Origin of the sequence: Halorubrum tropicale (assembly GCF_001280455.1) — an archaeon.
Lineage (GTDB): Archaea > Halobacteriota > Halobacteria > Halobacteriales > Haloferacaceae > Halorubrum > Halorubrum tropicale.
Map to the genome: position 1 here is coordinate 220,725 of NZ_LIST01000002.1, position 110,590 is coordinate 331,314.

108 protein-coding genes (2 of these 108 only partly in view) are annotated in these 110,590 nt (G+C 71.6%); 55 read left to right on the forward strand and 53 right to left on the reverse strand.

Annotated elements, in window-relative coordinates:
* On the reverse strand, positions 1 to 206 hold the start of the coding sequence (locus AMR74_RS06235) for a metal-dependent hydrolase (RefSeq protein ID WP_053771197.1). It extends 517 nt beyond the left edge of the window; 206 of the gene's 723 nt are visible here — the first part of the coding sequence; the start codon lies at positions 204 to 206; the stop codon falls past the left edge of the window.
* Positions 207 to 311: 105 nt separating this feature from the next.
* Here AMR74_RS06235 and AMR74_RS06240 point away from each other — a divergent pair, with 105 nt between their 5' ends.
* From AMR74_RS06240 to AMR74_RS06265, 6 genes are all read left to right on the forward strand, one after another.
* Positions 312 to 1,454 (forward strand): zinc ribbon domain-containing protein, encoded by a 1,143-nt coding sequence (locus AMR74_RS06240; RefSeq protein WP_053771198.1) that lies wholly within the window; start codon positions 312 to 314, stop codon positions 1,452 to 1,454.
* A gap of 78 nt (positions 1,455 to 1,532) precedes the next feature.
* Complete coding sequence (locus AMR74_RS06245; protein ID WP_053771199.1) at positions 1,533 to 2,276, forward strand: fumarylacetoacetate hydrolase family protein; 744 nt, start codon at positions 1,533 to 1,535, stop codon at positions 2,274 to 2,276.
* Between the two features lie 249 nt (positions 2,277 to 2,525).
* The gene (locus AMR74_RS06250; protein WP_053771200.1) at positions 2,526 to 3,962 is read left to right on the forward strand and encodes an HflX-like GTP-binding protein; all 1,437 of its coding nucleotides are present in this window, start codon (positions 2,526 to 2,528) and stop codon (positions 3,960 to 3,962) included.
* A gap of 75 nt (positions 3,963 to 4,037) precedes the next feature.
* A complete protein-coding gene (gene hisC / locus AMR74_RS06255) occupies positions 4,038 to 5,132 on the forward strand; it encodes a histidinol-phosphate transaminase (RefSeq protein WP_053771201.1) in 1,095 nt (364 codons plus the stop codon).
* Positions 5,129 to 5,701, forward strand: coding sequence for an adenylate kinase family protein (locus tag AMR74_RS06260; protein WP_053771202.1), 573 nt, complete (start codon positions 5,129 to 5,131; stop codon positions 5,699 to 5,701). The genes hisC and AMR74_RS06260 overlap by 4 nt, the downstream gene beginning before the upstream one ends.
* A 26-nt stretch (positions 5,702 to 5,727) precedes the next feature.
* The gene (locus AMR74_RS06265) at positions 5,728 to 6,330 is read left to right on the forward strand and encodes a CDP-alcohol phosphatidyltransferase family protein (protein ID WP_053771203.1); all 603 of its coding nucleotides are present in this window, start codon (positions 5,728 to 5,730) and stop codon (positions 6,328 to 6,330) included.
* Positions 6,331 to 6,481: 151 nt separating this feature from the next.
* On the opposite strand, the gene AMR74_RS19040 is transcribed toward AMR74_RS06265, so the two are convergent.
* The gene (locus tag AMR74_RS19040; protein ID WP_158293558.1) at positions 6,482 to 6,634 is read right to left on the reverse strand and encodes a hypothetical protein; all 153 of its coding nucleotides are present in this window, start codon (positions 6,632 to 6,634) and stop codon (positions 6,482 to 6,484) included.
* Positions 6,635 to 6,678: 44 nt separating this feature from the next.
* Between AMR74_RS19040 and AMR74_RS06270 the strand changes: the two genes are divergently transcribed.
* Positions 6,679 to 6,915 (forward strand): hypothetical protein, encoded by a 237-nt coding sequence (locus tag AMR74_RS06270; protein ID WP_053771204.1) that lies wholly within the window; start codon positions 6,679 to 6,681, stop codon positions 6,913 to 6,915.
* A gap of 37 nt (positions 6,916 to 6,952) precedes the next feature.
* On the opposite strand, the gene AMR74_RS06275 is transcribed toward AMR74_RS06270, so the two are convergent.
* Both AMR74_RS06275 and AMR74_RS06280 read right to left on the reverse strand, forming a co-directional pair.
* Complete coding sequence (locus AMR74_RS06275; RefSeq protein WP_053771205.1) at positions 6,953 to 8,137, reverse strand: MFS transporter; 1,185 nt, start codon at positions 8,135 to 8,137, stop codon at positions 6,953 to 6,955.
* Between the two features lie 110 nt (positions 8,138 to 8,247).
* Positions 8,248 to 9,423 (reverse strand): M24 family metallopeptidase, encoded by a 1,176-nt coding sequence (locus tag AMR74_RS06280; protein WP_053771206.1) that lies wholly within the window; start codon positions 9,421 to 9,423, stop codon positions 8,248 to 8,250.
* A 112-nt stretch (positions 9,424 to 9,535) separates the two neighbouring features.
* On the opposite strand from AMR74_RS06280, the gene AMR74_RS06285 reads away from it, so the two are divergent.
* Both AMR74_RS06285 and AMR74_RS06290 read left to right on the forward strand, forming a co-directional pair.
* Positions 9,536 to 10,192, forward strand: coding sequence for a hypothetical protein (locus tag AMR74_RS06285; RefSeq protein ID WP_053771207.1), 657 nt, complete (start codon positions 9,536 to 9,538; stop codon positions 10,190 to 10,192).
* A 271-nt stretch (positions 10,193 to 10,463) separates the two neighbouring features.
* Positions 10,464 to 11,441: a transcription initiation factor IIB gene (locus AMR74_RS06290; RefSeq protein ID WP_053771208.1), complete on the forward strand. Its 978-nt coding sequence runs from the start codon at positions 10,464 to 10,466 to the stop codon at positions 11,439 to 11,441.
* Positions 11,442 to 11,492: 51 nt separating this feature from the next.
* On the opposite strand, the gene AMR74_RS06295 is transcribed toward AMR74_RS06290, so the two are convergent.
* The gene (locus tag AMR74_RS06295) at positions 11,493 to 11,981 is read right to left on the reverse strand and encodes a cupin domain-containing protein (RefSeq protein ID WP_053771209.1); all 489 of its coding nucleotides are present in this window, start codon (positions 11,979 to 11,981) and stop codon (positions 11,493 to 11,495) included.
* Between the two features lie 106 nt (positions 11,982 to 12,087).
* On the opposite strand from AMR74_RS06295, the gene AMR74_RS06300 reads away from it, so the two are divergent.
* Positions 12,088 to 12,561, forward strand: coding sequence for an NUDIX hydrolase (locus AMR74_RS06300; protein WP_053771210.1), 474 nt, complete (start codon positions 12,088 to 12,090; stop codon positions 12,559 to 12,561).
* A 128-nt stretch (positions 12,562 to 12,689) separates the two neighbouring features.
* Positions 12,690 to 14,885, forward strand: a complete 2,196-nt coding sequence (locus tag AMR74_RS06305) for a DUF7527 domain-containing protein (RefSeq protein WP_053771211.1) — start codon at positions 12,690 to 12,692, stop codon at positions 14,883 to 14,885.
* A 79-nt stretch (positions 14,886 to 14,964) separates the two neighbouring features.
* Here AMR74_RS06305 and AMR74_RS06310 read toward each other — a convergent pair whose 3' ends face one another.
* Complete coding sequence (locus AMR74_RS06310; protein WP_004045854.1) at positions 14,965 to 15,270, reverse strand: hypothetical protein; 306 nt, start codon at positions 15,268 to 15,270, stop codon at positions 14,965 to 14,967.
* A gap of 295 nt (positions 15,271 to 15,565) precedes the next feature.
* Between AMR74_RS06310 and AMR74_RS06315 the strand changes: the two genes are divergently transcribed.
* Together AMR74_RS06315 and AMR74_RS06320 are read left to right on the forward strand one after the other, a co-directional pair.
* Positions 15,566 to 16,918 carry an adenylosuccinate synthase gene (locus AMR74_RS06315; RefSeq protein WP_053771212.1) on the forward strand — a complete coding sequence of 451 codons (1,353 nt, stop codon included), beginning with the start codon at positions 15,566 to 15,568 and terminating at the stop codon, positions 16,916 to 16,918.
* 72 nt (positions 16,919 to 16,990) lie between these two features.
* Entirely contained in the window at positions 16,991 to 17,800 is an 810-nt protein-coding gene (locus AMR74_RS06320) for a hypothetical protein (protein WP_053771213.1), read from the forward strand.
* 23 nt (positions 17,801 to 17,823) lie between these two features.
* On the opposite strand, the gene AMR74_RS06325 is transcribed toward AMR74_RS06320, so the two are convergent.
* Complete coding sequence (locus AMR74_RS06325) at positions 17,824 to 18,687, reverse strand: aldo/keto reductase (protein WP_053771214.1); 864 nt, start codon at positions 18,685 to 18,687, stop codon at positions 17,824 to 17,826.
* A 140-nt stretch (positions 18,688 to 18,827) separates the two neighbouring features.
* Here AMR74_RS06325 and AMR74_RS06330 point away from each other — a divergent pair, with 140 nt between their 5' ends.
* The 4 genes from AMR74_RS06330 (at position 18,828) to AMR74_RS06345 (ending at position 22,558) form a co-directional block, all read left to right on the forward strand.
* Positions 18,828 to 19,316, forward strand: a complete 489-nt coding sequence (locus AMR74_RS06330) for an Lrp/AsnC family transcriptional regulator (protein ID WP_053771215.1) — start codon at positions 18,828 to 18,830, stop codon at positions 19,314 to 19,316.
* Positions 19,313 to 20,452 (forward strand): pyridoxal phosphate-dependent aminotransferase, encoded by a 1,140-nt coding sequence (locus tag AMR74_RS06335; RefSeq protein WP_053771216.1) that lies wholly within the window; start codon positions 19,313 to 19,315, stop codon positions 20,450 to 20,452. Before AMR74_RS06330 ends, AMR74_RS06335 begins: the two co-directional genes overlap by 4 nt.
* A 133-nt stretch (positions 20,453 to 20,585) precedes the next feature.
* Positions 20,586 to 21,740 (forward strand): acyl-CoA dehydrogenase family protein, encoded by a 1,155-nt coding sequence (locus AMR74_RS06340; RefSeq protein ID WP_053771217.1) that lies wholly within the window; start codon positions 20,586 to 20,588, stop codon positions 21,738 to 21,740.
* A gap of 65 nt (positions 21,741 to 21,805) precedes the next feature.
* Entirely contained in the window at positions 21,806 to 22,558 is a 753-nt protein-coding gene (locus AMR74_RS06345; protein WP_053771218.1) for a sensor histidine kinase, read from the forward strand.
* A 45-nt stretch (positions 22,559 to 22,603) separates the two neighbouring features.
* Here AMR74_RS06345 and msrB read toward each other — a convergent pair whose 3' ends face one another.
* Positions 22,604 to 23,014: a peptide-methionine (R)-S-oxide reductase MsrB gene (msrB, locus tag AMR74_RS06350; protein WP_053771219.1), complete on the reverse strand. Its 411-nt coding sequence runs from the start codon at positions 23,012 to 23,014 to the stop codon at positions 22,604 to 22,606.
* Positions 23,015 to 23,121: 107 nt separating this feature from the next.
* Between msrB and AMR74_RS06355 the strand changes: the two genes are divergently transcribed.
* Positions 23,122 to 23,358, forward strand: coding sequence for a CDGSH iron-sulfur domain-containing protein (locus AMR74_RS06355; RefSeq protein WP_053771220.1), 237 nt, complete (start codon positions 23,122 to 23,124; stop codon positions 23,356 to 23,358).
* A 31-nt stretch (positions 23,359 to 23,389) separates the two neighbouring features.
* On the opposite strand, the gene AMR74_RS06360 is transcribed toward AMR74_RS06355, so the two are convergent.
* Together AMR74_RS06360 and AMR74_RS06365 are read right to left on the reverse strand one after the other, a co-directional pair.
* The gene (locus AMR74_RS06360) at positions 23,390 to 24,475 is read right to left on the reverse strand and encodes a DNA topoisomerase IV subunit A (protein ID WP_053771221.1); all 1,086 of its coding nucleotides are present in this window, start codon (positions 24,473 to 24,475) and stop codon (positions 23,390 to 23,392) included.
* Positions 24,476 to 26,917, reverse strand: coding sequence for a DNA topoisomerase VI subunit B (locus AMR74_RS06365; RefSeq protein ID WP_053771222.1), 2,442 nt, complete (start codon positions 26,915 to 26,917; stop codon positions 24,476 to 24,478).
* A 195-nt stretch (positions 26,918 to 27,112) separates the two neighbouring features.
* Here AMR74_RS06365 and AMR74_RS06370 point away from each other — a divergent pair, with 195 nt between their 5' ends.
* Positions 27,113 to 28,072, forward strand: coding sequence for an oxidoreductase (locus AMR74_RS06370; RefSeq protein WP_077152263.1), 960 nt, complete (start codon positions 27,113 to 27,115; stop codon positions 28,070 to 28,072).
* A 55-nt stretch (positions 28,073 to 28,127) separates the two neighbouring features.
* On the opposite strand, the gene AMR74_RS06375 is transcribed toward AMR74_RS06370, so the two are convergent.
* The 3 genes from AMR74_RS06375 to AMR74_RS06385 all read right to left on the reverse strand — a co-directional run bounded on the left by AMR74_RS06375 (position 28,128) and on the right by AMR74_RS06385 (position 29,886).
* Positions 28,128 to 28,667: a hypothetical protein gene (locus tag AMR74_RS06375; protein ID WP_053771223.1), complete on the reverse strand. Its 540-nt coding sequence runs from the start codon at positions 28,665 to 28,667 to the stop codon at positions 28,128 to 28,130.
* 117 nt (positions 28,668 to 28,784) lie between these two features.
* Entirely contained in the window at positions 28,785 to 28,979 is a 195-nt protein-coding gene (locus AMR74_RS06380) for a cold-shock protein (protein WP_004045866.1), read from the reverse strand.
* 136 nt (positions 28,980 to 29,115) lie between these two features.
* Entirely contained in the window at positions 29,116 to 29,886 is a 771-nt protein-coding gene (locus AMR74_RS06385; RefSeq protein WP_053771224.1) for an MOSC domain-containing protein, read from the reverse strand.
* A gap of 222 nt (positions 29,887 to 30,108) precedes the next feature.
* Here AMR74_RS06385 and AMR74_RS06390 point away from each other — a divergent pair, with 222 nt between their 5' ends.
* Positions 30,109 to 32,766: a heavy metal translocating P-type ATPase gene (locus AMR74_RS06390; protein ID WP_053771225.1), complete on the forward strand. Its 2,658-nt coding sequence runs from the start codon at positions 30,109 to 30,111 to the stop codon at positions 32,764 to 32,766.
* Positions 32,767 to 32,841: 75 nt separating this feature from the next.
* Positions 32,842 to 33,498, forward strand: a complete 657-nt coding sequence (locus AMR74_RS06395) for an NAD-dependent epimerase/dehydratase family protein (protein ID WP_053771226.1) — start codon at positions 32,842 to 32,844, stop codon at positions 33,496 to 33,498.
* A gap of 40 nt (positions 33,499 to 33,538) precedes the next feature.
* Here AMR74_RS06395 and AMR74_RS06400 read toward each other — a convergent pair whose 3' ends face one another.
* The 11 genes from AMR74_RS06400 to AMR74_RS06450 form a co-directional block, all read right to left on the reverse strand.
* Positions 33,539 to 33,811 carry a hypothetical protein gene (locus AMR74_RS06400; RefSeq protein ID WP_053771227.1) on the reverse strand — a complete coding sequence of 91 codons (273 nt, stop codon included), beginning with the start codon at positions 33,809 to 33,811 and terminating at the stop codon, positions 33,539 to 33,541.
* Between the two features lie 107 nt (positions 33,812 to 33,918).
* Entirely contained in the window at positions 33,919 to 34,380 is a 462-nt protein-coding gene (locus AMR74_RS06405) for a universal stress protein (protein WP_053771228.1), read from the reverse strand.
* On the reverse strand, positions 34,380 to 36,191 hold the full coding sequence (locus AMR74_RS06410) for a VC_2705 family sodium/solute symporter (RefSeq protein ID WP_053771229.1): 1,812 nt from the start codon (positions 36,189 to 36,191) through the stop codon (positions 34,380 to 34,382). The genes AMR74_RS06405 and AMR74_RS06410 overlap by 1 nt, the downstream gene beginning before the upstream one ends.
* Positions 36,188 to 36,667 (reverse strand): DUF4212 domain-containing protein, encoded by a 480-nt coding sequence (locus AMR74_RS06415; protein WP_053771230.1) that lies wholly within the window; start codon positions 36,665 to 36,667, stop codon positions 36,188 to 36,190. The genes AMR74_RS06410 and AMR74_RS06415 overlap by 4 nt, the downstream gene beginning before the upstream one ends.
* Before the next feature lie 106 nt (positions 36,668 to 36,773).
* Positions 36,774 to 38,768, reverse strand: a complete 1,995-nt coding sequence (gene acs / locus AMR74_RS06420) for an acetate--CoA ligase (RefSeq protein WP_053771231.1) — start codon at positions 38,766 to 38,768, stop codon at positions 36,774 to 36,776.
* 129 nt (positions 38,769 to 38,897) lie between these two features.
* A complete protein-coding gene (locus AMR74_RS06425) occupies positions 38,898 to 40,685 on the reverse strand; it encodes a bacterio-opsin activator domain-containing protein (protein ID WP_053771232.1) in 1,788 nt (595 codons plus the stop codon).
* Between the two features lie 160 nt (positions 40,686 to 40,845).
* Complete coding sequence (locus tag AMR74_RS06430) at positions 40,846 to 41,085, reverse strand: DUF2061 domain-containing protein (RefSeq protein WP_053771233.1); 240 nt, start codon at positions 41,083 to 41,085, stop codon at positions 40,846 to 40,848.
* A gap of 68 nt (positions 41,086 to 41,153) precedes the next feature.
* Positions 41,154 to 43,109, reverse strand: coding sequence for an acetate--CoA ligase (gene acs / locus AMR74_RS06435; RefSeq protein WP_053771234.1), 1,956 nt, complete (start codon positions 43,107 to 43,109; stop codon positions 41,154 to 41,156).
* Between the two features lie 99 nt (positions 43,110 to 43,208).
* A complete protein-coding gene (hflX, locus tag AMR74_RS06440) occupies positions 43,209 to 44,567 on the reverse strand; it encodes a GTPase HflX (RefSeq protein WP_053771235.1) in 1,359 nt (452 codons plus the stop codon).
* Positions 44,564 to 44,920, reverse strand: a complete 357-nt coding sequence (locus AMR74_RS06445) for a DUF2209 family protein (protein WP_077152264.1) — start codon at positions 44,918 to 44,920, stop codon at positions 44,564 to 44,566. Before AMR74_RS06445 ends, hflX begins: the two co-directional genes overlap by 4 nt.
* A gap of 167 nt (positions 44,921 to 45,087) precedes the next feature.
* Positions 45,088 to 46,134, reverse strand: a complete 1,047-nt coding sequence (locus tag AMR74_RS06450; protein ID WP_053771236.1) for a threonine aldolase family protein — start codon at positions 46,132 to 46,134, stop codon at positions 45,088 to 45,090.
* A gap of 146 nt (positions 46,135 to 46,280) precedes the next feature.
* On the opposite strand from AMR74_RS06450, the gene AMR74_RS06455 reads away from it, so the two are divergent.
* Entirely contained in the window at positions 46,281 to 47,807 is a 1,527-nt protein-coding gene (locus AMR74_RS06455; RefSeq protein WP_053771237.1) for a carboxypeptidase M32, read from the forward strand.
* A gap of 29 nt (positions 47,808 to 47,836) precedes the next feature.
* Here the strand turns inward: AMR74_RS06455 and AMR74_RS06460 are convergent, their stop codons facing one another.
* The 7 genes from AMR74_RS06460 to trpC all read right to left on the reverse strand — a co-directional run bounded on the left by AMR74_RS06460 (position 47,837) and on the right by trpC (position 54,532).
* Positions 47,837 to 48,640 (reverse strand): CPBP family intramembrane glutamic endopeptidase, encoded by an 804-nt coding sequence (locus AMR74_RS06460; RefSeq protein WP_053771238.1) that lies wholly within the window; start codon positions 48,638 to 48,640, stop codon positions 47,837 to 47,839.
* 88 nt (positions 48,641 to 48,728) lie between these two features.
* Positions 48,729 to 49,343: a hypothetical protein gene (locus AMR74_RS06465; protein ID WP_053771239.1), complete on the reverse strand. Its 615-nt coding sequence runs from the start codon at positions 49,341 to 49,343 to the stop codon at positions 48,729 to 48,731.
* Between the two features lie 68 nt (positions 49,344 to 49,411).
* Positions 49,412 to 50,584 (reverse strand): 3-dehydroquinate synthase II, encoded by a 1,173-nt coding sequence (locus AMR74_RS06470; protein ID WP_053771240.1) that lies wholly within the window; start codon positions 50,582 to 50,584, stop codon positions 49,412 to 49,414.
* Between the two features lie 90 nt (positions 50,585 to 50,674).
* Complete coding sequence (locus tag AMR74_RS06475) at positions 50,675 to 51,466, reverse strand: 2-amino-3,7-dideoxy-D-threo-hept-6-ulosonate synthase (RefSeq protein ID WP_053771241.1); 792 nt, start codon at positions 51,464 to 51,466, stop codon at positions 50,675 to 50,677.
* Positions 51,467 to 51,545: 79 nt separating this feature from the next.
* On the reverse strand, positions 51,546 to 52,400 hold the full coding sequence (gene trpA / locus AMR74_RS06480; protein WP_053771242.1) for a tryptophan synthase subunit alpha: 855 nt from the start codon (positions 52,398 to 52,400) through the stop codon (positions 51,546 to 51,548).
* Positions 52,401 to 53,705, reverse strand: a complete 1,305-nt coding sequence (trpB, locus tag AMR74_RS06485) for a tryptophan synthase subunit beta (RefSeq protein ID WP_053771243.1) — start codon at positions 53,703 to 53,705, stop codon at positions 52,401 to 52,403. It lies immediately after the preceding gene.
* A complete protein-coding gene (gene trpC, locus AMR74_RS06490; RefSeq protein ID WP_053771244.1) occupies positions 53,702 to 54,532 on the reverse strand; it encodes an indole-3-glycerol phosphate synthase in 831 nt (276 codons plus the stop codon). Before trpC ends, trpB begins: the two co-directional genes overlap by 4 nt.
* Positions 54,533 to 54,664: 132 nt before the next feature.
* Here trpC and AMR74_RS06495 point away from each other — a divergent pair, with 132 nt between their 5' ends.
* Positions 54,665 to 55,129 (forward strand): MGMT family protein, encoded by a 465-nt coding sequence (locus AMR74_RS06495; RefSeq protein WP_053771245.1) that lies wholly within the window; start codon positions 54,665 to 54,667, stop codon positions 55,127 to 55,129.
* A gap of 28 nt (positions 55,130 to 55,157) precedes the next feature.
* On the opposite strand, the gene cmk is transcribed toward AMR74_RS06495, so the two are convergent.
* Positions 55,158 to 55,772, reverse strand: a complete 615-nt coding sequence (gene cmk / locus AMR74_RS06500; protein WP_053771246.1) for a (d)CMP kinase — start codon at positions 55,770 to 55,772, stop codon at positions 55,158 to 55,160.
* 131 nt (positions 55,773 to 55,903) lie between these two features.
* Between cmk and AMR74_RS06505 the strand changes: the two genes are divergently transcribed.
* Together AMR74_RS06505 and AMR74_RS06510 are read left to right on the forward strand one after the other, a co-directional pair.
* Positions 55,904 to 58,837 carry an ATP-dependent helicase gene (locus tag AMR74_RS06505; protein WP_053771247.1) on the forward strand — a complete coding sequence of 978 codons (2,934 nt, stop codon included), beginning with the start codon at positions 55,904 to 55,906 and terminating at the stop codon, positions 58,835 to 58,837.
* 1 nt (position 58,838) lies between these two features.
* A complete protein-coding gene (locus AMR74_RS06510; protein WP_053771248.1) occupies positions 58,839 to 59,627 on the forward strand; it encodes a CDP-alcohol phosphatidyltransferase family protein in 789 nt (262 codons plus the stop codon).
* 83 nt (positions 59,628 to 59,710) lie between these two features.
* On the opposite strand, the gene AMR74_RS06515 is transcribed toward AMR74_RS06510, so the two are convergent.
* Positions 59,711 to 60,091, reverse strand: a complete 381-nt coding sequence (locus AMR74_RS06515) for a hypothetical protein (RefSeq protein ID WP_053771249.1) — start codon at positions 60,089 to 60,091, stop codon at positions 59,711 to 59,713.
* Between the two features lie 175 nt (positions 60,092 to 60,266).
* Between AMR74_RS06515 and AMR74_RS06520 the strand changes: the two genes are divergently transcribed.
* The 4 genes from AMR74_RS06520 to AMR74_RS06535 are packed head-to-tail and all read left to right on the forward strand — an operon-like array spanning position 60,267 to position 63,610.
* Positions 60,267 to 61,325 carry a zinc-dependent alcohol dehydrogenase gene (locus AMR74_RS06520; protein ID WP_053771250.1) on the forward strand — a complete coding sequence of 353 codons (1,059 nt, stop codon included), beginning with the start codon at positions 60,267 to 60,269 and terminating at the stop codon, positions 61,323 to 61,325.
* Positions 61,313 to 61,684, forward strand: a complete 372-nt coding sequence (locus AMR74_RS06525; RefSeq protein WP_053771251.1) for a 6-pyruvoyl trahydropterin synthase family protein — start codon at positions 61,313 to 61,315, stop codon at positions 61,682 to 61,684. Before AMR74_RS06520 ends, AMR74_RS06525 begins: the two co-directional genes overlap by 13 nt.
* 7 nt (positions 61,685 to 61,691) lie before the next feature.
* Complete coding sequence (locus tag AMR74_RS06530; RefSeq protein WP_053771252.1) at positions 61,692 to 62,840, forward strand: glycosyltransferase family 4 protein; 1,149 nt, start codon at positions 61,692 to 61,694, stop codon at positions 62,838 to 62,840.
* The gene (locus tag AMR74_RS06535) at positions 62,837 to 63,610 is read left to right on the forward strand and encodes a class I SAM-dependent methyltransferase (RefSeq protein ID WP_053771253.1); all 774 of its coding nucleotides are present in this window, start codon (positions 62,837 to 62,839) and stop codon (positions 63,608 to 63,610) included. Before AMR74_RS06530 ends, AMR74_RS06535 begins: the two co-directional genes overlap by 4 nt.
* A 19-nt stretch (positions 63,611 to 63,629) precedes the next feature.
* On the opposite strand, the gene AMR74_RS06540 is transcribed toward AMR74_RS06535, so the two are convergent.
* Together AMR74_RS06540 and AMR74_RS06545 are read right to left on the reverse strand one after the other, a co-directional pair.
* Positions 63,630 to 63,818, reverse strand: coding sequence for a hypothetical protein (locus AMR74_RS06540; protein ID WP_053771254.1), 189 nt, complete (start codon positions 63,816 to 63,818; stop codon positions 63,630 to 63,632).
* An 83-nt stretch (positions 63,819 to 63,901) separates the two neighbouring features.
* Positions 63,902 to 64,879 carry a formyltetrahydrofolate deformylase gene (locus AMR74_RS06545; protein WP_053771255.1) on the reverse strand — a complete coding sequence of 326 codons (978 nt, stop codon included), beginning with the start codon at positions 64,877 to 64,879 and terminating at the stop codon, positions 63,902 to 63,904.
* A gap of 180 nt (positions 64,880 to 65,059) precedes the next feature.
* On the opposite strand from AMR74_RS06545, the gene purS reads away from it, so the two are divergent.
* The 4 genes from purS (at position 65,060) to ilvD (ending at position 68,341) form a co-directional block, all read left to right on the forward strand.
* The gene (gene purS, locus AMR74_RS06550; RefSeq protein ID WP_053771256.1) at positions 65,060 to 65,311 is read left to right on the forward strand and encodes a phosphoribosylformylglycinamidine synthase subunit PurS; all 252 of its coding nucleotides are present in this window, start codon (positions 65,060 to 65,062) and stop codon (positions 65,309 to 65,311) included.
* Positions 65,312 to 65,336: 25 nt separating this feature from the next.
* Positions 65,337 to 66,014 carry a phosphoribosylformylglycinamidine synthase I gene (gene purQ, locus AMR74_RS06555; RefSeq protein ID WP_053771257.1) on the forward strand — a complete coding sequence of 226 codons (678 nt, stop codon included), beginning with the start codon at positions 65,337 to 65,339 and terminating at the stop codon, positions 66,012 to 66,014.
* A gap of 38 nt (positions 66,015 to 66,052) precedes the next feature.
* Positions 66,053 to 66,445: a VOC family protein gene (locus tag AMR74_RS06560; protein WP_053771258.1), complete on the forward strand. Its 393-nt coding sequence runs from the start codon at positions 66,053 to 66,055 to the stop codon at positions 66,443 to 66,445.
* A gap of 108 nt (positions 66,446 to 66,553) precedes the next feature.
* Positions 66,554 to 68,341: a dihydroxy-acid dehydratase gene (ilvD, locus tag AMR74_RS06565; RefSeq protein WP_053771259.1), complete on the forward strand. Its 1,788-nt coding sequence runs from the start codon at positions 66,554 to 66,556 to the stop codon at positions 68,339 to 68,341.
* A gap of 36 nt (positions 68,342 to 68,377) precedes the next feature.
* On the opposite strand, the gene AMR74_RS06570 is transcribed toward ilvD, so the two are convergent.
* The 3 genes from AMR74_RS06570 to AMR74_RS06580 form a co-directional block, all read right to left on the reverse strand.
* Positions 68,378 to 68,806, reverse strand: coding sequence for a universal stress protein (locus AMR74_RS06570; RefSeq protein WP_053771260.1), 429 nt, complete (start codon positions 68,804 to 68,806; stop codon positions 68,378 to 68,380).
* A gap of 51 nt (positions 68,807 to 68,857) precedes the next feature.
* Positions 68,858 to 70,036, reverse strand: a complete 1,179-nt coding sequence (locus tag AMR74_RS06575; RefSeq protein ID WP_053771261.1) for an inorganic phosphate transporter — start codon at positions 70,034 to 70,036, stop codon at positions 68,858 to 68,860.
* A 174-nt stretch (positions 70,037 to 70,210) separates the two neighbouring features.
* A complete protein-coding gene (locus tag AMR74_RS06580; RefSeq protein ID WP_053771262.1) occupies positions 70,211 to 70,462 on the reverse strand; it encodes a hypothetical protein in 252 nt (83 codons plus the stop codon).
* Positions 70,463 to 70,729: 267 nt separating this feature from the next.
* On the opposite strand from AMR74_RS06580, the gene AMR74_RS06585 reads away from it, so the two are divergent.
* Complete coding sequence (locus tag AMR74_RS06585) at positions 70,730 to 71,281, forward strand: NYN domain-containing protein (RefSeq protein ID WP_053771263.1); 552 nt, start codon at positions 70,730 to 70,732, stop codon at positions 71,279 to 71,281.
* Between the two features lie 83 nt (positions 71,282 to 71,364).
* Here AMR74_RS06585 and AMR74_RS06590 read toward each other — a convergent pair whose 3' ends face one another.
* The gene (locus tag AMR74_RS06590) at positions 71,365 to 72,027 is read right to left on the reverse strand and encodes a S26 family signal peptidase (RefSeq protein ID WP_053771264.1); all 663 of its coding nucleotides are present in this window, start codon (positions 72,025 to 72,027) and stop codon (positions 71,365 to 71,367) included.
* Between the two features lie 133 nt (positions 72,028 to 72,160).
* On the opposite strand from AMR74_RS06590, the gene AMR74_RS06595 reads away from it, so the two are divergent.
* Positions 72,161 to 73,345: a glycine cleavage system aminomethyltransferase GcvT gene (locus tag AMR74_RS06595; RefSeq protein ID WP_053771265.1), complete on the forward strand. Its 1,185-nt coding sequence runs from the start codon at positions 72,161 to 72,163 to the stop codon at positions 73,343 to 73,345.
* Between the two features lie 55 nt (positions 73,346 to 73,400).
* Positions 73,401 to 75,143, forward strand: a complete 1,743-nt coding sequence (locus AMR74_RS06600) for a formate--tetrahydrofolate ligase (protein ID WP_053771266.1) — start codon at positions 73,401 to 73,403, stop codon at positions 75,141 to 75,143.
* Positions 75,144 to 75,212: 69 nt separating this feature from the next.
* On the opposite strand, the gene moaC is transcribed toward AMR74_RS06600, so the two are convergent.
* Both moaC and AMR74_RS06610 read right to left on the reverse strand, forming a co-directional pair.
* Positions 75,213 to 75,755: a cyclic pyranopterin monophosphate synthase MoaC gene (gene moaC, locus AMR74_RS06605; RefSeq protein ID WP_053771267.1), complete on the reverse strand. Its 543-nt coding sequence runs from the start codon at positions 75,753 to 75,755 to the stop codon at positions 75,213 to 75,215.
* Positions 75,748 to 77,205 (reverse strand): bifunctional ADP-dependent NAD(P)H-hydrate dehydratase/NAD(P)H-hydrate epimerase, encoded by a 1,458-nt coding sequence (locus AMR74_RS06610; protein WP_053771268.1) that lies wholly within the window; start codon positions 77,203 to 77,205, stop codon positions 75,748 to 75,750. The genes moaC and AMR74_RS06610 overlap by 8 nt, the downstream gene beginning before the upstream one ends.
* Before the next feature lie 271 nt (positions 77,206 to 77,476).
* Here AMR74_RS06610 and AMR74_RS06615 point away from each other — a divergent pair, with 271 nt between their 5' ends.
* The 3 genes from AMR74_RS06615 to AMR74_RS06625 all read left to right on the forward strand — a co-directional run bounded on the left by AMR74_RS06615 (position 77,477) and on the right by AMR74_RS06625 (position 80,816).
* Complete coding sequence (locus AMR74_RS06615; protein WP_053771269.1) at positions 77,477 to 78,541, forward strand: glycosyltransferase; 1,065 nt, start codon at positions 77,477 to 77,479, stop codon at positions 78,539 to 78,541.
* Positions 78,542 to 80,287, forward strand: a complete 1,746-nt coding sequence (locus AMR74_RS06620) for a DUF2070 family protein (protein WP_053771270.1) — start codon at positions 78,542 to 78,544, stop codon at positions 80,285 to 80,287.
* A gap of 64 nt (positions 80,288 to 80,351) precedes the next feature.
* Positions 80,352 to 80,816 carry a hypothetical protein gene (locus tag AMR74_RS06625; RefSeq protein WP_053771271.1) on the forward strand — a complete coding sequence of 155 codons (465 nt, stop codon included), beginning with the start codon at positions 80,352 to 80,354 and terminating at the stop codon, positions 80,814 to 80,816.
* A gap of 9 nt (positions 80,817 to 80,825) precedes the next feature.
* Here the strand turns inward: AMR74_RS06625 and AMR74_RS06630 are convergent, their stop codons facing one another.
* A complete protein-coding gene (locus tag AMR74_RS06630; protein ID WP_053771272.1) occupies positions 80,826 to 81,839 on the reverse strand; it encodes a lysylphosphatidylglycerol synthase transmembrane domain-containing protein in 1,014 nt (337 codons plus the stop codon).
* A 148-nt stretch (positions 81,840 to 81,987) separates the two neighbouring features.
* Between AMR74_RS06630 and AMR74_RS06635 the strand changes: the two genes are divergently transcribed.
* The 5 genes from AMR74_RS06635 (at position 81,988) to AMR74_RS06655 (ending at position 87,023) form a co-directional block, all read left to right on the forward strand.
* Entirely contained in the window at positions 81,988 to 82,854 is an 867-nt protein-coding gene (locus AMR74_RS06635) for a hypothetical protein (protein ID WP_053771273.1), read from the forward strand.
* A gap of 58 nt (positions 82,855 to 82,912) precedes the next feature.
* Complete coding sequence (locus tag AMR74_RS06640; protein ID WP_053771274.1) at positions 82,913 to 83,941, forward strand: glycosyltransferase family 4 protein; 1,029 nt, start codon at positions 82,913 to 82,915, stop codon at positions 83,939 to 83,941.
* An 89-nt stretch (positions 83,942 to 84,030) separates the two neighbouring features.
* On the forward strand, positions 84,031 to 84,807 hold the full coding sequence (gene proC / locus AMR74_RS06645) for a pyrroline-5-carboxylate reductase (protein ID WP_077152265.1): 777 nt from the start codon (positions 84,031 to 84,033) through the stop codon (positions 84,805 to 84,807).
* Positions 84,800 to 85,675: a glutamate 5-kinase gene (proB, locus tag AMR74_RS06650; protein ID WP_053771276.1), complete on the forward strand. Its 876-nt coding sequence runs from the start codon at positions 84,800 to 84,802 to the stop codon at positions 85,673 to 85,675. Before proC ends, proB begins: the two co-directional genes overlap by 8 nt.
* Positions 85,668 to 87,023, forward strand: a complete 1,356-nt coding sequence (locus AMR74_RS06655; protein WP_053771277.1) for a glutamate-5-semialdehyde dehydrogenase — start codon at positions 85,668 to 85,670, stop codon at positions 87,021 to 87,023. The genes proB and AMR74_RS06655 overlap by 8 nt, the downstream gene beginning before the upstream one ends.
* A 141-nt stretch (positions 87,024 to 87,164) precedes the next feature.
* Here AMR74_RS06655 and AMR74_RS06660 read toward each other — a convergent pair whose 3' ends face one another.
* Both AMR74_RS06660 and AMR74_RS06665 read right to left on the reverse strand, forming a co-directional pair.
* Positions 87,165 to 87,491 carry a NifU family protein gene (locus tag AMR74_RS06660; RefSeq protein ID WP_053771278.1) on the reverse strand — a complete coding sequence of 109 codons (327 nt, stop codon included), beginning with the start codon at positions 87,489 to 87,491 and terminating at the stop codon, positions 87,165 to 87,167.
* Positions 87,492 to 87,823: 332 nt separating this feature from the next.
* Entirely contained in the window at positions 87,824 to 88,831 is a 1,008-nt protein-coding gene (locus tag AMR74_RS06665) for a lysylphosphatidylglycerol synthase domain-containing protein (protein ID WP_053771279.1), read from the reverse strand.
* Between the two features lie 250 nt (positions 88,832 to 89,081).
* On the opposite strand from AMR74_RS06665, the gene AMR74_RS06670 reads away from it, so the two are divergent.
* From AMR74_RS06670 to AMR74_RS06685, 4 genes are read left to right on the forward strand one after another with little or no spacing between them, the layout of a single operon-like run.
* Positions 89,082 to 90,176 (forward strand): extracellular solute-binding protein, encoded by a 1,095-nt coding sequence (locus AMR74_RS06670; protein WP_053771280.1) that lies wholly within the window; start codon positions 89,082 to 89,084, stop codon positions 90,174 to 90,176.
* Position 90,177: 1 nt separating this feature from the next.
* The gene (locus AMR74_RS06675; protein WP_053771281.1) at positions 90,178 to 91,293 is read left to right on the forward strand and encodes an ABC transporter ATP-binding protein; all 1,116 of its coding nucleotides are present in this window, start codon (positions 90,178 to 90,180) and stop codon (positions 91,291 to 91,293) included.
* Positions 91,290 to 92,180 carry an ABC transporter permease gene (locus AMR74_RS06680; protein ID WP_121599439.1) on the forward strand — a complete coding sequence of 297 codons (891 nt, stop codon included), beginning with the start codon at positions 91,290 to 91,292 and terminating at the stop codon, positions 92,178 to 92,180. The genes AMR74_RS06675 and AMR74_RS06680 overlap by 4 nt, the downstream gene beginning before the upstream one ends.
* The gene (locus tag AMR74_RS06685; protein ID WP_053771498.1) at positions 92,173 to 92,976 is read left to right on the forward strand and encodes an ABC transporter permease; all 804 of its coding nucleotides are present in this window, start codon (positions 92,173 to 92,175) and stop codon (positions 92,974 to 92,976) included. The genes AMR74_RS06680 and AMR74_RS06685 overlap by 8 nt, the downstream gene beginning before the upstream one ends.
* A gap of 26 nt (positions 92,977 to 93,002) precedes the next feature.
* On the opposite strand, the gene AMR74_RS06690 is transcribed toward AMR74_RS06685, so the two are convergent.
* From AMR74_RS06690 to AMR74_RS06700, 3 genes are all read right to left on the reverse strand, one after another.
* Positions 93,003 to 93,785 carry an endonuclease/exonuclease/phosphatase family protein gene (locus tag AMR74_RS06690; protein ID WP_053771283.1) on the reverse strand — a complete coding sequence of 261 codons (783 nt, stop codon included), beginning with the start codon at positions 93,783 to 93,785 and terminating at the stop codon, positions 93,003 to 93,005.
* The gene (locus AMR74_RS06695) at positions 93,782 to 95,182 is read right to left on the reverse strand and encodes an MFS transporter (RefSeq protein WP_077152266.1); all 1,401 of its coding nucleotides are present in this window, start codon (positions 95,180 to 95,182) and stop codon (positions 93,782 to 93,784) included. The genes AMR74_RS06690 and AMR74_RS06695 overlap by 4 nt, the downstream gene beginning before the upstream one ends.
* Before the next feature lie 269 nt (positions 95,183 to 95,451).
* Positions 95,452 to 95,790, reverse strand: coding sequence for a hypothetical protein (locus tag AMR74_RS06700; RefSeq protein ID WP_053771284.1), 339 nt, complete (start codon positions 95,788 to 95,790; stop codon positions 95,452 to 95,454).
* Positions 95,791 to 95,988: 198 nt separating this feature from the next.
* Here AMR74_RS06700 and AMR74_RS06705 point away from each other — a divergent pair, with 198 nt between their 5' ends.
* Positions 95,989 to 97,212, forward strand: coding sequence for a hypothetical protein (locus AMR74_RS06705; RefSeq protein WP_053771285.1), 1,224 nt, complete (start codon positions 95,989 to 95,991; stop codon positions 97,210 to 97,212).
* Between the two features lie 80 nt (positions 97,213 to 97,292).
* Here the strand turns inward: AMR74_RS06705 and AMR74_RS06710 are convergent, their stop codons facing one another.
* The 3 genes from AMR74_RS06710 to AMR74_RS19050 form a co-directional block, all read right to left on the reverse strand.
* Positions 97,293 to 98,036: an SDR family NAD(P)-dependent oxidoreductase gene (locus AMR74_RS06710; RefSeq protein ID WP_053771286.1), complete on the reverse strand. Its 744-nt coding sequence runs from the start codon at positions 98,034 to 98,036 to the stop codon at positions 97,293 to 97,295.
* A gap of 132 nt (positions 98,037 to 98,168) precedes the next feature.
* Entirely contained in the window at positions 98,169 to 98,309 is a 141-nt protein-coding gene (locus tag AMR74_RS19045; protein ID WP_167551896.1) for a hypothetical protein, read from the reverse strand.
* A 166-nt stretch (positions 98,310 to 98,475) separates the two neighbouring features.
* Complete coding sequence (locus tag AMR74_RS19050; RefSeq protein ID WP_158293559.1) at positions 98,476 to 98,613, reverse strand: hypothetical protein; 138 nt, start codon at positions 98,611 to 98,613, stop codon at positions 98,476 to 98,478.
* Positions 98,614 to 98,762: 149 nt separating this feature from the next.
* Between AMR74_RS19050 and AMR74_RS06715 the strand changes: the two genes are divergently transcribed.
* Positions 98,763 to 102,665 carry a PAS domain-containing protein gene (locus tag AMR74_RS06715; RefSeq protein WP_053771287.1) on the forward strand — a complete coding sequence of 1,301 codons (3,903 nt, stop codon included), beginning with the start codon at positions 98,763 to 98,765 and terminating at the stop codon, positions 102,663 to 102,665.
* A 92-nt stretch (positions 102,666 to 102,757) separates the two neighbouring features.
* Here AMR74_RS06715 and AMR74_RS06720 read toward each other — a convergent pair whose 3' ends face one another.
* The 3 genes from AMR74_RS06720 to AMR74_RS06730 all read right to left on the reverse strand — a co-directional run bounded on the left by AMR74_RS06720 (position 102,758) and on the right by AMR74_RS06730 (position 104,451).
* A complete protein-coding gene (locus AMR74_RS06720; RefSeq protein ID WP_053771288.1) occupies positions 102,758 to 103,159 on the reverse strand; it encodes a DUF4864 domain-containing protein in 402 nt (133 codons plus the stop codon).
* A gap of 58 nt (positions 103,160 to 103,217) precedes the next feature.
* Entirely contained in the window at positions 103,218 to 104,090 is an 873-nt protein-coding gene (locus AMR74_RS06725) for a hypothetical protein (RefSeq protein ID WP_053771289.1), read from the reverse strand.
* A gap of 148 nt (positions 104,091 to 104,238) precedes the next feature.
* A complete protein-coding gene (locus tag AMR74_RS06730) occupies positions 104,239 to 104,451 on the reverse strand; it encodes a DUF7511 domain-containing protein (protein ID WP_077152272.1) in 213 nt (70 codons plus the stop codon).
* Positions 104,452 to 104,755: 304 nt separating this feature from the next.
* Between AMR74_RS06730 and AMR74_RS06735 the strand changes: the two genes are divergently transcribed.
* The 5 genes from AMR74_RS06735 to AMR74_RS06755 all read left to right on the forward strand — a co-directional run.
* Positions 104,756 to 106,066, forward strand: coding sequence for a sulfatase (locus AMR74_RS06735; RefSeq protein WP_053771291.1), 1,311 nt, complete (start codon positions 104,756 to 104,758; stop codon positions 106,064 to 106,066).
* 322 nt (positions 106,067 to 106,388) lie between these two features.
* Entirely contained in the window at positions 106,389 to 107,222 is an 834-nt protein-coding gene (locus AMR74_RS06740) for an MBL fold metallo-hydrolase (RefSeq protein ID WP_053771292.1), read from the forward strand.
* Between the two features lie 93 nt (positions 107,223 to 107,315).
* A complete protein-coding gene (locus AMR74_RS06745; protein ID WP_053771293.1) occupies positions 107,316 to 109,058 on the forward strand; it encodes an alanine-zipper protein in 1,743 nt (580 codons plus the stop codon).
* 108 nt (positions 109,059 to 109,166) lie between these two features.
* A complete protein-coding gene (locus AMR74_RS06750; RefSeq protein WP_053771294.1) occupies positions 109,167 to 110,072 on the forward strand; it encodes a hypothetical protein in 906 nt (301 codons plus the stop codon).
* Between the two features lie 418 nt (positions 110,073 to 110,490).
* Positions 110,491 to 110,590, forward strand: partial view of a DUF5805 domain-containing protein gene (locus tag AMR74_RS06755; protein WP_053771499.1) — the 5' portion only. 281 nt of this gene lie beyond the right edge of the window; only the first 100 of its 381 coding nucleotides appear in the window; the start codon lies at positions 110,491 to 110,493; its stop codon lies off the right edge, out of view.

A 110,590-nucleotide genomic window follows, 5' to 3' on the forward strand; every position in this document is an offset into this window, starting at 1 on the left:
TCCGGGGTTGCGACCACCGTCGCGTCCGGGAACTCGGCGGCGTCGCCGATGTGGTCCGCGTGTCCGTGGGTCAGGAGGAGGTAGTCGGGGTCGAGGTCCGCGGGGTCGACGTCGGTCTTCGGGTTGTCGAAGAACGGGTCGATGAGCAGCTCCGTGTCCTCGACGACGACGTGCCACGTGGAGTGGCCGTGCCAGGTGAGTTCCATGGTCCGTTCCGTACGTCTCGGCGCGTCGTAATAAAACTCGACGCCGCGGAGGCCGTCGCCCGTCGGCGAAAGCGATTAACCGGAACGGACGCGAACGTCCGGTAGATGCCCTCCCAGACCAGCGAGCCCGGCGGCCCGCCGGCCGCCTGCCCCGCCTGCGGCGAGGCGGTGCCGGACGGGGCGAGCTTCTGCCCCGACTGCGGCGCCGACCTCGACGGCGCCGCGGGCCCCGCGTACTGCGCCGACTGCGGCGCGGCGTTCGACGACGACGACCGGTTCTGTTCGAACTGCGGCGCGTCGCGGTCCGGCGGCGAATCCGCGGCGTCCGAGCGGTCGAGCGGCCGGTCGGAGCGGTCGGACGACCGGTCCACGTCGCGCTCGACCTCGTCGCCGGACGAGAGCGAGCGCGCTTTCCGCCGCCGCGTCCAGGACCACCTCGACGCCGGGTGGGACATCGAACAGGACGCCGGCGACCGGGTGATCCTCGTCGACAGGGGAATCGGCTCCGTCGGCGTCCACATCCTCCTGTTCCTCTTCACCAGCGGGATCGGGAACCTGCTGTACGGCTGGTGGCACTACTCCAAGCTGGCCGAGCGACGGCGGCTCGTGCGCGGCGACGAGACGCGCGCTCGCCTTCCGTCGAGCGTGGAGAGCGGGGGGACGGTCGAAACCGTCTCCGCGTACCTCCTGAGCGGGTTACTGCTGCTGATCGGCGGTTGGATCGCGTTCCTCTCGTTCGAGTCCGGCACCCCGCCGGTGGCGCTGGTCGGGCTCGCGTTCGCCCTGCTCGGGGCGGGGGCCGCGCCGGCCGTGAGGCGCCGCCTCGGTCGACGGCACGGACTCACCGATTTCGGCCGGCAGCGGACGGTCGATCACCGGGTCGTCCGACCCCCGGAGTCCGTCGACGAGTCCTGCGTCGTCTGCGGCGAGGCGTTCGAGCGCGGCCTCGTCAGGCGTCGCCGCGACGAGACGGTCGTCGCCGGCGTGCCGGTCCGCACCCACGCGATCCGCCACAACCACTACTGTGCCGACTGCGCGCGCTCCGAGCTGTTCGGGGACCGCGTCGGGGCGCCGTCGCTCGACGAAGTAACGGGCGAGGCGGGGGAAGCCACCGACTCGCGCTTCGCCGACGAGGGCTCGGAGACGGACGCCGCGGACGAGGATTCCACCGTCGACGCCGCGGACGGCGACGCGACGGACGCGGCGGCGACCGACTCGGTCCGCGAGGCGACCGACTCGACCGAGTGAGCCCGCGAGCACGCCCTGTCACGGTCGTCGCTTGCCTCTCCGGGAACGCTTTTCGGGGGGCCGCCCGTTCGGCCGCGTATGTACCGCGCACGGTTCCGCGACCCGGCCGGATCGATCCGCGAGGGCGAGTACGACCCGGCGACCGACACGGTCGCCTTCGGCGGCGAGGAGTACGCGCTCTCCGACCCCGACATCGACGTGCTCGCGCCGACCGACCCGTCGAAGATCGTTTGTATCGGGCGCAACTACGCTGACCACGCCGAGGAGCTCGGCAACGACGTGCCCGACCGCCCGCTGCTCTTCCTCAAGCCGCCGAACGCGGTGGCGAGCCACGGCGACACCGTGACCGTCCCCGCCGGCAAGGACCGGATCGACTGGGAGGCGGAGCTCGCGGTCGTGATCGGCGAGCAGTGTAAGGCGGTCGACGCCGCCGACGCGATGGACGTCGTCGCCGGGTTCACCTGTATGAACGACGTGTCGAACCGCGACGACCAGAACCGCGAGCAGAACTGGGTGCGCGGGAAGGCGTTCGACGGCGCGGCGCCGCTGGGCCCGGTCCTCGCGACGCCCGACGAGGTGCCCACTGACGCGGGCGTCGAGCTCCGCGTCAACGGCGAGACGAAGCAGTCGAGCGACCGCGAGCACATGATCTTCGACGTGCCGACGCTGATCGAGGAGATCACGACGTACCTCACGCTCGAACCCGGCGACGCGATCGCGACGGGCACCCCCGAGGGGGTCGGCGCGCTCGCCGACGGCGACACCGTCGAGGTCGAGGTCGAGGGCGTCGGTACGCTGGAACACGACGTTCGCATCCCCTGACCGGCGCGCCGTTCTGACACCCACGTTTCCGCGTCTCGGTACCACACCGCGTTTCCGGTGAACGCTTATGTGCGAGCCCGCGGAGTCGGAGGTATGGAGACCAGTTCGTTCGTCGACGGCTGCTGACGGTACCGCCGCGGCGCGACGCGGCCGCCCCGTCCGCGAAGCGGGGTCGGTCGCCCGCGCCGCAGCACCGCGACCGGAGCGCGAGACGCTCCCCTCTCCGGGCCGACGCGAGCGCCCGACCGAATGTCACGAGACGACGCCACGACGAACGAGACCGCCGAATCGATCGACACCTCCCCTCTCGACCCCGCCGATCCCGACGCGACCCCCGCCGTCGTCGCGGCCCGGTCCGAGGGCGAGCCGCCTGACACGGCGGAGATCCGGGACCTCGCCGCCGCGGCCGGCTACGCGGTCGTCGGCGAGGTCACACAGCGGCGCCGCGAGGACCCGACCTACGACCTCGGCCGCGGGAAGGCAGAGGAGCTGATGCGGCTCGCGGCCGACGCGGGCGCCGAGGCGGTGATCTACGACGGGGGGCTGTCACCGGGACAGACGTTCTCGCTCGGCGACCTGCTGCCGTCCGGGACCGCGGTGATCGACCGCCCGCGCCTCGCGTTGGAGCTGTTCGCCGACGCCGCCGACTCGCGCGCGGCCGACCGTCAGCTGGAGCTGGCGCGGCTGCGCTACGAGCTCCCCCGGCTCCGGGAGGCGGTCGCCCGCGACGCGAGCGAGGACGTGCGCCTCCAGCCGGAGGGCGACAGCCGCGTGCTCGACGTCGAGAAGCGGATCGAGTCGGCCGAGCGCGCGCTCGACGAGATAGCCGACGACCGGGCGGCCCGACGGGCGGAGCGCCGCGACGCCGGACTCGACCTCGTCGCGCTCGCGGGGTACACGAACGCCGGGAAGTCGACGCTGGCCCGCCGGCTCGCCGACGAGGTCGACGACCCCGAGTTCGGCGACGGGGGCGGGCCTCGTGACGCCGACCGCGACGACAACGGCGAGGGGGAACCGGCGGACCGCGACGGCCCGCTCGCGGTCGCCGACCGCCCGTTCGAGACGCTCTCGACGACGACGCGCCGGGCGACGGTCGGCGGGCGGCGCGCGCTGCTCACCGACACCGTCGGCTTCCTCGACGGGCTCCCTCACGAGTCGGTGCGCTCGTTCCGGACGACCATCGACGCGATCCGGGCGGCCGACTGCGCGGTGCTCGTCGTCGACGCGAGCGACGACCGTGCCGACCTCCGCCGGAAGCTCACGGCGTCGCTGTCGGCGATCGAGGCGACCGACGGGCCGGTGATCCCCGTGCTGTCGAAGGCCGACGAGGTCGGAGCGGACGGGCTCGCGGCCGCGGTCGAGGCCTACGAGGACGCGGTCGCCGACCTGGACCCCCGGGACGCCCCCGTCGTCGACGCGCTCCGCCCGCCGGTCCCGGTCAGCGTCCGCGACGGGACCGGGCTCGCCGACCTCGCGGACGCGGTGGCCGACGCGCTGCCGACGGCGACCGCGACGGTCGAGGCGCCCAACGGCGGCGCCGCCCAGGCCGCGCTCTCGTGGGCGTACGACCGCGGCGTGGTCGCGGGCGTCGACTACGGGAGCGAGACCGTCGCCGTGGAGCTCGCGGGGCGCCCCGACGTGGTCGCCGAGGCGGAGCGGCGGTTCGCCGACGCCCCGTCGTCGTGAGCCGCGGGGCGCCCCCGTCGCGAGCCCTCGACCGCCAAGACCACGCTTAAGCCCGCCGGTCCCCGACCCGGTGACATGGAACCACGGGATCTCTCCGATCACTCGCCGTACGTGCCCGGGCGGGGCGTCGAGGAGGTCGCCCGCGATCGCGGGCTCGACCCCGACGACCTCATCAAGCTCTCCTCGAACGAGAACCCGCACGGGCCGAGCCCGGCGGCCGTCGAGGCGATCCGCGAGCACGCCGACCGCGTGAACCAGTACCCGAAGTCCTCGCACACGGACCTCACCGCACGGATCGCCGAGAAGTGGGGCGTCGACGACGGGCAGGTGTGGGTGTCGCCCGGCGCCGACGGCTCGATCGACTACCTCTCGCGGGCCGTCTTAGAGCCCGGCGACGAGGTGCTGGTGCCGAGCCCCGGCTTCGCCTACTACGCGATGTCCTCGCGGTACCACCACGGCGAGGTGACGGAGTACGAGCTCTCCCCGGCCGACAGGTTCGCGCAGGACGCCGAGACGGTGCTGTCCGCCTACGGCGGCGAGCGGATCGTCTACCTCACCTCGCCGCACAACCCCTCCGGCTCGACGATCCCGCTGGACGAGGTCGAGGCGGTCGCCGACGCGACCGCCGAGGAGACGCTCGTCGTCGTCGACGAGGCGTACGGGGAGTTCGCCGACGTGGACAGCGCGATCCCGCTCGCCGACGAGCGCGACGACGTGGCGGTCCTCCGCACCTTCTCGAAGGCGTACGGCCTCGCCGGGCTCCGGATCGGCTACGGCGTCGTCCCGGAGGCGTGGGGCGAGGCGTACGCCCGCGTCAACACGCCGTTCGCGGCCAACGAGCCGGCCTGCCGCGCCGCGCTCGCCGCGCTCGACGACGAGGGGCACGTCGAGAAGTCCGTCGAGTCCGCGCGCTGGGCCCGCGAGTACATCGCGGACGAGCTCGACGCGCCCACCGTCGACTCCGCGGGGAACTTCGTCCTCGCCGCGGTCGGCGACGGCGAGCGCGTCGCCGAGGCCGCTCAGGAGCGCGGCGTCATCGTCCGCGACTGCACCTCGTTCGGCCTCCCGGAGCACGTCCGCGTCTCCACGGGGACGCGCGCGGAGACCCGCGAGGCGGTCGCCCTCCTCAACGAGACGCTGGCGGACCTCGAACTCGGTGTCAGCGCGTGAGCGGCGACGCTGAGGCCGCGGCGCGGGCCGACGCGGAGGAGAGAACCGACCGCGGCCGGGCCGACCGCGTCGCCGTCACGGGCACCCCCGGAACCGGCAAGTCGACCGCGACGGCGCTCTTAGAGGACGAGTACGACGTGATCCACCTCAACGAGCGGATCAAGTCGGACGACGACCTCTGGACCGAGCGCGACGCCGACCGCGACACGCTCGTCGCCGACCTCGACGCGGTCCGCGATCACCTCGGCGACTGGACCGGCGTCCTCGACTCCCACCTCGCGCACCGGTTCGACGTCGACCGCGTCGTCGTGTTGCGCTGTCGCCCGGAGGCGATCGAGTCCCGCCTCGCCGAGCGCGGCGAGTCGTCGGAGACGGCCGCCGAAAACGCGGAGAGCGAGGCTCTCGACGTGATCCTCTCCGAGGCCGTGGCGGAACACGGCGCGGAGAACGTCTACGAGGTCGACGCGACCGACCGCGAGCCCGCGGCGGTCGCCGACGCGATCCGCGCGGCGGTCGAGGGCGAGCGCGAGCCGAGCGCCGGCACCGTGGACTTCATCGATTATATATGAGCCGGCCGCGAGCGTCGAGACGGTAGATGACCCTCGACCAGTACCGCTCAGTGGCGGACCGCCTGCTCGGCCCGTGGGTGTCGGCGGCCGACAGGCTCGGCCTCTCGCCCGACCAAGTGAGCGTGATCGCCTTCCTCGTCGCGGTGGGGGCCGCCGCCGCCTTCGCCCTCGGGTCGGCGCCCCTGTACGCGACCGGCGCGCTGCTCGTCCTCCTCAACGGCTGGCTCGACGTCGTCGACGGCGCGCTCGCGCGGCACCAGGGCGTCGCCTCCGACGGCGGCGACTTCCTCGACCACGTCCTCGACCGCTACGCCGACGTGGCGATCATCGCCGGGCTCACGGCGGGCGTCGAGGCGTACGCGCTCGGCTTCGCCGCGGTCACGGGCGTCCTCCTCACCTCGTACCTCGGCACGCAGATCCAGGCGGTCGGCATCGGCCGCGAGTACGGCGGGCTCCTCGGCCGGGCCGACCGCCTCGCGCTCGCCGGGATCGTCGGCGTGGTCGCCGCGGTCTACTCCGCGCCGATCGTCGCCGGACTGAACGTCGTCGGCCTGCTGCTCGCGCTGTTCGCCGCGGTCGGCCACCTCACCGCGGTCCAGCGGTTCCTCGGCGCCTGGCGGGACCTGTAACCGGCCCCGCGACGAACTCGTCGTAGCCGTCGAACAGGTCCTCGTCGTCGGCGCCGAAGGGCGACGGGAAGCCCGGCATACTCGAGTCCTGTCACCCCGTCGGGGGACCCTTGACCCCGCAGATGTTCGGGCCGTCGCGGCCGGTCGGCCCTCAGCCGCTCTCGTCCGCTTCCGAGCGCAGGTCCCGCGCCTCTGCCTGAGCGCTGTCGACGGCGTCGCGGACGATACGACGGCCGCCGTCGGCCGCCTCGATCACCGTCTCGCCGCCGTCGGTCGCTGTGATCCCCCTCCGTAGACGCGTCACGCAACGAGGGAACGATTTAAAAGCGTCCGGTCGGAACGAGGGGTATGCCCACTTTCGAGCTGAACCTCTCGGACGACGTGTACGCGGAGTTTCAGCAGCTGGCGGACGAGGAGTTCGTCTCCGAGGAGCAGGCCGCGGAGGACCTGATCGCGTCCGGTATCGAGGCGTACAACGTGAGCGTGGTCGACGAGGAGCCCCGCGACGAGATGCTCGACGGCGCCGAGAACAACATGTTCGACACCGCGGAGGACCCGGGCAGCATCGAGGACGACCGCCTCTGAGGCGGCACGGGGCTCTCGCGACTCGCCTTTCTCCGGCTCAGTACTTCGTCCCGAGCAGCCGGTTCGCCGACAGCGTCGCCAGCCCCAGCGCCATCACGCCCGCGAGCAGCCCGAACGCGACGGGCCACCCGGCGGCGTCCGAGACGGCGCCGACGACGACGCTGCCGGTGGCGCCCGTCACCATGTAGGCGGTCCGGACGAGCCCGAAGCCGGCGCCCCGCTCGGCGTCGGACAGCAGGTCCATGAACCGCGACTGGATCGGCGCGCCCCACGACATCGCGAGGCCGACGAGGCCAACGGCCGGGACCGACACGAGGAGGCCCAGGTCGAGCGTCGCGGCCGCGGCGAGGGCCCCGTAGCCGACGACGCCGGCGCCCATCGTCACCATCGCCGTGGCGTCGCGTCCGATCCGGTCGGACACCGAGCCGGTCACCGGCTGGGTGCCGCCGTGGACGAGGAAGTACGCGGAGAACAGCAGCGCCGACAGCGCGCTCGACAGGCCGGTCCCGACCTCGAGGAACGTCGGGAGGAACGAGGCGGTCGCCTGCCACGTGAACGCCCCCATCGTCGCGAGCGCGGTCGTGTAGAGGATCCGCGGCCGCGAGAGCAGTTCGACGAGCGGGCCGACGGCGAACCGCTCGCCGATCGGCTGGTCCGGCCGGAGGGGTTCGGTCGGTCGGACCCGCCACGCGAACAGGACGAAGACGGGGACCGCCACCGCGGCGCCGAGGAGCACGCCGGCGCGCCAGCCGTACCGCGACCCGACGAGCGCGGCGGCGGGCGGCGCGGCGAGCCCCGCGAGCGGGCCGCCGGCGACGTGGACGCCGATGGCGCGGCCCGTGTCGTCGAACTGCCGGGTGAGGAACGTCGTCGCGACCGAGTAGTGGAGGCCCGCGCCGACGCCGAGCGCGGCTGCGAACAGCCCGAAGGCGAGCATCGAGGGCGACGCGGCGAGGAGGACGGAGGCGACCGCGGTGGCGCCGACGGCGGCGAGGATGACGCGGCGCTCGCCGTAGCGGTCGCCGAGGACGCCGGAGGGGAACTGCGCCAGCGCGTAGGTGAGCCACATCCCGCTCAAGGCGAGCCCGACCGTGCCGTTCGTCACGCCGAACCGGGCAGTGATCTCCGGGACGAGCGGGCTCACGACGAGCCGCGCCACCATCGTCCCGGTGAACGCGAGCGTACAGAGCGCGAGCGCCGTGTGTTCGTACCGCCAGTTCACGGTCGCCGTACCGGGTACGGGTCAAAGCGGCTTCCGATCGCGGTCAGACGGGCCGGATGTCGCGCGACGCCGACGGCGGTCCGGGACGCCCCCCGGCGCCCAGCAACGGTTCACTCCGCGACGAACTCGATCGGGTAGTCGGTGAGGTTCTCGTACCCGTCCTCGGTGACGACGACGAGGTCCTCGATCCGGACGCCGCCGACAGCGGGGTCGTAGAGGCCGGGCTCGACGGTGATCACGTGGCCCGGCTCCAGCTCCTCGCCACCGCTCGCGAGCCGCGGCGACTCGTGGACGTCGAGGCCGATCCCGTGCCCGGTCGAGTGGATGAACCCGGTCTCGGTCTCGGGGTCCGTGCGGAACGTCGGCTCGCCGGCCTCCTCGTACACCTCGCAGGCGGCGGCGTGGACCTCTTCGCCCGTGGCGCCCGGCTCGACCGCGTCCAGCGCGGCGCCCAGCGCGCGCTCGGTGAGGTCGTACCACTCGCGGAGGGTCTCGCTCGGCTCGCCGACGCAGAACGTCCGCGTCATGTCGGCGTTGTACTTCGACGCCTTCGAGCGCGGGAAGATGTCGACGATGATCGCCTCGTCCGCGCGGAGCGGGCCGGAGCCGCGGTCGTGCGGGTCGGCGGCCTGCGCGCCGCCGGCGACGATCGTCTCGTCGAGCGCGCAGCCGTGGCGCAGCAGCGTCACCTCTATGTCCTCGGTCACGCGCTCGCTGGTGAGCGGCTCGCCGTCGCGGAGGAGGACGCCCGCCTCCGCGTCGTCGCCCTCGCCCGCCACGTCGGCGCCGGCGATCAGCTCCTCGGCGGCCCGCATCGCGGCCTCGTTCGCCTTCTGCGCGTCGCGGATCGCGTCGACCTCGTCGTCGGTTTTCACGGCGCGGACGGCCTGGAGCCGGTCGTCGGCGTCGACCGCGACCTCGATCCCGCGGTCGCGGAGGGCGTCCGCGGTACCGACCGGGCCGCGCGGCGGCATCGAGACGGACTCGACGCCCTTGTCGCGGACGAACGCCGCGTACATGTCGTTGCGCTCCTCGCGCCCGCCGTACTCGTAGTCGTAGTCGGCGTGGCGTTCGACGGTGTCGGCCGCCGCCTCCGTCGTCGCGCGGCCGTACTCCAGCCCGCTGACGAGGACGTGGACCTCGCCGTCGGCGTAGAGGGTGAGGAACGGGTCGGGGCCGGTGAACCCGGAGAGGTACAGCTGGTTGGCGTCCTCCTGCGAGGCGTCGAGGAGGTAGCCGTCGGTGTCGAGGTCCGCGAGGCGGTCGTCGAGCCGCGTTCGGTTCATAGGCGTGCTGCTCGCGCGACGCCCAAAGCGGTTGTCCTCGCGGAACCGATCGCCGCTCCGCCCGCGGCCCGTGAGAAGACATATCCCGCTCGCTCGGGAACGCCGGAGCGAGATGGCGACCGACGGCAGAACGACGGTCGGCTCGCTGGTGTCGCTCCCGGCGGGGTGGTTCCCCGTCGCCGCCGCCTGCGGGGCCGGCGCGGCGCTGCTCGGACTCGGGCTCACGCGGGTCGGACTCGCGGTCGCCGGCGTGTCGCCGGGGGACTCGGCGGTCGCCCGGTGGATGGTCGGGGGACCGGTCTCGGCGGTCGAGGGGTCGATCTGGTTCCTCTTCGACGCGCACTGGGTCCGGACGCGGACGGGTCCCGGGCTGTCGGACCTCGTCGTCTTCGGGCGCCCGCTGATACAGGCCGACGCCGCGCTGTGGCCGCTCCGGGCCGTCCCGCTCGTCGTCGCCCTCGGCGGCGCGGCCACCGTCCGATACCTCGGCGTCGGCGACACGCTCGCCGGCGCCGTGACCGGCGCGGGCACGGCGCTCGGGTACCTCCCGGCGATGCTCGCGCTGCGGGCGCTCTCCCGCGTGCCGCTCACGCGCCACGCGTCCGACGGGCGGGTACCGATCTCCGACGCCGACGGGATCCCGGCCTCGGAGGCGGCCGGCGTCGCCGCCGGCCCCGACCTCGCCTCGAGCGTCGCGCTGGTGACCGGGCTGGCCGTGATCCTCGGCTCCCTCGCCGGCGCCGTCGCGGCCGCCGCGACCGGGGAGTGACCGGCGGGCCGGCGGCCTCGAACGCCGCCCCGTCCGGCGCGAAACGCCTATATACCAACTCCCGCGTTCGCGCCGTCGATCGCGCTTCCAGCGCGGGTCAGTCGGTCCCGTCGAGAATTCCGAATTGTACAGGGTTCTACACGCCGTTTTCGGCCGTGTCCTCGCGACGCCAGATACGCGAACATTTAAGTGCGTCGGTCACTTACCCGAAGGTGAGGAAACCACCGAGACCCGTCTCTCGGTTTCGTTGTTCCCTCCACGCACCAAACCAATGAGCGAGAACCTTCGAACGTACACGACCGAGAACGTCGACGACGAGAGCGAGACCGAGTCGACGACCGAAGACGAGGAGCTGCGGTGCCCCGAGTGCGGCGGGCAGTTAGCGACCGACACGGAGCACGGCGAGACCGTCTGCGTCGACTGCGGGCTCGTCGTCGAGGAGGACGAGATCGACCGCGGGCCGGAGTGGCGCGCGTTCGACTCCAAGGAGAAGGACAACAAGTCGCGCGTCGGCGCCCCGACGACGAACATGATGCACGACAAGGGGCTCTCGACGAACATCGGCTGGCAGGACAAAGACGCCTACGGCAAGTCGCTGTCCAGCCGCCAGCGCGAGAAGATGCAGCGGCTGCGGACCTGGAACGAGCGCTTCCGCACCCGCGACTCCAAGGAGCGCAACCTCAAGCAGGCGCTCGGCGAGATCGACCGGATGGCGAGCGCGCTCGGGCTCCCGGACAACGTCCGCGAGACCGCGTCGGTCATCTACCGCCGCGCGCTCGACGAGGACCTCCTCCCCGGCCGCTCCATCGAGGGCGTCTCCACCGCCTCGCTGTACGCCGCCGCCCGGCAGGCGGGGACGCCGCGAAGCCTCGACGAGATCGCGGGGGTCTCCCGGGTCGAGAAGGACGAGATCGCCCGGACGTACCGCTACGTCGTTCGCGAGCTCAAGCTGGAGATCCAGCCCGCCGACCCCGAGAGCTACGTGCCCCGGTTCGCCTCCGACCTCGGGCTCTCCGACGAGGCCGAGCGCCGGGCCCGCAGCCTGCTCGACACGGCGAAGGAACAGGGGATCCACTCCGGCAAGTCGCCGGTCGGGCTCGCCGCGGCCGCCGTCTACGCCGCCTCGCTGCTCGTCAACGAGAAGGTGACCCAGAGCGAGGTCAGCGAGGTCGCGAACATCAGCGAGGTCACCATCCGGAACCGTTACCACGAGCTCCTCGAGGCCGAGGACTCGGTCGCGCTGAACTGACGCCGCAGCTCCGCGGCCGCCCGTCGCCGCGTTCGAAGGACGCTCGCCGGTTCACCCGCTTTCCTCGCCGTCCCAGTACCCCACGTCGTCGCCGATCCGGTAGTACCCCGACAGCGACCGTTCGGCGTCGCCCCCGGGCGGCGCGCCGACGTACACGCCGAACTTCTCCGAGTCCGGGTACACGGTCACGTCGGGCTCGCGCATCGTCGAGACGACGAGGTAGCGGAGGACCTCGTCCCCGTCGTTCACCACTCGGTGCGCGCCCGACTCGTCGGCGGTGAACGCGGCGTACTCGCCCGGTCGGAGCGGGTACGCCTCGCCGTCGAGCCGCAGCGTCCCCTCGCCCGCGAGGACGTACAGCGCCTCCTCGTTGGCCGCGTGGTAGTGGTACGGCCACGAGCGCTCGCCGGGCGGCAGCTCGTAGAGGCTACAGCCGAGGTCCGCGCCGCCCGCCGCGGCGCCGAGCCGCTTCCGTCGCCACGCGGCGTCGTCCGCGTCGGCCGTCGCCCACGACAGCTCGTCCGCGTTGATCGGTGGCATATCACGCGGTCACGCCGGACCCCCAAAGGCGTTCGCGTCGCCCGAGCGGAGTCCCCATCCCGCCGGGAGCCGAAACCGCGAAGGCGACGCGCCGCCACCCGGGACCATGGAGACGACTCGCCACTTCACGGCGACGACCTACATCGTCAACGACGGGGCGACCGCCCTTCACGAGCACGAGCGGCTGGGGATCACGCTGCCGCCCGGGGGCCACGTCGACCGCGACGAGCTGCCGCACGAGGCCGCGCGGCGCGAGGTCCGCGAGGAGACGGGGCTGACCCCCGAGCTGGTCGCGACGGAGTCGGCGATCACGGGCCCGAACACTCGGGGGCTCCCGGAGCCGGCCCACCTCATGCTCCACGACATCAACGTCCACGAGGACGGGTCGGTGGGCCATCAGCACGTCGACCACCTCTACTACGCCCGCGTCGACTCGCGGGAGATCGCCCCCGACGGCGACGACGAGGTGGACCCGGCGCGCTGGCGCTGGTACACCGCCGCGGAGCTGGCGGCGAGCGACCTCCCGGACGACGTCGTCGACCTCGGCCGCGAGGCTATCGCCGCCGTCGGCACGGACTGACCGGGCCGGGCGTCGCGCCGAGACGTCCGGCCCGCCGTCGAGCGGTTCGGTCCGCCGCGCGCGGCGTCAGACGGCCGTCTCACGCTCCGGAAGGTATTTGAGTCGGTGTTGGCGACGTAAACGCAAGGATGGACGCACAGCGACGGGAAGCGATCGCCGAGTGGGACGACCGCTCGTTCTCCGACGGGTTCGCGGGCCTCCGGCGGGTCGTCGACGACGGGTTCTCGGGGGCGGCGACCGACGGGACCGGATGGCTGTTCCTCGTCGACGGGCGCGTCGTCGGCGTCGTCGACGCGGCGCTCGACGCCTTCGCCGAGGCCTCCGGGACCGTCTATCGGGCCCCGGACGACGCGCTCCCCGTGCTCTTCGCCATGCAGGAGCTCGGCGGCGAGCCGCGGGCGAAGTACTACACCAAGGACACGCCGCTGGACGAGGCCGACCGCAAGCTCTCGCAGGGGGGATTCACCGGGTACATCGAGCTCTCGGAGAACGTCCTCTCCGGCGACTACTACGTCGCCTACACCGGCGGCGAGTCGATGGCGGCGGCGTACGTCGGCAACGCCCGGCGGCTGGAGACGGGCGACGACGCGTTCGACCTCGCCGCCGACGAGGTCGGGATCTACACGGTGTACGAGGTCGACCTCGACGTCCGGCCGCTCCCGGACGGCGACGGCGCGGGCGAGTCCGGCGCGGCCGCCGGATCCGACGCGGCGAGCGACGAGGCCGACGAATTGACCGACGAGCCGGCGAGCCCCGGGGCCGCCCCCGAGGCCGACGAAACCGACGATCAATCCGAGGCCCCCGGCGAGCCCGGCGACGACGGCGGGCGGGAAGACGGGCCGTCTCCGACGAACCGCTCGGACGAACCGAACGGCGTCAACGTGCGCACCGCGGAGAGCGACCGCGACGGCGCGGACCCGAGCGACGGCGCCGACGAGACGGACGGGCCGGCGTCCGACGCCGTCCGGATCGGTGACGCCGACTCGGACGGCCGCGACGGCGCGGCGGGCGCCGACCGGACGGGACGGGCGCCGGCCGATTCCGACGGCGCGGCCGCGTCGGACGCGGGCGCAGCGGACGGCGACGCCCCGAACTCCGACGACGTGTTCTCCGAGGAGGCCGAGTGGCGTGAACAGAAGTCGATCCCGGCGCTCGACCCCTCCGAGGCCGGCGGCGAGCCGCGTTCCGGCGGGGGGCGGCGCGGGGCGTCGTCGCAGCGCTCCCGTTCGGCGAACGACCGCGCCCGGACCGGGCGGAGCGGATCGGACGCGAACGGCGGCTCGCCCTCGCCGCGCGCCACCGAGACGCCGTCGTCGACCCCGTCGGCGGTGTCGAAGCGCGAGGCGGCGGCCGACGCCGACCCCGAGCGGGTGCGGAAGCTCGAGGCGGCCTTGGAGGAGACGGAGACGGAGCGACAGTCGCTCGCCGACGAGCGCGACCGCCTGGCGGCCGAGCGCGACGAGATCGAGTCGGAGCGCGACGAGCTGGCCGAGGCGGTCGACCGGCTCGAGTCCGAGGTCGAGGACCTCCGCGAGGAGCGCGACCGGCTCCGGGACGAGCTCTCGAACGCCAGGGAGCGGCTCCCGGACGCGGAGCGGACGCTCACGCCGGGCGAGGCGCGCGAGGGGACCAACCTGTTCATCAGGTACGACTCGAAGGAGGGCGCGACGCTCGCCGACGCCCACGAGGGCGCCGCCGACCGGGAGGCGCTCCGCGAGAACCTCCGGGTCGAACACCACACGAGCTTCGAGACCGACGGCCTCGCGGTCGACGGCCGACCGTTCGAGGAGTTCCTCCAAGACACCATCGAGTACGGGTTCACCCGCTGGCTCGTCGAAGACCTCCCGTTCGAGGTCCGCGGCACCGGCAACGAGGGGACGCTCCGCGACCTCTACGACGCGCTCCCCGAGGTCGACCGCGCCGAGATCGGCGGGACGGTGTCGATCGCGATCCGGGAGGGGGGCGAGGAGACCCGCGAGCAGCGGGCGTTCGACCTCGTGTTGCGCGACCGGATGGGCCACCCGCTGTTCGTCGCGGACCTGAACGACAGCCGGGACCCGACCGCGGAGGGGACGCTGGAGTCGCTCGTCGAGAACGGGCGCGACATCGCGGCGTCGAACGAGACGTTCGCGGGGGCGTTCGCGGTGACGGAGAGCTTCTTCGAGCCGGGGGCCCTAGAGACAGCGAGCGACGCGGTCGGCGGGGGCCTGTTCAGCCGGTCGAAGCGCGCGAGCTTCGTGAAGCTCTCGCGCAAGCAGGGGTATCACCTGTGTCTCGTGGAGGCGCGCGACGGCGGGTTCCACATGACGGTCCCCGACCTGTAACCGCGGGGAAAGCGTCGGGAGTAGCTCGCGGAGAACGGAAGCGCGGCAGGTGCGTCGGCGGGCGAAATCGAAGTTCCGATCAGTTCTCGAGCTCGGCGGCGTCGTCGATCCGCATGGACCCGAGCTTATCGACGGTCTCGTCGAGCTTCTCGTCGAGCTCGTCGACGAACTCGTGGGTGCGCTCCGTGGTGATGGCGCCCTGACTGGACGGCTCGATGAGGTTCTCCTCCTCGAGGACGCGCAGCGAGTACCGGACTTTGTGGTGCGGGTAGCCGGTCTCGTTCGACATCTTCACGATGCCGATCGGCTCGTTTTCGATGACCATCCGCAGGACCTGGAGGTGACGTTCCAGCATGTCTACCTCCTTCTCTAGTCGATCTATCATGGCACATGTTAACTCGTCATGCCCCCGTTTAAAAGTTGCTGTCGACGGCCGCGGAGGCCCGCTCAGATCGCACGCTTTCACGTGGGAGTAATTAACGTGTTCGATCGCGGCGCGGCAGCGGAGAACACGCACGGTCCGAACGCGAACGATAACACCGATCGCGAACGGTGCGGGGAGTAAATACACGAACAAGCGTATTATCTCTGATATACGGGCTTTTCGATCCACGTTTGTGGTAGTCTCACGGTCACAGACCGTAATCTGTTTTACCCCCCGCGGGGAATCGGCAGGTCGTATGACACTCACCATCGTCGGCTCCCAGCTCGGCGACGAGGGCAAGGGCGCCCTCGTCGACCGGTGGGGAGGGGACGCGGACGTCGTAGTCCGTTATCAGGGCGGCGACAACGCCGGCCACACCGTCGTCGAAGGCGGCGCGGAGTACAAGCTCTCCCTGGTTCCCAGCGGCGCGGTCCGGGGAACGGTCGGAGTCTTGGGCAACGGCTGCGTCGTCAACCCGCGCACGCTGTTCACCGAGATCGACGACCTGCGCGAGCGGGGGCTCGACCCCGACGTGCGCGTCGCCCGCCGGGCGCACGTCATCATGCCGTACCACCGCGTGCTCGACGGCATCGAGGAGGAGGTGAAGGCCGACGACGACGCCGGCGACGAGGTCGGCACGACCGGGCGCGGCATCGGCCCGACCTACGAGGACAAGGCCGGCCGCCGCGGGATCCGGGTCGCGGACCTGCTCGATCCCGACGCGCTCCGCGAGAAGCTCGACTACGTCGTCCCGCAGAAGCGCGCGCTCGTCGAGGACGTGTACGGGATCGACCTCGCCGACGACGACCGCGCCGACGCGTTCGACGTCGACGCGCTTCACGAGGAGTTCGCCGCGATCGGCGAGCGCCTCGCCGACGAGGGGATGACCGTCAACTGCTCCGACTACCTCCACCGCCGCCGCGAGGCGGGCGACGCGATCGTCTTCGAGGGCGCGCAGGGGACCCACATCGACGTCGACCACGGGAACTACCCGTTCGTCACCTCCTCGAACCCGACGGCCGGCGCCGCCGCGGTCGGCTCCGGCGTCGGCGTCACGACCGTCGGCGACGGCGAGGTCGTCGGGATCGTGAAGGCGTACCTCTCGCGCGTCGGCGAGGGCCCGCTCCCGACCGAACTCGACGGCGACGCCGACGAGGAGGCGCTCGCCGACGAGATCAGGGAGAAGGGCGGCGAGTTCGGCACCGTCACCGGGCGCCCGCGCCGGATCGGCTGGCTCGACCTCCCGATGCTCCGGCACTCCGCGCGCGTCTCCGGATTCACCGGCGTCGCCGTCAATCACGTCGACGTGCTCGCCGGTCTCGACGAGCTGAAGGTCTGTACGGGCTACGAGCTCGACGGAACGGAGCTTGACACCGTGCCGACCACCACCGACCGGTGGAAGCGGTGCGAGCCGATCTACGAGACGCTCGACACGTGGGAGCCGTTCGACTCGGCCGCGGTCGCCGAGGCGGGCTACGACGCCCTCCCCGAGGCCGCCCGCGAGTACTTGGAACTGCTCGCCGACGAGATCGACACCCCGGTGTACGCCGTCGGCGTCGGTCCCGACCGCGAGGAGACGGTCGAGCTGACGAACCCGTTCGACGAGTAGCTCGGTCGCCGGCACCGCCTCCGTCGCCTCGCGCCGAAGCCGTTTTCAGTTCCGCGACGCCCAGTCGTCGGTATGTCGCAGCCCTCCAGCGGTCCCGCCGCCCCCGACCCGCCGGACACGCTCGTCGAACGTGTCGCCTCGCAGCTCCCCCGGGTGCTCCCGCTCGCGCTGGTTCCGCTCGCGACGGCGCTGCTGCGCGCTCGGGACCTCGTCGCGACGGGGCGAACGAACGGGTTCTCCCTGCGCGCGTCGTTCCCGGTGTACCGGTACGACCTCTGGAGCTTCGTCGACGCGCCCCGCGGCGGCGGGGTGACGGTGTCGCTCCCGTACGGGTCGCTCGACCCCCTGCCGCTCCTCGTCCCCGTGATCGGCGCGTACGTCGTCGTCTCCGGCGCGCTCAGCGCGGGGTACTTCGGGAGCGTCGCGGCCGCGATCACGACCGGCCGGTACGACTTCGTCGCGGCCGTCCGCCGGTTCGGCGTCCGGTTCGTCCTCCTCGAAGCGCTCGTCGTCGTCGCGCTCGGGGGTCTCTTCATCCCGCTGCTCCTCTTCCCGCCGCTGTTCGTGGTCGCGGTGTTGGCGGCGCTCGTCGTCTCCTACCTGTACTTCCCGACCGCCTACGTCCTCACGCTGGAGGACAGAGACATCGCGTCGGCGGCGCGGCGGGCCCGGGCGCTCGTCGACGACCACCGACCGCTCGGGTTCTTCCTCGCCGTCGCGGTCGTCACGGCGGTCTGTTCGGTCCCCGTGAGCCTGCTCGCGCACGCCGGTCCGGGCGGCGCGGTCGCGGCCGCGGTCGCCGCCGCGCCGCTCGGACTCGCGTTCAACGTCGCGACCGCGCTGAAGGTCGCCGAGATGGCCGGGACGGAGACCGTCGAGTGAGCGACGAGGGCGGGTCTCGGCGCTTACTGCGGGTCGACGTCGTTCAGCGCCGTCAGGTCCTCGTCGGTCAGCGACAGCTCCGCAGCGGCGAGGTTGGATTCGAGGTGCTCGACGCTCGACGTGCCCGGGATCGGAAGCGTCACGTCGGAGTGGTCGAGCAGCCACGCGAGCGACACCTGCTGGGGCGTGGCGTCCCGCCGCTCGGCGACCTCGTCGAGCACCGGCCCGGCCTCGTCGTCGTCGACGGCGTACATCGGACCCCACGGGATGAATCCGACGCCGTGGTCCTCGCAGGCGGCCAGCACGTCCTCGTCGTCGCGGTGGCCGACGTTGTAGCGGTTCTGGACGGTGGCGACGTCGACGATCTCCAGCGCCGTCTCCAGCTGCTCGACGGTGACGTTCGAGAGGCCGACGTGCGCGACCTGCCCGGCGTCTTTCATCTCCGCGAACGCGTGGACCGAGTCCTCGAAGTCGGTGTCGGGGTCCGGACGGTGGTACTGATAGAGGTCGATCGTGTCCGTCCCGAGCCGGTCGAGGCTACACAGCACCTGATTCTTCAGGAAGTCCGGGTCGCCGTGGGGGAGCCACTCGCCCTCGCGGTTGCGGAGCAGCCCGGCCTTCGAGGCGACGACCACGTCGTCGGGGTCGCCGAGCGCCTCGCCGATCAGCCGCTCGGAGACGCCCGGCCCGTAGGAGTCGGCGGTGTCGACGAAGTCGACGCCGCGGTCGACCGCCCGCCGGAGCACCGCCTTCGCCGCCTCCTCGTCGTCGGGGCGCCCGATGATGTCCTCGCCGGTGACCCGCATCGCGCCGAAGCCGAGCCGGTTGACCGGGAGCTCGCCGCCGATGTCGAACGTCTCGCTCCTGCCGGTGGTGTCTGAAGCCATGGGCGGCGGTTCGCGTGCCATTCGGAAAGCGGTGAGGGTGCCGGAAACGGACGCGCCGTGACGGCGTCGGGCACCGCCCCGGGACTCGCCCGTGTTGCGTCCGTCGCTACTCATAAACCGCCCCCGCGCGATCGTCGGGTATGGACGCCGAGCGCGAGGTACTCGACGTGTTGGCGCGGAACGCCCGCGAGGACATCGACGACATCGCGGCCCAGACGGGCCTCGACGCGGCGGCGGTAGCGGACGCGATCGACGCGCTGGAGGCGGACAACGTCGTCCACGGCTACCAAGCCGTGGTCGACTGGGACCGCGTCGAGGAGGGGAAGATCCGCGCCGTCGTCGAGATCAACGTCGAGCTCGACCGCGAGACGGGGTACGAGCAGGTGGCCGACCGGATCGCGAAGTTCCCCGCGGTCGACGCCTTACACCTCGTCTCCGGCGACTACGACTTCGCCGTCGAGGTGCTCGGCGAGACGATGCAGGACGTCTCCGAGTTCATCTCCGAGCAGGTCGCGCCGATGCCCGAGGTCACCCAGACGGTGACCCACTACATCATGGAGACGTACAAGGACGGCGGGATCCGGTTCGAGGACGGCGACGACGACGACCGCCTCTCCGTGTCGCCATGAGGCTCTCGAACCGCGCGCGCACCCTCCCGGAGTCGGGGATCCGGAAGTTCTTCGAGCTCGCGGAGGCGCGCGACGACGTCATCTCGCTGGGGGTCGGCGAGCCCGACTTCTCGGCGCCGTGGGCCGCCCGCACCGCCGCGATCGACTCGCTGGAGCGGGGCAAGACCTCCTACACCGCGAACCGCGGCATGGCCGCGCTCCGCGAGCGGATCGCCGCGCACCACGAGCGCTACGACCAGTCGTACCAGCCCGAGTCGGAGGTGCTCGTCACGACCGGCGCGAGCGAGGCGGTCGACCTCGCCTTCCGGGCGCTGGTCGACCCCGGCGACACCGTCGCGGTCCACGAGCCGACGTACATCTCCTACGGCCCGGGGATCGAGCTGGCGGGCGGCGAGCGGCTGACGGTCCCGACGCGCGCCGCGGACGACTTCGCGCTCACCCGGGAGTCGCTGGCGGCCGCGGGCGCCGCCGAGGCCGACCTGCTCGTGCTCTGTTACCCGAACAACCCGACGGGCGCGACGATGACCGACGAACAGCTCGCCGAGGTCGCGGCGTTCTGTCGGGACGAGGACCTCCGCGTCGTCGCCGACGAGATATACGCCGCGCTCACCTACGGCACCGACCATGCCTCGATCGTCACGCAGCCGGGGATGCGCGAGCGCACCGTCGTCGTCAACGGGTTCTCGAAGGCGTACGCGATGACCGGGCTCCGCCTCGGGTACGCGCTGGGCCCGACCGACGCGATCGACGCGATGAACCGGATCCACCAGTACACGATGCTGTCGGCGCCGACGACGCCGCAGTACGCCGCGGTCGAGGCCTTGGACCGCTGCGACGACGAGGTCGCGGAGATGGTCGAGGAGTACAACCGCCGCCGCCGCCTCGTGGTCTCCCGGTTCAACGAGATGGGCCTCGACACGTTCGAACCGGGGGGCGCGTTCTACGCGTTCCCCGAGTGCGGCGGCGACGACGAGGCGTTCGCCGAGGCGTTGCTGGAGGCCGAGGGCGTTGCCGTCGTCCCGGGATCCGTCTTCGGCGCGGGCGGCGAGGGCCACCTGCGCGTCTCGTACGCCACCTCGATGCGCGAACTGAAGGAGGCGACCGACCGGATCGCCGCGTTCGTCGAGGGTCGCTGACCCCGCAACGCGGCTCCGGGCACGAGTCGGTCGCCGCGGTCTCTCCGTGCCCCTGCGAACCTAAACGAACAACTCTTCGCAGATTGTTCCACGTTCGCTAACGATTATCACGCTCGATCCTGATAGTCCGCGTATGGAGTTCCAGCTAACGGACGAGCAGAAGCAGCTGCGCGAGGAGGTCCGGAAGTTCGCCGACGAGGAGATCCGACCGGTCGCGACCGAATACGACGTCGAGGAGTCGTACCCGCACGAGGTCATGGACGAGGCGGCCGACATGGGGCTGCTCGCGCCGCACGTCCCGGTCGAGTACGGCGGGATCGGCTACTCGTCGCTGGAGAACGCCATCCTCACCGAGGAGCTGTTCGCGGCCGACCCCGGCATCGGGCTCTGTATCTCCAGCGCCGGCTTCGGCGCGGAGGCGCTCATGGAGTTCGGCACGGAAGCGCAGAAGGAGCGCGTCCTCCCCGAGGTGACCGCGGGCGACGCGGTGATGGGCTCGGCCATCTCGGAGCCGCAGGCGGGCTCGGACGTGACGAGCGTCGCCACCCGCGCGGAGAAGGACGGCGACGAGTGGGTGATCAACGGCTCGAAGATGTGGATCACGAACGGCACCGTCGCGGACTACTTCGTCGTCGTCTGCGAGACGGACCCGGACATCGACGACCGCTACTCGGGCTACTCGCAGATCCTCGTCGAGGGCGACCGCGACGGGCTCACCCGCGATAAGATAACCGGCAAGCTCGGGATCCGCGCGAGCGACACCGCCGAGCTGCGCTTCGACGACGTGCGCGTCCCGGAGGAGAACCTCATCGGCCAGCGCGGGATGGGCTTTTTACAGCTCATGCAGTTCTTCGACGAGACCCGCACCGCGGTCGCCGCGCAGGGCGTCGGCATCGCCCGCGGCGCCGCCGAGCGGGCGCTGGAGTACGCCGAGGAGCGCGAGCAGTTCGGGCGCTCCATCTCCGACTTCCAAGCGATCAAACACAAGCTCGCGGAGATGCACACCAACACCGAGGCCGCGCGCTGGCTCACCTACCGCTCGGCGTGGGCGGTCGACAACGAGGCCGGCGACCTCACCGCGCTCGCGTCGATGGCCAAGGAGTTCGCCTCCAGGACCGCGGTCGAGGTCGCCGACGAGGCGGTTCAGATCCACGGCGGCGCCGGCTTCGTCAACGACCACGACGTCGAGCGGCTCTACCGCGACGCGAAGATCACCCAGATCTACGAGGGCACCACGGAGATCCAGAAGAACATCGTCGCCCGCGAGCTGCTCGACGAGGGGATGTAGCCTATCGTCGGAGCGCCCCCCACCGGATCGGTATGTAAAAGCGACGAGGGTCCGTACCGTCCCGTATGAGCGAGGAGGCGAACGCCGACGTGGACGCCGACGGGGCGGCCGAGGCCCCCCGCGATCAGGACCCCGAAGAGCGGCTCAAGCGCCAGCGCGACGACTTACGGCTGCTGAACCAGGTGATGCGCCACGACATCCGCAACGACCTCCAGCTCGTCGGGGCGTACGCCGAGCTGCTCGACGACCACGTCGACGAGGAGGGGGAGAAGTACTTAGACGTGATCAAGCGCAACACCCAGAGCGCCGTCTCGCTCACGACGACGGTCCGCGACCTCGCGGAGGTGATGCTCCGCGAGGACGCCGAGCCGAGCCGAGTCACGCTCGACCGGGTCCTCTCGCAGCAGGTGGAGGAGGTCCGGTCGGGGTACTCGGAGGCCGTCTTCACCGTCGAGGGGTCGTACCCCGAGGTGGAGGTCGTCGGCGACGAGATGCTGAGCTCCGTGTTCCGCAACCTCTTGCGGAACGCGGTCCAGCACAACGACAAGACGCCGCCGACGGTGGCGGTGTCCGCGTCCGTCGACGAGGCCGCGGGCGTCGCCGAGGTCCGAGTCGCCGACAACGGGCCGGGCGTCCCCAAGGACCAGCGCGACGAGATATTCGGGAAGGGAGAGAAGGGGCTCGACAGCCCGGGCGCGGGGATCGGGCTGTACCTCGTGCGGTCGCTCGTCGAGACCTACGGGGGCGACGTGTGGGTCGAGGACAACGACCCCGAGGGCGCCGTCTTCGTCGTCAGGCTCCCGCTGTGTGAGTCCTGACGGCGACGCGGAGCGCCCCGTGGGTCTCGCCTCCTCCCGCCGCGCTTACTCCTCGTCGTACTCCATCGCGACCGAGTTGATGCAGAAGCGCTTCCCAGTCGGCTCCGGGCCGTCGTCGAACACGTGTCCGAGGTGGGAGTCGCAGTTCGCGCACCGGACCTCGGTGCGGCGCATCCCGTGGCTGGTGTCGACGTGCGTCGTCACGGAGTCCTCCTCGGCGGCGTAGAAGGCCGGCCACCCGCAGCCGGACTCGTACTTCGTCTCCGCCTCGAAGAGGACGGTGCCGCAGGCGCGACAGCGGTACTCCCCGTCGTCGGGCTGGTGGTCGACGTACTCGCCGGAGAACTTCGCCTCCGTGCCGCTCTCGCGGAGCACGCGGTACTCCTCCTCGGAGAGTCGCTCGCGCCACTCGTCGTCCGTCAGCTCGCTCGGGTCCCGCTCGTCGGTCTCGCTCATACCACCGATACGGACCCCACGGGCAAGGGGGTTGCGGCGGTCGGGCGGCGAAGGCGGCGCCTCGACGCCGCCGCAACCGGTTTCCCGCTCGGGCCGGATCGGTCGACATGGCGCGCGAAGTCACGCACGAGGAGCGGGGCCCGGCGGTTCTCGACGACGAGGACAAGGGCGACGACGGCCTGATCTACGTCTGTCGGTGCGGCCTGTCGGACTCGAAGCCGCTCTGTGACGGGTCCCACAGGGCGACGGCCGACGAGGCGGACGGCGTCGTCTACAAGTACGCGGACGACGACCCCGACGGCGAGCGGCGGGAGATAGCGGGCATCGACTACGAGGACGAGTAGCGCGGGGCGCCGTCGAGGACGGCGGTCGCGCCTACAGCACGCCCATCTCCCCGAGCCGCTCGGGGAGGTAGGTGTCGGTGACGAAGTCGAGCCCGCGGCTCGCGAGCGACTGCTGCTCGGACTTCTTCCCGATGTCGAGCTGGAGCTCGATCTGTTCCTCCCAGTAGTCGGTCTGGAAGCGCGGGTCCTCTAACTCCGATTCGAGGGCGTTGATGTCGGAGTCGGAGAGCGGGTCCGAGGGGAGGTCGTACTCGACGATGTCCTCGGGCTGGATCCCGATGAACCGCGCCTCGGGCGTCGCGAGGTACTTCGAGAGGTGCGCGGACTTGATCGAGCCGTACGCCACGGAGCCGTAGATCCGGTACGACCACGGGTCGCCGTCGGTGAACACCACGACCGGGAGGTCGAGCTCGTCGCGGAAGCGCTTCGTCAGCCGCCGCGTGGCGCGCGCCGGCTGCCCGCCGAGGTGGACGACGAGGGCGTCGTGTTCCTCGTCGAACCCGTTCTCGACGAGCCGGTCGCGCATGCCGCCGGTCTCCACGCAGAGGACGAACTCGGCGTCGTTGTCGAGGAACTCGATGGTGTCGGGGTTGTTGGGGATCTGGTAGCCGCCCTGTCCCACGTCGAGCTGGCAGTGGATCTCGCGGTCGCCGCGGTTGGTCTGCTCGCGGATCTCCAGCGGGCCCATCACCTTCGCGCCCGACTCCTCCGGGCGCATGTGGAAGTCCTCGCGGGTGACGCCCGTGACGATTTCGAGGTCCTCCACGAGGTCGTTCGACTCGTCCTGCGAGGAGAACTGCGCCTCGTCGTTGTCCCACGACTCGGAGAGGTAGTACAGCTCACGCAGCGTCGACGAGCGGTCGTCGTCGAGCTGGTTCGCGAGGAACTCGATGGTGTAGGCGGCCTTCAACAGCTTGCGCGCGCCTCGCACCGAGTTCGCGCTGCGCGTCGACGTGCGGTCGCCGTAGGTCCAGACCCCGCTCTCGTCGTCGTACTCGATGTTGCTCTTCGTCCGCGTGGGGAGCGTCATCTCCGGGATCGACCCAGACGCGAACTGGTCGTAGAAGTCCGCCGCCAGGTCGATCAGCTCGTCTCGTGCGTCGCTTTCTGTCGTCATTTAGGCGTTCACCGTCAGTTTCTCCGTCTCCACGCCGCCGACGCTGACCTCGAACTCCGCGTCGCCGTCGACCGCGTACGTCAGTTCCCGCTCGTCGCCCGAGGGCACCTCGGGCTTCCACTGAACGAACCACTCGCCGTCCATGTCCACCGCCGTCCCGTCCGAGAGGTCGGTCGGCTCGGTCGAGACGATGTCCGTGATCTCCAGCCGCTCGTTCACGTCGGAGTGGTTCTCGACGACGAGCGTCACCGTTTCGCCGTTCACCTCGCGCTCGACGCTCACGTTGTTCATGATCCGCGCCAGGGCCCCGTCGATGTCGGGGCGCGGTCGGCCCGTGACCTCCGAGACCTTGTCGGCCATCTCGGGGAGGATCCGACCCAGCACGTCCTGTTTCTCCCGGCGCTGTTGCATCGAGCGCCGCTTGCTGAGGTACGACTTCAGCTCGCGGGCGGCCTCACGCACCGCGAGCTCTATCTCGTCTTCGATCTCCGGGACGTTCGCGAGCGCGTCCTTCGACTCGCTCGTGAACGGAACGTTGGTGGAGGCGACGTGAACGCTGATGACGGCCGGTCCGTTCGGCATCCCGGAGCCGCCGGGCTGGTCGAGCCCGTAGTTCCGCCACCCGATCCCCTTTATCACGTCCGTCGTCGCGCAGGCGCCGCGCTGGTAGACGAGCGGGACGCGGTTCGCGAACCGGAGCAGCTCCACCGAGCCGTCCGACGGGATATCCCCGCCGTAGGCGATGCCGGCCTCGACGATGAACGGGTCGCCGCCGTGGACGTCGGCGTCTCGGGTCGCGGCCGCGTAGAAGTCCGCGTCGTACTCCTTCCGGAGCCCGGCCTCGACCAGCTCCGCCGTGATCGGCGCGAGGCAGTCGGTCGGGGGGGCGAGGATGTCAGTGGTCCGCATCGCCTCCAGCAGGTCGGCTGCGGCGTCGCGGTCGCCCGCGATCGCCGTCACCTTCGGCGGGTCGTCCGGCACCGTCCGCGCCCGCGACCAGAACGCCTCGACCACGTTCTCGCGCGCGGTCTCGCCGAAGGTCGCGTCGCGCTGCTCGGCGACGAACGACGCCGCGTCCGCGACGAGCCGTTCGAGGTCGTCGCGGGTGATCCGGAACGCCTCGCCGTCGAGGTTCTCGAACCGGCGCGCGAGCGCCTCCGCCATCGCCTGGACCGCCGCGTCGTCCTTCCGCGTCGACGTCGCCTCGTCGACGAGCGCGTACACGTCGGGGACGAGCGGCGACTCCGCATCGCCGTCCGACCCGCCGTCGTCCGCCTCGTCGCCGAGTCCGGTGACCGCTCGCCACGCGGCGTCGACCGCGTTCTCGCGGACGGTTCCGCCGAACGTCTTGCCGGTGTCGTCCGCGACGGTCTCGGCGGTGTTGTCGACGATCTCGGCGACCTCGGACCGTGCGACCCGGTCGTTGTTCCCCGCCGTCTCGGCGACGCCCTCGGCGAAGGCGGTCGTCGCCGCCTCGCCCTTGTTCGCGACGGCCGCCGAGACCGCGGCCGCGACGTCGCGGTCGTCGTGGGCGCGCGGCGGCGACCAGGCGAGCTCTCGACCGTAGTACACGTCGCGGAAGTTGCCGATCACGCTGTCGGCGGTCTTCTTGCCGACCCGGGTGAACTCCTCCTGGAGGAACCCGGAGACGGAGTACGACTCGGTCGCCTCCAGCATCTTGATCAGCGTCCCGAGCTCGACGCCGTGCGGGTGCGGGCGGATCTCGTTCGTCTCCGCCGGCAGCTCGTCGGTCGCGCGCTCGAACTTCATCGGCTCGTCGAGCCCCGGCTCGCGGAGTTCGAGCCGCGCGTGCGGGTTGACGACCGCGGTGTGTTTCACGTAGTCGTGGAGCTGCTGGCGGGCGCGCATGTTCGCCTCCATCTCCAGCTCGATCCGGGTGCCGTGGGGGCGGTCCCACGTCGTCTCCTCGTCGGCCTGGATCTCCGGCTCGTTCGTGTCCGTGTCGATGATGAGCTCGAAGTACTGCGCCCGCGACTGGCCCTTCGGGCGCGAGGTGATCTTCGCCGGCTGACCGGAGGTCAGCTGCGAGTAGAGCACGGCCGCCGAGATGCCGATCCCCTGCTGCCCGCGCGACTGCTCGCGCGCGTGGAACCGGCTGCCGTACAGGAGCTTCCCGAACACCTTCGGGAGCTGTTCCTTCGTGATTCCCGGCCCGTTGTCCTCGATGACGAGCCGGTAGTAGTCGCCCACCTCCTCTATCTCGATGTAGATGTCGGGGAGGACGCCGGCCTCCTCGGTCGCGTCGAGGGCGTTGTCGACCGCCTCCTTGACGGCGGTGACGAGCCCGCGGGCGCCCGAGTCGAACCCGAGCATGTGTTTGTTCTTCTCGAAGAACTCGGCGATGGAGATCTCGCGCTGGCCCTCGGCCAGCTCCTCCGCGATCCCCTCCTCGTCGCCGATCGTCGACTGGAAGGACGTCATTCGGTATCCCTCCCTTCCCCCGAAGCACCTAAAAACGCACCGGCGGCGCAGTGGAAGTGGAGCTCGGCGTCAGACGCCGTCTCCTCCGGGTGTGTGGGTCGCTCTATCAGGGCGTCTCACGGCGCTACGGGACGGCCTCGCGGAGTCGGTTCGCCCGCCGACAGGTTTCTCACTGCGACGCCCCATTCTCGATCCATGACGGACTGGACGGCCGACGAGATGCCGCGACTGGACGGGAAGACGGTGGTCGTCACCGGCGCGAACAGCGGGCTCGGCTACGCGGGCACGCGAGAGTTCGCCGCGAAGGGCGCGACCGTCGTGATGGCGTGTCGGAGCGTCGAGCGCGCCGAGGACGCGGCCGACGAGATCCGGTCCGAGGTCCGGGGAAGCCTCGACGGCGACCTCGACGTCCGCGAGTGCGACCTCGCCTCGCTCGACTCGGTGCGGGCGTTCGCGGAGGGGCTGGCGGACGACTACGACGCCGTCGACGCCCTCTGTAACAACGCCGGCGTGATGGCCATCCCGCGGAGCGAGACCGAGGACGGGTTCGAGACGCAGTTCGGCGTCAACCACCTCGGCCACTTCGCGCTCACGGGGCGGCTGTTCGACCTCCTCGCCGACGCCGAGGGAATCGGCGGCGACGCGCGCGTCGTCACCCAGTCGTCCGGCGCCCACGAGCAGGGCGAGATGGACTTCTCCGACCTCAACTGGGAGCGCTCCTACGGGAAGTGGCGGGCGTACGGGCGCAGCAAGCTCGCGAACCTGCTGTTCGCCTACGAGCTCCAGCGCCGCCTCGACGCGGCCGACGACGAGGGGGACGGTCCGGGGATCCGCAGCGTCGCCTGCCACCCGGGGTACACGGACACGAACCTCCAGCTGCGCACCGCCGAGGAGAGCGGGAACCCCCTGATGAAGGTCGGGATGAAGGCCGCGAACGCGGTGCTGGGCCAAGACGCCGACGTCGGGGTCGAGCCGATGCTGTACGCGGCGACGGCCGACGTCGACGGCGGCGCCTACGTCGAACCCGGCGGGCTGATGAACATGCGCGGGCACCCGACCGTGGGGCGCTCGAACGACGCCTCCTACGACCGCGACGACGCCCGGGAGCTCTGGGCGTACTCGACCGAGGCGACCGGCGTCGAGTACCCGTTGTAGGCGGTCGTCGAGCGTCGCCGCAACCGGCGCGGTCCCCGCGCACCGGTCCGTGGCGTCAGTGAAGCGTCCCCTCCCGGACGTGTGCGTCGTGCGCGAACAGCGCGTACCCTACGTCGACCGCGCGGTGTCCGGTCTCGGCGGCGATGTCGCGGATGGGTTCGATCATCGTCACGTAATCGTCGGCGTCGAACGACTCCTTCCGGCCCTCGAGGTAGCCGAGCCGCTCTAACGACGCCCAGACGCGCGTGTCGACGACGGCGTGGCGGTCGCCGTCGAGCGCCGCGAGCACGCACGAGGCGGTCGGCGCCTTGAAGCCGGCGAGACCGGTGATCAGGTGGATCGTCGAGAAGTCACCGTCCACGGCGCGGGCGTTCCGCGTCACCTCGCGGCACCGGGACTCGGGGTTCTTCTCGACGTGATAGGCGCTCCGAGTCGAGGACTCGTAGGCGATCTCGTACAGCTGCTCGCGCGTGAGGTGTCCCTGCGACCGGTACGCCTCGCCGAACTCCGCTAAGCGCTCCGGGAGGACGCCCTGGGTCTCGGCGTAGCGGTCGAGGTTCTCGGCGACGAACGCGTCGCGGTCGGCGGGCTCCATGGCCGGCGATTCGGGTCCGGCGACCAAAACGGCGGCGCCGCGGCTCGCGGTGGTGATATACGGGGAACGCGTTTCGAGAGCTGTCCGAGTTCGTCGGTAGCGGATGCCGCGACCGAGCTACAGCCGAGTGAGGTTCGTCGCGCGCGGACCCTTGTCCGCCTCCTCGATCTCGAACTCTACCTCCTGTCCCTCCTCGAGGTCCGGGCCGCCGACGTCTTCCATGTGGAAGAACACGTCCTCGTCAGCGTCGTCAGTCTCGATGAATCCGTAGCCGCCGGTGTCGTTGAAGAAGTCGACCTTGCCTGTCGCCATCGCGTCCTGATCCTCTCCTGACGTGGTCATAAGTGTTGTGTGCTGCGGCGGACCGCAGTCACACGCGCTGTGGCGCGCGTATTCGGCCCATACGAAGGTCTCCGCCGCTCGATCGGCGGCGTTCGAGTGACGAGGCTCACTCGCGGACCGCGACCTCGTCGCCGACGCGGATCGTCTCCCCGCGGTGGCGTTCCGGGATCCGCGCGATGGTCGTCAGCGAGTAGTAGTGGTCGAACGCGTCCGCGTCGGCCCACTCGGGGAACGTCGCCTCGCGGCGCCGCACGAACCGCTCGCGGAACTCGGGGGTCGGCTCGCCGGTGTCGGGATCGCGTTCGGGGACGACGCACCGCCCGCACGGCGTCACGCCCTCGACGCGGACGCCGCCTATCTCGAACGCCGGCGCCCCCTCGCCGACGAACCGGTCCTCCCAGAACGCCGGGACGCCCGAGACCTCCACGTTCGCCCGGAGCCGGCGACGCGCGCCGTCGACGGTCACCCCGTCGAACCACGACGCGACCGCCTCCAGCGTCGCGGTGCTGACGACCGACGGGCCCATGTCCCGGCGGTCGACGTACCCGAGCGATTCGTCCCGCCTGAGCCGGAGGTCCGCGTCGAAGAAGTCGCCGAACCACGCTGCGGCGCGGGCCGGCTCAGCCTCCAGATCGAACCGCCGAACGGCCCCGTCGGGCGTCTCGACCCGCAGCGCGCCCGACTCGGTGTCGAAGTCGGTCGCGAGGTCGTGGACCCGGTCGGTCCGCTTCCCGTTGACGACGTCGCCGTCGGCGTCGAACAGCGCGAACTCGCGGTCGCGTTCCAGCGTCCCGCCGTCGAGGACCCGTGCGGCCTCGACGTCGACCCCGTCTAACCCCTTCACCGGAAACACCGTGAGTCGCTCCACGCGAGCCATACCTCGGGGAGGGGCGCCGCGTCCAATAGCCTTCCGTCGACCGCGGTTTCGAAGGCTCGCTCCCCCGCGGAGGCGGCGTCGTTCCGCTCGATCCCGGGCTCGGTGGATCTCGGTCAGGCTCACGGCACCGAGATCGCTTTCGATCCGAAGAAATCGGCCTCTCGAACCTTTGGTTTCGAAGTGGAAAACGCACTAAGGGTGTAGCCCGTAGGACTACCCAAGATGAGCACCAGGACCACCCACCTCGACATCACGGGGATGAGCTGCGCCAACTGCTCGGCGAGCGTGTCCGACGCCGTGGGGTCGCTCGACGGCGTCTCGCGGGCGGACGCGAACTACGCGACCGACGAGGCGACGGTCGAGTACGACCCCGAGGCGACCTCGCTCGCCGCCATCTACGACGCGATCGAGTCGGCGGGCTACGGCGCGGTGGCCGAGACGGCGACCGTGGCGATCACCGACATGACGTGCGCGAACTGCGCGGACGCCAACCGCGACGCCTTGGAGTCCGTGCCCGGCGTCGTCGAGGCCGACGTGAACTACGCGACCGACGAGGCGCAGGTGCGGTACAACCCCGCCGAGACCTCGCTGTCGGCGCTGTACGACGCCGTCGAGGACGCGGGCTACTCCCCGGTCCGAGAGGGCGACGGCGAGACGGCCGACGGCGAAGGCGAGGGATCGGGCGAGAGCGCGCGGGACGCCGCGCGAAACGCCGAGATCCGCAAACAGCTCCGGCTGACGCTGTTCGGCGCCGCGCTGTCCGCGCCGCTCCTCTTTTTCATGGTCGACAAGCTGCTCCTCGGTGGCGCGGTGGTGCCCGACCGCATCTTCGGTGTCAGAGCCGTATGGGCCCAGTTCGCGCTCGCGACGCCGGTACAGATCGTGCTCGGCCGGCCCTTCTACGTGAACTCCTACAAGGCGCTCGTCACGAACGGCCGCGCCAACATGGACGTGCTGATCGCCTTGGGCTCGACGACGGCGTACGTCTACTCCGTCGCCGTCCTCTTCGACCTGGTCGCCGGGAGCGTCTACTTCGACACGGCGGCGCTCATCCTCGTCTTCATCACCCTCGGCAACTACCTCGAAGCCCGCTCGAAGGGGCAGGCCGGCGAGGCGCTCCGGAAGCTGCTGGAGATGGAGGCCGACACCGCCACCCTCGTCGACGGGGACGGGACCGAACGCGAGGTGCCGATCGAGGAGGTCGAGGTCGGCGACCGCATGAAGGTCCGCCCCGGCGAGCAGGTCCCGACCGACGGCGTCGTGGTCGAGGGCCAGTCCGCCGTCGACGAGTCGATGGTGACCGGCGAGTCCGTCCCCGTCGAGAAGTCGGAGGGCGACGAGGTCGTCGGCTCCACTATCAACGAGAACGGGCTCCTCGTGGTCGAGGCGACGAAGGTCGGCGCCGACACCGCGCTCCAGCAGATCGTCCAGACCGTCAAGGAGGCGCAGTCCCGCCAGCCCGACATCCAGAACCTCGCGGACCGGATCTCCGCGTACTTCGTGCCCGCGGTCATCGCGAACGCGCTGCTGTGGGGCGTCGTCTGGTTCCTCTTCCCCGAGGCGCTCGCCGGGTTCGTCGACCGGCTCCCGCTGTGGGGCCAGGTCGCCGGCGGCCCCGTCGGCGGGACCGTCTCGACGTTCGAGTTCGCGGTCGTCGTCTTCGCCTCGTCGGTCCTGATCGCCTGCCCCTGCGCGCTGGGGCTCGCGACGCCGGCCGCGACGATGGTCGGGACCACCATCGGCGCGCAACACGGCGTCCTGTTCAAGGGCGGCGACGTGCTCGAACGCGCGAAGGACGTCGACACCGTCGTGTTCGACAAGACGGGGACGCTCACGGCTGGCGAGATGGAACTCACTGACGTGGTCGCCGTCGGTGACGACGGCGGGACCGTCGCCGACGGCGGGACCGTCGCCGAGCGCGGCGACGCGGCGGACGAGGGCTCGGCGGCCGGTGGCGGCGCCGAGGCCCCCGAGGACGAGGTCCTCCGGCTCGCCGCGAGCGCGGAGCGCGGCAGCGAACACCCGCTCGCCCGCGCCATCGTCGAGGGCGCCGAGTCGCGCGGCCTCGACCTCGCCGACCCCGAGGAGTTCGAGAACGTACCCGGACACGGCGTGCGAGCGACCGTGGACGGGGACGAGGTGCTGGTCGGCAACCGGAAGCTGCTGCGCGACGCCGGCGTCGACGCCGCGCCCGCCGCGGAGACGATGGAGCGGCTCGAACGCGAGGGCAAGACGGCGATGCTCGTCGCCCGCCTGCCCGCCGGCGACGGGGACGGGGAACTCCTCGGTGTCGTCGCCGACGCGGACACGGTGAAGCCGAGCGCGGAGCGCGCGGTCGGCCAGCTCCGCGAGCGCGGCGTCGACGTGATGATGATCACGGGCGACAACGAGCGCACCGCCCGCGCCGTGGCCGAGCGGGTCGGGATCGACCCCGACAACGTCCGCGCGGGTGTCCTCCCCGAAGACAAGTCCGACGCCGTCGAGGCGATCCAGGCGGACGGCCGCCGGGCGATGATGGTCGGCGACGGCGTCAACGACGCGCCCGCGCTGGCGGTCGCGTACGTCGGCACCGCCATCGGCTCCGGGACCGACGTGGCCATCGAGGCCGCGGACGTGACGCTGATGCGCGACGACCCGCTCGACGTGGTGAAGGCGATCCGCGTCTCGGACGCGACGCTCCAGAAGATCAAACAGAACCTCGTGTGGGCGCTCGGCTACAACACCGCGATGATCCCGCTCGCGTCGCTCGGGCTGCTCCAGCCGGTCCTCGCGGCCGGGGCGATGGCGGTCTCGTCGGTGTCCGTGCTCACGAACAGCCTCCTGTTCCGCCGGTACGACCCCGAGGGCGACTACCGGCTCCTCGGGTTCCTCCGCCGCTGACCGGCGCCGAACGGCGCTTTCCTCCCCCGCGCGGCGTCCCGAAGCCCCAAGGCGGGGCGGCGCATATGCCGCGACATGGCCACCCTCCTCGTCGTCGGCGGCAGCGGCTTCATCGGGCGCGACATCTGCCGGTTCGCGGTCCGCGACGGCCACGAGGTCCGCAGCGTCTCGCGGAGCGGCCGCCCCGACGTCGACGCCGAGTGGGCGGACGCCGTCTCGTGGACGAGCGCCGACCTCTTTCGCCCGAACGCCTGGCGCGACCGCCTCGACGGCGTCGACGCCGTGGTCCACGCGGTCGGGACGCTCACCGAGTCGCCGAGCGACGGGGTCACCTTCGAACGGGTCAACGGCGACGCGGCCGTCCTGACGGCGCTGGAGGCGGAACGCGCCGGCGTCGACGCCTTCGTCTTCCTCTCCGCGGCGGCGAAGCCCCCCGGCGTGCGGAGCGCCTACCTGACGGCGAAGCGCCGCGCCGAGTCGTCCATCGCGGACCTCGACCTCGACGTCGTGACGCTCCGCCCGGGCCCGGTGTACGGCGAGGGACAGCCGCACCTCCCGGGCGTCGCCGACCGCGTGCTCCGGTTCCTCGCGAGCGCGCGGCCGATCGCTTCGCGGCTGGGCGAGGCGCGGCCGCTGGCCGTCGGCACGGTCGCCCGGGCGTCGTACCGCGCCGCGCTGGACCCGGACGAGCGGCTGCTCGACGTGTCGGACATCCGTGAACTCGCCGGGTGACGCGCGGGTGACGCGACCTGAGCGTCGCCGAGCGCCCCCGCTACCGGGCGCTGCGCTCCTTGGCTACCTCCAGCGAGATGAAGAAGCCGAAGTACGCCGGGATCCCCGCGAGCATGAACATGTACAGCACCCACCGCGGGGCCGTCGGAAAGGCGAAGTCGTACAGCAGCGACGCGAGCCCCACCCACGCGAGCGCGAACAGCAGGTCCTGCGCCATGCCGGTGCCGTTCTCGCTGAGCACCGTCCGGGCGCGGTCGGCGACGCTCGGGTCGGTCTCGTCGTTCGGCGTCTCCGCGGCGTCCGAGTCGGGCATGGATAGAGTGTGCGTGAAGGGGTACGTCGGCCTTGCGGAATCGCGCGGGGCCGTCCGCGCGACGGAGCGGTTCTCGGTCCGGGAGAGGCGGTCCCGGCGCGGCGACCTCAGTCTTCTTCGAGGTAGTCGACGACGAGGACGGGGACGTGCGTCGAGCGCAGCGTGCGCTCGGTGACGCTGCCGAGCAGCGCGCGGCGCACGCCGGCCCGGCCGTGACTCCCCATCACGATGAGGTCGATACCGTGCTCCTCTGCGTAGTCGCCGATCACCTTGTGCGGGCGACCGCCGGAGACGTGCTCGACGACGTCGACCGCGCGCTCACCGGCGCGGTCGGCGACGGCGCCGGTCGCCTCGTCGGCCCGCTCCTTCAGCTCGCCCATCTCGTCGAACCGACCCTGCTTGAGCCGGTCGACCTGTTCGGTGCCGAGGCTGAAGTTCACGGAGTCGATGTCGACCACGTACAGCGCGTGGACCTCCGCGTCGTACCGCTCGGCCAGGTCGAGCGCGTGGTCGACCGCGGCCTCCGCGACGTCGCTACCGTCCGTGGGCACGAGGATGCGTTCGTACATCACCGCTCCCCCTCCGTGGTGTCGTCGGGGGCAGCGCCGTCCACTGCGCGGTCACCCTCGGCGGCCGCGTCGTCCACTGCGCGGTCACCCTCGGCGGCCGCGTCGTCCACTGCGCGGCCGCCATCGGTCGCCACGTCCTCGCCGCCGTCCGCGGCGACGACGTCCTCGGCGGTCTCCTGTTGCCCCATCGGCTCGGGGCTGTGACACTGCCGGACGATCCGCTTCGTCTCGAGCGACGGCTCGTCCGTGGCCATCGAGACGACGATGGTGACGACGAACACGATCGGGAGCGTGATGAGCGCAGAGCCGATGGCGGGCATCCACGTCGCGAGCCCGGCCGACAGCGGCGCCTCCAGCGAGCCGATGTACGTCGGCACGATCTGGTTGATCATCGGGATCGCCCAGAGCGTCAGCCCGGTCGTCATCCCGGCGAGCGCGCCCTGCCGGTTGGCGTTCTCCCACCACATGCCGAGGAAGAACATCGGGAACAGCACGGAGCCGGCGAGCGAGAACGCGTAGCCCACGAGCGCCGCGATCGACGAGGCGGGGTTGAGCGCTGCCAGCGTCGTCAGCGCGCCCAGGGCGACGATCGAGAGGCGGCCGACGAGGATCTGCTGGCGCTGCGTCGCGTCCTCGTTGATGATGTTCGTGTAGATGTCGTGGCTGATCGCCGACGAGCCGGCGATGAACAGCCCCGCGACCGTCGCGATGGCCGCGGCGATACCGCCCGCCGCGACGATGCCGACGAACCACTCCGGCAGCCCGGACAGCTGCGCCGCCAGCACGACGATGACCTCGCTGGCCGCGCTCGTCATGCCGGGGTCGCCGTACGTGGCGCCGACGTTCTGCGAGTAGAGGTCGGTGCCGAACGCCGCGAACGCGGGCGCGCTCCAGTAGAGGATACAGATGAAGAACAGCCCCCAGACCGTCGACCAGCGGGCCGTCCGCTCGCTCTCGACCGTGTAGAACCGGACGAGCACGTGCGGGAGCCCGCACGTGCCGACGATGAGCGAGAACGTCGTCGCGACCCAGAGGTAGTAGCTCGACCCGGCGAACGGCTCGGAGAACTCGCTGCCGAGCTGGCTGATCAGCGCGCCGTACTCCAGCTGCGGCAGCACCGTGGAGTAGCCGTTCGTGTAGCCGACGACGAACAGCCCGACGACGAACGCGAGGATGAGGATGACGTACTGGACCGCCTGATTCTTCGTGGCGCCCAGCATGCCGGACAGCGTCAGGTAGCCGACGGTGACGACCATCATCGCGACGACCATCACCTGGTACCCGTCGAGGCCCGGGATGAGCCCCCCGTAGTTGCCGAAGATGTACAGGCCGACCAGCGCCATCCCCTTCGCCTGCCCGATGGCGTAGACGAAGCCGATGAGGAACGTCGTCACCGCCGCGATGGCGCGCGCGGTGTCGGAGTTGAACCGGTCGCCGACGAAGTCGGGCGCGGTGTACTTCCCGAACCGGCGCAGCTGCGCCGCGAGGAAGATGAGGAGGATGAAGTAGCCCGTCGTCCAGCCGACGACGAACACCAGCCCGTAGAAGCCCGCCAGCGCGATCGACGCCGCCATCCCGAGGTACGACGCCGCGGACATCCAGTTCGCGCCGATCGCCATCCCGTTCTCGACGTTCCCGATGGACCGGCCGGCGACCCACATGTCGTCGGTGTCGGCCACGCGGAAGACGAACCCGATCGTCAGGAACAGCCCCAGCATCCCGATCACGAGCAGCGCCGGCCCGATCTTGAACGAGATGTCGAGCGCCTCGGGGAGGAGTTCGCTCTGAAGGGGCAGCGAGCCCGCCGTCATTCGTCGACCCCTCCGTCGGTCGCCGCGACGTCATCGTGCTCGATGCCGTACTTCTCGTCCAGCGCGTCCCGCTTTCGCGAGTACCAGAACGCCAGGACGAGGGCGCTGGTCGGCGCGCCGAACGCGACGAGGAAGTAGTGGAGCGGGAACTGTAAGATCGGCATCGTCTGCGTCATCACGCCGGGCGCGAGGTTCGTCAGGGTCACCGGCCCCCACACCGCGAGGACCCAGATCGCGAACCCCGTCCAGACGATGCGGAGGTGATCGCGCATGTACGGCGTGCTCGGGTTCAGGATGTTCACTTCCGCCCCGAGGTAGTCGGTGTTGCTGTGCGCCTGTGCGGCTCCCGACGTCGCGACGCCGCCGTCGGTGGCAGCGTCGCCGGTCGCGCTGCCGCCGTCGGTGGCTGCTTCGCCGGCCGCGCGGCCACTATCGGTGACCGCGTCGCCTTCTTCGCGTGAGGTATTATCTGTCATGTTTTGGTCCGTTGTGAGCTTGTCTGTGTGGTTTTTTCGTGATGGTTTCCGTCGTGCGGTCCGCCGTGGTCGCGGACGGAACAAACGGAAAACGGCTCGCCGAGCGCTACTCGGCGTCGGCCTTCTTCTGGATCTCCTCGACGATCTCGGGGTTCCGAAGCGTGCTGGTGTTGCCGAGCTCCTCGCCGTCGGCGATGTTCTCGAGCAGGCGCCGCATGATCTTGCCGGACCGAGTCTTCGGCAGGTCCGGCGTGAACACGACCTGTTCGGGGCGGGCGATCGGCCCGATGGCGTCCTCAACGCCGGCGACGATCGCCTCGCGGAGCTCGTCGGTGCCCTCGTAGCCGTCCTCCGTGGTCACGTAGGCGTACACCGCCTCGCCTTTGATTTCGTGGTCGCCGCCGACCACTGCGGCTTCGGCGACGCCCTCGACGCCGACGATCGCGGACTCGATCTCCATCGTCCCCAGCCGGTGGCCGGAGACGTTGAGCACGTCGTCGACGCGGCCGAGGACGGTGATGTAGCCGTCGTCGTCGATCTTCGCCCCGTCCTCCGGGAAGTACACCCAGTCGTCGGGGTCGTCGCTGTCGGTGTCGGAGTACTCGGCCCAGTACTCCTCGATGTAGCGCTCGTCGTTGTTGTACAGCGTCCGGAGCATGCCGGGCCACGGCTTCTGTACCGTGAGGTAGCCGGCCTTGCCGGGATCCACCTCGTCGCCGAGCGTGTCGAGGATCTGGACGTCGAGCCCCGGCAGCGGCGGCCCCGCGGCGCCGGGCTTCATGTCCTTGACGCCGGGCAGCGTCGTCACCATCATCCCGCCGGTCTCGGTCTGCCACCACGTGTCGACGACGGGGCACTCCTCGTCGCCGATGTGCTGGTAGTACCACTTCCACGCGCGCGGGTTGATCGGCTCGCCGACCGTGCCGAGCAGGCGCAGCGAGGAGAGGTCGTGGCGGTCCGGGTACTCAGCGCCCCACTTCATGAACGCGCGGATCGCGGTGGGCGCGGTGTACAGCTGGGTCGCCTCGTGCTCCTCGACGATCTCCCAGAGCCGGTCGCGCTCCGGGTGGTCGGGTGTGCCCTCGTACATCATCGTCGTCGTCCCGAGCGCCAACGGTCCGTAGACGATGTACGAGTGGCCGGTGATCCAGCCGATGTCGGCCGAGCAGAAGTACGTGTCATCCGGCTCGATGTCGAGGACCGACTGCGAGGTCCACGACACCCACGAGAGGTAGCCGCCGGTCGTGTGTTTCACGCCCTTCGGCTTCCCCGTCGTGCCCGAGGTGTACATCAGGAACAGCATGTCCTCGGCGTCGCGGGTGACCGGCTCGACCTCGGCGCCCTCGTGGTCGGCCACGAGGTCGTCGTAGTCGACCTGGTCGTCGCCGAGGTCGTGGCCGAAGCCGTCGCCGTTCGGCCCCAGCCGGTCGACGACGACCGTGGTCGTGTCGTGCTCGACGCCCGCGAGCCCCTCGTTCGCCTTGTCGAGGTGGTCGAGCGGGTCGCCGCGGCGGTAGTAACCGTCGCAGGTGACGAGGTACTCCGACTCCGCGGCGTTCATCCGCGTCGCGAGCGCGTCGGCCGAGAACCCGGCGAACACGACGCTGTGCGGCGCGCCGATGCGCGCACACGCCAGCATCGCGATCGGCAGCTCCGGGATCATCGGCATGTACATCGTGACCACGTCGTCCTCCTCGACGCCCTGCTCCCGAAGGGCGGCCGCGAACTCGTTGACCTCGCGGTGGAGTTCCGCGTACGTGTACGTGCGGTCGTCCTCGTCGACGGGCTCGCCGACCCACTCGATGGCGGCCTCGTCGCCGCGCTCGTCGAGGTGTCGGTCGAGGCAGTTCGCCGACGCGTTCAGCTCGCCGCCCGTGAACCACTCGTAGAATGGGGGGTTGCTGTCGTCGAGCACTTGGTCGTAGTCGGTTTCCCACTCCAGCAGGTCGGCGGCCGTCTCCCAGCACTCGGGCCAGTTCTCCTCGAACTCCTCGTATATCTCCGGGTCGGACACATTCGCCTGCTCGACGAACGACTCCGACGGCTCGAACACCTCTTGCTCCGCTAATCTCGCTTCCAGTTGGCCGTCTCCCTCTGTCATGGTACGGTCGTATCCAACCAATATCGGCATATAAACGCTGACGCTAAATACGAAAAATCGTGAAGGATTCCGCCCCGGAAGCGCGGGGCTCGCACCGTCGGACCCCCTCGCGACCCGGGCGCCGACCGCTCACTCGCCGGGCGGGGTCGCCCGCCCGTCGTCCCTCCGGGTCGGCCGGTCGGCCTCGTCCTCGAAGACGCCGTCGAGGAGGGCCCGCTGGGCCTTCCGGAGGTGGTTGTGGAACGTCGGCGACGAGACGCCCATCGCGTCGGCCACCTCCTCGGCCGTGCTCCCGCGCGGCCAGTCGAAGTAGCCGCCGTGGTACGCCGCCGACAGCGCCGCCCACTGCCGGTCGGTGAAGCGGTCCGCGACCCCGTCCCGCAGCGCCGACTCCGTGCGCGGCGAGCGCGCGACCGACTCCTTGCTCGCGAGCCTGACGTCAGCGAACCGGTCGCGGAGCCCGTCCGCGACCGGGCGGACGTTCGTTCCCTCGGGGAAGTCGGCGACGACGCGGACCCGCCCTTCGGCGGCGGACGCGTCGCGCACGGTCGCGCCGTGGTCGACGAGCGCCCTGACCAGCGACCCGTCCGCGAGCCGGACCGACGCCGAACAGCCCTCTTCGCGGGTCTCGATCACCCGGAAGTCGGAGACGCCCGGCGACGCCTCGACGGCCGTCGCGACGTCCTGCGGGCGGGCCCCCTCGACGGAGAGGTACGCGCGGGACACGTCGTCGTCGACGTCGACCGTCGACGCCAACTCGATCCGACAGCCGAGGCGGTCGCTCGCCCGGGCGAGGAACGCACCGTCGTCGCCGGTGTGGAACTCGACCTCGGTGACCGCGTCGGAGTGGAGCAGTTCCCGCCACCGCTCGGCGGTGATCGCGCGGCCGAGGCAGCCGCCGAGGGCGGCGAGCGCGCGGCGCTCCGACTCGTCGACCGCGTCGCCGTCGGCCGCGACGGCGCAGAGCGCGCCGTGAATCGCGCCGTCGGAGGCCGCCGGCACCGCCACCGCGGGCCGTCCGTTGGTCTCCTGGCGACCGTCGGTCGTCGCCGGCGCGCCGTCCGTGACGGCGTCCAGCCACGGACCGGCGGCGGCGACGCCGCGGTCCGCGAGCGCCTCGCGGTCGACGCCGGCCGCGGCGGTCACGTCCGCCCGCCCGCCGCCGACCGCGCGGCGGACGACCCACGCCTCGGCCCAGCGGTCGGCGTCGACCAGCCCCTCGACGACGGCCGCGGCGGGGGCGGCCGCCCCCGGGTCTGCGAGCGCCTCGAACCCCGGTAACGCGGTCGTTCCGCCCCGTTCCGCGCTCCCGTCGTCGGACCGCCCGTCGCCGGCGATGGCGGCCGCGAGGGCCTCCCCGTCGAGCGGGTCGAGGTACGGGTCGAGGGTGCCGAGCGACTCCCAGCCGCCGGCGTCGCGGACGGCCCGCGGGTCGACGCCGCGGTCGACGAGCTGGCGCCGGGCGAACGTCTTCCGGAGGGCGCTCGGGGTGACCCGCTCGTCGACCGCGCCGTCGGTGAGGCCCGCCGCCCGCGCCGCTGTCTCGCTCACGATCATCTGGACGCGCCGCGGCGAGACGTCGACGTACGACTCGTCGTCGGCGAGCCCCTGGCTCGTCGCGTACCGGTCGAGGTCGGCGGCCAGCGAGGCCGGTACCACGGTCTCGCGGTCGATCTGTTCCCCGCCGAGCGCGGTCGACCCGGCGTCCCCGCCCTCGTCGCCGTCCGCCGCGGGCACCGCGAGGAGGCGCGCGCCCGCGACCGAGTCCGGCTCGCGCAGGTGGCGCGGGGCGACGCGGGTGATCTCCTCGGTCCGGAGGCCGGCCTCGCCCGCCAGCTTGACGACGAGCGCCGCGCGATACGTCTCCGCGGCGGTGACGAGCGCGTCGTAGGCGTCCGCGTCGAGGCCGTCCACCATTTGTTTCGGAACTCAACAAGCAGCCGAAACAAAACTGTTCCGGAAGTCGGTCTTTCTTGTCGGTCTCGACCGTATATCCTCGGAACCCCCGTCGCATGAAGACAAACAGCGGAATGATTAGTTTCGTTTCTTTGTTGTATTCCGAAACTACGTCCGCCGGTCACCCGGAGGGACTCACGCCCCAGGCGACGCGGTCCCACAGGCGCTCGTAGCCGTAGTACGTGAGCGTCTTCACGGCGTTCGTCACGAGGCCGATGCTCGCCGCCTGACCGACGTCGCCGACGACGAGCCACGCGACCGCGACCGTGATCGTCACCATCAGCGCCCGGTAGCACAGCGTCTTGACCACCGCGCGGCGACGGGCGTGGACCGCGTCCGCCGCGAAGACGTTCGTTCCCATACCCTCGATACGGACCCCACCGGCAAGTAACCACGACACGCTTCACAACCGAAAAAGAGAAACCGCTATCAGTTTCTCGTCTCTCGGACGGTCGACTCGATCTCCCCCACGACCTCCGGGTTGCGCAGCGCGCTCACGTCGCCGAACTCCTCGCCGCGGGCGATGTCCTCCAGCAGCCGCCGCATGATCTTCCCGGAACGCGTCTTGGGGAGCTCCGGCGTGAACACGATCCGGTCGGGGCGGGCCACGTCGCCGACGGCGCTCGCCACCCGGTCCGCGATGGCGTCGCGCAGGCGCTCGCCGGGCTCGACGCCGCTCTTCGTCGTCACGTACGCGACGATCCGGCCGTCGTCGTCGCCGACGACCGCCGCCTCGGTCACGCCCTCGGCGTCGACGATCGCCGCCTCGAGTTCGCCCGTGTTGAACCGCTGCGCACGGACGTTGATCACGTCGTCGACGCGCCCGAGGATCGTGACGTAGCCGTCCTCGTCGACGGCCGCGCCGTCGCCGGTGCGGTAGCGCCAGCCGTCCTCGCCGTTCAGCCAGTACTCGCGCAGGTAGCGCTCGTCGCCCTCGCGGAGCCCGCGCAGCATGCCGGGCCACGGCGAGGCGATGGTGAGGTAGCCCGACTCGCCGGGGTCGGCCGGGTCGCCGTCCTCGTCGACGACGCGGGCGTCGATCCCGGGCAGCGGCGGGCCGACCTTCCCCGGCTTCATCGGCGTGACCCCGGGCAGCGTGGCGAGCGCGATGGCGCCGGTCTCGGTCTGCCACCAGGTGTCGACGACCGGCGCGTCGCCGCCGCCGACGTGGTCGCGGTACCAGCGCCACGCCTTCGGCGTGATCGACTCGCCGACCGTGCCGAGCAGGCGGATCGACGAGAGGTCGTGGGACTCGGGGTACTCCGCGCCCCACTTCATGAACGACCGGATCGCGGTCGGCGAGGTGTAGAAGACGCTCACCGCGTTGCGCTCGATCAGGTCCCAGACGCGGTCCCGGTCCGGGTAGTCGGGCGAGCCCTCGTACAGCACGGTGGTCGTCCCGGTCGCGAGGGGGCCGTACACGCCGTATGAGTGGCCCGTGATCCAGCCGATGTCGGCCGCGCACCAGTAGGTGTCGTCGGGCCGCACGTCCAGGACCGTCCGCGTCGTCCACGCGACGTGCGCGAGGTACCCGCCCGTCGCGTGCTCGACTCCCTTCGGCCGCCCGGTCGTCCCCGAGGTGTACATCACGAACAGCAGGTCGGTCGCGTCGCGGGCCACGGGCTCGACCGTCTCGCCGTCGTGCGCGGCCACGAGCGCGTCGTACTCGTGCTCGTCGTCGCCCAGCGAGACGGCGAGCTCGTCGCCGAGGCGGTCGACCACGACCGCGGCCGACAGCTCGCTCTCGGCGCGGATCCGGGCGTTGTCCGCCTTCGACTTCTGGTTGAAGGCGTCCTCGCGGCGGTAGTAGCCGTCGCAGGTGACCAGGTACTCGGAGTCGGCGGCGTCGATCCGCGTGGCGAGCGCCTCCGCGGACAGCCCCGCGAAGACGACGTTGTGCGGCGCGCCGATCCGCGCGCACGCCAGCATCGCGATCGGGAGCTCCGGGATCATCGGCAGGTACAGCGTGACCACGTCGTCCTCCTCGACGCCGAGGTCGCGGAGGCCGGCCGCGAGGGCGTTCACCTCGCGGTGGAGGTCGAGGTAGGTGTACGACCGCCGCTCGCCCCGCTTCCCGAACCAGCGGATCGCGAGCTGGTTCCGGCGGTCGTCGAGGTGGCGGTCGACGCAGTTCGCCGACGCGTTCAGCTTCCCGCCGGTGAACCACTCGTAGAAGGGCGGCTCGGAGTCGTCGAGGACGGCGTCGTACTCCCGGTCCCACGTCAGGAGGTCGGCCGCCTCGCGCCACGCCTCGGGGCCCTCCCGGTCGAACCGCTCGTACACCGAGGGGTCGTTCGCGGCGGCCTCGTTCCGGAAGTCGGCCGGCGGCGGGACGGCGTCCCCGTCGCCGTCGACGAGTCCCTCCTCGTTCCCGGAGTCGTCCATGACATCGTATGGCCGGCGGAGACTCGTATACTTTGTCCGCGCCTTCGCCGAGCGACAGCCGATCGCAGCTGGCCGTCGACCGCCGCCGGGCGGTCGCGGTCAGGCCGACTCCTCGGCGGGCGGCGCCGAGACCTCGGCCGCCTTCGCCCGGGCGCGGGCGACGATCGAGGGCTTCGCCTCGAAGTCCACGGTCACCTGGTCGCCCGCGTACGTCTCCTCGGCGACGTACCCGTGGTCGTGGACCCACGAGACGAGGCTCATCGCGTCGTCGGAGACGGGGAGCACGAGTCGCTCGCGCTCCCAGTCCGGCAGTTCGTCCTCGACGCGGTCCCGGAGCTCGGCGACGCCGGCGCCCGTCTTCGCCGAGACGGCGATCGGGTCCGGCGCCACGCCCGAGAGCGCGGCGCGCTTCTCCGCCAGCTCGCCGGGCGCCAGCCGGTCGACCTTGTTGAACACGGTGACTACGGGCGCCTCGTTGCGCTCGTAGAGGGTGTCGTGGCTCGTGACGAGCTTCTCGCGCATCTCCGCGACCGGCTCGCTCGCGTCGACGACGAGCAGCACGAGGTCGGCCCGGTAGACGGAGTCGAGCGTCGACTCGAAGGACTCGACCAGCCAGTGGGGCAGGTCCGAGATGAATCCGACCGTGTCGGTGAGGAGGACGTCGCGCTTCTCCATCTCGGCCCGGCGGGTCGTGGTGCCGAGCGTCGTGAACAGCATGTCCTGCGACTCGGCGGTGGTGTCGAGGTCGCGGTGTCGGTCGTCGTTCTCGTCGACCGCCAGCTCGTCGGCGAGCCGGCGCATCAGCGTCGACTTCCCGGCGTTGGTGTACCCGGCGAGCGCGACCAGCTCGAAGCCGGAGTCGCGGCGCTGCTCGCGGCGCGCCTCCTCCTTCTCCGCGATCGATTCGAGCTCGTCGCGGATCTCCGATATCTGCCGTTTGATGTCGCGCTCGACGCTCTCGTCGTACTCGCCGAGCCCCATGAACCCGGGCCGCTCGTCGCGCTTCGCGAGGCTCGCCTTCGCCTCCGCGCGCGGCAGCTCGTAGCGGAGCTCCGCGAGCTCGACCTGGAGCTGTGCCTTCCGAGTGTTGGCGCGCTGGCCGAATATCTCCAGGATGAGCGTGAACCGGTCGACGACCTCGACGCCCTCGGGGAGCACCCCGCCGATGTTGAACGTCTGGTACGGCCCCACGTCGTTGTCGACGATGACCGCCTCGGCGTCGGTCCGGCGGACCAGGTCGCGCAGCTCCGCGACCTTCCCCTCGCCGAACATGAACGCGGCGTCCTCGGTGCGCGTCTGGGTGAGCTCGCCTGCCACCTCGTACCCCGCGGCGGCCGCGAGCTGCGATATCTCCGCGAGGTCGGCCTCGCCCGAGTCGACGCGCTTGGCGACGATCGCGCGGCGGCTCCCGGTCGGCGCCTCGGCCTCGCCGTCCGCGTTCCCGGCGCTCCCGCTCATAACAGGAGTTCGCGCGCGGCGTACGCGGCGTGGTGTGCTGCCTGCACTGTCTCGCGCTCGCCTATGCTCTCGACGTATTTAAACTCGGGCTGGAAGCTCAGCCCGACGCGGGCCGCCGGCTCCTCGTAGAACTCGCCGCCCTCGGCCACGACCGGTCCCTCCGGCGGCGTCGGGAGGTCGCCGACCGCCTCCGCGGCGAGCGCGACGGTCGCCTCCAGCGTCGGGCCCTCGCGCGCCGCGGCGAAGCCCATCCCCTCGACCGACCGGATCCGCGAGGAGTCGATCCGCGCGTGGACCGCGGCCGCGACCATCAGGTACTCGCCGCCCTCCTCGTGGCGGCCGCTGATGTCCACGCCGACGACCTCAGGGGCGGGCGCCGTCCACCACGGTTCGACCGGCTCGGGTTCGCGGGGCGGCTGCTCGTGCGTCCATGGTCCGCCGTAGGTCGCCCGCCGAATTGAACGTTTCCGTGCGGGCTCCGAACGGGCCGTCCACCCGCGTCGGCGGAGCCGGCGGCCCGTTACGCCCGTAGCTCGTCGACTACGGCCGCGATCCGGTCGATCGCTTCGTCCACGTCCGCCTCGTCGACGTCGAGGTGCGTGGTGAACCGCGTCGCGTAGTCGTCGAACTCGACGCAGCCGACGCCGGCCTCCTTACAGGCCGCGTAGAGCGACTCGGCCGGGATCCCGGGCGCCTCCGTGTTCGCGACGACGATGTTGGTGTCGGGCGCGGGCGCGTCGACGCCGTCGAGCGCGTCCAGCCCGGCCGCGAGCCGCTCCGCGTTGGCGTGGTCCTCGGCGAGGCGGTCGACGTTCTCCAGCGCGCGGAGCGCGGGCGCGGCGATCATGCCCGCCTGGCGCATCCCGCCGCCGAACAGCTTGCGGACGCGGCGGGCGTCCTCGACGAACGCCTCGTCGCCGGCGAGGATCGATCCGACCGGCGCGCCGAGCCCCTTCGAGAGGCAGAAGGTGACGCTGTCGACGGGGGCGACGACCTCGCTCGCGTCGACGCCGAGCGCGACCGCGGCGTTGAACACGCGCGCGCCGTCGAGGTGGACCGGCACGTCGGCCTCGCGGGCGACCTCGGCCGCGTCGGCGATCCGCTCGACCGGGACGGCGACCCCGCCGCGGTAGTTGTGGGTGTTCTCTAAGGAGAGCAGCCCCGTTCCGGGGCGGTGGAGGTCCTCGTCGACGAGCCCCTCGCAGACCGCGTCTGGGGTCGGAACGCAGCGCTCGCCGGCGTCGATCGTCCGCGTCTGGACGCCCGAGAGCTTGGCGGCGCCGGCCAGCTCCCAGCGGTAGATGTGCGACTCGCGCTCCAGGAGGAGCTCCTGGCCCGGCTCCGTGTGCGCGTGGACCGCGATCTGGTTCGCCATCGTCCCGGAAGGGACGTACAGCGCCGCCTCCGTGCCGACCGCCTCTGCCGCGCGCCGTTCGAGCTCGTTGACCGTCGGGTCGTCGCGGTACACGTCGTCGCCGACCTCGGCGGTCGCGGCCGCCTCGCGCATCTCTTCCGAGGGCGCCGTGACGGTGTCGGACCGCAGGTCGATGAAGTCGTCGTCGGACATCCGTTACCCGCCCTACCGCGGCGGCGGGCATATATCCCGCGCTCGGCGACCCGCCGCGGCGACGAGTGAATTCCCGCGGCTCCGCGCGGCGAGCGAGGGGTTCCGAGTTCGGTCCCTTCTTAACGTGCGCGCCCGATCCGTGACGCATGGCAACGGAAGCCGCACCAGACGACGCAGCGAACGCACCGGACGCCTACGACGCCCTCCTCGACCGCGTCGAGCGGTGGAACGCGGTCGGCAGCGCCTCCGGCGTCCTCGGCTGGGACCAGCAGGTGATGATGCCCGAGGGCGGCACGCCAGCGCGCTCGAAGCAGCTCTCGGCGCTCTCCTCCGTCCACCACGACATGGTCACCGACGACGAGACGGGCGAGCTGCTCGACGAGCTCAACGACGCCGACCTCACCGACGAGCAGGCGGCGGTCGTCCGCGAGGTCCGCCGCGAGTACGAGCGCGCCGACGCCGTCCCGGTCGAACTGGTCGAGGAGATATCCGAGACCGGCTCCGAGGCGCTCCAAGCCTGGGAGGAGGCGAAGGCCGAGGACGACTTCGAGACGTTCGCGCCGTACCTGGAGAAGCACGTCAAGCTGAAACGCGAGTACGCCGAGCACATCGACCCCGACCGCGACCCCTACGAGGTCCTCTTCGAGGAGTTCGAGCCGTGCCTCTCGATGGAGCGCGCGGAGTCGATCCTCACGGAGCTCCGCGAGGCGCTCGTCCCGATGATCGAGGACATCCGCGCGTCCGACGTGGAGCTCGCGGTCGACACCTTCGAGGGGACCTTCTCGGAGGACGAGCAGGAGGCGCTCTCCCGCGACGCGCTCGAACTCGTCGGCTACGACTTCGACCGCGGCCGCCTCGACGTCTCCTCGCACCCGTTCACCGCCGGCAATCAGTTCGACTGCCGCGTGACGACCCGGTTCGACGAGGAGGACCCGCTCGGCGCGGTCGGCTCGACCATCCACGAGTTCGGCCACGCGCAGTACAACCTCGGACTCCCCCAGGAGCACTTCGGCACGCCGCTTGGCGAGTCGCGCGACCTCTCGGTCCACGAGTCGCAGTCGCGCCTCTGGGAGAACCACGTCGGGCGCAGCGAGGCGTTCTGGCAGGAGTTCCTCCCCGTCTTCCAGGAGCACTTCCCGCAGACCGAGGAGGCCAGCGTTCGGGACGCGTACGAGGCGTTCAACCAGGTGTACGAGGACAACCTCATCCGCGTCGAGGCCGACGAGCTCACCTACCACCTCCACATCGTGATCCGGTTCGAGATCGAGCGCGACCTGATCCGCGGCGACCTCGACGTCGAGGACGTGCCCGAGGTCTGGAACGACAAGTACGAGGAGTACCTCGGCATCCGCCCCGACACCGACAGCGAGGGCTGCCTCCAAGACATCCACTGGAGCCACGGCAACTTCGGCTACTTCCCCACCTACTCGCTCGGATCCGTGATGGCCGCCCAGCTGTTCGAGGCCGCCGAGGCGGACATCGACGACCTCGACGCCAAGATCGCCGACGGCGAGTTCGGCGACCTCCACGACTGGCTCGGCGAGAACGTCCACCGACACGGCTCTCGCTACGAGACGAACGAGCTCGTGAAGCGCGCGACCGGCGAGGACTTCTCGGCGGACGCCTTCCTCGACTACGTCGACGAGAAGTACGGCGAGCTGTACGGGATCTGAACCGGAAGACAGGTCGTCCGTCCCCGTTTTTACGAGAGCACCTGGACCAGCGACAGCGCCGCGAGCGGCACGTGGAACGCCGCGTGCGCGACCATCGCCGCCTCGAGGCTGCGCCGCCAGTAGAGCCACCCGAACGCGACCCCGGCGACCGCGTTCAACAAGACTGTCCGCGCGATCAGCGCCGGCGTCAGCCCCACCGCCTGCGCCAGCGCCGGGAGGTGGCCGACGCCGAACAGCACCGCCGAGACCCCGATCGCGGCCCACGCGACCCCCGGTCCGGGCGCGTCGCCGTGGCGGCCGGCGAGGACCCAGCCGCCGAGCGCGAGCGCGGACATGAGCCCGAACCGGAGCAGCAGCTCCTCCGTGACCCCGCCGTAGAGGAACCGGACCGGCGCGTACGCGAGCACGTTGACGACCGTCGGCCGCCCCGCGCCGATCGCCGACCCCGGCAGGTCGCGCGCGACGAGCGGCGCCAGCGCGACGTCGAGCGCGATCACGACCAGGCTCCCGGCGACGCCGACCGCGGCGGCGAGTCCGGCCTCGCCGCGGACCCGTCCGAGCGCCTCGGCGTCGCCGCCCGCGCGGTCGAGGAGGTGCGAGCGCAGGCGGGCCCGCGGGGCCGCGTAGGCACCGACCAGACACGCGACGACGAGCAGCAGGAGCGGGTTGACTCCGGTGAGGACGGCGAGGAGCGGGCGGGACAGCCCCGGCGGGACGGCGGCCGGCGGGGTCGTGCGGTAGACGTACCACACGAGCGCGGCGACGCCGGGGAGGCCGGCCAGGAGCGCGACGCCGAACCGAGCGCGGAGAGACGAGCTGGGTGTCGAGGCCATGCTCAGAGCGACGCCTCACGACGAGATAACGGTTCGGCAGCGTCTCAGCGCGCCCGACTGCGGGCGCGTCTGCCGCGCGACGCTCCCGCTATCCGAGTCGGAAGCCGGTCATCAGGACGATCAGCGCGAGCATCATCGCGCCCTCGAACAGCCCGACGACGAGGTTCTTCTTCTCGATCGATTCCAGTCGGTCGGCGTCCGGGTCGGGCGAGACCGTCTCGTAGTACGCGCTGAGGTGGAGCCGGTGGGGGACCGCCAGCCCGAACGCGAACAGCCCCCAGCCCAGGCCGAGCGCGAGCCCCGACCACGTCCCGCCGAAGCCGTACCCGAGCCCGATGTCGGGCGTCAACAGGACCGTCCCCGACAGCACCGTCGTCAGCGAGAAGCCGACGAGGAAGAACACCGCCTTCGGGATCAGCGTCCTGTTCACCGCGGCCGCGGCCGCCTCGTCGAGGCCGCCGAGCGTCGGGCCGATGACCGCGGGGAAGATCAGCGCGAACCCGAACCACACCGCGCCGGCCGCGACGTGCGTGTAGAAGAGTAGTTCGGTGCTTCCCAGCGCGAGGCTCGCGGCGAAGAAGGCCAGCGGCACGAGGAGGCTCCCGGCCGCGAACGCCGGGTTCGCGGCGTCCGCGAGGTGTTGAACCCGATCGATGCACCCCTGTTCGGCGACGCGACGGTTCCCCTCGTTAGCAACTGCCATGAGGTAAGATCACATGCCGACGGAAAATGATTTGTGGTCGATGCGATTCCGGCCCCGGGACTCGACGGCTACTTCTCGATGATGCTCTCCTCGACGGCCTCGCCGAAGTGGCGCGCCACGTCCTCGTAGAAGACGAGCGCCTCGTCGCCGGGCTCGACCTCGGTGACCGCCTTCCGGCCCTCGCTCGTGGCTATCTTCACGGTCTCGGCGTTCTGGATGAGCGTCTCGATACGATCGGTACCGTCGTCGGTCTCGATCTCCGCCTGGATCCGGAACATCGGGCGCTTCTCGATCTTCACCCGACCGACCACCGCCTCGCGGGTGTGCCCGTCGGTGTCGACGACCTGGACCTCGTCGCCGCTCGACAGCTCCGCGAGGTAGTTGGTGCCGCCCTCGGGGTCGCGGACGTACGCGTGGACCGCGCCCGCGTTCACGCGGAACGGGCGCGACTCGACGTACGGCGACTCCGCGGTCTCCGCGTGGACGAAGAACAGCCCTCGCGACATCGAGCCGACCAACATCCCCTCGCTGTCGTCCATCAGCGACCCGGTGTCGATACAGACGCGGTCCGCCATCCCGGTCTGTTCGATCTCTGTCACCTCGGCGTGTCGGAGGTCGAGCGTCTCGCGGTCGGCCGCGTCGCGGGCCTCGACCGCGCCGCGGATCTCGTCGGGGGAGTCGGAATCGAGGAGGACGCCGTCGGCGCCGATCTCCAGGGTCTCGAAGGCGGTCCGGGCCTCCGCGGCGGTCGTCGCGCCCGCGACGAGGTGGGTCTCCTCGCCGACGCGGGCGATGAGGTTCTCCAAGGGGATGATCGACCAGTCCTCGCCGACGACCACGGTGTAGTCGGCGTCGTCGGCCGCGGCCTCGGCGAACGCCTCGTACTCCGTGCCGAGGACGCGGACGTACGCCCCCTGCGCGCGGTCGTCGCGGCGGCGCAGCGTGGTCAGGTCGGCCGACCCGGAGAGGTCGTCGGGCATGTCGATCGTCCCGTCGCCCTCGCCGCCCTTCCCGACGAAGTACGCGTCCGCCTCCGCGTCGCTCTCGGCGTCGTCGATCACGTCGGCGTCCGACCGGAACGCCGCGACGTTCACGTCGCCCAGCTCCCGGACGCGCCCGACGTCGCCCTCGTCGACGAGGACCCAGTCCGCCCCGGCCTCGATGGCGGCCGTGACCCGTCGCTTGCGCGCCTCCCAGTCGCCGACCGCGCCGTCGGCTTTGACCCAGACCGTGCGTGTCATTACCGACACCTCACGGCGCGCCGGCTTGAAAACTGCGAAATGAGCAGTCGCGTGCGCCCGTCCGCGGCCCCGCGACCGCGGGGGCGGACCTCAGGCCTCGACGAACCCGCCCGCCCGCAGCGCCTCCTCGACGCCCGCGTCGTCGTGGACCACCGCGGAGACCGCGCGGGCGATCCCCTCGGGGTCGTCGTGCTGGAATATCGACCGCCCCATCGAGACGCCCGCCGCCTCGCCGTCCATCGCGCCGCGGACCATCTCGACGGTCTCGCGGTCGGTCCCCTTCGAGCCGCCGGCGATGACCACCGGGAGGCGGGTCGACTCCGTGACGCGCTCGAAGGAGTCGCCGTCGCCGGAGTAGCCGGTCTTCACCACGTCGGCGCCCAGTTCCTCGGCGAGCCGGACGGCGTGGCCGAGCGCCTCCGGATCGCTCTCGTCGACGCCGGGACCGCGCGCGTACGCCATCGCGAGGACGGGGAGCCCGAGCCGCTCGGCGTCGGCGGTCAGCTCCGCGAGCTCCTCGATCTGGTCCGGCTCGTGGTCGGAGCCGACGTTGATGTGAAAGGAGACGGCGTCGGCGCCCGCGCGGACCGCGTCCTCCGCGGTGCCGGTGACGCGCTTGTCGCTCTCGTCCGGCCCGATCGTCGTCGACCCGTTGAGGTGGACGATGTAGCCGGCGTCGTTCTTGTTTTCGTGGACGCGGGGCGCGATGCCCCGCTGCGTGAGGACGGCGTCCGCGCCGCCGCTCGTGACGCCGTCGATCGTCGACTCGATGTCGACGAGCCCCTGGACGGCGCCCATCGTGATCCCGTGGTCCATCGGGACGATGAGGTATCGGTCGTTCGTGGAGATGCGGTCGAGTCGTGCCGAGAGTCCTGCTGTCATTGTGAGGCGAATGTTGTGTGAGAGTGTGGCAATCGGAGGTAAGTCGGTTTCGTTCGGGGAGGTATTGGTCCGGTTCTGGTCAGGCGGACTCGGCCGCCGTCGTCCGCGAGCGGTACCCGCGCTCGGCGCCCTCGGTCAGCTCGCGGGAGAGCGCCTCCAGCCGGTCGGCGACCTCGTCGGTCGACAGGTCCTCGGCGACGCCCTCGGCGACCACGTCGACGAGCGCCGAGCCGACGATGATCCCGTCGGCGCCGCCCGCGACGATGCGCTCCGCGTGCTCGCCCGTCGAGATGCCGAACCCGACCGCCTTCGGCACGTCGTACTCGCGGAGCCGGTCGAGGCTCTCGGTCGTCTGGTCGGAGACGTCGTCGCGGGCGCCGGTCGTCCCCAGCCGCGCCTGGACGTAGACGTAGCCGGAGACGTTCTCCATCATGCGGTCCAGCCGGTCGCCGCGCGTCGTCGGCGCGACGATGAAGACGAGGTCGAGCCCGAACTCGTCGCACGCCTCGCGCAGCGGGTCCGCCTCCTCGGCCGGGAGGTCCGGGACGACGAGCCCCTCGATCCCCGCGGCCGCCGCCCGCTCGACGAACGGCCGGGGGCCGGTCTCGTCGCCGTACTGGTAGATGAGGTTGTAGTACGTCATACACACCGGGGCGGCGTCGACGTCGAGATCCTCCGCGAACGCGAAGAAGCGCTCGGGCGTCATCCCCGCGTCGAGCGCGCGGACGAGCGCCTCCTGGATCGTCGACCCCTCGGCGATCGGCTCGGAGAAGGGGAGGCCGAGCTCGATCACGTCGGCGCCGCCCCGGTCGAGCGCCTCGACGTACGCCTTCGACGACTCGTAGTCGGGGTCGCCGACGACGAGGTACGGGACGTAGGCGGGACCGTCCGCGAACGCCGCGGCGATCTCGTCGGAGTTGCCCGTCTCCGCCATTCAGATTCCCCCCGTGAACATCGACATGTCCGGCGCGTTGGGCACGTCGCGCTGGTCGGTCTCCTCGATGGCGGCGTCGAGGTCCTTGTCGCCGCGGCCGGAGACGTTGACGACGACGCGCTCGCCCAGTTCCTCGTGGTGCTCCTCCAGGTAGCCGAACGCGTGGGCGGTCTCTAACGCGGGAATGATCCCCTCCGTGTTCGAGAGCCGGTGGAACCCCTCCAAGGCGGCGTCGTCGTCGACGGCGACCGGGTCGACGCGGCCCTGGTCGACGAGGTACGCGAGCTCCGGCCCGACGCCGGCGTAGTCGAGCCCGGAGGAGACGGAGTGGCTCTCCATGATCTGCCCGTCGGAGTCCTGAAGCAGTTTCGTCCGCGCACCGTGGAGGACGCCCTCCTCGCCGGCGTACAGCGACGCGGAGTTGGGCGCGACGCCCGCCTCCTCGTCGACTTCGAGCGTGGAGCCGCCGGCCTCCACGGCGTGGAGCGCGACCGACTCGTCGTCGACGAAGTCGGCGAACGTCCCCATCGTGTTCGAGCCGCCGCCCGCGCAGGCGACCACGTCGGTGGGGAGCCCGCCGGTCTTCTCGATCGTCTGCCGGCGGGCCTCCTCGGAGATGACCGCCTGGAAGTCGCGGACCATCACCGGGAATGGATGCGGGCCGACGATGGAGCCGATCACGTAGTGGGTGTCCTCGACGGTCGCCGCCCAGTCGCGCATCGTCTCGGAGATGGCCTCCTTCAGCGTGCCGCGCCCGGTGGTGACGGGCTTGACCTCCGAGCCGTTGAGCTTCATCCGGAACACGTTGGGACGCTGGCGGTTGATGTCGCGCTCGCCCATGTAGATCGTACAGGGCATGTCGAGGTGCGCCGCCGCCATCGCGGTCGCGGTGCCGTGCTGGCCGGCGCCGGTCTCCGCGATGATGCGCTCTTTGCCCATGTACTTCGCGAGCAGCACCTGCCCGAGCGCGTTGTTCAGCTTGTGGGCGCCGCCGTGGAGCAGGTCCTCGCGCTTGAGGTACACCTCGGTGTCGTAGCGCTCCGAGAGCCGGCCGGCCCGCTGGAGCGGGGTCGGGCGCCCGCCGAAGTCCGCGAGGCGCTCGCGGAACTCGTCCATGAACCCGTCCTCGTTGTTCAGCACGTAGCGCTCGTAGGCGTCGGCCAGTTCCTCTATCGCCGGCATCAACGCCTCCGGGACGTACTGACCGCCGTAGCGGCCGAACTTCCCGTCGTCGCGGCCGCGCTCGCGGCCGGGGCGTCGCGAAAGCTCTCCAACCTCGCTCGTCGATGATTCGGTTTCGCTCATGTGGGTGTCTCCGTGGTGTCGGTCGCGTCGCGGGGTGTCGGGTCCGCGTCCTCGTCCGCCTCCGCCCGCGTCAGTTCGCGCGTGTTCGCTTCCACGTCGCCGTCCATGATCGCGCTGCCGACGAGCAGGGCGTCGGCGCCCGCCGCCCGCATCCGGCGCGCGTCGGTCGGGCCCTCGATCCCGCTCTCGGCGATCAGCGTCACCTCGTCCGGGACGTGGGGCGCCACGGACTCGAAGGTTCCGAGGTCGACGACCAGCTCGGCGAGGTCGCGGTTGTTCACGCCGACCGTCGTCGCGCCCGCGTCGAGCGCGCGCTCCAGCTCGTCGCGGTCGTGGACCTCGACGAGCACCTGGAAGCCGCGGTCGCGGGCGGCGGCGAGCAGGTCGGGGAGGTCGTCGCCGACGAACCGGGCGATCAGGAGGACCACGTCGCTCTCGACGGCGTCAAGCTGCGCCTCCTCGACGACGAAGTCCTTGCGCAGCACCGGCACGTCGACGGCCTCGCGGACCCGCCGGAGCGTGTCGACGCTCCCGCCGAAGTGCTCCGGCTCGGTGAGCACGCTCAGCGCGGCCGCCCCGCCGGCGACCATCCCCTCGGCGAGCGCGACGGGGTCGTCCTCGCGGCTGCCCTCGGTCGTCGGGCTCGTCGGCTTCACCTCGGCGATCACCGGGACGCGCCCGTCGGCCTCGGCCCGCTCGAACGCGGCCGCGAGGTCGCGGGGCGAGACCGAGGCGGTGTCGCCCGCCCTCGCCGCCGCGCCCGCGCGCTCCCGTGCGGCGGACAGGATCGACCTGACCGCCGGCGCCAGCTCGTCTGGATAGTCCATTACTATACACTAGTGTACGTATCTGTTCATAAGGCTTGCGGGGGCCAGGCCGACCCGATTAGCCTCCGGGCGAGGGGACGACTCGGTCAGACGGGGGGATGTTTTAAGTAATCGACCCGACCAGTGAAGGGTATGAGCATGGCGGGCACCTCGGGCGTCTTCGCCCGGGAGTTCGACCAGATCGGCCGGACCGTTCAGGTCGGGTTCGCCGGCGGTCGCGTCATCTCGGTGTCGTTCCCCGCCGAACCGCCGGGAGACGCCGACGGCGACCACGACCTCCTCGACCGGATCGGCGCGTACCTCGGCGGCGAGCGCGACGAGTTCACCGAGGTGGCGCTCGGTCTCACGGTCCCGACCGACCAGCGCGAGGCGCTGGAGGCGCTCCGCAACGTCCCGTACGGCGAGGAGGTTTCGGTGAGCCGCCTCGCCCGGCTCGCCGGGTTCGACCCCGACGACGCCGACGACGTGGCGACCGTGAGGGGCGCGCTGAACGACAACCCCGTCCCCGTGTTCCTCCCGGACCACCGGGTGAGCGGCGGGCCGTACGCGACGCCCGGCGAGATCCGGCGCGCGCTCCGCCGCGTCGAAGGCCTGTAGGCGGGACGACGCCGCCGCGGACGGCCGATCAGATCTCGAAGTCGGGCGTGTCGAACGCGCCCTCGTCGGCGTCGACGTCGTAGCGTTCGATCCCGGTGAGCGCCAGGTCTAGCGTGGCCTCGGCGTCCCATCGCCCCGTGTTGATGACCAGGTCGTAGATGGACCGGTCGTTCAGGTCGATGTCGTAGTAGGACTTGTAGCGCTGCTCCTCGATGACCTCGCGCACCTGCATCTCGGAGGTCATCTCCTCGCGGTCGGCCGTGCGGTCCGCGCGGACCTCGTCGGGCGCGTCGAGCCAGATCCGGATGTCGGCGCGGTTGCCGGCGATCCAGCCCGCGAGCCGCGACTCCAGCACGAACGCCTTGTTCGCGGTCCCCCACTTCTCGGCGATCCGGCGGAGCCGGCGGTCGAGCGCGCGGTCGATCTCCTCGGACTCGCCGGTCTCGGCGATGAGCTGGGAGAGGCTCATCTCCCGTTCGGCGGCGACCTCGCGGAACAGTTCGCCCCCGGAGACGTAGCCGCAGTCGAGCGACTCGGCGATGCCCTCGACGAGGGTCGTGGCCCCGCAGCCCGGCGGGCCGGAGACGGTGACGAACAGGTTCCGGTCGATCCGTCGGTCGGGCTCCGGCGAGGTGCCGCTCATGCGTGTGGCGCCACGGAAGGCGGTCGGATAAACGGGTCGGTTCCGCGAATTTCCGCGGGGCCGACGTATGTGGGGTCGGTTCCGCGAATTTCCGCGGCCCCGACGCAACCGATTTCCCTCCCCGAGCCCTCGTGATCACCGTGAGCGAGACCACGGACCGCGGCGACGAGGCGGCCGCGCGCGCCCTCCTCCGCGACGCGGTCGAGCGCGGTGCGATCGCGGACCCCGACTTCGACCCGGACGCGGTCCCGATCGCCGACGCCGACGTGCTCGCGCGGCTCTCGCCGCCGGTCCGGCGCTGGTGGGTCGAGCGGTTCGGCGCGTACGTCGGCGAGAACGGCGGGTTCTTCACGCCGCCGCAGCGCGAGGCGATCCCTCGCGTCGACGACGGGGAGAACTGCCTCGTCGCGGCGCCGACGGGCAGCGGGAAGACGCTGGCCTCGTTCCTCGCGGTGCTCGACGACCTCTTCGCGCGCGACCGCGCCGACGACCTCGACAACGCCGTCTACTGCCTGTACGTCTCGCCGCTGAAGTCGCTCGCGAACGACATCGAGCGCAACCTGGAGACTCCCTTGGAGGGGATCGGGGAGGCGGTCGCCGCGGCCGAGAGGGACGACGGGGCGGGGGACGCCGAGGCGTACGATCCGGGCGTCAGGCAGGCGATCCGCCACGGCGACACCTCGAAGGCGGACCGGCAGGCGATGCTCTCCGAGACGCCCCACGTCCTCAACACCACGCCGGAGACGCTGGCGATCCTGCTCAACTCGCCGAAGTTCAAGGAGAAGCTCCGCACCGTCGAGTACGTGATCGTCGACGAGATCCACTCGCTGGCCGCGAACAAGCGCGGCACGCACCTCGCGGTGTCCCTAGAGCGGCTGACCGAGTTGACGCGGAACGGAGACCGGGGAGGCGACGCCGGGATCGCGCGGATCGGCTGCTCGGCGACCGTCGAACCGCTCGACGGGATCGCCTCGTTCCTCGTCGGGCGCGAGCGCGTCGCCGGCGAGGTCGGCGACGCCGACGGGTTCGAGACGCGGCCCTGCGAGGTGGTCGACGCCCGGTTCGCCCGCGAGTTCGACCTCGAACTCCGGACGCCGGCCGCCGACCTGATCCACACGCCGCGGTCGGCGGTGACCGACCGCTTCTACGAGTCGCTTCACGACCTGATCGAGTCCCACGAGAACACGCTGGTGTTCACGAACTCCCGCTCGGGCGCCGAGCGCACCCTCCAGGAGCTCCGGGGGCGGTTCGACTACGACGAGTCGGACTCCGGCTGCCACCACGGGAGCCTCGGCGAGGCGCAGCGCACCCGCGTCGAGGAGGGGCTGAAGTCGGGCGAGCTGGACGTGGTCACGACCTCGACGAGCCTGGAGTTGGGAATCGACATGCCGCACCTCGATCTCGTCGTCCAGGTGGGCTCGCCGAAGTCCGTCGCCGCGCTGCTCCAGCGCGTCGGCCGCGCGGGCCACAGCCCGGGCGAGACCGTCGAGGGCCGGGTGTTCGCCCTGGACCGCGACGAGCTGATCGAGTGCGCCGCGCTGCTCGCGCGCGCCGAGGACGGGTTCGTCGACCGCGTGTTCCCGCCTGAGGGCGCGTACGACGTGGCGGCACAGCACGTCTACGGGATGGCCATAAACCGGATCCGCCCCGACCGCGAGGTCCGCGAGGTACTGCGCCGGGCGCACCCGTACCGCGGCTTCGACGACGCCGCGTACGAGCGGCTGTTCCGGTACCTCACGGGCGACTACGACGGACTGGAGGAGAAGAACGTCTACCCGAAGGTGTGGCGCGACGCCAACGACCCGCCCGACGGCGAGCACCATCACCCCGCGTACCCGGTCGGCGAGAAGCTCGTCGGGAAGCGCGGGCGGCTCGCGCGGGTCATCTACATGACGAACGTGGGAACGATCCCCGACTCGTTCACCTGCGACGTGTTCACGCGCGACGACGAGTGGGTCGGCACCCTCGACGAGTCGTACCTCGACACGCTGGAGTCGGGCGACGTGTTCGCCTTGGGCGGCGAGCGGTTCGCGTTCCGCTACCGCCGCGGCTCGAAGGTGTACGTCGACCGCACGAGCGAGCGCCCGACCGTGCCGTCGTGGTTCGCCGAGCGACTGCCCCTCTCGGCGGACCTCGCCCGCGAGGTTCTCGACTTCCAGGCCGAACTCCTCGACCGCCTGACGGGGGACGGCGCGAACGCCGGCCCGGCGGCGGTCCGGGCGTGGCTCCGACAGTTCCCCCTCGACGGGAACGCGGTCCGCGCGCTCGCCCGCATGTACGACGAGCAGGTACGGTACGCGGGCGCGGACTCGGTCTCGACGCCCGACCGCCTCGTCGTCGAGGAGGAACTCGACCGGAGCGAGTACAAGCGGCGCTTCTACGTCCACTCGACCTACGGCCACCGGTTCAACGACGGGCTCTCGCGGCTCGTCGCGGCCGCGGTCGCGAACCGCACCGACGCCAACGTCGCGGTGGCGGTCGCCGACCGCGGCTTCTCGCTCGCGCTCCCGCTGAACCGGAAGGTCGACGTGGCGGGGATACTGGCCGACCTCGACCCGGAGACGGTCCGCGAGGACCTGCGCGAGGCGGTTCAGGGGACGGACCTGCTCCAGCGCTACTTCCGGATCAACGCCGGGCGCGCGCTCCTGATCCTGAAGCGGTACAAGGGGTACGAGAAGTCGGCCGCGGAACAGCAGGTCTCCGCCGAGATGCTGCTGTCGTTCGCGGCCGACTTAGAGGAGTTCGCCGTCTTAGAGGAGACCTACCGGGAGCTGCTGGAGGACCGGCTCGACGTCGACGGCATCCGCGAGGCGGTCGACCGGATCGCCGCCGGCGACCTCGCGGTCGAACACCGCGTCGTCGACTCGCCCAGCCCGCTCGCGTTCGGGCTCGCGACGCTGGTCGACTCCGACACCGTCATCGCCGACGACGAGTCCGCGGTCCTCCGCGAGTTCCACGCCCGCGTGATGGAGGAGATCGGCGAGACCCCGCGGAGCGCCGCGGCCGAGGGAGAAAACGGAGGCGACCCCGACGCCGGACCGCCCGCGGACGGGAAACCGGACTGAGATGACGGTCCCCGATCCCCCCGCCGTCCCGCCCGCCAGGCTCCGCCGACGGTTCGCCGGGGCCGTGGCGCTCGGCGCGCTCGGGCTGGCCGCGCTGTGGCGCCCGCTCGGCACGGCTTGGGTCCTCGCCGCGGTCGTTCCCGGCGCGTACCTCGCCGCGTACGCGCGCGGCAACCTCGCGGCGAACCGCACGCCCGACGGTGAGGCACCGGACCCGCGGCTCGGCCCGGCGAACGCGATCACGCTGTTCCGCGGCTGGCTCGCCGTCGTCCTCGCGGGCGCGGCGGTCGCGCCGGCGCCGAGTCCGTGGCTCCCCGCCGCCCTCTTCGTCGGCGCGGTGGGCCTCGACGCGGTCGACGGCGCTGTCGCCCGCCGCACCCGCGAGACGGCCCTCGGCGCGCGCCTCGACGGGGCCACCGACGCGTTGGCCGTGCTCGTCGGCGCCGCGGTCGCCGTCGCGCTCGGCGCGCTCCCCGCGTGGTACCTCCTCGCCGGCGGCGTCTGGTACGCCTACGCCGGGTCGCTGTGGCGGCGCCGGCGACGCGGGGCACCGGTGTACGAGCTGCCGCCCAGCCGGGTTCGGCCGTTCGTGGGCACCGCGCAGTTCGCCGTGGTCGCGCTCGCGCTCCTCCCGAACGTCGGCCGCGGGGGCGGGAGGGCCCTCCTGACCGCGTTCGCGGCGGTCGCGCTGGCGGCGCTCCTGGCGAGCTTCGCCAGAGACTGGGCGGCCGCGACGGGGCGACTCGGCCGCGACGACCCGCCGACCGCGGCCGGGCGAGGCGGCGAGTGAGGCGGTGAGCGAACGGTCCGAACCGGGCGGGGGCGGGACCGGTTCGCGGCGTCGAGGAGTGAACGGCGAGCCGCGGTCGCGCGCTACGACTCTCTTGAGAGCAGGACCGCCAGGACGGCGATCAACGCGACCTGCGCGACCTTGTCGACGGCGCCGTACACCCCGACGTCGGCCGGGAACGAGTACGTCCCGGTGACGAAGTTGATCACGTACCAGAGGACGATCTGACCGCCGGTGAACGGGATCCCGACGGCGTACATCAGCCGGCGCCGGTACCCGGCGACTATCGCCGCCACGCCCGCGCCGAAGCCGAGGGTCGCGACGAAAAAGGAGATCCCCAGCGCGCCCCCGACCAGAACCCCGAGGACGGCGTGGACGATCCCGGACACGGTCGCGGCGATGATCCCGACCCAGTGGAGCGTGGTCAGCGATTCGACGTCGGCGCCCGCGTCGGAGTGTGCCATGGATACGCCACGCACGGCCTCCGCCGGCTTATGTTTACTCCCCGGCGGGCGCGACCGCGACGGGCGACTCCGCTCGGTCGGGCGGTCGTCGCCGGCGGGGCTTTATATTTGATCGGCACATGCGATCGGTAATGTCGACTCCTCTCGGCCGTCGGCCGCGGACGGGTGAGTCCGCGTGAGCGACGGCGCCGTCCACCGCGCGGTGGAGTTCACCGCCCCCGAGCGCGTCGAGGTCGTCCCGGTCGACGACCCCGCCCCGGCCCCCGACGAGGTGGTCGTCTCCGCGTCCGTCTCGGCGGTGAGCGCGGGGTCCGAGCTGCTCGCGTACCGCGGGGATCTCGACCCCGAGACCGTCGCGGACGAGGAGCTCTCCTCGCTCGACGGCGACCTCTCGTACCCGCTCCGCTACGGCTACGCGGTCGTCGGGCGGGTGACCGCGGTCGGCGAGGCGGTCGACCCGTCGTGGCGCGACCGCACCGTCTTCGCGTTCAACCCCCACGAGAGCCGGTTCGCCGTCTCCCCGGACGCGCTCATCCCGGTCCCGGACGGGATCGACCCGGAGACCGCGACGCTGTTCGCGAACGCGGAGACGGCGGTGACGCTGACGCTCGACGCGGCCCCCCGGCTCGGCGAGCGCGTCGCGGTGTTCGGGCAGGGCGTCGTGGGGCTGCTCACGACCGCCCTCCTGGCACGGAGCGGCGCGGAGACCGTGGTCGCGGTCGAACCGAAGGACCGGCGGCGCGGGCTCGCGGCCGAGTTCGGCGCCGACGCCGTCGTCGACCCGACCCGATACGACGGGCGCGCCGGCGTCGTCGACGCCGTCCGCGACCGCACCGGGGGCGTCGACCTCGCGGTCGAGGTCTCGGGGCGGCCCGAGACGCTGGAGACGGCCGTCGAGACGACGCGGTTCGACGGCCGCGTCCTCGTGGGGTCGTGGTACGGCACCAAGCGCGCCGACCTCGGCTTCGGCGACCACTTCCACCGCGGGCGGGTCACCGTCCGGAGCAGCCAGGTCACGACCATCGCGCCGGAACTCCGGGGTCGTTGGGACCGGGAGCGCCGCCGCGAGACCGCCTGGCGCCAGCTCCGGCGACTTCACGGCGAGCTGGGCGTCACCGAACGGCTCGTCACGGACCGCGTCCCGGTCGACCGCGCGCCGAGCGCGTACCGGCGCCTCGCCGACGAGGGCGAAGCGACCCTCCAACTCCTCTTCACCTACCCATGTACGAACTGACCGTCTCCGAGACGTTCGTCGCACAGCACTACCTCACCGTCCCGAACCCGCCGGCCGGCGAGGCGGAGCTCCACTCGCACACCTTCACCGCGGAGGCGACGTTCCGCGGCCCGGAGCTCGGCGAGTACGGCTACCTGCTCGACATCGATCTCGCGCTCGACGCCCTGGCCGACGCGGCCGACCGCTACCGGGACGAGACGCTCAACGAGCACTTGGAGGGCAACCCCAGCGCCGAGCGGCTGGCCCGGGCGCTGTTCGACGACCTCGCGGCGGTGGACGCCCCGGCCGCGACCCGGCTGACCGTGACCGTCCGCGAGGACGACGCCGCGAGCGTCTCCTACGCCGGCGAACTGCGGTGACGCCCCGATGCGCGTCGCCCTCGTGCTGGCCGGCGACATCGAGTCCGAGTCCGGCGGCTTCTACTACGACCGGCGGCTCCGCGACCGGCTCCGCGGGCGCGGCCACGGCGTCGAGGTGGTCTCGCTGCCTCGGGGGTCCTACCGGGAACGCCTCGCGCCGAACCTCCGTGCGGGCCGGCTCGCAGACCGCCTCGCCGAGTTCGACGTGGTCGTCGAGGACGGGCTGGCGCACCCCTCCGTGCTGTGCGCCAACCGCCGGCTCGACGCGCCGACCGTCGCGCTCGTCCACATGATCGCGTGGCGTGCGCGGGCGGCGCAGGGGACGCCGGACGGCGGACGGGGGCCCCTCGACCGCGCGCGCTCGGCGCTCGGTCGCCGCGGAGTGGCGGCCGTCGAGCGCCGGTTCCTCCGCGGCGTCGACGCCGCGGTGTACAACGCCGAGACGACCCGTCGGAACGCGGCCGTGCTCGGCGGCCCGGCCAGGAGCGCGGTCGCCCCGCCGGCCGGCGACCGGTTCGAGCCCGTGACCTCCGCGTCCGAGATCCGCGAGCGCGCCCGGTCCGGTCCGCTGGAGGTGACCTTCCTCGGGAACGTCGTCCCGCGGAAGGGGCTCGAAGCGCTCGTCGACGGCCTCGCCAGGCTGGACGGTCGCGACGTGGACTGGCGGCTGACGGTCGTCGGGGACCGGACGGTCGCGCCGGACCACGCCGAGGCCGTCGCGGAGTCGGTCGCCGCGGCCGGGATCGGCGACCGCGTCGGCTTCGCCGGCCGCCTCGACGACGAGGCGGTCGCGGCGCGGCTCCGCGAGAGCCACGTCCTGGCGGTCCCGTCGCGGTACGAGCCGTTCGGCATGGTGTACCTGGAGGCGATGGGATTCGGCTGCGTGCCGCTGGCGACGACCGCGGGCGGCGCGAGCGAGTTCGTCCGGGACGGCGAGTCGGGCGTCCTCGTGCCCCCGGGCGACCCGCGCGCCGTGGCCGCGGCCCTCCGCGACCTCGACGACCGCGACCGGCTGGCGGCCATGGGGACCGCCGCTCGCCGCGACTACGAGGGGCGGCCGGGGTGGCCGGAGACGCTCGACCGCGTCGTCGACTTCCTGGAGGCCGAGGCCGGACGGCGGACGGGGGCCCCGGGTCGGGGAGGTGACGCGGCGTGACCGACCACGCGACGTACCTCGACGCGAAGCGCGCCCTCGACGACCGCTCGCTGAACCGGACGGTCCTCGACCGCTTCGCCGCCGAGCTCCCGCCCGAGCCCGAGGTGCTCGAAGTCGGCGCGGGCACGGCGACGATGGTCGAGCGCCTCGTCGACTGGGGCGTGATCGACGCCGGCCGGTGGGTCGCGGTCGACGCCCGCGAGGACGCCCTGTCGGCGGGCGAAGCGCGGATCGGCGGCGTGGTCGGCGACGTCGCCGTCGAGTTCCGCGTCGCGGACGCCTTCGACGTCGCGAGCGAGGCGGCGGCCGCCGGCGAGCGGTTCGACGCGGTCGTCGGCTGCGCGTTCTTCGACGTGGTCGACGCCGCCCCCGCGGTCGACGCCCTCGCCGAGGTCGCCCCCGTCGCGTACGCGCCGATCACATACGACGGTGAGACGCGGTTCGCGCCCCCGGACCCGGACGACGAGGCCGTCCTCGACCGCTATCACCGCCACATGCGGGAGTTCCGCCCCGGCGGCCCCGACGGGGCGGCGGCGCTGGCCCGGCAGGCGACCGCGATCGCCGAGGGGCCCTCCCCGTGGGAGATCGAACCCCCCTACGAGTCGGGCGAGCGGACCGTACTCGCGCACCTGCTCGACACGGTGGAGGCGGCCGTCGGCGAGACCGGCTACGACGCGAGCGACTGGGCGGCCAGGCGCCGCCGGGCGCTCGACGACGGGCGCCTGCGCTACGAGGCCGCGAACCGCGACCTGCTGGTGCGGTTGGAGTGAGCGCCCCGGGGGTCCCGGTTCACGGCCCGAACGGCTCCCCCGGAACCGGGTCCGGGAGCCCCTCGAGCACCAGGGTCGTGTAGTGGAGGAACACCGCCAGCGCGGCGAGCGAGAGGAGCAGCAGGAACAGCAGGATCAGCCGCTCGTCGCTGCGGACGACCGCGGCGGTGTCCGCGAGGAATCCCGTCCGGGCGCGACGGCCGGTCATCGTCCATTGTTGCGCTCGCGGGCGCTTAAAAGTAGCCGCCGCAGTCCGGGTGCGACCGGCGCCTGCGGCCCTCTCCCGCTCCGTCAGTCGTCCGACGGCGACGGGCGGGTCCGGCCGAGGGGCTCGCCGTCGACGGGCTCGTCCGGGTTCGCGTCCACGGCGGCCTCCGAGAGGCCGAGCTGCGCGTCGACGTCCACGTCCTCGCGCACGTGGACGGTCCCGCGGTGGACCGCGATGGCGTCCGCGAGGTGGAGCCGGACCGCGTCGAGCAGGACCTCGGCCTCGAGGGGCTGCCCCCGCCGCTTGATCTCGTCGACGTCGGCGCCCGGGGGCACGTCGAAGGCGCGCTGAGCGATGACCGGCCCCTGGTCGAGGTCGGTCGTGACGTAGTGGGCCGTGACGCCCGCGACCCGGACGCCGGCGTCCTTGGCCTGCCGGTACGCCTCCGCGCCGGGGAACGCCGGCAGCAGCGAGGGGTGGACGTTGACGATCCGCCCCTCGTACCGGAAGACGACCTCGGGCGAGAGGATGCGCATGTACCGCGCCAAGGCGATGAGGTCCACGTCGTACTCGGCCAGCAGGTCGAGCAGGCGCTCCTCATCGGTGTTGCCGTTGCCGTCGCCCACGTCGTAGAACGGCTTGTCGTAGCGCTCCGCGAGCGACCGGAGGTCGCCGCGGTTGCCGATGACGACCGGGATCTCGGCCTCGCTGTCCTCGGCCAGCTCGCCCCGCGCCTCCGCCTCCAACAGCGCCTCGGGCGCGTGGGTCTCCTTGGTGACGAGCAGCGCGACGCGCCGCGCGTCGCGATCGCTCGGGAACCGTACTTGGATGTCGACGTCGAGCTCGCGGCCCAGCTCGGCGAGCGCGCGGCGGAGCTCGCCGCGCGATGTCTCCATCTCCGCGGTGTCGACGCGGGTCGTCATCCGGAAGACGCCCTCGCGGACCGCCTGGTCTAAGTCCTCGATGTTGATTCCGCGCTCGAACAGCAGGGAGGTGACCCGCGCGATGAGTCCGGTCTTGTCTCCTCCGACGACCGTGATTTCGGTCAGTTCGCGGGTCATGCGACGATCACCTCCGCGGGTTCGAGCGGCTGCATACACCCTTCACAACAGCCGGAGGGGTTTGCCCCTTTCGCTCGGTGCCGTCCCTGCCTCCCGCACGAACGACCGCAACATATCCACGAATATGCGCATAAGCGTCGTTCCAAAACGGTTTTTACACACGACCCCGCACCAACAGGTATGACCGCGTACACGGCGACGGTGACGATCCGGCTAAAGCGGGGCGTCCTCGACCCGGAGGCCGAGACGACCCAGCAGGCCCTCGAACGGCTCGGGTTCGAGCTGTCCGACCTCCGCTCGGCGGACCGCTTCGAGGTCGACCTCGACGCAGCCGACGCCGACGAGGCGGCCGACCGCGCCGACGAGATGGCCGAGCGGCTGCTCGCGAACCCCACGATCCACGACTACGACGTGGCGGTCGCGGAGCGATGACGGCCGACAAGGCGAGGTGGGCGGCGTGACGGTCGCCGTCGTCCAGTTCGGCGGCTCGAACTGCGACCGCGACGCCGTCCGCGCCTTAGATCACCTCGGCGTCGACGCCGAGCGCGTCTGGTACGACGACGGCCTCCCCGCCGACCCCGACGGGGTCGTCCTCCCCGGCGGGTTCTCCTACGGCGATTACCTCCGCGCCGGCGCGATGGCCGCCCGCGACCCGATCATGAACGAAGTCCGCGACGCCGCCGACGCCGGCGTCCCCGTGATCGGCATCTGTAACGGCGCGCAGATCGGCTCGGAGTCGGGGCTGACGCCCGGCGCGTTCACCACGAACGCCTCCGCGCGGTTCCAGTGCGAGCCGGTCCGCCTGCGCGTCGAGCGCGCCGATACCCCCTGGACCGCCGCCTACGACGAGGGACAGGTCATCGAGGTCCCCATCGCGCACGGCGAGGGGCGCTTCGAGATAAGCGAGGCGGCCCACGCCGACCTCGTCGCCGAGGACCGCGTCCTCTTCCGCTACTGCGACGCCGACGGGAACGTCACGGACGCCGCCAATCCGAACGGCTCGACCGACAACGTCGCCGGCGTCCTCGGCGAGCGCGAGACGGTGGCCGTGCTGATGCCGCACCCCGAGCGCGCCACACTCCCCGACCTCGGGCGCAGCACCGACGGCGCCGGAATCCTGCGCGCGTTCGCCTAACTGTCGCCTTTTTGCCGCCGGCCGCCGAACCGACACGCATGCGAGCGCGACACATCGATCACGTCAACCTCCGGATCCCGGAAGACGGCGCCGACGAGGCCCGCGAGTTCTACGGCGAGCAACTCGGGTTCGGCGTCGAGGACGCGCTGTACGCGGCCGACGAGAAGCCCTTCTTCGACGTGCGGCTCTCGGCGACCGCGGTGATCCACCTCTGGCCGACCGAGGAGTTCGAGGCGCCGACGAAGACGAACTACGACCACGTCGCGGTCGTCGTGGAGGAGTCGGTCGACGAGATTGAACGCGAGCTGGCGGACGCGGGCGCCGCGGTCGAGAAGACGCTCGACTCGCCGCTGGGCGCGACCGGCGAGGCCGGCGCGGTGTACGTCAGGGACCCGTTCGGCTACCGGGTGGAGCTGAAGGCGCGGGTGTGATAGCCCGGGGACGACGACCGATCGACCCCCGCCCCGAACCCGTTCGCCCCGCCGAGCAACCCTCGCCCCGACGCGGTCGTTTAAGAGTCCCGAGCGACAGGGTCGCGTATGAGCGAACAGCAGCCGAGGTCCGACGACGACGAGCGGCGCCGTCGCCGGGAGGACGCGGACCGATTCGCCGGGAAGAAGGACGGGGACCTGCGGAGCCGCGAGGTGACCGAGGGACCGGACAAGGCGCCGCACCGCGCGATGTTCCGCGCGATGGGGTTCGACGACGAGGACCTCTCCTCGCCCATCGTCGGCGTCCCGAACCCGGCGGCCGACATCACGCCGTGTAACGTCCACCTCGACGACGTGGCCGACGCCGCGCTCCACGGCATCGACGCCGCGGGCGGGATGCCGATCGAGTTCGGCACGATCACGATTAGCGACGCCATCTCGATGGGGACGGAGGGGATGAAGGCGAGCCTGATCTCGCGGGAGGTCATCGCCGACTCGGTCGAGCTGGTCTCCTTCGGCGAGCGCATGGACGCGCTGGTGACGGTCGCGGGCTGCGACAAGAACCTCCCCGGGATGATGATGGCCGCGATCCGGACGGACCTGCCGAGCGTCTTCCTCTACGGCGGCTCGATCATGCCCGGGCAGCACGACGGCCGCGACGTGACGATCGTCCAGGTGTTCGAGGGCGTCGGCACGTACGCGCAGGGCGACATGGACGCCGACGAGCTCGACGACCTGGAACGCCACGCCTGTCCCGGCGCGGGCTCGTGCGGCGGGATGTTCACCGCGAACACGATGGCGTCGCTCTCGGAGGCGCTCGGGCTGGCGCCGCTCGGGTCGGCCTCGCCGCCCGCCGAGGACGAGGCGCGCTACGCGGTCGCCGAGCGCGCCGGCGAGCTGGCGATGGACTGTATCGAGAACGACCGCCGGCCCTCCGACATCCTCTCGCGGGAGTCGTTCGAGAACGCCATCGCGGCCCAGACCGCGATGGGCGGTTCGACGAACGCCGTCCTCCACCTGCTCGCCTTGGCGGGCGAGGCCGACGTCGACCTCTCGATCGAGGACTTCGACGAGATCTCGCGGCGCACGCCGAAGATCGCGAACCTCCAGCCCGGCGGGACGCGCGTGATGAACGACCTCCACGAGGTCGGCGGCGTGCCGGTCGTGCTCCGCCGCCTGCTGGAGGCGGACCTGCTCCACGGCGACGCGATGACGGTGACGGGCAACACCCTCGCCGAGGAGATCGCGGCGCTGGAGGAGCGCGGCGAGCTCCCGGACGAGTCGGACATCGAGGCCGACTTCCTCTATCCCGTCGACGACCCGAAGGAGGAGGAGGGCGCGATCAAGATCCTCGACGGCAACCTCGCGCCGGACGGCTCGGTGCTGAAGGTGACCGGCGACGACGAGTTCTACCACGAGGGGCCGGCCCGCGTGTTCGAGAACGAGGAGGACGCGATGGAGTACGTCCAGTCGGGCGGGATCGAGTCCGGCGACGTGATCGTCATCCGCAACGAGGGCCCCCGCGGCGGCCCCGGGATGCGCGAGATGCTCGGGGTCACCGCCGCGGTCGTCGGCGCGGGCCACGAGGACGACGTGGCGCTGCTCACCGACGGCCGCTTCTCGGGCGGCACCCGCGGCCCGATGATCGGCCACGTCGCGCCCGAGGCCGCCGTCGGCGGCCCGATCGGCCTGATCGAGGACGGCGACCACGTCACCGTCGACATCCCCGAGCGCGACCTCACCGTCGACCTCTCCGACGAGGAGCTGGAGGCGCGCCGCGAGGAGTGGGAGGCGCCCGAGCCGCCCTACGAGGGGGGCATCCTCGCGAAGTACGGCCGGGACTTCGCCTCCGCCGCCGCCGGCGCGGTGACGAACCCGCGGCTCACGCGGGACTGATCGCGCCGCCGCCCACCGACCGCGCCGGGCCCTCCGTCAGCGGACGAGCACCACGGGCACCGGGGCGCGCTTGGAGACGGTCTCGGCGACGTTACCGACGAGGAACCGGCGCGTCGCACGCCCGCGGTCCGCGCCGTGGGCCCCGATCACGACCGTGTCGTACCCCTCCGCCCGGTCGACGATGTTCCGCGCCGGGTGGCCGACGCCGACGACCGTGTCGACCTCGCGGCCGCGGTCGGTCGCCAGTGCGCGGGCGCGCTCGAAGACGCCCTCCGCGCGCTCCGCGGCCGCCGCCTCGAAGTCGTCCGCGAGCGCGAGCGACGCGGCCTCGCCCATCATCATCGACGGCGCGCCGACGACGTGGACCACGGTGACGTCGGCGTCCGGGAAGTTCTCCAAGGCGTATTCGAGGGCTCGCTCGGCGTGGTCCGAGTCGTCCATCGGCACGAGGATGCGGTCTATCATACCCGATCTACGCCGCGCACCCTCCTAACTGCTCCCGTCAGCGCGGCGTCGTCAGGCGACTCCCGGCAAGAGGACGAAGAACGCGTACGCCAGCGCGGTCGACACCGACGGGCCGATGATCCACATCGAGACGTACTTCAGGACCGCCCGGGGGTTGAACAGGTCGCCCGCGTTCAACACCGCCGCCGGCTCCGCCTCCCCGATCGGCGACGACTGCCGTCCCTCGGTGTCGACGACGGTGATCGCGCCGGTGACGATCTCGTTGTCGCCGGTGTCGCGCGTGACCGCCTGCCGGACCGTGACCGGGCGCGTCGCCCGCCCCCAGCCGATGCCGACGATCGTCATCACCGTGCCCATGACGAGGCTGATCGGGATGCCGATCCACGAGAGGACCGTCGTGATCGTCGAGGCCGTGGTCATCACGAACAGCGCGGCGAGGAGTGGGATGTCGCTGAGCTCGCCGCCGACCGACTCCATCGTGCGGCGGGCGATCGTGAACCCGCCGAGCCCGATCGCGAGCGTCGCGAGCAGGATCGCGGTGTCGTCGGGGAGCCCGCCGACCCCGCTGACGAGCGGCGCGGCGGCGTTCGGGACGTTGCTCGCACCGGCGCTGAACGCCATGTAACAGCCGATGACCAGAACCACGACCGTGCTGACGAGCTCCGAGTACGTCGTGTTGGGTCCGAGCGCGACCGTGGGTACGGCCCCGTCGCGGTCGAGTCGGAGCAGCGAGCCGGGGGACTTCTCGATGCGAACGCGCCGGTTCACGGCCGGGTAGACGTACCGGCCGATGACGACCCCGATCCAGAAGCCGATGATCGGCGTCACGATCCACCAGGAGACGATCCGGGTGATCGTGGCGTAGTTGAGCGTGTCGGTCGCCAGCCCGAGCCCCGCGATAGCGCCAACGGTCGTCATCGAGGTCGGCACCGGGACGCCGAAGACGTTCGCGATGAGGATCCCGAACCCGATGAAAAACAGGACTGCGACGCCGGCCGACAGCGAGAGCTCGGTCGTGATGATCCCGCCGCTGAGCGTGTCCATCACGTTTCGTCCCACCGTCCACCCCCCGAGGAACACGAACACCGTCATCAGCGCGGCCGCGGTCGTCTTCTTCAGGATGCCGGCGCCCACCGGCGGCCCCCACGCGATGCCGGTCGAGGAGCCGCCGATGTTGAAGCCGACGAACACCGAGGCGACGATACCGACAGCGAGCAGCGTCTCGACCATCTCCTGCGCCTACCGGCATCGGTGGCAAATACCTGTCGCCATCGGGGAGCGGACGGCTGCGAGACGGACGGCGAACGGCGAGAGAGAGAGAGACGAAGCGGACCCGCGGGAACCGGACTGCGGAGTCGACGGGCGCGCTCCCGGCCGGTGGCGGAGCTCGGGGTTCGGCGCCGCTTACCGGCGCTCTCCCCCGTCGGTCCGAGCCGTCGTGACCGACTCGGCGCACCAGACGTTGCTCCGGCGACCCGCGCGGGACAGCTCCATCCGCACGACGGACCCGACCGGGAGGTCCGCGACCCGCTCGCGGGCGTCCTCGTCCGCATAGTCGACGATGTGGAACGTCTCGTTGCGGGGATGGGCACGTACCGTGGTACATTCGTGATCGTTCTGTGCGGAAATGACGGTGTACGCGTTCGATTGTGACATCTTATACCGTTATTGCTGGACACCGTACTTCAAGCCTCCGTATATTCACTACGGACGTGAGGGAAGTCGTAATATCGATATAAGGTCCTGAATTTTGACTACGATCGCCGAAGAGTGTCGATGATTCGCGGACGATCGTTTCGAACAGGCGATCACGAGCGGCCCGGTCGCTGACGGACCGTCACGGGGGACGACCGGCGACTGACGAGGGCGAACCGCGAGCGCGCGGATCACCATACCTATTTCCGACGACGGCGAAGGCCGGTCATGGACCGAGGCGAGGGGCCGGACCCCGAGACGACCGCCGAGGGCGTCGCGAGCGCGGACGCCGAGACGGATCCGGACGCCGGCGGCGTGGCGCTGTTCGTCGACGGCCCGAACGTGCTGCGCGAGGAGTTCGACGTGGACTTAGACGACGTGCGACTGGCCGCCGAGGCGGAGGGGCCGCTGGTGACGACCCGGCTGTACCTCGACGAGCACGCGACGCCGGGGCTGATCCAGGCCGCGGAGGCCCGCGGCTTCGAGGTCGTGATCACGAGCGGCGACGTGGACGTGAAGCTCGCGGTCGACGCCGCGCGGTTCGCCGCGGAGGGCCGGATGGAGACGCTCGCGATCGCCTCCCGCGACACGGACTTCAAGCCGGTCGTCGAGACCGCGAACGGCTACGGGATCCGGACGCTCGCCATCGCGCCCGGCGAGTTCGGCCGGTCGGACGCCCTCCGCAACGCGGCGAACGGCTCCGTGACGCTCGACGGCGACGAGGTCGACGCGACCGAGGCCCCGGACGATACGGGAAGCGAACCGACCTGGCACCGGTAGCGATCGAGCGACGCAGCCGGCGACCGTTCACGGGAGAGAGAGCGACGGGGGTGAACGCGCCTTCGGAGCCCTCACAGAACTCCTTACCGCCGGCTTCCCCGCCGAACCCGACCGAGCAACAGCGCCCCGACGCCCCCGGCCAGTCCCGCGATACCGACGAGGACGACGCCGGTCGCGACCCCGCCGTAGCGCGCGACCGCCGCCTCGACGCCCACCCGTATCCAGCCGAGGTTCGGCACCGCGAACAGCGCCTTCCCGGCGATCCACTCGTCGGGGACGACGGGCGCGATGCCCGCGCTCTGGTCGTACAGCTCGTTCGCGTCGCCGTAGGTGACGTACCCGTCGTACGGCGCCGGGCACGTCGCCAGATCCGCGCAGTCCGCGGCGAGGAGCGCCGGGTCGGCCCGCTCCGTCCAGTCCTCGCCGGCGTCGACCGCGAACGCCAACCGGTGGAACACCGGTCTCCCGTCCGCCCCCGGGACGGTGTAGACGACGACGTCGCCCGTCCCGCCGAGCCGCGCCGGCGCGTTCGGGTCGGCAGCGGTCGAGAGGTCGCCCCACGGCGCGCGGTCGGCCGCCGTCACGACGACGAGGTCCCCGCGCTCGACCCCGGGCGCCATGCTGCCGCTCTCGACCGCGACGAAGGGCGGCCAGGTCCCGACGAGCGCGAACAGGAGGACCGCGGCGACCACGACGGCGACCGCGGGTGCGATCGGACCGGTCCGGTCGGGGCGACGGCTGCTCACGCCGGAGCGAGGGGCCGGCGACCGCTTGAGGCTGTCGGCCGAGTCGACGACGGGCGCGACCGCGGCGGGGGCCGCCGCCGACGCGGACCGCCGATGTCACAAAGCCTTAGGTTCGTCCCGGAGAGGTGCGAGTATGACCGATCGCCTCCCTCCGCTCCACGACGCCCACGACGAGCGCGGCGCCAAGTTCACCGACTTCGGCGGCTGGCAGATGCCCGTCGAGTTCGACTCGATCCGGACCGAGCACGCCGCGGTCCGCGAGTCGGTCGGCGTCTTCGACGTGTCGCACATGGGCGAGATCGAGGTGTCCGGCCCGGACGCGACCGAGCTGCTGAACCGGCTCACGACGAACGACGTGCGCGCGCTCGACCCCGGCGACTCGCAGTACGCCGCGATCACGAACGAGGACGGCGTGATGCTCGACGACACGGTCGTCTACCGGCTCCCCGACGGGACCGCGGCCGGCGAGGGGGCCGCGTCGCTCGCGGACCTCGACGCGACCCGCGACGGCGACCTCGACGCCCCGAGCGGCGACCCCGCGTACCTCTTCGTGCCGAACGCCGGCCACGACGGGCAGATGTACGACCGCTGGACCGCGCACCGCGACGAGTGGGGCCTCGACGCGACCGTCGCGAACGCCACCGACGACTGGGCGATGCTCGCAGTCCAGGGCCCCGACGCGGCCGACGCGCTCGACGAGGCGACGCCGGGGGACCGGGTCGTCGGCCTCTCGAAGTTCGAGGCGGCGGCCGCGGCGGTGGCCGGCACGGAGAGCTGGGTCGCGCGCACCGGTTACACCGGCGAGGACGGCTTCGAAGTGATGTGTCCGGCCGACGCCGCCGAGTCCGTCTGGGCGGCGTTCGCCGACGCGCCGCTGGAGGCGCAGCCGTGCGGGCTCGGCGCCCGCGACACGCTCCGCACCGAGATGGGCTACCTGCTGTCGGGACAGGACTTCGACCCCGAGAGCGAGCCCCGGACGCCGCACGAGGCCCGGATCGGCTTCGTCGTCGAGCTCGACACGGAGTTCGTCGGCCGCGACGCCTTGGAGGCCCAGAAAGAGGAGGGAGTCGACGAGAAGTTCGTCGGCGTCCGCCTCCGCGAGCGCGGCGTCCCCCGGAACGGGTACGCCGTCACCGACGGCGACCTCACCCGCGTCGGGAAGCTCACCTCCGGGACGATGAGCCCGACGCTCGACGAGCCCATCGGCTTGGGCTACCTCCACGAGTCGTACGCCGACGCCGGCACCGAGGTGAGCGTCGTCGTGCGCGGCGACGAGAAGCGCGCCGAGGTCGTGGTCCCGCCGTTCCTCGACCGCTGAGGGCTGTCACCAAGGCCCGAGCAACGCTCATACGAGCGGGCCGCGAAGCGCCGGTATGGCGCCCACCGATCCCGCGAGCGACGCGACTGGGGTACCGGATTCGGACCTCGCCGTCGCGCGAGCGGCCGATCCCCGGCCGATCGAGGAGGTCGCGGCCGACCTCGGGCTCTCCGCCGACGGCGTCGAGCGGCGCGGCGACGGCGTCGCGAAGCTCACGCACGCGGCGGTCCGCGACGCCGTGGGCGACGGGCCGCGCGCGCCCGGGGCCGCGGCGGCGTCGGCCGGGACGACCGTCCTCGTGACCGGCATGTCGCCGACGCCGAAGGGCGAGGGGAAGACCGTCACCACCGTCGGACTCGGGCAGGGGCTCGCCGCGCTGGGCGAGCGGGCCGCGGTCGCGGTCCGGGAGCCGTCGCTCGGCCCGGTCTTCGGGGTCAAGGGCGGCGCGGCCGGCGGGGGCCGGTCGCAGGTGCTCCCGATGGAGGCGATCAACCTCCACTTCACCGGCGACATCCACGCGCTGACCGCGGCGCACAACCTCCTCGCGGCCGCGCTCGACAACCACCTTCATCAGGGCAACGACGCGGAGATAGACGCGCGACGGGTCGACTGGCCGCGCGCGCTCGACGTCAACGACCGCGCGCTCCGCGAGACGGTCGTCGGGCTCGGCGGGACCGCGAGCGGCGTCCCGCGCGAAGACGAGTTCGTGATCACCGCCGCCTCGGAGCTGACGGCCGTCCTCGGGCTCGCGACCGACCTGAACGACCTGAAGGCGCGGATCGGTCGGATCGTGCTCGCGGCCGACGCCGACGGCGAGCCCGTCACGCCGGACGACCTCGGGGTGACCGGCGCCGCGGCCGCGCTGCTCAGGGACGCCTTCCGGCCGAACCTCGTCCAGACGGTCGAGGGGGTCCCGGCGTTCGTCCACGGCGGCCCCTTCGCGAACATCGCGCACGGGACGAACACCCTCGTCGCGGACCGGGTCGGCGCCGCGCTCGCCGACTACCTCGTCACGGAGGCCGGGTTCGGCGCCGACCTCGGGGCGGAGAAGTTCGGGAACATCGTCGCGCGTCAGGGCGTGGTCCCCGACGCTGCCGTCGTGGTCGCCACCGTCCGCGGCGCGAAGCGCCACGGGCTGGAGATGTGGCCGACCGACTTCGACGCCCTCGCGGACCCGGCCCCCGAGGCGGTCCGGGCCGGCGTCGCCAACGTCGCGAAGCACGTCTCGATCGCCGAGTCGTTCGGGGTCCCGACGGTCGCCGCGATCAACGTGTTCGCGGACGACACCGAGGCCGAACTCGCCGCGCTGGAAGCCGGCCTCGAAGAGCGCGGGATCCCGGTCGCGCGCTCGACGGCCCACCGCGACGGCGGCGCGGGCGCGACCGACCTGGCCGAACTCGTGCGCGATCGCGCCGGGACGGGGTCGTTCGAACCCCTGTACGACGCCGACGCGCCGATCCGCGAGAAGATAGCGACGGTCGCGCGCGAGGTGTACGGCGCCGCGGGCGTCGAGTACGTCGACGGCGCGGCCGACGACGTCGAGCGCGTCGAGCGCTGGGGGTACGGCGACCTCCCGGTCTGCCTCTCGAAGACCCCGTACTCGCTGTCCGACGACCCCGCCCGGACCGGCGTGCCCGAGGGGTGGACGCTCACCGTCCGCGAGGTGACCCCCTCGGCGGGGGCCGGCTTCGTCGTCGCGAAGACCGCCGACGTGATGACGATGCCGGGGCTGCCCGCGGAGCCGGCCGCCGAGGACATCGACGTGGACGCCGACGGCGACGTGAGCGGGCTGTTCTGACCGACGGTCGGGCCCCGGTCCGACGCCGCCCGCCGCTCACTCGCCGCCCACCGGTCACCCGCCCGCGACTCACTCGCTGACCTGCTCCTTCCGCTTCTCGACGACCTCGACGTCCGAGATCCGCGTGTCGGGATATCCGCCGTCGGCGTCCTTCTCGGCCGCCTTCACCATGTCCCAGACGGTGTTCAGCCCGGTCGTGACGCCCTCTAACGCCTCCATCTCGCAGCCCGTCTTCCCGGTGGTCTCGACCGCGACGGTGAGTTCGATCCGGTCGTCGCCCACCGCGAACTCGGTGTCGACGTTCGTGATCGGGATCTGGTGGCACATCGGGATCGTCTCCCAGGTGTGTTTCACGGCCTGGACGGCGCCGATCCGGGCGGTCGCGAGCACGTCGCCCTTCTCGACCGCGTCGGCCTCGACCGCGTGGATCGTCTCCGGGGTCAGCCGGATCTCGCCGCGCGCGACCGCGCGTCGACTGCTGTCGGGCTTCGCGCCCACGTCGACCATCTGGACGTCGCCCGCGTCGTCGGTGTGGGTCAGCGCGTCCGCGCCGGCGGGGTCCGCGCTCGCGCCGTCGCCCGCCGCGCCGTCGCCGGGTCCGTCGTCACTCATTACGCATCGCCTCCGGCAGCCGGTCGGGTAAGTCCGTCGCCACCAGGCCGGCGCCGTTCGCGTCGGCCGCGGCGTCGCCCGCGCGCCCGACGACGTACGCGCCGACCGCGGCCGCTCGGAACGGGTCCGCGACCGCCGCCAGCGCGCCGACCGTCCCCGCCAGCACGTCGCCGGTCCCGCCGACGGTCATGCCCGGGTTGCCGGTGCGGTTCAGCCGCACGCCGTCGGCGTCGGCGACCACGTCGACCGCGCCCTTCACGAGCAGGACGTGGCCCAGGTCCGCGGCGAACTCCCGGACCAGTTCGGCGCGCTCGTCGGGTTCAGGCGCCGTCTCGCCGCCCATGCCGACCAGTTCGCCCTGGTGCGGGGTACAGATCAGGTCGGCGTCCGTGTCGGCCTCGGGGACGACGCGGAGCGCGTCGGCGTCGACGACCGCTCGCCCCTCGTAGGCCGTCAGGAACTCGCGGACGAACTCGCGGGTCCCGTCGCCGTCTCCCAGTCCGGGGCCGAGGACGACGACGTCGTTCTCGGCCGCGAGCGACGCGACCCGGTCCGCGTGCGACGAGCCGACCCGATCGCCGGGGAGCGGCCGGACGATGAGGTTCGGCGAGAAGCCCTGGACCGCGTCCGCGATCGATTCCGGACACGCCACCCGGGCGAGGTCCGCGCCCGCCCGGAGCGCGGCGAGCGCAGACAGCGTCGGCGCGCCGGTGTACGGCCCGCCGCCGACCACCAGCACCTCGCCGTTGTCGCCCTTGTGCGAGTCGGGGTCGCGGTCGAGGCCGAGGAGGTCTCCCGGGCCCGTGTACCGCTCCGCGGCGGCCGGGATCCCGATGTCGGCGACCGTGACCGCGGCGTCGAGGGCTGCCAGCCCGGGCGTCTCGTCGTGGAACGTCACCACGCGGTCGGCGTCGACGGCGACCCCGCCCGGGCCCCCCGTCGGGTCGCCCGTGTCGGCGTCGATCCCGGATGGCACGTCGACCGCGATCACCGTCGCGTCGCTCGCGTTGATCGCGGCGGCCGCGGTCCGCTCCGGTTCGCGGAGCCCGCCGGATATCCCCGACCCGAGCATCGCATCGACGACCACGTCGGGGTCGTCGCCGTCGGGCGCGTTGAGGTCGAGGTCGCGCGAGTCGGTGACGGTCTCTCGGGGGACCGCCGCGTTTTCGAGCGCCGCCCAGTTCTCCCGCGCGATGTCGGTCCGGATCGTCTCGGGGCGGCCGAGCAGGTGGACCCGGACGGCGTACTCGGTCAGGAACCGCGCCGCGACGAGGGCGTCGCCGCCGTTGTTCCCGCGGCCGCAGACGAGCGCGACGGTCGCGCCCGGGTCCGCGACGGCCCGCACCTCGCGGGCGACCGCGTTCCCGGACGACTCCATCAGCTGTTTGCGCGGCACGCCGAGCGCCGCCGCGTTGGCGTCGACGGCCGCCATGCGATCGGTCGGTATCATGCCCGGCGGTTCGGGCGCCCGGGGATTAAGCGGGCGGGGTCCGGCGGGGCAGGTCCGGGCGGGGTCGGCCGTCGCCGGTCCGACCGGTCGGCTCGGGAAATGAAAATGTTGAAGCGGTCTGGTAGTGAATCCGGCGAATGACCGTGGTACTCGCAGTAGCCGTCGGCGCGGACGACGAGCCGAGCCCCGCCCCGACCGGCGCGTCCCCCGCCCGCCGACCCCTCCGCGGCGGTTCCGGCCGCCGGCAACCCCCCAACCGTCAGACGCGACCATGAACATCGGCTTCTTCACCGACAGCTACTTCCCCGGTATCGACGGCGTCACCTACACCATCCAGTCGTGGCGCGACCGGCTCGAGTCTCGGGGACACGACGTCTACGTGGTGTATCCGGCGAGCAGTCACGAGCCGGACGACCACGAGATTCCGGTCCCCTCGCTGCCGAACCCCTTCTACCGTCAGTACCGCCTCCCCACGTTCCGCCGCCTGTCGACGCTCCCCGACCTCGACGTGGTCCACTGCCACGGCCCGGCGTCGACCGGGCTGATGGGCCTCCGGTACGCGAGGCGGTACGGCGCGACCTCCGTGTACACGCATCACACCCCCGTCGAGGACTACTTCGTTCAGGGGCTCAAGTCGGAGCGGCTCGCCTCGGTCGTCGGGCGGGCGTACGTCGCCTACGAGAATCGCTTCCTCAACGCGTTCGACTGCGTCACCGCCTCCACCTCGCGTATCCGGCGGGACGTGGAGCCGTACCGGCTCCCCGTCGGGATCGAGATGGACCGGTTCCGGCCGCGCGAGAACGCCCGCGTGACCGCGACGGCGACCGACGGCGGGCCGACGGCCGTCGACGCGCCGGTCGTCGGGTACAGCGGCCGGATGACCCGCAAGAAGAACGTCGACGAGATCCTCCGGCTCGCGGAACGCCTGCCCGAGGTGCGGTTCGAAGTCGTCGGCGAGGGGCCGGTCCGGGCGGATTTGGAGGCCGACGCGCCGGGGAACGTCCGGTTCCACGACTTCCTGCCGCGCGAGGATCTCCCCGACTTCTACGCCGCCCTCGACGTGTTCGTCACGGCGTCGACCTGCGACACGCTCGGGCTCTCGACGCTGGAGGCGAACGCCTGTGGCACGCCGGTCGCCGCCGCGGACGTGGCGCCGTTCGACGAGACGATCGGCCCCGAGAACGGGGCGCGCTTCGCGTTCGGCGACCTCGACGACATGGAGCGCGCGGTCCGCGACTGCCTCGACGGCGACCGGGACACCCGCGGCGCGGTCGAGCGGTTCTCCGTGGAACGGACCGTCGACGAGCTCGAATCGATATACGGGGTGACGGCGTAGATGGGCGCCGACAACGTCGACGCGTTTCAACGGTTCATCTTCTCTGTGCCGCCCCTCAGGATTCAGGCGGCCGCCCTCGTCGCTCTCAGCGTCGTCTACGCCGTCGGGACGGTCGGCGGAATCTGGCTCTTCACGCCGTTCGCTCCCGAACCGTCCCGGATCTTGCCGGTGGCCGTTCTCATCTTTTTGGTCCCCTTCGTCGTCGCGGCCGAACTCTTCCCCCGGGTCCTCGACGGCTACCCGCGGTCGTGGAGCTACTTCCTCGCGCTCACCTCACAGTTCGTCCTGTTCGTCTACGCGCTGGTACTCTCCGGGGCGGACAACGTCGGGAACGCCTGGAGCATCATCTGGCTCAGCTTCATCACGCTGTACCTGATCAACATCTTGGTGCTCGTCGTCTCGACGGGCATCGACCGGTTCGACCGGATTCTGCTCGTCTCGCTGGTCGAGCCGGCGGGGCTCATCGCCGCCTTCTACGCGCTGGGCGGGAGCGAACTCGGCTTCTCGACGTACCGACACGTGTTCGCGTTCGCCTCGCTGCTCATCGCGGCGGGCTTCCTCGTGTTGGTCCTCGTCGTCGTCGACTACCTGATCAAGAGCAACACCGACGTCTCCGCGTTCGCGCTCACCTCCGGTCTCCTCCGGAATGACCGCGAGTCACTCGACCTGGGCGTCGAGGCCCGTCCGGCCGTCGAGACGTTCGCCGTCGACAACGGGAGACGGCTCACGGTGGCGGCCCCGTGGGTCCACCCCGGCCCGCTCGGCGGGTTCGGCGGCGGCCAGCTGAGCGGGAACCTGATCGAGGCGCTGAACGAGGGCCGCGGGGTCGACGGGGCGGAGCGCGCCGAGACGGCGGCCGCGACCGACGGCGGCGCCGCGGCCGCCGCGTCGGCGGACGCGGCCGGCTTCTTTTTCCACGTCCCGTGTACGCACAAGGAGGACCTCTCGAACCCCGCGGACGCGGAGCGGATCCTCGACGCGGTCGCCGACCCGGACCGGACCGAGCGCGTCTCGCGGCTCGTGACCGCGTCGTACGGCGAGCGCGAGGGCTACGCGGACGTGCGGTTCCACGGCCGCCGGATCGGGGACAAGGAGGTGATCGTCCTCCACGGCGAGGGGATCGACGACTACGACACGGGCGTGTTCATGCGCGACGTCGACCACGACGAGGTGCTGCTGATCGACCAGCACCGACACGACATCCAGAACGGCCCCGACGTCGAGATCCAGTACGGCTCCGCGACGGCCGACCGCCTGAAGCGCGCGTTCGACGACTTCCGCGACCGGCTCGCGGACACCGACCTCGTCGAGGACTACGCCGCCGGGTTCGCCGTGACGCGGACCGGTCAGGACGCGCTGGCGATGGTCGAGCGCGTCGACGGCCAGGAGGTCCTCTGGATCGGCGTCGACACCAACGGGCTCACCCCCGACGTGCGGGCGACCGCCGACGAGTACCGCGCGGAGTTCGACGCGGTGATCCCCTTCTCGACGGACACCCACGCGTCGATCCACGAGCTGGCGAACAAGCGCGAGTCCGACATCGACGCCATCGAGGGCGCGGTCGACCGCGCCGTCGACGACGTCGCGCCCGCGACGGTCGGGTTCGAGAGCAACCGGACCGAGCCGGTGAAGCTCCTGAAGAACGACTACAACGGGCTCGTGTTCAGCGTCAACATCCTCATCCGCCTCACGCTCATCTCGCTGGTGATCCTGTACGCGCTGCTCGTGTTGTGGCTGTTCTTCTGAGTCGGACGCACCACCGAGCGGCTCGCTCCCCTTCGCTTTTGCCCGTCCCGGTCCACATGTCCCTATGGCCCCGCGAGCCCTCCTTGGCACCGGTCGGTCTCCGAATCGCGCGCTCCGCGCCGTCGGCGTCGCGTTCGTCGCCGCCTCGTTCCTCGTCGCCTTCCCGTGGGAGCCGATCCGAACCGCCTGGCGGTACCCGATCTGGGCCGTCCTCGTCGCCGTCGGCCTCGCGAGCGCCGGGTACGCCGGGCGCCACCGCGGCGGCCTCCTCGCCGGCTGGGGAGCGACGTTCCTCGCGGCGATCTGGGTCTTCGTCGTCCCGCCGCTCGCGGCGGTCGTCCGCGGCGCCACGCTCGACGACGGCGGCTACGCGGTGCCGCGGCCGTCGACCGTCGCGCTGGGTCCGCGCGCCGAGCTGCTGACCGGCCTGCGAATCGGCCCGGTCGTCGCCCTCGCGGTCGCGCTCACGCTCGGGAGCGCGGCGTACGCCCTCGGCGCGGCGGTGCGGAGGCGACCGGACCGGTTCTGACGCGGCGCGCTACTCGAACGCCCTCACGCCCAGCGCGGACGCGGAGGCGCCCCCGATCACCATCGGGACCCAGTAGACGGCCCCGCGGAAGACGAGGACGGCGGCGGTGATCGCGGAGGCGGCGACGCCGGTCGTCGGCACGAGCAGCCCGACGAGCGCGGCCTCGATGCCCCCCAGCCCGCCGGGGAGCGGGGTCGCGCCGGCGACGTACGACAGGGGAACGACGAAGACCGGGATCACCGGCGAGATCGGGTGGCCGATCGCGGCGAACGCGGCGGTGAGCGCGGCGGCCTGGAAGAGCCAGCCGAACAGCGAGAGCGCGACGATCCCGAGGAGGCGCGGCCGGTCGGTGCCGACGCGCTCGATGTCGGCGAAGAAGTTGCCGAGGCGGTCGGCGAGGCCGGCCTCGATCGTCTCGGCGTCGAAGCGGTCGAAGCGTCCGAGGAACGGGCCGACGGCGCCCGGAACGCGGTCGACGACCGCGACGCGGTAGCGCCAGACGAAGGCGATGGCCGAGACGATGGCCGCGATCAGCGCGACCGCGCTCGCGACCGCGAACCCGACGCGGTCCCCGACCGCCGTGGTGGCCGCGTAGGACCCGACTCCGATGAACACGAGCGAGACGGAGGGGACGACGTTGAGCACGTCGACGCTCGCGATGCCGACGAGCCCGGTCTCGTAGCGCGCCTCGCCCACCTTCGAGATGAGCGCCGCGGCGACCGGCTCGCCGCCGGCCTGTCCGAACGGGGTGACGTTGTTCGCGAAGGCGGCGCCGCTGTACACGAGGAACGCGGTCCGGACGGACATCTCGACGTCGAGGGCGCCCAGCACGGCGCGGAGCATGAGGCTCCACGCCGCGAGCCAGCAGAGCCCGAGGCCGAGCGTCACGGCGACGAGACCCGGGTCGGCGGCCGCGAGCGCGTCGACGATGCGGTCGACGCCGACGACGACGAACAGCACCGCGAGGAGGAGGACGGCGCCGCCCGCACCGAGGATGAGCGCGCGCCGTTGTGGGCCGTCCATGGACTGGGTGGGGCGGTAGCGAACTTGAAACGTCTGCTTCGCGCCCGCCGGCGCGTCGGCGTCTCCGGGCCTCGGCCACGCTCGCGGACCGCCGGTCCGGGGGCGAGAATGAGAATGCATACGTACCGGCGGGCCGACGGCCCACCTAATGGAAGATCAGCGGTTCCTCGAGTCGGAGTGGGATTACTGTCTGGTGCTCGACGCGTGCCGGTACGACGTGTTCGCCGACGTGTACGACGAGTACCTCGACGGCACGCTCGAGAAGCGGCGCAGCGTCGGCTCGTCGACGCCCGAGTGGGCCTACCGCACGTTCACCGACGACCACGACATCGCGTACTTCTCCGGGAACCCCTTCATCAACGACCTGGGGATCCCGCTGAACGAGCTGAAGTGGGGCGCCAGCTGCGACTACGAGTGGACCGCCTCCGAGCACATCAGCGACATCCACGACGTGTGGAAGACCGACTGGGACGACGACCTCGGCACCGTCCCGCCGGAGGGGATCGCGGACGCGTTCCACCGCAACCAGGACGCCGTCGAGCGCGCCGACCGCACCGTCCTCCACTACATGCAGCCGCACGCGCCCTACCTCTCGCGCGGGAAGGGGCAGAAGCTCAAGCAGATCCAGAAGGGGATCAGAGAGCAGGGGGAAGCGGAGGAAAACGGCGGAAGCGAGGACGACGGCGGGCTCCTCTCCTCGCTCAGCGACTCCGTCCGGCCGAAGATCGAGAGCCGGCTCGACGACAGCGAGTTCGCCCAGAAGGCGGGGCTGTGGCTCGAACTCGACCCGAAGGACCTCGTGAAGGACGGCACGCGCGTGACCGCGCTGTCGATGTACGAGGAGAACCTCCGGATCGCCTTAGAGAGCGTCTCGGAGCTCGTCGACGAGCTCGACGGCGACGTGGTCGTCACCGCCGACCACGGCGAGGCGTTCGGCGAGGAGGGCGTCTGGGAGCACCACATCGAGACGTACATCCCCGCGCTGATGGAGGTCCCGTGGCTGGAAGTCGAGTGAGCGACCGCGCCGGGGCCCGAGACGCGACCGCCGCGCGGCCGCGCCCGCCGACCCGCCGATGAAGGTCAGCCACTACTTCGAGTTCGCGGAGCGCGTCACCGGCGGCATGGCGGCGTCCGTCGACCACCAGCGCAAGATGTTCGACCGTGTCGGCGTCGAATACACGACGGAGCCGACGCTCGACGCCGACGTGCTCCACCTCAACCTGATGGGCCCGCGCTCGGTCTGGTACGCGCGCCGCGCCCGGAAGGCGGGCGTCCCCGTCGTCGCGCACACCCACGTCACCGCGGAGGACTTCGGCGACAGCTTCCGGTTCACCAACGCGCTCGCGCGACCGCTCAGGCCGTACCTCCGCCGCGCGTACGGGCTCGCCGACCGGCTGATCTGCCCCTCCGAGTACAACCGGTCGGTGATCGAGGGGTACACCGACGCGCCGACGACGGTCGTCTCGAACGGCGTCGACCGGGGGAAGCTCTACGGGTTCGAGTCGCTGGAGGCCGAGTACCGCGACCGCTACGACCTGGACCCGCCGACGGTGTTCATGGTCGGCCACGTGATCAAGCGGAAGGGGCTGGAGACGTTCGTCGAGACGGCCCACCGGATGCCGGACGTCGACTTCGTCTGGTTCGGCCCCATCGATCGCTCGCTGAAGGGCCGCGAGACGAAGCGGCTCGTCGACGAGGCGCCCAGGAACTGCACGTTCACGGGGTTCGTCGACGACATCCGCGGCGCGTACGCCGCGGGCGACGTGTTCTGCTTCCCGACCCACGAGGAGAACGAGGGGATCGCGCTGCTGGAGGCGATGGCCGCCGGCAAGCCGCTCGTCGTGCGCGACATCGAGACGTTCTCGTGGCTGGACGACGGCGAGGAGTGCCTGAAGGTCGGCGACGCGGGCGACGGGGCGCACGCCGCGGCCGACGCCGACGCTCGCGGGGACAACGTCGAGGGGTTCGTCGAGGCCATCGACGCGCTCCGCGACGCCGACCGCCGGGCGGAACTCGGCGCGCGGGCCGCCGAGCGGAGCGAGGCCTTCTCGCTCGACGCGATCGCCGACCGCTACCGATCGCTGTACGCGGATCTGGTGTAAGCGGCCGCGAGGGGGGACGAAATCGACCGATCGCGGAAAATTGCGAAAACCGCAGTTGGTATGTCCGCCCGACGATACCGTAGGGCCAAATGACTCGAGTGAGCGTTATCGGCTGCGGAAACATGGGGGGTGCCCTGCTCAGGGGGCTCGCCCGCGTTGAGGGGTACCACCTGACGGCGATCGACCTCGATCCCGAGGCGCTCGCCGCGATCGAGGACGCCGTCGACGAGACGACCGAGGACGTGGACGCGGCGCGCGACGCCGACATCGTCGTCCTCGCGGTGAAACCGGACGTGGCGCCCGCGGTCCTCGACGACCTCGACCTCCGGGAGGACCAGCAGTTGGTGACGCTGGCGGCGGGGCTCCCCCGCGAGTTCGTCGCCGCCCGCACCGACGCCTCCGTCGTCCGGATCATGCCCAACCTCGCGGCGGAGACGGGGAACATGGCCGCGGCCGCGACGAACGCGGGCCTCACCGACGAGGTCCGCGCCATGCTCGACGCGGTCGGCGAGTTCGTCGAGGTCGACGAGTCGCTGATGCACGTCTCGACGGCGGTCAACGGCAGCGGTCCCGCGTTCGCGTTCTACCTGATCGACGCGATGAAACAGGGCGGGATCGACAGCGGGCTCGACGCCGAACAGGCGGAGACGCTGGCCGCTCAGACGTTCAAGGGCGCTGCCGAGACGGTGCTCCGCGACGACCGCAGCGTCGACGAGCTCATCGACGCGGTGTGCTCGCCGAACGGGACGACGATAGAGGGGATGGAGGTGCTGTGGGACAGCGAGGCCGACGCGGCGGTCGAGGACGCGGTCGCGGCCGCCGAGCGCCGGTCCCGGGAGCTCGCCGAGGCGTTCGACGATGGCTGAGGACGCGAGCGTGGAGCGGGTCGGCGCGACCGACGGCGAGCGCGTGGCGGCCGCGCGAGAGGAGGCCGCCGCGGCCGACCGCGTGATCGTCAAGGCGGGGACGAACTCCCTTACCGACGACGACTCGCGGCTGGACCGGGTGAAGCTGGACAAGCTGGTCGCGGACGTGATGGACCTCCGCGAGCGCGGTACCGAGGTCGTGCTGGTCTCCTCCGGGGCGGTCGGCGCCGGGACGGGTCGGCTCGACACGGGGCCCGAGTCGCGGGACGGCGTCGAGTCCATCGCGGAGAGCCAGGCGCTCTCGACCGTGGGCCAGGGCCTGTTGATGCGTCACTACACGCAGAGCTTCGAGCGGTTCGACCAGGACGTGGCGCAGATCCTCGTGACCGGGACCGACCTCGACGCCCCGGAGCGGTTCGACAACTTCACCAACACCGTCGAGACGCTGCTGTCGTGGGGCGTCGTCCCCGTCGTCAACGAGAACGACGCGGTCGCGACCGACGAGCTCCGGATCGGCGACAACGACATGCTGTCGGCGTCGATCGCGATCGGGCTCGACGCCGACCTCCTCGTGACGCTCACCGACGTGGACGGGGTCTACACCGGGAACCCGAAGCGCGACGGTGACGCGGAGCTGATCGAGGCCGTCGACGACGGCTACGAGCGGCTGCGGGAGATCGTCGGCGACGGCACGGAGACGGACTTCGGCGGCATCCGCACGAAGGTGGAGGGCGCCCACGACGTGAGCCGCCACGGGATCCCCGCGATCATCGCCGGGTCGGCGGAGCGCGACGTGTTAGCGCGGATCGCAGCGGGTAAGCCGACGGGCACGCTATTCGTGCCGGAGACGGGTGACGACGATGAGTGAGAGCAACACCACCGACGTGGAAGCGGACACCGACGAACTGGCCCGGCGGGCCGAGCGCGCCGCGCTGCGGCTCGCGAACGCCGACGAGGCGACCCGCGACGAGGCGCTCCGGTCGATAGCCGACGCGATCCGCGAGCGCGAATCGGAGATACTCGAGGCGAACGCGGTCGACGTGGAGGCCGCCGAGGCGATGCTCGCGGACGGCGAGTACACGCAGGCCCTCGTCGACCGCCTGAAGCTCGACGCGACGAAGGTCGAGGAGATCGCCTCGATGGTCGAGTCGGTCGCCGAACAGGACGACCCCCTCGGCGAGACGCTCGCGGCGCGGGAGCTCGACGAGGACCTCGAACTCTACCGGGTGGCGGTGCCGATCGGCGTGGTCGCGACGGTGTTCGAGTCGCGGCCCGACGCCCTGGTTCAGATCGCCGCGCTCGCGCTGAAGTCCGGGAACGCGGTCGTCCTCAAGGGCGGCAGCGAGGCCAGCGAGTCGAACCGCGTCCTCCACGAGGCGATCGTCGACGCGACCGCGGACCTGCCCGACGGGTGGGCAGCGCTGATCGAGGCCCACGAGGAGGTCGACCGCCTCCTCGAACTCGACGACCGGGTCGATCTCGTGATGCCGCGCGGCTCCTCGGAGTTCGTCTCCTACATCCAGGAGAACACCCAGATCCCGGTGCTCGGCCACACCGAGGGGATCTGCCACGTGTACGTCGACGCGGACGCCGACCTGGAGATGGCCGCCGACGTGGCCTTCGACGCGAAGGTCCAGTACCCCGCCGTCTGTAACGCCGTCGAGACCCTGCTCGTCCACGAGTCCGTCGCCGACTCGTTCCTCCCGGACCTCGTCGAGCGCTACGAGGACGCCGGCGTGGAACTGCGCGGCGACGGGCGGACCCGCGAGGTCGTCGACGTCGGGCCCGCGACCGCCGACGACTGGGACACGGAGTACGGCGACCTCGAACTGTCGATCAAGGTGGTCGACGACGCCTACGACGCGATCGACCACGTCAACGACCACGGCTCGAAACACACCGAGTCGATCCTGACCGAGGACGCCGAGACGGCCGAGACGTTCATGACCGGCGTCGACGCCGCGAGCGTCTTCCACAACGCCTCGACCCGCTTCGCGGACGGCTACCGCTACGGGCTCGGCGCGGAGGTCGGCATCTCGACCGGCAAGATCCACGCCCGCGGCCCGGTCGGCCTGGAGGGGCTCACCACGTACAAGTACTACCTCGAAGGCACCGGGCACCTCGTCGCGAGTTACAGCGGCGAGGACGCGGTCCCGTTCACGCACCGGGAACTCGACGGCGCCGAGTGGACGCCGGGAGCGCTGTCGACGCGGTAAGCGGAACGCCGCCGCCGACGCGACGGAACCGCGGCCCGAGGCGGAAGCGCGCGACGACCGGCGGTCGGTCGGCTCGCGGTCGTGGGACGCGCGCGAAAAAGCCGCGCTCGGCGGGCGGCCGGACCCGAACGGGGCGGCCGCTCAGAACGGCGGGCTGTAGTCTTCGTACTCGTCCATCTCGTCCATCTCGTCCGTCTTCGACGGCATGACCGCGGCGCGCGGCCCGCCGGCCCGGACGACCTCCACGTCCTCGAGCCCGTCGACGCTCTCGGGGAGGCGGCGCTCGATGGCCCGCATCGTCATCGGGGCGATGCCGCACCCGGAGCAGGCGCCGCCGATGGCGACGGTCGCCGTCCCCGCCTCCTCGTCGACGTGCCGGATCTCGAAGTTGCCGCCGTGCTGCTGGATCTGTGGCACTTCGTTGCTCAGGAAGCTTCGCGTCTGCCGTTCGAGTCCCTCTGCGCTCATTGCGAACGGACATTGTCCCCAACGTATCATAAATCTTTAGTTTTAGGACACCCTAAAATTTGAATATACAGGCCCCGAAACGGTTTCTCTGGCGGTTTACCGAGTGCTACTTATCGATACATATCAATTTTTAGTACTGCCTAAACGCGTGCGGAGCGTCGTCGTCGGTCGGTTCGGCGCCCGCGTCGCCGGGTCTCGTCTCAATATGTTCCCAATTAGCGTGATCGGACCGAAACGGCGGCCGGAGACGGCGACCGTCGGCGACGACGGCGGACGCACGCGCCGGGATGGTCGTCCGCGGACGAGATCGGAGCGACGGGGCTGGACGCGGGTCACCCGGTCGGGCGCCAGCCGCGGAGGGACGCGACGCAGAGCCCGCCCGCGATCCCGCTGAACGGGAGCGCGAGCGTCCGAACAACGAGGACCGCGGCCGTCGCGGCCGCGCCGGGAACGCCCGCGACCACGGTCAACGCCCCGCCGAGGAGCAGGTCGTAGGCGCCGAGGCTGCCCGGGATCGGGACGACGCTCGCGATCTGCGGGAGCGGCACGAGGACGAGGATCGGCAGGAACGCGCTCTCGACGCCGAGCCCGGACAGCGCGACCCACAGCGCGGCCGCGGTGAGCGCCTGCTCTACCAGTCCGCCGAGCGCGATGAGCCCGATCAGCCCCGGAGTCCGTCGGAAGTCGACGATGCGCTCCCAGTAGCGCGCGACGCCGGCCTCGACGAACGCCCTGTCGTGCGGCGGGTCGCGGTACAGCGCCGACACGCGAGTGATCACCGGCGCGAGCAGCGCGACGATCCCGTCGGAGAGCCGGTCGCGGGTCGAGAGCACCGCGGCGCCGAACAGCGCCAGCCCCCCGACGGCGACGCCGAACGTCGTCAGGATCGGCGCCGCGTCCGGGGCGTCGAGCAGGACGGCCAGCCCGACGAGGGCCGAGAACGCCGCCTGCGTCCCCGACTTGACGTACTTCGCCGTCGAGCGGACGCCGAGCGCCTCGGCGTACCCCGTGTCGGTGGCGACGCTGAAGAACCGGGCCATGATCGGCTCCGAGCTGACCGGTCCGGCCGGGCTGAGCGTGTCGAAGAAGTCGCCGGCGAGCGCGAACCGAACGCTCTCGCCGGCGGAGATCCCGTCCCCGAGCGGGGCGATCGACGCCCAGACGCCGATGGCGTCCGCGATCCCCTCCAAGACGACGAGCAGCGCGACGACGGCGAGGATCAGCGGCGTCACCGCGAGCGCCCGGTCGAGGACGGTCTCGATCCCGACGGTGTACAGGTACCCCGCCAGGATCGCGGCACCCGCGGCGACCCCGACGAGGAACCGCAGCGCTCGCCGCATGGGTCAGCGACGCACCGCCTGGGGGGATCCGACCATCGGTTCGGTCACCGTCGGGCGCCCGGAACGCGCGAGACGATCACATCGTGCGAGCCGAGCGACTTGAACGGTTCCATCGGCGCCGACCGGGCGACCGTAGGTGCGTCGACCGCACCCGTCTCGGCGCGTCGGCCGGCCAGTCCGACGCGGAGCGCGACCGCCGTCTGACCCGTTCGACCGACCGTTTTTGGTCGTCCGGGCATAGGGATCGGTAATGGCAGATCAGCCCGCAGGCGACGCCGTCGGAGCCAGTCGACGAACGTATCTGACGGCGGCCGGCGGCGCGGCGGTGACGGCGCTGGCCGGCTGTATGGGTGGCACCGCGAGCGGGACCGACACCCTCCGCGTCTCGGTCTGGAGCGGCACGAACGAGACGGTGTTCCGCGAGGTCATCAAGCCGATGTACGAGGAGCGGACGGGCAACACCCTCGAACTGAGCGGGAACTGGCAGGGGATCCTCTCGAAGATCCGCCAGTCCCCCGCGGACGACCCGCCGTTCGACGTGACGGTCGGCGTCGGGCGGACGAACTACCGCGGCCAGCAGGACGACCTGTGGGTCCCCGTCGACTACGACGACCTCTCGAACGCCGGCGGCATCAAGTCCAACCTGCGCCAGTACCAGATGGCCGAGTCCGGCGTCCCGGTCGCGTACGGGGCCCACGCGTACGTCTACAATGAGAACAGCGCCGCGTGGACGCCGGAGTCCTGGAGCGACCTTCAGTCCGACGCCGCCGAGAACGTCGCGCTCCCCAGCGACTTCTGGCTGAAGCTGTTCATGATGGCGGCGCTGCTCAGGGACGACGAGCCGATGGCCGACGAGGTGTACGATCCCCAGTACATGGACGCCCTCTTCGACACCGTCGAGGGCCTGCCGGTGTCGACGTTCTACCAGGGCACCCAACAGCTCTGGACGGCGCTCGGCGAGGGCCTCGCCGACGTGGGCCACTACTTCTTCGCGTACGGCCTGCGCAAGGCGCGGGACACGGACGAGTACCCGATCGGGGTCACCGTGCCCGACCCGACGACGGGGTACATCGACTACTACCAGATCGTCCGGGGCGCGTCCGACGAGGCGATGGCGACCGAGTTCATCGACTTCATGCTCGACCCCGAGGTCCAGAGCGCGTACGCCGCCGAGTTCAACCTCGGGTTCTCCCACGAGGAGACGACGCACCCCTCGACGACCGCCGACGCGCTCCCGATCGCGAACGACGACCTCGACCAGATCGCGTTCCAGAACTTCGCCGGCGTCGCCGAGTTCTCCGGCGACATGAGCGACCGCTTCCGCGCGTTCGTCCAGGACAACTGAGATGCTCGAACTGGACGGCCTCACCGTCGAGTACGGGGACTTGACGGCGGTCGACGACGTGTCGCTCGCGGTCGCGGAGGGCGAGCTCTGCTGTCTGCTCGGCCCGTCCGGGTCCGGCAAGTCGACGGTCCTCCGCGCGATCTCCGGCTTCGAGACGCCCGCGGCGGGCCGGGTGCGGATCGGCGGCGTCGACGTGACAGAGGCGCCGCCCAACGAGCGCGACTGCTCGCTGGTGTTCCAGGACTGGGCGCTGTTTCCGCGCCAGACGGTCGCGGAGAACGTCGCCTTCGGCCTGAAGATGGACGGCGTCGGGGCCGCCGAGCGCGAGGCGCGGGCCCGGGAGATGCTCGAACTCGTCGAGATGGAGGGGTACGGAGACGCGTACCCCGAGCAGCTCAGCGGGGGACAGAAACAGCGGGTGGCGCTGGCCCGGTCGCTCGTCGTCGACCCCGACCTCCTGTTGCTCGACGAGCCGCTGTCGAACCTCGACCGGCGGCTCCGCGAGACCATGCAGCTCGAGCTCAACGAGATCCACGACCGCGTCGGCACGACCATGCTCTACGTCACCCACGACCAGGACGAGGCGTTCACGCTCGGCGACCGGCTCGGGGTCATGGAGTCGGGGCGGCTCGTCCAGCACGACACCCCGGAAGCGGTGTACGACGACCCGGCGGACCGCTTCGTCGAGTCGTTCCTCGGGACGACGAACTTCGTCGCGTGCACCGCCGCGGAGCCGGGGCCGCGGCCCCGCCTGGAGACGCCGATGGGCGTCGGGTTCGAGGCCGCGGTCGAGGGCCCGTCGCTGGGGGCCGGCGACGCGGTCGTCGCCTCGCTGCGGCCGGAGCGGCTCTCGCTGTCCGTCGCTCCCGCCGAGCGGACGCCGGACGCGACCGTCAGCGACGGCGGCGAGTCAGCGGTCGCGGTGCCAGCGCGCGTCGAGGAGACGGTCTACCGGGGCGCGGACGTCCGGATCCGGCTGTCGGCCGGCGAGACGACGCTGTTCGTCGAGCCGTCGGTCGCGGAGGCGCCCGCCGTCGACGCGGGCGACGCGGTGGTCGTGCGCTTCCGGCCCGAGGACGCGCTCTACTTCGACGGGACGGGGGATAGATGTCGGTGAGCGACGCGCGGGCGGCGCTGCCGGCCGTCGAGCTGTCCGCGCGGTGGCGGACCCTGGCGCTCCTCGTCCCGCTCCTCCTGCTCGACGGGCTCGTCTTCCTCGTTCCGATGGGCTACCTGCTCCGGCTGAGCTTCGCCGAGCGCACGTCGGGCGGCGCCTTCGCGGAGGGATCGTGGTCGCTCGCGGGGTACGAGTACGTCGCCGAGACGCCGCTGGTCCACGAAATATTCGCCTTCACGCTCGGGTTCGCCGTCCTCGTGACCGCCCTCGCGGTCGCCGTCGGCGTGACCTACGCCTACGCCGTCTGGCGCGCCGCCGGGCCCTGGCGGACGCTCCTCCTCGCCGGCGCGGTCTGCTCCCTTTTCACCACCATCGTGGTGAAGCTGTTCGCGGTCGTGCTCGTCTTCTCGCCCCGGGGGGTCCTCAACGACGTCCTCACCGGCGTCGGCCCGCTCGCGGAGCCGCTCCTGCTCGTCGACAACCTCGCCGGCGCGGTCATCGCGCAGCTGTACATCGTCGTGCCGTACGCGATCCTCACCGTCTACGCCGTGCTGACGACGCTCGACGACAGCCTCGTCGAGGCCGCCCGCGACCTCGGCGCGGACCGGCCGGCCGTGTTCCGGGAGGTCGTGCTGCCGCACGCCCGGCCGGGGATCGCCGTGGCGGGCATCATCAGCTTCACCTGGTCCGTGGGCGCGTACCCCGCACCGTTGCTCGTCGGGTCCGGGAGCGAGCAGACGACGGCGATCCTCGTCTCGCAGCTCCTCCTGACCGAGTTCGACTGGCCGGCCGCCGCCGCGCTCGCGGTGATCACCGTGGCGGTGGTGCTGACGGCGCTGCTCGTCGGGCTGTGGCGCCTCGACGACGGGGGTGAGCTCCTTGGCTAGCGTCCGCGCGGTCCGGGGCTGGCTCGCCCGAGGCGCGGTCGCGGCCCTCTTCGGCCTGCTCGTGTCGCCGCTCGTCATCGTCGTCGCGACGGCGTTCGACGCGTCGAGCGCGGTCGTCTTCCCGCCGACGGAGCCGTCGCTGCGGTGGTTCGGCGAACTGCTCGCCTCGCCGACGTGGCTGCGCTCGCTCGCCAACAGCCTCGTCGTCGCGGCCGGGACGAGCGCCCTCTCGATGGGGGTCGGGACGACGGCCGCGCTCGGGCTCCGCGGGTACGACGGCCGGTTCCGCGGCGCGCTCGTCGGGCTCGCGCTGCTGCCGCTGCTCGTCCCGGGAGTCGTCATCGCCGTGACGCTGTTGACCTTTTTCAGCGCGTTCGGCCTCCAGCAGAGCTACCTCGCGCTCGTGTTGGCCCACTCGCTGTGGGCGACGCCGCTCACCTTCTCGGTGATGCAGTCCGCGTTCGCGCGCTTCGACTGGGCGCTCCACGAGGCGGCGCTGGACCTCGGCGCGTCGCGGCTCACGGCGTTCCGGACCGTCGTCGTCCCCGAGGTCCGCGCCGGGCTGGCCGTCGCCGCCCTCGTCGCGTTCATCGTCAGCCTGCAGGAGTTCGTGATGGCGCTTTTCCTCTCCGGCCCCGACACGCGGACCGTGCCGGTGCAGGCGTGGAACTCGCTCCGCCAGAGCCTCGACCCGCTCGTGAGCGTGGTCTCGACGATCCTGTTGGCCGCGGTGCTGCTGCTCGTCCTCCTCGCCGGCGGGCTCGCCGGGCTCGACCGGCTGGCGACCGACACTTGAGAGGCCGCCCGGTGCGGCTCGTCGACTCATGGGACCACATCGGCGACGACCGGGAAGTGGTCCGACGCGGGCGCGTCGGCGTCGTGCGGAACCACTCGGTAGCGTTCGACGGCGCAGCCGCGGACGAGGACGTGGTCGATCCGTCTCGCAGCCGGGTCGCCGCTGACGCCGTCGTCCGCGTCGAAGCCGACGTACGTGCGGTCGGGCCCGTCGCGCTCGTGCGCCGCGAGCCGGGCGTCCGTCAGGTCCGCCGTGAGGGCTTCGTACGGCGGGGATCCGGTCTGACAGTTGAGGTCGCCGGCGACGACGACGGGACCGTCGGGAACGCGGTCCCGGACCAGCCGGGCGCCCTCCAGCCGGGCTCGCTCGCCCGCGTGGTCGAGATGGACCGAGAACACCGCGACTGTCCGGCCGTCGGCGTCGGGGGGTGCCGGCGCCCGCCGGTCCCTGAGCGTCGCGTGCGTGACGGTCCGAGGGATGGCGGCGTCCCACGCCGTGACCTCGCGGTCCCCGCCCGGGGCGAGCCCGAACGCGCCGGCCGAGGCGACCGAGACGCGACGCCTCCGGACGGCGATCGGCGTGTGCTCGCCGTTGCGGTCCGGGAACGCGACCCAGTCGTAGCCGGGAAGACGATCGCGGAGGTCCGGCAACTGGTCCATCCAGACTTCCTGTACCGCGAGCACGTCCGGATCGATGTCGCGCACCAGCGACGCGACGCCGTCGCGCCGTACGCTCCAGTCCAGCCGCCCCGCGTCGAGGCCCGCGTACCTGACGTTGTAGGACGCGACTCGGAGCGGGGTCCGGGTCACGAACCGCCCTCCGCCGGTCGAGACCCCGCGTCGGGATCGGCGGTCGCCGGTGCGGGACCGTCCCGGACCGCTCGCCGGCCCGCGTCGACGTCCACGCGCGACAGCAACGCGGCCCCGCCCAGGAAGAACACGAGCAGCGAAACGATGCTGTACCGGCTCGACCCGGTGAGTTGTCCGACGAACGCGAACAGTGCCGGTCCGACGACCCCCGCGAGCTTCGACGAGATCGAGAAGAAACTGAAGAACTCGGCCGACTTGTCCGGCGGCGACAGCGCGGCGTAAAGCGACCGCGACAGCGCTTGCGTGCCGCCTTGAACCGTCGCGACCGCGACGGCGAGCGCCCAGAAATGCCACGTCTTTGTCATGAAAAACCCGCCGACAGAGATGCCGACGTACACGGCCAGTCCGAGGTAGATCGCCCGCTTCGTCGTGAGTGCGATCCCGCCCGCCGCGAGGCCGATCCGCCGTCCGGGAAGCGAGCCGAACAGGAACGCGAACGGAACGCCGAGGAACTGAACCAACACCAGCGCGCCCACGATTCCGGTTCGTCCGATCCCGATCTCGGAGCCGTAGATGCTCGCCATCCGGATGATCGTTCCGATGCCGTCGGCGTACAGCAGGAACGCTCCGAGGAACAGGAGGAGGTCGGGGTACTCTCGCATGTCGGCGGCCGTGGTCCGGAGCCGACGGACGGCCGTGACCACTGGCGACGAGCGCTCCGACTCAGGGGCGGTCGCGCCGTCCGTCGTGTCCGCCGGGGGTTCGTCGACGTAGGCGAAGAGCGGCAGGGAGAACACCGCCCACCAGACGGCGACCGAGAGGAGCGCCGCGCGGGTGGCGACGTCCGCGTCCGCGAACCCGAACGTCGCCGGCGAGAGGATCCACGCGAGGTTGCCCACGAGGAGGATGCCCCCGCCGAGGTACCCGACCGCGAAGCCGGCCGTCGACAGCTTGTCCGCGTCCGACGCGACGTGCGAGAGCAGCGAGTCGTAGAAGACGTTCGCGCCGACGAATCCCATGTTCGCGAGGACGAACAGCGCGGAGGCGTACAGCACCGCGCCTTCACCGGCGAGGAACAGTCCCGCGGTCGAGACGACGCCGAGGGCGACGAACCCGGCGAGGAACCGCTTCTTCGCGCGGTACCGGTCAGCGAGTGTTCCGAGTACCGGTGAGGCCAGCGCCACGAGCGCTAGCCCGACCGCGGTCGTGTAGCCGAAGTACACTGACGCGAGGTTCCCGGACAGCCCGGCACCGATCACCGACTCGTAGTAAACCGGAAACACCGCCGCGACGACAGTCGTCGCGAACGCCGAGTTCGCCCAGTCGTACAGCGCCCACGCGCCGCTGGCCCGCGAGTCGACCCCGAGCCGCGCACCCAGCGCCCCGATCCGCGTCACCGTGAGCGACCCCCGTCTGTTGGCATGGTCGGAGGCTCGGCGGCCCCCGGCAAAAACCCGACTACTGAGGGGTATAAACGGCTATTGAGCGACCGCCCGGCCGAGCGCGTCGACGATGCGTCTCTTTCCCGAGGGCCGCGCGCACCGACTCCGCCGCCTCGCGCCGACCGGCGGCCGCCTCCGCGGTCGTCCCCGCGCCCGATGCCCCCGGCGCGTCGCCCGGCACGCGCGACCGTGCGGCACGGAATCCCGATTCCCTCGCGACCGCGTCACGGTCGCTCGCCGTCGTCCGGTCGCGACCGCTCCGCCTTCAGCTGGTCCACCTCCCGTTCCACGTCGAGCGCCGCCAGCTCGACGGTCACCCCCTCGCCCCGCTCCGAGCCCGACGCGCCCGCCGTCGCGGGCGCGTCCCCCGAGCCCGACCCCAGCAGCCGCTCGACGCGACGGACCGTTACGTACGCGGTACACGCGACGCCGAGGGCGACCGCGCCGTACGCGGCCAGTATCGCCGCGGGGCCGAACTGCGCTTCGAGCACCGCGCCCGCGAGCCACAGGAAGACGCCGACGCCGGCCAGGAAGCCGACCGCGAGCGGCAGGGATCTGCTCATAACCGTCCCTCGCGCCGCGAGCTCAAAGCCTTTCGCGTGCCGAGAACCGCTCACTGAGCGCCGTCCACCGAGCGCCCGATCCGAGCGACGTCCGGTCCGAGGCGACTACCGTTCGAGACGCCCCCGACCTCAGGCGACACCGGCCTCAAGCGACCGCGACCCCCCCAGTATTTCAGTCGCGGAGCGGTACCGGGCGGCATGACAAGGCTTCGCTCCGCGCTCGCGCCGGACCGCGCCGACGCGGTCGCAGCGTGGGCCGTCACCGCCGGTCTCGTCGCCGCAGTCGGTCGATTCCTGCTCGTCGGCGAGCCCGACTGGGCCGCGTTCACCGCGCTGCTCGCGCTCGTCGCCGTCGTCGTCCCGGTCGCGACGCGTGACCCGGCGGTCACCGTCCCGGCGGAGCTGCTCGCGGCCGCCGCCGTCCCCGTGGCCGTCCGCGCGGCGGGGGCGCTCCCGGGCGCGACGCCGTTCGTCGCGGCCGCGGCGCTCGGGCTCCTTGTCGCCGTCGTCCTCGACGCGTTCACCTCGCTGTCGATGACCCCGCGGTTCGCCGCGGTCTTCGTCGTCGTCGCGACGATGGCCGCCGCCGGCGCGTGGGCGGTCGGGTCGTGGGTCCTGGACGCGGTCGCGGGGACGAGCTTCGTCGGGACCGCGGACGAGCTGATGTGGGACCTGATCGTCGCGACCGCCGTCGGCGTCGGGGCGGGCGTCCTGTTCGACGTGTACTGTCACGTCTCCGGCCGGATCGAGCGGCTCCGACCGGACGCCGACGCCGCCGACGCCGACCGCGCCGTCGGTGGCGACGCCGGGAGCGGCGCGCGTCTCGTCGGGGCACTGCAGGCGGTCCTCCTCGGGATCGCGGCGATCGCGGTCGCCCGCGGCGACGCGACGCTGCTCGTGAACAGCGCCGTCCCGCTGGGTATCACGCTCGTGCCCGCGCTGCTCCGGCGGCAGTACGGCTACGCGATGGACGCGCGCCTCGTCGCGTGGATCGCCGGGGCGTCGACGCTCCACGCCGTCGGCGCGCTGGCGCTGTACGGGGCCTTCGGCTGGTACGACAGCCTCGCGCACACGTTCTCGGCGGGGCTCGTCGCGGGCGCCGGCTACGCCCTCGCTCGGAGCGTCGAGCGGCACTCCGACGCCGTCGCGTTCACGCGCGAGTTCCGAGCCACCTTCGTCGTCCTGTTCGTCCTCGCGGTCGGCGTCGCGTGGGAGGTCCTGGAGTTCGCGAGCGGCGGCCTCGCGGCGGTCACCGGCGGCGAAGCGGTGTTGGCCCAGTACGGGACGACCGACATCGTGAACGACCTCGCGTTCAACACGGTCGGCGCGGTGCTCGTCGCCGCCTTCGCGAGCGCGCACTTCGAGGGGCTCGCGGCCCGGCTCGCCGGCCGCGTCGGCGCCCTCGTCGGTGGCGGCGACTGACGCGGGCACGGACGGGCTGACCGGGGGCGACGTGGCGACCGCGGGAGGAGACGCGACGGTGCGAGGACCCGGGTCCGCGCCTACCCGTCGAACTCCGGCAGCCGCCCGCCGTCGACGGCCACGTTCTCGCCGCTGACGTACGACGCGGCGTCGCTGAGGAAGAACCGGAGCGGCGCCGCCACGTCCGCGAAGTCGGCCGGGCGGCCGCGGGGGAAGTCCTCGACGCCGGCCTCGGTGTTCGAGACGGCGAACGGCGAGACGGCGTTGACCGTGATCCCGTCGTCGCTCGTGTCCGCCGCCAGCATCCGGGTGAACATCAGGACGCCCGTCTTCGCGACGAAGTAGGGGAAGTTGACCGGGTGGGCGTGCATCCGGTCGCTGTCGGCGAACCCGATGTTCACGATCCGTCCCCACCCCTGCTCCCGCATGGCGGGCAGGGCGCGGCGCGAGCAGAGCACGGTGCCGTAGAACGTCGTCTCGACCACGTTCCGCCACGACTCCCAGTCGATCTCGCTCCAGTGGCGCGCGTCGAAGTCGCCGACGTTGTTCACGAGCACGTCGACCGCGCCGAGCTCGGCCTCGACCGCGTCGAAGAGCGCGTCGACGGCGTCGGGGTCGGTGATATCGCCCTGCGCGGTGATCGCGGTCCCGCCGCGGTCGCGGACCTCCTCGGCGGTGGCGGTCGCCGCCGCCTCGCTCTCGTTGTAGTGCACGACGACGTCGGCGCCGCAGTCGGCGATCGACAGCAGTAGTTCGCGGCCGACGCGCTTCGCGCTGCCGGTCACGAGGGCGGTCCGTCCGCTCAGGTCGGGGCGTGACTTCATACCGGATCCGTGGGCCGGCCCGCCCCTAAGCGTTCCTCACGGTGGGGGTGCGGACGCTCGCCACCCCGTCGAAAACGCAGTCGGCGCGACGGGCGCTCGCCGGCGCCCGCGCTCACTCGCCGGCGCCCGCGCTCACTCGTCGCCGCCGTCGGTGAGGATCTCCACGTCCGTCGCCTCCTCCGGCTCGGACAGCGACGGTTCCTCCGCCGGCTCGTCGGTCGATTCGTCGGTCTTCTCTCGCGACCACTCTCGCGAACGATGTCCGTGGCACATGTTACGTAATACCGTACCGGCTGCTGACGGGTAAATCCTCGGCCGAATACGGCTCCGATTCGGGCGCGATGGCCCCGGAGAGCGCCAGACACTCGGTCTCCCCGGCCGACGGTCGGGCCGCTTCCGTCGGGGTCGGGCGCGCGTCGGACCGTCCCGTCGCGGTCGGTCAGAACACGACGATCAGAACGTACCCCACGACGACCGTGAGGGCGGTCCACAACGGGAACCGCTTCGCCTGTCGTCGCTGCTCCGGGCCGAGGTCGCCGATGGACGCGGGATCGGTATCCGCCCGGAGCCACGTCACTCCCCGCCACGCTCGGTCGCCCTCGCGCCGGCGGGCCGTCGAATCCGCCCGCGGTCGACCGCTCTGGGACGATCGTGCGCGTTCGTGGATTTATCACGGCTAAGAACTGGCGGGAATGATTGATATCGCCGCTCCACCAAGAGATATCAATGAGTACTGCGAGCGACGAGCGCCCGGAGCCGATTCGCGTCCTGTACGTGAACGGCGACGCCGACTTCGCCGCGCTCACGCGGGCGAAGCTCCGACGGCTCGGGTCGGGTCTCGAGGTCGCGACAGTCGATAGCGCAGAGGCCGCGCTCGAACGCGTCGCGGCGTCGTCGGTCGACTGCCTCGTCACCTCGTACTCGCTTCCGGACGGAACCGGGATCGACCTCTTAGAGCGTATCGCGGACGAAGGGGCGGCCCTGCCGACGATCCTCTTCACCGGCCGCGGGAGCGAGCGGATCGCGAGCGAGGCGACGCGAGCGGGCGTGTCGGACTACATCCCGATCCACGGGACCCACGACGGCTTCGATCTCCTCGCGCGCCGGGTCCGGACGCTGGTCGACGCCGCGCGCACCGAGGCGGCCGCCGAGCGGCTCTCCGACCGCTTTCAGCGGACGCTCGAACGCGCTACGGACGCGATCTACGCGGTCGACGAGGAGTGGCGCGTGGAGTATATGAACAAGAAGATGGCCGACCGGGTCGGTCGGAACGCCGAGGCGGTCGTCGGGAACACCATCTGGGAGGAGTTCCCGTCCATCGTCGGCACGGAGCTCGAAGAGCGGTACCGAACCGCGATGGAGACCGGCGACCCGGCGGTCTTCGAACAGTGGCTCGGCGAGCCGTTCGAGTACTGGGTGGAGGTGCGCGCCTTTCCCGACGCGGACGGGATGACCGTGTTCTCCCGAGAGATCACCGACGAGCGGGAGCGCGAGGTGGAACTGGAGCGCAACGAGGCGGTCTTGGAGAACGTCCACGACGTGGTGACGGTCATCGACGAGGACTGGGAGATCCGCTTCGCCAACGCCGCCGCGAACCGAGTGCTGGGCGACCGGCGATCGGCGGACATCACGGGAGAGCGGTTGAACGCGCTCGTCGGGGACCGCGTCAGCGAGGCCGACGCCCGAGCGTTCTCGCGCGCGGTGGAGTCGACGCTCGACGAGATGACGAGCGACGGCGGCGTTAGCGGCTTCTACGACGCCGACCTCCAACTCGACGCCGCGGTCGGGGGGGCGGAGCGCACGTTCGACGTGCGGCTCACGCCGTTCCGACGACACCGGCGGACGCAGGTGCTCGTCGTCGCACGGGACGTGACGGACCAGAGCGAGACCAAGCGCCAGCTGCGCCGCGAACGGGACGCCTTGCGGCGGATTCAGCGCGTTATGGCCGAGAGCGACCCCTCGTCAGCGGCCCGCATCGAATCGCTGCTCGAGGTGGGGTGTGACGCGCTCGGCCTCGATATCGGTATCGCCTCGCGGATCCGCGACGAGGACTACGCGGTCGAGGCCGTTCACGCTCCGGACGCCGACATCGCCGTCGGCGACCGGTTCGACGTCGACGCGACGTACTGCGAGGAGGTGATCGCGGCGGACGGGGTCCGAGCGTTCGCGGACGCGCACGACCGCGGGAAGGGGTCGCATCCCGCGTACCGCGCGCTCGGGCTGGAGTCGTACATCGGCGCGCCGCTCGACGTCGACGACAGTCGGTTCGGTACGCTCAGCTTCTCCAGCCCCGCGACGCGGGCCGCGCCGTTCGGGGCGCTCGAACGGACGTTCGTCGAGCTGCTGGCGCAGCTCGTCGGCGCCGAGCTCTCCCGGGCGCGCGAGCGCGCCCAGTTACAGCGACACGAGTTCCTGTTCGACCGGGTCCAGGATATCGCGGCGATCGGCGTCTGGGAGTACTACCCGTCGAGCGACGAGCTCACGTGGTCCGACGGGGTCCGGCGGATCCACGGCGTCGACGACGAATACGAGCCGTCCCTCGACGACGGCATCGAGTTCTACCACCCGGACGACCGGGCGACGATCACCGAGGCGGTCGACGCCGCCGTCGAGGGCGGCGGCTCCTACGACCTCGACCTCCGGATCGTGCGGAGGGACGGCGCCGTCCGCGACGTCCGGGCGTGGGGCGAGTACGTCGCGGACGCTCGCGACGGCGAGGCCGCCCTCCGAGGCGTGTTTCAGGACGTCACGGAGCGGAGAGAGGCGCAGCGCGACCACCGGAGGCTCGCGGAGGAGTACGAGGCGCTGCTCGCGACGTCCGGCGACGCGATATTCCTGCTTGACGTGGACACGGCGGGCGAGGAGCCGTCGTTCGAGTTCGCTCGGCTCAGCCCGGGGTACGAGGACCAGACCGGGCTCTCGACCGCGGACGTGCGAGGGAAGACGCCGCGGGCGGTGTTCGGCGACGAGCGGGGGGCCGAACTCGAGGCCAACTACGCCCGCTGCGTCGAGGCGGGCGGCCCGATATCGTACCGCGAAGAGCTCGACTTAGACGCCGACGCCCGGTTCTGGGAGACGAGCCTCGCACCCGTGACCGTCGACGGCGAGACGCTGCGGATCGTCGGTATCGCGCGGAACGTGACCGACCAGGTCGGGCGGGAACGCGATCTCCAGGCCTCGAACCGCCGGCTGGAGTCGCTGTTCGAAGCGACGCCGCTCTCCGTGGTGGAGGTGGACGCCGACGGAACGGTCGTCCGCTGGAACGAAGAGGCCGAGACCATGTTCGGCTGGTCATGCGACGAGGTCGTCGGCGAGCGGCTCTCGGACGTCACGGCTGACGAGCGGAACGCGCTCGGGGACCACTGCCAGCGCGCCCTGCGCGGCGAGCGGGTTCGAGCGGCGGAGATCCGACACGAGACGAAGGCCGGAGCGGAGTTGGACCTGCTCCTGTCGGTCGCGCCGATTCCGGGCTCGGACGGCGAGGTCGCGAGCACGCTCGCCGTCGTCGAGGACATCACCGAACAGAAGCGGTCGGAGGCGCGACTCAGAGCGCTCCAGGACACGGCCCAGCGGCTCAGCGCCGCCGAGTCGACCGAGGCGATCGCGGCCGTCGCCGTCGACGCCGCGGCCGAGGTCCTCGACCTCGAGATCACCGCGCTCTGGGAGTTCGACGCGGCGGCGGACGCGCTCGTCCCGGTCACGGAGACGGACCCGGCGGCCGACCTGCTCGGGGAGCCGCCGCGATTCGCGAGCGGCGAGGGGCTCGCGTGGGAGGCGTTCGAGTCCGGCACCGCCCGGGTGTACGACGACGTCCGGAACGCGGACGGGCGGTACAACCCCGACACCGCGATCGAGAGCGAGATCCTCGTGCCGCTGGGGGAGCACGGACTCATGATCACCGGCTCCACCGCCCCGCGAGAGTTCTCCGAGACCGACGCGGACCTGTTCCGGATCCTCGGCGCGACCGTCGAGGCGGCCCTCGCCCGCGCGAGCCGTGAAGCGGAACTACACCGGCAGAACGAGCGCCTCGACGAGTTCGCGAGCGTCGTCGCGCACGACCTCAGAAACCCGCTCGCGGTCGCACAGGGATTCCTCGATCTCGCCGAGGAGACGGGCGACCCGGACCACCTCGAGCGCGTCGGGTCCGCCCTCGATCGGACCGAGCGCCTCGTGGACGACCTGCTCGCTCTGTCGCGCGGCGAGACCGCGGTCGAGGACGCAGAGGCGGTCGACCTCCAGGCCGTGACGACGGAGGCGTGGGGGTACGTCGACACGGCGGCGGCGTCGCTCGCGGTCGCCGACGGGCTCCCGACGGTCACCGGCGACCCGGGCCGGTTGACCCAACTCTTCGAGAACCTCTTCCGGAACGCCGTCGAGCACGGCGGTCGGGACGTCTCGGTCACCGTGGGCGGCGCGGACGACGACGGGTTCTACGTCGCGGACGACGGGCCGGGGATCCCGCGAGCGCGACGCGACGAGGTGCTTCGCCACGGCGTCACGTCGAGCGCGGAGGGGACGGGGTTCGGCCTCTCGATCGTGGCCGACATAGCGAGGACGCACGGGTACGTCGTCTCGGTGGAGGAGAGCGCCGACGGCGGTGCGCGGTTCGAGTTCGCTCGGAGCGACTGACCCGAGTGGCGGTCCGGTCGGGCGCCGCGCGCCCGGTCACCGGACCCGCGCGGTGAGGTCGGTGAGAAGCGCCGCGCGCGCCGAGCGCCGCGTCACTCCAGCGCGACCCGGTCGGTGAGCCAGTGGCCGTCGAGGTCGCCGTCGCGAGCGCTCGACAGGCCGAACGCGTACGTGACGGTGCGGCCGTCCGGGCCGGTCAGCGTGACGCGCTGTTCCGCCCGGCTCCCGCGGCGCTCCAGCGCCCCCGTCGTGGCCTCGACGTGGTCGATCATCGGGGCGTACCGCGGGCCGCGGACCATCCGGACGAAGCGGTCGAACGGCCCGGTCGCCCGCCTGTTCGCCGGCGACGCGAAGTTGTACGCGACGGCGATCCCGGCGTCCTCGAACGGGTCGTCGTTCGAGGCGAGCGCCCCGAGTTGGATCGAGACCACCTCCTCCGGGGAGTGAGACGGGTCGGGGGTCGGGACCCCGTCGATCGGGTGCCGGTCGCACATCGGAATACCGCGTCTTAGCGCGCGAACGGCTTGAATTCTCGGCTTCGTCGCCGACGCGTCAGGCCGACAACGACGTGAGAATCCCGTTAAGCGTCTCGAGCTCCGAGGGGTCTCTGGCCACCTCGGCCGCGGTCTCGGCGATCGCGGTCCGGTCGACGAACTCCAGTCCGTCGCCGTACACCGCGAGCACGGGCTCGTCTCTGAACTCGCCGATCGGTCGCGCGCGGACGCTCTCGACGGGGACGTAGGGGCCGTCGGGGAGCGTCGCCGCGTCGGCGTGCGTCGTCGGGAGGTCGGCGCGGTGGACGCCGACCAACACGTGCCCCGGGAGGAACGCGAGCGCCGTCCGGTACCCGAAGGGCGGCTGCGAGAGCATCCCGACGAGGAGGTACGTCAGGTCCTCGCAGTCCCCGCCGGCGTCGACGAGCGTCTCCGGAACCGCGCGGACGTAGTCCGGGACCCCCTTCGACGCCGTGTCCGTCACGTAGGGGAGGGAACGGACGAACGAGACCGCGCGCTCGAACCGCGCCGTGTCCGGGAACGCCACCCCGTTGCGATTTTCGAGGGCGTTCGCGGCGTCGATCCGCTCCACGAGCCGGCGGGCGTGGGGATCGGTCCGGGCCGACTCGAGCGCCGAGAGGTACCCGCGCGGGCGGCGGGCGGCGGCCGCGTACGCCGGTCGCGGAACGGAGAGGTCGACGCTCCACCGTCGTCCCCGGCCGTCGGTCCAGTCGTACGTCAACGCGTACCGCCCGCCGACGCGGTTTCTCGCGACGCCGTCGGCCGCGTCGAGCGACCTGGGGGTCGCGGCGCGGCCCGGCGACGGCGTGACGGCCGACGAGTACAGGCGGGAGAGCCCCCCGAGAGCGGAGGCGACCAGCCCGAGCGCGCACTGCGCGACGCCACGCCGGAGCAGTTCGCGCCGTTTCACGGGTGCCTCGCGGCAACCGTCGCTCGGTCGGCCGGCGGTGCGAACGGCGTCTCCGCCACGCTTTCTGGTCGCTGTGACCATCCTCCCAGTCGCCCGCGCTCGGGGAGTCGAACGCGTCGTGGGCAGCACACGCGCGCGGGACGACGAGTCACCGGAACCACCTGGCCTCGATCACGCAGTCGGCGTTCACCGTCAGCCAGGTGGCCATCTTCTCGTCTCCGGAGGCGCCGACGGGGTACACGGTGACCCGATCCGGGCCGGCGGGCCGCGTGTCGGCCCGCGAGGTCAACTCGGTCTGGACTGGGCCCGGTTCGCGCTCCGCTGCGGTCTCGTGCGGCGTCTGGTCGCTGTCGGAGGACACGGGTGGATCGACCGGGACCACTCGGAGCCGCCGCTTGAACTCTTATAATAGGCGACCCGACGCGGCGGGAGTCGACCGGAGCGGTATATAGCGGTGCGAGGCCTCCGGACCCCGCCGCGCGTCCGGCTCCATGGGGCCGGTCCACTCCGGCGCGTCTTCGGCGCTCCGCCGGGCGAGGCCGGCTGGGGACCCCTCCACCGCGCTCGGTTGCGCTCGGGAGCGCTCTAAACCGCTCGAGCGGGAAACGGTACCATAATATATAATATTTGATAAGAATCAATAGCCGGCGGTCGTCAGCGGGGGTATGGGACGTGATCGCTCCCCGAACGTGTTGCTCGTCGTGTTGGACTCGGTCCGCGCGAAGAACTGTTCGCTGTACGGCGCGGCCCGGACCACGACGCCGTTCCTGGAGTCGCTCGCCGAGGAGGCCGTCACGTACGCGCAGGCGAGAGCGCCGTCGAACTGGTCGCTGCCCAGCCACGTGAGCGTCTTCACCGGGCTGGAGGCACACGAGCACCGGCTCACCGTCCACGACCGACTTCGCCCGGGGAACACGGTCTTCGAGTCGCTCGCCGAGGACGGGTACGAGACCGGCCTGTTCACCGAGAACGGATTCCTGAACGGTCACGATTCGGGGATCGAGGAGTGCTTCGGGACGGTGGGAGGAGTCCCGGAGGAGTACGACGACGCGTACGACACCGCCTCGCTCAATCCCGGCCCGGACGGGTTCTACTACGCTGACCGACTGCTCGACTGGACGGCCGAGCGCGACGGAGCGTGGGCCGCGTGTCTGAACCTGATGGACGCTCACCGACCGTTCGAGCCGCGCGCGGCGTACGACGAGTGGGGCGACGAGCGCGCCCGCGACCTACAGGCGGACCTCGACGTCCGCTGGGAGTGGGAGTTCTACGGCTCGACGCACCCGTACTGGCGGCTCGGCGGTCTGGAGTCGCTCTACGACGGCGGGATCCGGCAGGCCGACGCCGTCGCCGAGCGGGTGGTCGAGACCCTGCGACGTCGGGGCGAACTCGACGACACGCTCGTGGTCGTCTGCGGCGACCACGGAGACGGCTTCGGCGAGCCCGGTCACCTCTCGAACGAACCCCACGCCGTCTCGCACATCATCCCGATGCACGAGGAGCTGCTCCACGTCCCGCTTCTCGTCCGTCCCCCGGGCGGCGCCGACGGCGAGGTGTGTCACCGCCCCGCCGCGCTGACCCGGTTCCCGTCCGTGGTGGCGGCCCACGTCGCGGGCGAGCCGCCGGAGGCCGGCTTCGCCGCCGAGCGCGTTCTGTCGCTGAAGCAGCCGGTCACCGCGGACCTGCGCGACCGGTTCGAGGACGCCTGCGAGGACGTGACCCCGTTCACGGCCGCGAGTCACGCCGTGTACACGAACGAGACGGGCAGGGGAGTCCGCAAGCGGTACCACTGGGGCGACGAGGGGCTGGAGGCGTCCGTCTCCGGCCCCGGCGACTTCGCGCCGCGTCGGGAGATCGATCCGGCCACGGTCACGGACGCGTTCGAGGACTCGGAGGCCGACGTTCGGGAGCCGATGGGCGGTCGGCAGGCGACGGAACAGGCGAAAGAACAGCTCGCTGCGCTCGGGTACTACTGACGCGGCGCGGTCGCCGTCGCCCGGCGGCCGGTCGCGGGGGGGTCCGTCGCGACGGACGAAGCCGGCGGCCCGAGCGTCCTCGCCGGCGGACGGTCTGCCCCGGGCGAAGAGCGAAAGCACCACGGGCTCGGCCCCGTGGCCGGATTTTCGAGCCCAGAACGGGGCGTCCGGAACGTCGGTCGCTGGCCACCAATTCGATATAGCGACATGAGATATACGAGTCGCGCTGACGACGAAAATACGTCGTCCTTCGAGCGACGGAAGTTGACTGATTCGGCGGAACTCCGGAATTATTACCCCCGCCGCCCGCGCAGCGATGCTCATGGTTGAGTCCGACTGGGGCGACTGGCTGCCGCGCGCGGTGGCCGACGCCGACCCCGACACCGCTGCGCTGTGGTACCTGGGTTGTAACGGCTTCGCGATCAAGGGGAGCGAGGGGACGGTCCTCTGGATCGACCCCTACGTCGGCACGGGCGACCCGCCGCGGACGGTCCGAATGGTTCCGGTCCCGTTCGACCCCGCCGACGTTGAGGTCGCGGACGCGGTGCTGGCGACTCACGAGCACACGGACCACGTCCACGGCCCCTCGCAGGCGCCGATCCTAGAGAACACCGACGCGGACCTCGTCGCGCCCGACGACTCGCTCGCGGTCGCGCGCGAGGAGGAGCGGTGGACCGAGGAATACGACGTGAGCGAGGCGGCCTTCACCGAGGTCACTGAGGGCGACGAGCTACGCGTCGGCGAGTTCACCGTTCACGTCGTCGAGACGCACGACGCAGACGCCACGCACCCGGTCGGCTACGTGATCGAACACGACGCCGGGACGGTGTTCCACGCCGGCGACAGCAAGCCCTCGCCCTCGTTCGCCAGGCTCTCGGAGCGGTTCGACATCGACCTCGGAATCCTCGCGTTCGGTTCCGAGGGCACGATACCCGACAAGGAGACGGGCGAGCCGGTTCAGACGAAGTGGTACAGCGACGAGAACGAGGTCGCGACGGCGGCGAACGACCTCGGCTTGGACCGCCTGGTGCCGACCCACTGGGACATGTGGAAGGGACTGACGGCCGACCCGACCGCGCTTCACGACCACGTGCGGAGCTACGAGTCGCCGAACCGGCTGGAGATAGTCGAGATCGGCGACCGGATCGACCTGTAAACGGGAGTCGAGCGGCCGATTTGTCGACGTTTCGGTTATCAACCACGAAACGCGGCCCGTGGAATTTAAGCCCTTGCTCCGGGACGTGCGGGTATGAGCGAACGGACGGCGGAGGCGGCCACGACCGTCGACGAGGACGGCATCCGCGTCGAGAAATCCTTCACTGACGACGCGTTCCCCGTGCCCGCGGTGATGTACACCCTCTCTTCGCACCGCGAGGACCCCGTACGGGTGCGTATCGTCGACCGGATCCCGGAGTCGTTTCCGATGGACCGAGTGGGGTTCCACCCGGAGTACGAGAGCGAGAACTGGACGGCGTACAAGGACCACCGCGTGGAGTTCGAACGGGTGATAGACCCGGACGAGACCGTCGAGACGGTGTTCGGGATCCGCGACGAGGACCCCGACCTCGACGGCTTCCTCGGCACGCCGGTGATCGAACACGTCCCCGTCGGCGAGGAGATAGAGGACGTCCTCGGCGCCGGCGACACGGACGCGGTCCGCGAGGTGCTCTCCGGCGACCGCGCGACGCTCCCGGGCATGGCGGAGGACGACGAGCTGCTCCCGGACGACCGGGCCCAGGAGCGTGCCGAGGAGCCCGACTCCGAGGCCGTTTCCGATGCCGAGGAGTCCGACGCGGAGTCGACCGAGCCACCGGAGACAGACGCCGAACCGGAGTCCGCTACCCCCGAACCCCGACCCGTCGAGGCGGAGACGGCCGCCGTGACGGCACACGAGGGAGAGCCCGTCGGCGCAGCGGTGGCAGAGAGCGAGTCTTCCCCGGACGAGGAAGCAGAGACGGCGACCGACGATATGCCCGAGGAAGCGCCCGAGGCGGACGACACGGACGCTGAGGAGCCTCACGAGGACGAGGCGGACGAGGAGAGAGCGGTCGAGGACGACGGCCAGGCGGCGAGGCTACCGGGCGAGGGCGGCCTCGCGGCGGCCCTCGCGGCCGAGATCCGTACCGGCGCGGCCGACGAGGAGGACATCGCGACCATCGAGGAGGCGTTCGAGGCCGACGTGCCGCGCAGCGTCGACGTGCGGATCGCCCGCCTCCAGTCGAGCGTGGCCGACATCGAGGCGTACGCCGACGCGCTCGCGGAGTTCATCGACGGCGAGGGCACGGCGCGGGAGATCCTCGACGGGATCGACGAGCGCGTCGACGCCGTTGAGGCGGAGGTCGACGCCCTCGACGACCGCCTGGACGAGGCTGACGACGAGCGCGAAACGCTCGCCTCGGACGTCTCGCGCGTCGACTCCGAAGTCGACGCCGCCACGGACGCGGTCGACGAGGTGGAGGACCGCGTGGACGCGGTGGTGGACGACGTCGAGACGGTCGAGAGCGACGTTCGGGCGGTTGAGGACGACGTCGCAGCCGTCGACGACAGCGTCGAATCGGTCCGGGACGCCGTCTCGACCGTCGAGACCGACATCGAAGACCTCGCCGCCGACGTGGACCGGGTCGAGGGAGAGGCCGACGCCGTCGCGGAGTCGGTCGACGACCTGGGAGACGACGTGGAAACCCTCTACGAGGAGGTCGACAGGGCGGCCGAGCGCGCCGAGAACGCCGAGGAGACGGCCGAGAGCGCGGAGGACCTCGCCGCCGACGCGACGGAGCGCGTGGACGAGGTCGAGTCCGGGCTCGACCGCTTCGACGAGGAGTTCGACGACCTGTGGGACGACCTCGCGGAGGTGGACTCGCGGCTCACCGACATCGAGGACCGCATCGGCGAGGACCTCGACGACGTGGCGGCCGAGATCGAGGAGATCAACGACCACCTCGACGAGCTCGACGAGTTCCGGACCAGGCTCAACGAGGCCTTCGGCCCGTAAGTCGGCCGCTCTCGACGCTGCGCAGCCGTTTCGGAGGGGAGCAGTCGCGAGCCGCCGTTCCGGTTCAAAAACGCAACCCGTTTCACCCGCCCGTCCGCAGATCGCTCAATGACAGATCCGGTTCCGGTCGCGGTCCCGCGGAAGGGACGCCCGCTCGAAGCGGTGTTAGAGCGGATCGCGGCCGTCGCGGACGGCGACCGCCTCGACCGGCTGGCGGACGGCGTGAGCAACACGCTCCGGTACGAGAAGGCGGTCACGAAGGGCTCCGTCGACGCCGACGCGGGCCCGTACGAGCGGCTCGCCGAGTACTCGGACCCGGCGACCGCCGCCGAGCCCGAGTTCACGCTGCTTCGCGACGACCGAAACGGGAAGCCGCGTCGGATCGTGTTCGACGCCGCGACGGTCGATCTGGGCGACGTGACAGTCAAACTCGTCGGCCGCGAGGAGCCGTTCCGCGCGCTCCGGACCCACGAGTTCGCGCTCGGATTCGACTCCGCGGACCTCGTCTTGGAGGAGGTGGTCGGCATCCGGGAGGGCGGCCTCGGCGACATCGCGGACATCAACGACCGCATCGACCCGGTCGACACCGACGTGCGCGTCGTGTCCGGCCTCGGTGACACCGTGTATCACACGCTGATGGGACGCGAGGACCGACGCGCGCCGAACACGACCTTCGATCGCGGGTACCTCGCCGACTACGAGGGGCCGCTGTGTATCTCGCCGCGGTACGAGCGCCTGGTCACCGCGGTGCTGGGCACCGACGCGCTCGACGGCGTGGAGTTCGTCTATCCCGACGCCGACGAGGAGGAGGAGGCGGCCATCGCTCGGGTCGGCCTCGGCGTCTACCTCACCGTCACCGGCTCGACGGCCCGGGAACACGGCCTCGCCGTCGGCGAGCACCTCTTCCCGAGCGAGACGGTCCTGATGCGTAACGCCGCCGAGACGGACGAATCGGTCTCTCGCGTGCTCGGGGCGTTCGAACGCGAACCGACCGACTCGGAGATACGCGTCTGAGTCCGGGTATCGTATAGCGGCATGAAATATACTCGTCGCGTCTGAACTGGATCCGACCTCGTCGCGCTGGCCTCGGTCCGTGTTTTCGTACCGGCAGTGACAGGAACTCCAGTCGATACGTCTCGGCGGTAACCTCTGTCGACGAAGGTCGTCCAGTTCGTGCCGTGTTCTCGAACAGTCCGACGGAATCGGTTAGCCGACTCCCTGGGAGGACGTGTCTCGGTGACCCTCGCATGGAAGCGATCGGGCCTACTGTATATCTGGAAGTGTAGTACTACAAATCCCAGATAGCAGTACTACAAGGTAAGATATACATCTAATACCGACGAAAACAGAGTGCCACACACCGAGATAAATTCACTTATCCGCAAATCTGGGATAGATTGAAGTTGGGAGCGCGAGAATGCTCGCTCTAAGGATGGCAGGGGATCGACAGTCGGTGAAGACGTACGTGCCGACGGATCAAAAAGAGATCTGGTGCGATCACGCCGACGAGTTGGACATGTCGCTGAGCGAGT

What these genes read in the sequence shown, in the direction of transcription:
- AMR74_RS06240 (WP_053771198.1), top strand. Translation starts at nt 312, where the DNA reads ATGCCCTCCCAGACCAGCGAGCCCGGCGGCCCGCCGGCCGCCTGCCCC.
- AMR74_RS06245 (WP_053771199.1), top strand. Translation starts at nt 1,533, where the DNA reads ATGTACCGCGCACGGTTCCGCGACCCGGCCGGATCGATCCGCGAGGGC.
- AMR74_RS06250 (WP_053771200.1), top strand. Translation starts at nt 2,526, where the DNA reads ATGTCACGAGACGACGCCACGACGAACGAGACCGCCGAATCGATCGAC.
- hisC (WP_053771201.1), top strand. Translation starts at nt 4,038, where the DNA reads ATGGAACCACGGGATCTCTCCGATCACTCGCCGTACGTGCCCGGGCGG.
- AMR74_RS06265 (WP_053771203.1), top strand. Translation starts at nt 5,728, where the DNA reads ATGACCCTCGACCAGTACCGCTCAGTGGCGGACCGCCTGCTCGGCCCG.
- AMR74_RS06270 (WP_053771204.1), top strand. Translation starts at nt 6,679, where the DNA reads ATGCCCACTTTCGAGCTGAACCTCTCGGACGACGTGTACGCGGAGTTT.
- AMR74_RS06280 (WP_053771206.1), bottom strand. Translation starts at nt 9,423, where the DNA reads ATGAACCGAACGCGGCTCGACGACCGCCTCGCGGACCTCGACACCGAC.
- AMR74_RS06285 (WP_053771207.1), top strand. Translation starts at nt 9,536, where the DNA reads ATGGCGACCGACGGCAGAACGACGGTCGGCTCGCTGGTGTCGCTCCCG.
- AMR74_RS06290 (WP_053771208.1), top strand. Translation starts at nt 10,464, where the DNA reads ATGAGCGAGAACCTTCGAACGTACACGACCGAGAACGTCGACGACGAG.
- AMR74_RS06295 (WP_053771209.1), bottom strand. Translation starts at nt 11,981, where the DNA reads ATGCCACCGATCAACGCGGACGAGCTGTCGTGGGCGACGGCCGACGCG.
- AMR74_RS06300 (WP_053771210.1), top strand. Translation starts at nt 12,088, where the DNA reads ATGGAGACGACTCGCCACTTCACGGCGACGACCTACATCGTCAACGAC.
- AMR74_RS06305 (WP_053771211.1), top strand. Translation starts at nt 12,690, where the DNA reads ATGGACGCACAGCGACGGGAAGCGATCGCCGAGTGGGACGACCGCTCG.
- AMR74_RS06310 (WP_004045854.1), bottom strand. Translation starts at nt 15,270, where the DNA reads ATGATAGATCGACTAGAGAAGGAGGTAGACATGCTGGAACGTCACCTC.
- AMR74_RS06315 (WP_053771212.1), top strand. Translation starts at nt 15,566, where the DNA reads ATGACACTCACCATCGTCGGCTCCCAGCTCGGCGACGAGGGCAAGGGC.
- AMR74_RS06320 (WP_053771213.1), top strand. Translation starts at nt 16,991, where the DNA reads ATGTCGCAGCCCTCCAGCGGTCCCGCCGCCCCCGACCCGCCGGACACG.
- AMR74_RS06325 (WP_053771214.1), bottom strand. Translation starts at nt 18,687, where the DNA reads ATGGCTTCAGACACCACCGGCAGGAGCGAGACGTTCGACATCGGCGGC.
- AMR74_RS06330 (WP_053771215.1), top strand. Translation starts at nt 18,828, where the DNA reads ATGGACGCCGAGCGCGAGGTACTCGACGTGTTGGCGCGGAACGCCCGC.
- AMR74_RS06335 (WP_053771216.1), top strand. Translation starts at nt 19,313, where the DNA reads ATGAGGCTCTCGAACCGCGCGCGCACCCTCCCGGAGTCGGGGATCCGG.
- AMR74_RS06340 (WP_053771217.1), top strand. Translation starts at nt 20,586, where the DNA reads ATGGAGTTCCAGCTAACGGACGAGCAGAAGCAGCTGCGCGAGGAGGTC.
- AMR74_RS06345 (WP_053771218.1), top strand. Translation starts at nt 21,806, where the DNA reads ATGAGCGAGGAGGCGAACGCCGACGTGGACGCCGACGGGGCGGCCGAG.
- msrB (WP_053771219.1), bottom strand. Translation starts at nt 23,014, where the DNA reads ATGAGCGAGACCGACGAGCGGGACCCGAGCGAGCTGACGGACGACGAG.
- AMR74_RS06355 (WP_053771220.1), top strand. Translation starts at nt 23,122, where the DNA reads ATGGCGCGCGAAGTCACGCACGAGGAGCGGGGCCCGGCGGTTCTCGAC.
- AMR74_RS06360 (WP_053771221.1), bottom strand. Translation starts at nt 24,475, where the DNA reads ATGACGACAGAAAGCGACGCACGAGACGAGCTGATCGACCTGGCGGCG.
- AMR74_RS06365 (WP_053771222.1), bottom strand. Translation starts at nt 26,917, where the DNA reads ATGACGTCCTTCCAGTCGACGATCGGCGACGAGGAGGGGATCGCGGAG.
- AMR74_RS06370 (WP_077152263.1), top strand. Translation starts at nt 27,113, where the DNA reads ATGACGGACTGGACGGCCGACGAGATGCCGCGACTGGACGGGAAGACG.
- AMR74_RS06375 (WP_053771223.1), bottom strand. Translation starts at nt 28,667, where the DNA reads ATGGAGCCCGCCGACCGCGACGCGTTCGTCGCCGAGAACCTCGACCGC.
- AMR74_RS06380 (WP_004045866.1), bottom strand. Translation starts at nt 28,979, where the DNA reads ATGGCGACAGGCAAGGTCGACTTCTTCAACGACACCGGCGGCTACGGA.
- AMR74_RS06385 (WP_053771224.1), bottom strand. Translation starts at nt 29,886, where the DNA reads ATGGCTCGCGTGGAGCGACTCACGGTGTTTCCGGTGAAGGGGTTAGAC.
- AMR74_RS06390 (WP_053771225.1), top strand. Translation starts at nt 30,109, where the DNA reads ATGAGCACCAGGACCACCCACCTCGACATCACGGGGATGAGCTGCGCC.
- AMR74_RS06395 (WP_053771226.1), top strand. Translation starts at nt 32,842, where the DNA reads ATGGCCACCCTCCTCGTCGTCGGCGGCAGCGGCTTCATCGGGCGCGAC.
- AMR74_RS06400 (WP_053771227.1), bottom strand. Translation starts at nt 33,811, where the DNA reads ATGCCCGACTCGGACGCCGCGGAGACGCCGAACGACGAGACCGACCCG.
- AMR74_RS06405 (WP_053771228.1), bottom strand. Translation starts at nt 34,380, where the DNA reads ATGTACGAACGCATCCTCGTGCCCACGGACGGTAGCGACGTCGCGGAG.
- AMR74_RS06410 (WP_053771229.1), bottom strand. Translation starts at nt 36,191, where the DNA reads ATGACGGCGGGCTCGCTGCCCCTTCAGAGCGAACTCCTCCCCGAGGCG.
- AMR74_RS06415 (WP_053771230.1), bottom strand. Translation starts at nt 36,667, where the DNA reads ATGACAGATAATACCTCACGCGAAGAAGGCGACGCGGTCACCGATAGT.
- acs (WP_053771231.1), bottom strand. Translation starts at nt 38,768, where the DNA reads ATGACAGAGGGAGACGGCCAACTGGAAGCGAGATTAGCGGAGCAAGAG.
- AMR74_RS06425 (WP_053771232.1), bottom strand. Translation starts at nt 40,685, where the DNA reads ATGGTGGACGGCCTCGACGCGGACGCCTACGACGCGCTCGTCACCGCC.
- AMR74_RS06430 (WP_053771233.1), bottom strand. Translation starts at nt 41,085, where the DNA reads ATGGGAACGAACGTCTTCGCGGCGGACGCGGTCCACGCCCGTCGCCGC.
- acs (WP_053771234.1), bottom strand. Translation starts at nt 43,109, where the DNA reads ATGGACGACTCCGGGAACGAGGAGGGACTCGTCGACGGCGACGGGGAC.
- hflX (WP_053771235.1), bottom strand. Translation starts at nt 44,567, where the DNA reads ATGAGCGGGAGCGCCGGGAACGCGGACGGCGAGGCCGAGGCGCCGACC.
- AMR74_RS06450 (WP_053771236.1), bottom strand. Translation starts at nt 46,134, where the DNA reads ATGTCCGACGACGACTTCATCGACCTGCGGTCCGACACCGTCACGGCG.
- AMR74_RS06455 (WP_053771237.1), top strand. Translation starts at nt 46,281, where the DNA reads ATGGCAACGGAAGCCGCACCAGACGACGCAGCGAACGCACCGGACGCC.
- AMR74_RS06460 (WP_053771238.1), bottom strand. Translation starts at nt 48,640, where the DNA reads ATGGCCTCGACACCCAGCTCGTCTCTCCGCGCTCGGTTCGGCGTCGCG.
- AMR74_RS06465 (WP_053771239.1), bottom strand. Translation starts at nt 49,343, where the DNA reads ATGGCAGTTGCTAACGAGGGGAACCGTCGCGTCGCCGAACAGGGGTGC.
- AMR74_RS06470 (WP_053771240.1), bottom strand. Translation starts at nt 50,584, where the DNA reads ATGACACGCACGGTCTGGGTCAAAGCCGACGGCGCGGTCGGCGACTGG.
- AMR74_RS06475 (WP_053771241.1), bottom strand. Translation starts at nt 51,466, where the DNA reads ATGACAGCAGGACTCTCGGCACGACTCGACCGCATCTCCACGAACGAC.
- trpA (WP_053771242.1), bottom strand. Translation starts at nt 52,400, where the DNA reads ATGGCGGAGACGGGCAACTCCGACGAGATCGCCGCGGCGTTCGCGGAC.
- trpB (WP_053771243.1), bottom strand. Translation starts at nt 53,705, where the DNA reads ATGAGCGAAACCGAATCATCGACGAGCGAGGTTGGAGAGCTTTCGCGA.
- trpC (WP_053771244.1), bottom strand. Translation starts at nt 54,532, where the DNA reads ATGGACTATCCAGACGAGCTGGCGCCGGCGGTCAGGTCGATCCTGTCC.
- AMR74_RS06495 (WP_053771245.1), top strand. Translation starts at nt 54,665, where the DNA reads ATGAGCATGGCGGGCACCTCGGGCGTCTTCGCCCGGGAGTTCGACCAG.
- cmk (WP_053771246.1), bottom strand. Translation starts at nt 55,772, where the DNA reads ATGAGCGGCACCTCGCCGGAGCCCGACCGACGGATCGACCGGAACCTG.
- AMR74_RS06510 (WP_053771248.1), top strand. Translation starts at nt 58,839, where the DNA reads ATGACGGTCCCCGATCCCCCCGCCGTCCCGCCCGCCAGGCTCCGCCGA.
- AMR74_RS06515 (WP_053771249.1), bottom strand. Translation starts at nt 60,091, where the DNA reads ATGGCACACTCCGACGCGGGCGCCGACGTCGAATCGCTGACCACGCTC.
- AMR74_RS06525 (WP_053771251.1), top strand. Translation starts at nt 61,313, where the DNA reads ATGTACGAACTGACCGTCTCCGAGACGTTCGTCGCACAGCACTACCTC.
- AMR74_RS06530 (WP_053771252.1), top strand. Translation starts at nt 61,692, where the DNA reads ATGCGCGTCGCCCTCGTGCTGGCCGGCGACATCGAGTCCGAGTCCGGC.
- AMR74_RS06540 (WP_053771254.1), bottom strand. Translation starts at nt 63,818, where the DNA reads ATGACCGGCCGTCGCGCCCGGACGGGATTCCTCGCGGACACCGCCGCG.
- AMR74_RS06545 (WP_053771255.1), bottom strand. Translation starts at nt 64,879, where the DNA reads ATGACCCGCGAACTGACCGAAATCACGGTCGTCGGAGGAGACAAGACC.
- purS (WP_053771256.1), top strand. Translation starts at nt 65,060, where the DNA reads ATGACCGCGTACACGGCGACGGTGACGATCCGGCTAAAGCGGGGCGTC.
- AMR74_RS06560 (WP_053771258.1), top strand. Translation starts at nt 66,053, where the DNA reads ATGCGAGCGCGACACATCGATCACGTCAACCTCCGGATCCCGGAAGAC.
- ilvD (WP_053771259.1), top strand. Translation starts at nt 66,554, where the DNA reads ATGAGCGAACAGCAGCCGAGGTCCGACGACGACGAGCGGCGCCGTCGC.
- AMR74_RS06570 (WP_053771260.1), bottom strand. Translation starts at nt 68,806, where the DNA reads ATGATAGACCGCATCCTCGTGCCGATGGACGACTCGGACCACGCCGAG.
- AMR74_RS06575 (WP_053771261.1), bottom strand. Translation starts at nt 70,036, where the DNA reads ATGGTCGAGACGCTGCTCGCTGTCGGTATCGTCGCCTCGGTGTTCGTC.
- AMR74_RS06580 (WP_053771262.1), bottom strand. Translation starts at nt 70,462, where the DNA reads ATGTCACAATCGAACGCGTACACCGTCATTTCCGCACAGAACGATCAC.
- AMR74_RS06585 (WP_053771263.1), top strand. Translation starts at nt 70,730, where the DNA reads ATGGACCGAGGCGAGGGGCCGGACCCCGAGACGACCGCCGAGGGCGTC.
- AMR74_RS06595 (WP_053771265.1), top strand. Translation starts at nt 72,161, where the DNA reads ATGACCGATCGCCTCCCTCCGCTCCACGACGCCCACGACGAGCGCGGC.
- AMR74_RS06600 (WP_053771266.1), top strand. Translation starts at nt 73,401, where the DNA reads ATGGCGCCCACCGATCCCGCGAGCGACGCGACTGGGGTACCGGATTCG.
- moaC (WP_053771267.1), bottom strand. Translation starts at nt 75,755, where the DNA reads ATGAGTGACGACGGACCCGGCGACGGCGCGGCGGGCGACGGCGCGAGC.
- AMR74_RS06610 (WP_053771268.1), bottom strand. Translation starts at nt 77,205, where the DNA reads ATGATACCGACCGATCGCATGGCGGCCGTCGACGCCAACGCGGCGGCG.
- AMR74_RS06615 (WP_053771269.1), top strand. Translation starts at nt 77,477, where the DNA reads ATGAACATCGGCTTCTTCACCGACAGCTACTTCCCCGGTATCGACGGC.
- AMR74_RS06620 (WP_053771270.1), top strand. Translation starts at nt 78,542, where the DNA reads ATGGGCGCCGACAACGTCGACGCGTTTCAACGGTTCATCTTCTCTGTG.
- AMR74_RS06625 (WP_053771271.1), top strand. Translation starts at nt 80,352, where the DNA reads ATGGCCCCGCGAGCCCTCCTTGGCACCGGTCGGTCTCCGAATCGCGCG.
- AMR74_RS06630 (WP_053771272.1), bottom strand. Translation starts at nt 81,839, where the DNA reads ATGGACGGCCCACAACGGCGCGCGCTCATCCTCGGTGCGGGCGGCGCC.
- AMR74_RS06635 (WP_053771273.1), top strand. Translation starts at nt 81,988, where the DNA reads ATGGAAGATCAGCGGTTCCTCGAGTCGGAGTGGGATTACTGTCTGGTG.
- AMR74_RS06640 (WP_053771274.1), top strand. Translation starts at nt 82,913, where the DNA reads ATGAAGGTCAGCCACTACTTCGAGTTCGCGGAGCGCGTCACCGGCGGC.
- proC (WP_077152265.1), top strand. Translation starts at nt 84,031, where the DNA reads ATGACTCGAGTGAGCGTTATCGGCTGCGGAAACATGGGGGGTGCCCTG.
- proB (WP_053771276.1), top strand. Translation starts at nt 84,800, where the DNA reads ATGGCTGAGGACGCGAGCGTGGAGCGGGTCGGCGCGACCGACGGCGAG.
- AMR74_RS06655 (WP_053771277.1), top strand. Translation starts at nt 85,668, where the DNA reads ATGAGTGAGAGCAACACCACCGACGTGGAAGCGGACACCGACGAACTG.
- AMR74_RS06660 (WP_053771278.1), bottom strand. Translation starts at nt 87,491, where the DNA reads ATGAGCGCAGAGGGACTCGAACGGCAGACGCGAAGCTTCCTGAGCAAC.
- AMR74_RS06665 (WP_053771279.1), bottom strand. Translation starts at nt 88,831, where the DNA reads ATGCGGCGAGCGCTGCGGTTCCTCGTCGGGGTCGCCGCGGGTGCCGCG.
- AMR74_RS06670 (WP_053771280.1), top strand. Translation starts at nt 89,082, where the DNA reads ATGGCAGATCAGCCCGCAGGCGACGCCGTCGGAGCCAGTCGACGAACG.
- AMR74_RS06675 (WP_053771281.1), top strand. Translation starts at nt 90,178, where the DNA reads ATGCTCGAACTGGACGGCCTCACCGTCGAGTACGGGGACTTGACGGCG.
- AMR74_RS06700 (WP_053771284.1), bottom strand. Translation starts at nt 95,790, where the DNA reads ATGAGCAGATCCCTGCCGCTCGCGGTCGGCTTCCTGGCCGGCGTCGGC.
- AMR74_RS06705 (WP_053771285.1), top strand. Translation starts at nt 95,989, where the DNA reads ATGACAAGGCTTCGCTCCGCGCTCGCGCCGGACCGCGCCGACGCGGTC.
- AMR74_RS06710 (WP_053771286.1), bottom strand. Translation starts at nt 98,036, where the DNA reads ATGAAGTCACGCCCCGACCTGAGCGGACGGACCGCCCTCGTGACCGGC.
- AMR74_RS19045 (WP_167551896.1), bottom strand. Translation starts at nt 98,309, where the DNA reads ATGTGCCACGGACATCGTTCGCGAGAGTGGTCGCGAGAGAAGACCGAC.
- AMR74_RS06715 (WP_053771287.1), top strand. Translation starts at nt 98,763, where the DNA reads ATGAGTACTGCGAGCGACGAGCGCCCGGAGCCGATTCGCGTCCTGTAC.
- AMR74_RS06720 (WP_053771288.1), bottom strand. Translation starts at nt 103,159, where the DNA reads ATGTGCGACCGGCACCCGATCGACGGGGTCCCGACCCCCGACCCGTCT.
- AMR74_RS06735 (WP_053771291.1), top strand. Translation starts at nt 104,756, where the DNA reads ATGGGACGTGATCGCTCCCCGAACGTGTTGCTCGTCGTGTTGGACTCG.
- AMR74_RS06740 (WP_053771292.1), top strand. Translation starts at nt 106,389, where the DNA reads ATGGTTGAGTCCGACTGGGGCGACTGGCTGCCGCGCGCGGTGGCCGAC.
- AMR74_RS06745 (WP_053771293.1), top strand. Translation starts at nt 107,316, where the DNA reads ATGAGCGAACGGACGGCGGAGGCGGCCACGACCGTCGACGAGGACGGC.
- AMR74_RS06750 (WP_053771294.1), top strand. Translation starts at nt 109,167, where the DNA reads ATGACAGATCCGGTTCCGGTCGCGGTCCCGCGGAAGGGACGCCCGCTC.